The organism is Allobosea sp. 05T438, assembly GCF_056396025.1.
In genome coordinates this window covers 55,319-139,691 of sequence record NZ_JBFTKQ010000014.1, presented here as the reverse complement: position 1 = coordinate 139,691, position 84,373 = coordinate 55,319, and the positions used below count along the sequence as shown (strand labels likewise).

Annotated in this window: 84 protein-coding genes and 2 pseudogenes (1 of these 86 only partly in view); 44 read left to right on the top strand and 42 right to left on the bottom strand. The window is 66.4% G+C overall.

Going from position 1 to position 84,373, the window contains the following annotated elements; all coding sequences use genetic code 11:
• Positions 1-263, bottom strand: a pseudogene (locus AC1DIN_RS23110) (hypothetical protein); the annotation flags it as partial.
• Positions 264-568: 305 nt separating this feature from the next.
• Positions 569-1,990: an argininosuccinate lyase gene (argH, locus tag AC1DIN_RS23105; protein WP_476811452.1), complete on the bottom strand. Its 1,422-nt coding sequence runs from the start codon at positions 1,988-1,990 to the stop codon at positions 569-571.
• 150 nt (positions 1,991-2,140) lie between these two features.
• Between argH and AC1DIN_RS23100 the strand changes: the two genes are divergently transcribed.
• The 3 genes from AC1DIN_RS23100 to AC1DIN_RS23090 are packed head-to-tail and all read left to right on the top strand — an operon-like array spanning position 2,141 to position 4,841.
• Positions 2,141-3,256, top strand: a complete 1,116-nt coding sequence (locus AC1DIN_RS23100) for an aminotransferase class I/II-fold pyridoxal phosphate-dependent enzyme (protein ID WP_476811451.1) — start codon at positions 2,141-2,143, stop codon at positions 3,254-3,256.
• Positions 3,257-3,274: 18 nt separating this feature from the next.
• On the top strand, positions 3,275-3,892 hold the full coding sequence (locus AC1DIN_RS23095; RefSeq protein WP_476811450.1) for a helix-turn-helix transcriptional regulator: 618 nt from the start codon (positions 3,275-3,277) through the stop codon (positions 3,890-3,892).
• Positions 3,885-4,841: a Rossmann-fold NAD(P)-binding domain-containing protein gene (locus tag AC1DIN_RS23090; RefSeq protein ID WP_476811449.1), complete on the top strand. Its 957-nt coding sequence runs from the start codon at positions 3,885-3,887 to the stop codon at positions 4,839-4,841. Before AC1DIN_RS23095 ends, AC1DIN_RS23090 begins: the two co-directional genes overlap by 8 nt.
• Positions 4,842-4,974: 133 nt before the next feature.
• Here the strand turns inward: AC1DIN_RS23090 and AC1DIN_RS23085 are convergent, their stop codons facing one another.
• On the bottom strand, positions 4,975-6,084 hold the full coding sequence (locus AC1DIN_RS23085) for an aminotransferase class I/II-fold pyridoxal phosphate-dependent enzyme (RefSeq protein ID WP_476811448.1): 1,110 nt from the start codon (positions 6,082-6,084) through the stop codon (positions 4,975-4,977).
• 302 nt (positions 6,085-6,386) lie between these two features.
• Here AC1DIN_RS23085 and AC1DIN_RS23080 point away from each other — a divergent pair, with 302 nt between their 5' ends.
• A complete protein-coding gene (locus tag AC1DIN_RS23080) occupies positions 6,387-6,680 on the top strand; it encodes a hypothetical protein (protein WP_476811447.1) in 294 nt (97 codons plus the stop codon).
• 60 nt (positions 6,681-6,740) lie between these two features.
• Here AC1DIN_RS23080 and AC1DIN_RS23075 read toward each other — a convergent pair whose 3' ends face one another.
• From AC1DIN_RS23075 to AC1DIN_RS23055, 5 genes are all read right to left on the bottom strand, one after another.
• Positions 6,741-7,589 (bottom strand): transporter substrate-binding domain-containing protein, encoded by an 849-nt coding sequence (locus AC1DIN_RS23075; RefSeq protein WP_441472425.1) that lies wholly within the window; start codon positions 7,587-7,589, stop codon positions 6,741-6,743.
• Between the two features lie 45 nt (positions 7,590-7,634).
• A complete protein-coding gene (locus AC1DIN_RS23070) occupies positions 7,635-8,408 on the bottom strand; it encodes an ABC transporter ATP-binding protein (RefSeq protein WP_476811446.1) in 774 nt (257 codons plus the stop codon).
• Positions 8,405-9,130, bottom strand: coding sequence for an ABC transporter permease (locus AC1DIN_RS23065; protein ID WP_441472427.1), 726 nt, complete (start codon positions 9,128-9,130; stop codon positions 8,405-8,407). The genes AC1DIN_RS23070 and AC1DIN_RS23065 overlap by 4 nt, the downstream gene beginning before the upstream one ends.
• Positions 9,130-9,849 (bottom strand): ABC transporter permease, encoded by a 720-nt coding sequence (locus AC1DIN_RS23060; protein ID WP_476811445.1) that lies wholly within the window; start codon positions 9,847-9,849, stop codon positions 9,130-9,132. Before AC1DIN_RS23060 ends, AC1DIN_RS23065 begins: the two co-directional genes overlap by 1 nt.
• 163 nt (positions 9,850-10,012) lie before the next feature.
• Positions 10,013-11,434 (bottom strand): amidohydrolase, encoded by a 1,422-nt coding sequence (locus AC1DIN_RS23055; protein WP_476811444.1) that lies wholly within the window; start codon positions 11,432-11,434, stop codon positions 10,013-10,015.
• A gap of 237 nt (positions 11,435-11,671) precedes the next feature.
• Here AC1DIN_RS23055 and AC1DIN_RS23050 point away from each other — a divergent pair, with 237 nt between their 5' ends.
• The 10 genes from AC1DIN_RS23050 (at position 11,672) to AC1DIN_RS23005 (ending at position 24,007) form a co-directional block, all read left to right on the top strand.
• Entirely contained in the window at positions 11,672-11,842 is a 171-nt protein-coding gene (locus AC1DIN_RS23050) for a hypothetical protein (RefSeq protein ID WP_476804080.1), read from the top strand.
• A gap of 11 nt (positions 11,843-11,853) precedes the next feature.
• On the top strand, positions 11,854-11,943 hold the full coding sequence (locus AC1DIN_RS23045) for a K(+)-transporting ATPase subunit F (RefSeq protein WP_441472431.1): 90 nt from the start codon (positions 11,854-11,856) through the stop codon (positions 11,941-11,943).
• Positions 11,944-11,976: 33 nt separating this feature from the next.
• Positions 11,977-13,680: a potassium-transporting ATPase subunit KdpA gene (kdpA, locus tag AC1DIN_RS23040; protein WP_476811443.1), complete on the top strand. Its 1,704-nt coding sequence runs from the start codon at positions 11,977-11,979 to the stop codon at positions 13,678-13,680.
• A gap of 167 nt (positions 13,681-13,847) precedes the next feature.
• On the top strand, positions 13,848-15,899 hold the full coding sequence (kdpB, locus tag AC1DIN_RS23035) for a potassium-transporting ATPase subunit KdpB (RefSeq protein ID WP_441472433.1): 2,052 nt from the start codon (positions 13,848-13,850) through the stop codon (positions 15,897-15,899).
• Positions 15,900-15,911: 12 nt separating this feature from the next.
• The gene (locus AC1DIN_RS23030; RefSeq protein ID WP_476811442.1) at positions 15,912-16,517 is read left to right on the top strand and encodes a K(+)-transporting ATPase subunit C; all 606 of its coding nucleotides are present in this window, start codon (positions 15,912-15,914) and stop codon (positions 16,515-16,517) included.
• Between the two features lie 229 nt (positions 16,518-16,746).
• On the top strand, positions 16,747-19,449 hold the full coding sequence (locus AC1DIN_RS23025) for a DUF4118 domain-containing protein (RefSeq protein ID WP_476811441.1): 2,703 nt from the start codon (positions 16,747-16,749) through the stop codon (positions 19,447-19,449).
• On the top strand, positions 19,446-20,138 hold the full coding sequence (locus AC1DIN_RS23020; RefSeq protein ID WP_476811440.1) for a response regulator transcription factor: 693 nt from the start codon (positions 19,446-19,448) through the stop codon (positions 20,136-20,138). The genes AC1DIN_RS23025 and AC1DIN_RS23020 overlap by 4 nt, the downstream gene beginning before the upstream one ends.
• Before the next feature lie 5 nt (positions 20,139-20,143).
• Positions 20,144-20,590 (top strand): PTS sugar transporter subunit IIA, encoded by a 447-nt coding sequence (locus AC1DIN_RS23015; protein WP_476811439.1) that lies wholly within the window; start codon positions 20,144-20,146, stop codon positions 20,588-20,590.
• A gap of 190 nt (positions 20,591-20,780) precedes the next feature.
• A complete protein-coding gene (locus tag AC1DIN_RS23010) occupies positions 20,781-21,443 on the top strand; it encodes an invasion associated locus B family protein (protein ID WP_476811438.1) in 663 nt (220 codons plus the stop codon).
• A 167-nt stretch (positions 21,444-21,610) separates the two neighbouring features.
• A complete protein-coding gene (locus tag AC1DIN_RS23005; protein ID WP_441472439.1) occupies positions 21,611-24,007 on the top strand; it encodes a transketolase-like TK C-terminal-containing protein in 2,397 nt (798 codons plus the stop codon).
• A gap of 45 nt (positions 24,008-24,052) precedes the next feature.
• Here the strand turns inward: AC1DIN_RS23005 and AC1DIN_RS23000 are convergent, their stop codons facing one another.
• The gene (locus AC1DIN_RS23000; protein WP_441472440.1) at positions 24,053-24,358 is read right to left on the bottom strand and encodes a hypothetical protein; all 306 of its coding nucleotides are present in this window, start codon (positions 24,356-24,358) and stop codon (positions 24,053-24,055) included.
• A gap of 116 nt (positions 24,359-24,474) precedes the next feature.
• Positions 24,475-25,584, bottom strand: a complete 1,110-nt coding sequence (locus AC1DIN_RS22995; protein WP_476811437.1) for a hypothetical protein — start codon at positions 25,582-25,584, stop codon at positions 24,475-24,477.
• Between the two features lie 453 nt (positions 25,585-26,037).
• Between AC1DIN_RS22995 and AC1DIN_RS22990 the strand changes: the two genes are divergently transcribed.
• The 3 genes from AC1DIN_RS22990 to AC1DIN_RS22980 all read left to right on the top strand — a co-directional run bounded on the left by AC1DIN_RS22990 (position 26,038) and on the right by AC1DIN_RS22980 (position 28,770).
• Entirely contained in the window at positions 26,038-27,072 is a 1,035-nt protein-coding gene (locus tag AC1DIN_RS22990; RefSeq protein WP_441472442.1) for an aspartate-semialdehyde dehydrogenase, read from the top strand.
• 145 nt (positions 27,073-27,217) lie between these two features.
• Positions 27,218-28,150 carry a DMT family transporter gene (locus AC1DIN_RS22985; RefSeq protein WP_476811436.1) on the top strand — a complete coding sequence of 311 codons (933 nt, stop codon included), beginning with the start codon at positions 27,218-27,220 and terminating at the stop codon, positions 28,148-28,150.
• Between the two features lie 119 nt (positions 28,151-28,269).
• A complete protein-coding gene (locus AC1DIN_RS22980; protein WP_441472444.1) occupies positions 28,270-28,770 on the top strand; it encodes a histidine kinase in 501 nt (166 codons plus the stop codon).
• A gap of 10 nt (positions 28,771-28,780) precedes the next feature.
• Here AC1DIN_RS22980 and AC1DIN_RS22975 read toward each other — a convergent pair whose 3' ends face one another.
• Positions 28,781-29,404, bottom strand: a complete 624-nt coding sequence (locus AC1DIN_RS22975) for a TetR/AcrR family transcriptional regulator (protein WP_476811435.1) — start codon at positions 29,402-29,404, stop codon at positions 28,781-28,783.
• A gap of 209 nt (positions 29,405-29,613) precedes the next feature.
• On the opposite strand from AC1DIN_RS22975, the gene AC1DIN_RS22970 reads away from it, so the two are divergent.
• From AC1DIN_RS22970 to bfr, 5 genes are all read left to right on the top strand, one after another.
• A complete protein-coding gene (locus AC1DIN_RS22970) occupies positions 29,614-30,822 on the top strand; it encodes an HlyD family secretion protein (RefSeq protein ID WP_476811434.1) in 1,209 nt (402 codons plus the stop codon).
• Between the two features lie 21 nt (positions 30,823-30,843).
• Positions 30,844-32,430: a DHA2 family efflux MFS transporter permease subunit gene (locus AC1DIN_RS22965; RefSeq protein WP_441472447.1), complete on the top strand. Its 1,587-nt coding sequence runs from the start codon at positions 30,844-30,846 to the stop codon at positions 32,428-32,430.
• A gap of 233 nt (positions 32,431-32,663) precedes the next feature.
• A complete protein-coding gene (gene irrA, locus AC1DIN_RS22960; RefSeq protein WP_476811433.1) occupies positions 32,664-33,197 on the top strand; it encodes an iron response transcriptional regulator IrrA in 534 nt (177 codons plus the stop codon).
• The gene (locus AC1DIN_RS22955) at positions 33,194-33,481 is read left to right on the top strand and encodes a (2Fe-2S)-binding protein (protein WP_476811432.1); all 288 of its coding nucleotides are present in this window, start codon (positions 33,194-33,196) and stop codon (positions 33,479-33,481) included. The genes irrA and AC1DIN_RS22955 overlap by 4 nt, the downstream gene beginning before the upstream one ends.
• Positions 33,482-33,609: 128 nt before the next feature.
• A complete protein-coding gene (bfr, locus tag AC1DIN_RS22950) occupies positions 33,610-34,104 on the top strand; it encodes a bacterioferritin (RefSeq protein WP_441472450.1) in 495 nt (164 codons plus the stop codon).
• Between the two features lie 226 nt (positions 34,105-34,330).
• On the opposite strand, the gene AC1DIN_RS22945 is transcribed toward bfr, so the two are convergent.
• Positions 34,331-35,029: a cold-shock protein gene (locus AC1DIN_RS22945; protein ID WP_476811431.1), complete on the bottom strand. Its 699-nt coding sequence runs from the start codon at positions 35,027-35,029 to the stop codon at positions 34,331-34,333.
• A gap of 325 nt (positions 35,030-35,354) precedes the next feature.
• Between AC1DIN_RS22945 and AC1DIN_RS22940 the strand changes: the two genes are divergently transcribed.
• A complete protein-coding gene (locus AC1DIN_RS22940; protein WP_441472452.1) occupies positions 35,355-35,969 on the top strand; it encodes a GNAT family N-acetyltransferase in 615 nt (204 codons plus the stop codon).
• A gap of 74 nt (positions 35,970-36,043) precedes the next feature.
• Here AC1DIN_RS22940 and AC1DIN_RS22935 read toward each other — a convergent pair whose 3' ends face one another.
• Complete coding sequence (locus AC1DIN_RS22935; RefSeq protein WP_476811430.1) at positions 36,044-36,745, bottom strand: AprI/Inh family metalloprotease inhibitor; 702 nt, start codon at positions 36,743-36,745, stop codon at positions 36,044-36,046.
• A gap of 175 nt (positions 36,746-36,920) precedes the next feature.
• Between AC1DIN_RS22935 and AC1DIN_RS22930 the strand changes: the two genes are divergently transcribed.
• A complete protein-coding gene (locus tag AC1DIN_RS22930; protein ID WP_441472454.1) occupies positions 36,921-37,304 on the top strand; it encodes a RidA family protein in 384 nt (127 codons plus the stop codon).
• Between the two features lie 19 nt (positions 37,305-37,323).
• Here the strand turns inward: AC1DIN_RS22930 and acs are convergent, their stop codons facing one another.
• Positions 37,324-39,276, bottom strand: coding sequence for an acetate--CoA ligase (gene acs, locus AC1DIN_RS22925; protein ID WP_476811429.1), 1,953 nt, complete (start codon positions 39,274-39,276; stop codon positions 37,324-37,326).
• Positions 39,277-39,509: 233 nt separating this feature from the next.
• Between acs and AC1DIN_RS22920 the strand changes: the two genes are divergently transcribed.
• The gene (locus tag AC1DIN_RS22920; protein ID WP_476811428.1) at positions 39,510-40,655 is read left to right on the top strand and encodes a DUF2235 domain-containing protein; all 1,146 of its coding nucleotides are present in this window, start codon (positions 39,510-39,512) and stop codon (positions 40,653-40,655) included.
• A 51-nt stretch (positions 40,656-40,706) separates the two neighbouring features.
• Here AC1DIN_RS22920 and AC1DIN_RS22915 read toward each other — a convergent pair whose 3' ends face one another.
• From AC1DIN_RS22915 to tsaD, 4 genes are read right to left on the bottom strand one after another with little or no spacing between them, the layout of a single operon-like run.
• Positions 40,707-41,138, bottom strand: a complete 432-nt coding sequence (locus AC1DIN_RS22915; protein ID WP_476811427.1) for an EVE domain-containing protein — start codon at positions 41,136-41,138, stop codon at positions 40,707-40,709.
• On the bottom strand, positions 41,138-41,464 hold the full coding sequence (locus tag AC1DIN_RS22910; protein ID WP_441472458.1) for a hypothetical protein: 327 nt from the start codon (positions 41,462-41,464) through the stop codon (positions 41,138-41,140). The genes AC1DIN_RS22915 and AC1DIN_RS22910 overlap by 1 nt, the downstream gene beginning before the upstream one ends.
• Positions 41,465-41,474: 10 nt before the next feature.
• Entirely contained in the window at positions 41,475-42,473 is a 999-nt protein-coding gene (locus AC1DIN_RS22905) for an NAD(P)H-dependent glycerol-3-phosphate dehydrogenase (protein ID WP_476811426.1), read from the bottom strand.
• Entirely contained in the window at positions 42,470-43,525 is a 1,056-nt protein-coding gene (tsaD, locus tag AC1DIN_RS22900; protein WP_441472460.1) for a tRNA (adenosine(37)-N6)-threonylcarbamoyltransferase complex transferase subunit TsaD, read from the bottom strand. The genes AC1DIN_RS22905 and tsaD overlap by 4 nt, the downstream gene beginning before the upstream one ends.
• A 255-nt stretch (positions 43,526-43,780) precedes the next feature.
• On the opposite strand from tsaD, the gene AC1DIN_RS22895 reads away from it, so the two are divergent.
• The 4 genes from AC1DIN_RS22895 (at position 43,781) to rpoH (ending at position 49,648) form a co-directional block, all read left to right on the top strand.
• On the top strand, positions 43,781-45,640 hold the full coding sequence (locus tag AC1DIN_RS22895) for a uroporphyrinogen-III synthase (protein ID WP_476811425.1): 1,860 nt from the start codon (positions 43,781-43,783) through the stop codon (positions 45,638-45,640).
• A gap of 17 nt (positions 45,641-45,657) precedes the next feature.
• Positions 45,658-47,337, top strand: coding sequence for a heme biosynthesis HemY N-terminal domain-containing protein (locus AC1DIN_RS22890; protein WP_476811424.1), 1,680 nt, complete (start codon positions 45,658-45,660; stop codon positions 47,335-47,337).
• A 167-nt stretch (positions 47,338-47,504) separates the two neighbouring features.
• Positions 47,505-48,533 (top strand): RluA family pseudouridine synthase, encoded by a 1,029-nt coding sequence (locus AC1DIN_RS22885; RefSeq protein ID WP_441472463.1) that lies wholly within the window; start codon positions 47,505-47,507, stop codon positions 48,531-48,533.
• Positions 48,534-48,751: 218 nt separating this feature from the next.
• Positions 48,752-49,648: an RNA polymerase sigma factor RpoH gene (rpoH, locus tag AC1DIN_RS22880; RefSeq protein ID WP_476811423.1), complete on the top strand. Its 897-nt coding sequence runs from the start codon at positions 48,752-48,754 to the stop codon at positions 49,646-49,648.
• A gap of 58 nt (positions 49,649-49,706) precedes the next feature.
• On the opposite strand, the gene AC1DIN_RS22875 is transcribed toward rpoH, so the two are convergent.
• The gene (locus AC1DIN_RS22875) at positions 49,707-50,747 is read right to left on the bottom strand and encodes a DUF2125 domain-containing protein (RefSeq protein ID WP_476811422.1); all 1,041 of its coding nucleotides are present in this window, start codon (positions 50,745-50,747) and stop codon (positions 49,707-49,709) included.
• Positions 50,748-50,875: 128 nt separating this feature from the next.
• Here AC1DIN_RS22875 and AC1DIN_RS22870 point away from each other — a divergent pair, with 128 nt between their 5' ends.
• Positions 50,876-51,454: a gamma-glutamylcyclotransferase gene (locus tag AC1DIN_RS22870; RefSeq protein ID WP_476811421.1), complete on the top strand. Its 579-nt coding sequence runs from the start codon at positions 50,876-50,878 to the stop codon at positions 51,452-51,454.
• On the opposite strand, the gene AC1DIN_RS22865 is transcribed toward AC1DIN_RS22870, so the two are convergent.
• The 5 genes from AC1DIN_RS22865 to ftsE form a co-directional block, all read right to left on the bottom strand.
• Positions 51,455-51,853 carry a hypothetical protein gene (locus AC1DIN_RS22865; protein ID WP_476811420.1) on the bottom strand — a complete coding sequence of 133 codons (399 nt, stop codon included), beginning with the start codon at positions 51,851-51,853 and terminating at the stop codon, positions 51,455-51,457.
• Between the two features lie 95 nt (positions 51,854-51,948).
• The gene (locus AC1DIN_RS22860; RefSeq protein WP_476811419.1) at positions 51,949-52,764 is read right to left on the bottom strand and encodes a lysophospholipid acyltransferase family protein; all 816 of its coding nucleotides are present in this window, start codon (positions 52,762-52,764) and stop codon (positions 51,949-51,951) included.
• Positions 52,765-52,781: 17 nt separating this feature from the next.
• Positions 52,782-53,582 carry a YdcF family protein gene (locus tag AC1DIN_RS22855; protein WP_441472469.1) on the bottom strand — a complete coding sequence of 267 codons (801 nt, stop codon included), beginning with the start codon at positions 53,580-53,582 and terminating at the stop codon, positions 52,782-52,784.
• 115 nt (positions 53,583-53,697) lie between these two features.
• Entirely contained in the window at positions 53,698-54,660 is a 963-nt protein-coding gene (locus tag AC1DIN_RS22850; protein WP_476811418.1) for a cell division protein FtsX, read from the bottom strand.
• Entirely contained in the window at positions 54,647-55,306 is a 660-nt protein-coding gene (ftsE, locus tag AC1DIN_RS22845; RefSeq protein ID WP_441472471.1) for a cell division ATP-binding protein FtsE, read from the bottom strand. Before ftsE ends, AC1DIN_RS22850 begins: the two co-directional genes overlap by 14 nt.
• Before the next feature lie 266 nt (positions 55,307-55,572).
• Here ftsE and AC1DIN_RS22840 point away from each other — a divergent pair, with 266 nt between their 5' ends.
• The 3 genes from AC1DIN_RS22840 (at position 55,573) to AC1DIN_RS22830 (ending at position 57,448) form a co-directional block, all read left to right on the top strand.
• A complete protein-coding gene (locus AC1DIN_RS22840; RefSeq protein ID WP_476811417.1) occupies positions 55,573-56,373 on the top strand; it encodes a zinc-ribbon domain-containing protein in 801 nt (266 codons plus the stop codon).
• 130 nt (positions 56,374-56,503) lie between these two features.
• Entirely contained in the window at positions 56,504-57,061 is a 558-nt protein-coding gene (hpt, locus tag AC1DIN_RS22835; RefSeq protein ID WP_476811416.1) for a hypoxanthine phosphoribosyltransferase, read from the top strand.
• Positions 57,062-57,070: 9 nt separating this feature from the next.
• A complete protein-coding gene (locus AC1DIN_RS22830) occupies positions 57,071-57,448 on the top strand; it encodes a response regulator (RefSeq protein WP_441472474.1) in 378 nt (125 codons plus the stop codon).
• A gap of 3 nt (positions 57,449-57,451) precedes the next feature.
• On the opposite strand, the gene AC1DIN_RS22825 is transcribed toward AC1DIN_RS22830, so the two are convergent.
• A complete protein-coding gene (locus AC1DIN_RS22825) occupies positions 57,452-57,961 on the bottom strand; it encodes a TspO/MBR family protein (protein ID WP_476811415.1) in 510 nt (169 codons plus the stop codon).
• Between the two features lie 136 nt (positions 57,962-58,097).
• The gene (locus AC1DIN_RS22820) at positions 58,098-58,607 is read right to left on the bottom strand and encodes an Lrp/AsnC family transcriptional regulator (RefSeq protein ID WP_476811414.1); all 510 of its coding nucleotides are present in this window, start codon (positions 58,605-58,607) and stop codon (positions 58,098-58,100) included.
• A gap of 135 nt (positions 58,608-58,742) precedes the next feature.
• On the opposite strand from AC1DIN_RS22820, the gene AC1DIN_RS22815 reads away from it, so the two are divergent.
• Positions 58,743-59,897 carry a trans-sulfuration enzyme family protein gene (locus AC1DIN_RS22815; protein WP_476811413.1) on the top strand — a complete coding sequence of 385 codons (1,155 nt, stop codon included), beginning with the start codon at positions 58,743-58,745 and terminating at the stop codon, positions 59,895-59,897.
• Positions 59,898-59,904: 7 nt separating this feature from the next.
• On the opposite strand, the gene AC1DIN_RS22810 is transcribed toward AC1DIN_RS22815, so the two are convergent.
• The gene (locus AC1DIN_RS22810; RefSeq protein ID WP_476811412.1) at positions 59,905-60,489 is read right to left on the bottom strand and encodes a glycoside hydrolase family 19 protein; all 585 of its coding nucleotides are present in this window, start codon (positions 60,487-60,489) and stop codon (positions 59,905-59,907) included.
• Between the two features lie 145 nt (positions 60,490-60,634).
• Between AC1DIN_RS22810 and AC1DIN_RS22805 the strand changes: the two genes are divergently transcribed.
• Positions 60,635-61,933, top strand: coding sequence for an aminotransferase class V-fold PLP-dependent enzyme (locus tag AC1DIN_RS22805; RefSeq protein ID WP_476811411.1), 1,299 nt, complete (start codon positions 60,635-60,637; stop codon positions 61,931-61,933).
• 77 nt (positions 61,934-62,010) lie between these two features.
• On the opposite strand, the gene AC1DIN_RS22800 is transcribed toward AC1DIN_RS22805, so the two are convergent.
• Complete coding sequence (locus tag AC1DIN_RS22800; RefSeq protein WP_476766229.1) at positions 62,011-62,532, bottom strand: cysteine dioxygenase; 522 nt, start codon at positions 62,530-62,532, stop codon at positions 62,011-62,013.
• Between the two features lie 180 nt (positions 62,533-62,712).
• On the opposite strand from AC1DIN_RS22800, the gene AC1DIN_RS22795 reads away from it, so the two are divergent.
• A complete protein-coding gene (locus tag AC1DIN_RS22795; RefSeq protein WP_441472481.1) occupies positions 62,713-63,186 on the top strand; it encodes an Lrp/AsnC family transcriptional regulator in 474 nt (157 codons plus the stop codon).
• Between the two features lie 70 nt (positions 63,187-63,256).
• Here AC1DIN_RS22795 and AC1DIN_RS22790 read toward each other — a convergent pair whose 3' ends face one another.
• The 6 genes from AC1DIN_RS22790 to AC1DIN_RS22765 all read right to left on the bottom strand — a co-directional run bounded on the left by AC1DIN_RS22790 (position 63,257) and on the right by AC1DIN_RS22765 (position 69,025).
• Entirely contained in the window at positions 63,257-63,943 is a 687-nt protein-coding gene (locus tag AC1DIN_RS22790; RefSeq protein ID WP_476811455.1) for an OmpW/AlkL family protein, read from the bottom strand.
• Positions 63,944-64,098: 155 nt separating this feature from the next.
• Positions 64,099-65,721, bottom strand: coding sequence for a peptide chain release factor 3 (locus tag AC1DIN_RS22785; RefSeq protein ID WP_476811410.1), 1,623 nt, complete (start codon positions 65,719-65,721; stop codon positions 64,099-64,101).
• 160 nt (positions 65,722-65,881) lie between these two features.
• Positions 65,882-66,658 (bottom strand): ABC transporter permease, encoded by a 777-nt coding sequence (locus tag AC1DIN_RS22780; RefSeq protein WP_441472483.1) that lies wholly within the window; start codon positions 66,656-66,658, stop codon positions 65,882-65,884.
• Positions 66,655-67,593: an ABC transporter ATP-binding protein gene (locus AC1DIN_RS22775; RefSeq protein ID WP_441472484.1), complete on the bottom strand. Its 939-nt coding sequence runs from the start codon at positions 67,591-67,593 to the stop codon at positions 66,655-66,657. The genes AC1DIN_RS22780 and AC1DIN_RS22775 overlap by 4 nt, the downstream gene beginning before the upstream one ends.
• 235 nt (positions 67,594-67,828) lie before the next feature.
• Entirely contained in the window at positions 67,829-68,527 is a 699-nt protein-coding gene (locus tag AC1DIN_RS22770) for a hypothetical protein (protein WP_476811409.1), read from the bottom strand.
• Positions 68,528-68,800: 273 nt separating this feature from the next.
• Positions 68,801-69,025, bottom strand: a complete 225-nt coding sequence (locus AC1DIN_RS22765) for a YjiS-like domain-containing protein (protein WP_441472486.1) — start codon at positions 69,023-69,025, stop codon at positions 68,801-68,803.
• A 103-nt stretch (positions 69,026-69,128) separates the two neighbouring features.
• Here AC1DIN_RS22765 and gcvA point away from each other — a divergent pair, with 103 nt between their 5' ends.
• Positions 69,129-70,061 (top strand): transcriptional regulator GcvA, encoded by a 933-nt coding sequence (gene gcvA, locus AC1DIN_RS22760; protein ID WP_441472487.1) that lies wholly within the window; start codon positions 69,129-69,131, stop codon positions 70,059-70,061.
• A gap of 116 nt (positions 70,062-70,177) precedes the next feature.
• On the opposite strand, the gene AC1DIN_RS22755 is transcribed toward gcvA, so the two are convergent.
• From AC1DIN_RS22755 to AC1DIN_RS22740, 4 genes are all read right to left on the bottom strand, one after another.
• Positions 70,178-70,471, bottom strand: coding sequence for a hypothetical protein (locus tag AC1DIN_RS22755; RefSeq protein WP_441472488.1), 294 nt, complete (start codon positions 70,469-70,471; stop codon positions 70,178-70,180).
• Positions 70,472-70,619: 148 nt separating this feature from the next.
• Positions 70,620-71,240, bottom strand: a complete 621-nt coding sequence (locus AC1DIN_RS22750; RefSeq protein WP_441472489.1) for a TlpA family protein disulfide reductase — start codon at positions 71,238-71,240, stop codon at positions 70,620-70,622.
• Positions 71,241-71,377: 137 nt separating this feature from the next.
• Positions 71,378-72,262: a tellurite resistance TerB family protein gene (locus tag AC1DIN_RS22745; protein ID WP_476811408.1), complete on the bottom strand. Its 885-nt coding sequence runs from the start codon at positions 72,260-72,262 to the stop codon at positions 71,378-71,380.
• 101 nt (positions 72,263-72,363) lie between these two features.
• Positions 72,364-72,834, bottom strand: a complete 471-nt coding sequence (locus AC1DIN_RS22740; protein WP_441472491.1) for an Lrp/AsnC family transcriptional regulator — start codon at positions 72,832-72,834, stop codon at positions 72,364-72,366.
• A gap of 125 nt (positions 72,835-72,959) precedes the next feature.
• Between AC1DIN_RS22740 and hppD the strand changes: the two genes are divergently transcribed.
• Complete coding sequence (hppD, locus tag AC1DIN_RS22735; RefSeq protein WP_476811407.1) at positions 72,960-74,096, top strand: 4-hydroxyphenylpyruvate dioxygenase; 1,137 nt, start codon at positions 72,960-72,962, stop codon at positions 74,094-74,096.
• A 42-nt stretch (positions 74,097-74,138) separates the two neighbouring features.
• Here hppD and AC1DIN_RS22730 read toward each other — a convergent pair whose 3' ends face one another.
• The 3 genes from AC1DIN_RS22730 to AC1DIN_RS22720 all read right to left on the bottom strand — a co-directional run bounded on the left by AC1DIN_RS22730 (position 74,139) and on the right by AC1DIN_RS22720 (position 76,810).
• Positions 74,139-74,930, bottom strand: coding sequence for an AprI/Inh family metalloprotease inhibitor (locus tag AC1DIN_RS22730; protein ID WP_476811406.1), 792 nt, complete (start codon positions 74,928-74,930; stop codon positions 74,139-74,141).
• Complete coding sequence (locus tag AC1DIN_RS22725; RefSeq protein WP_476811405.1) at positions 74,915-75,889, bottom strand: 2-hydroxyacid dehydrogenase; 975 nt, start codon at positions 75,887-75,889, stop codon at positions 74,915-74,917. The genes AC1DIN_RS22730 and AC1DIN_RS22725 overlap by 16 nt, the downstream gene beginning before the upstream one ends.
• A 144-nt stretch (positions 75,890-76,033) precedes the next feature.
• Positions 76,034-76,810: a FadR/GntR family transcriptional regulator gene (locus AC1DIN_RS22720; protein WP_441472495.1), complete on the bottom strand. Its 777-nt coding sequence runs from the start codon at positions 76,808-76,810 to the stop codon at positions 76,034-76,036.
• Positions 76,811-77,046: 236 nt separating this feature from the next.
• Here AC1DIN_RS22720 and AC1DIN_RS22715 point away from each other — a divergent pair, with 236 nt between their 5' ends.
• The 5 genes from AC1DIN_RS22715 to AC1DIN_RS22695 all read left to right on the top strand — a co-directional run bounded on the left by AC1DIN_RS22715 (position 77,047) and on the right by AC1DIN_RS22695 (position 82,545).
• Positions 77,047-78,099 carry an ABC transporter ATP-binding protein gene (locus AC1DIN_RS22715; RefSeq protein ID WP_441472496.1) on the top strand — a complete coding sequence of 351 codons (1,053 nt, stop codon included), beginning with the start codon at positions 77,047-77,049 and terminating at the stop codon, positions 78,097-78,099.
• Between the two features lie 225 nt (positions 78,100-78,324).
• Positions 78,325-79,629 (top strand): ABC transporter substrate-binding protein, encoded by a 1,305-nt coding sequence (locus AC1DIN_RS22710; RefSeq protein WP_441472497.1) that lies wholly within the window; start codon positions 78,325-78,327, stop codon positions 79,627-79,629.
• A gap of 65 nt (positions 79,630-79,694) precedes the next feature.
• Complete coding sequence (locus tag AC1DIN_RS22705; RefSeq protein ID WP_441472498.1) at positions 79,695-80,651, top strand: carbohydrate ABC transporter permease; 957 nt, start codon at positions 79,695-79,697, stop codon at positions 80,649-80,651.
• A complete protein-coding gene (locus tag AC1DIN_RS22700) occupies positions 80,644-81,546 on the top strand; it encodes a carbohydrate ABC transporter permease (protein WP_476811404.1) in 903 nt (300 codons plus the stop codon). Before AC1DIN_RS22705 ends, AC1DIN_RS22700 begins: the two co-directional genes overlap by 8 nt.
• A gap of 93 nt (positions 81,547-81,639) precedes the next feature.
• Positions 81,640-82,545 carry an NAD(P)-dependent oxidoreductase gene (locus AC1DIN_RS22695; RefSeq protein ID WP_476811403.1) on the top strand — a complete coding sequence of 302 codons (906 nt, stop codon included), beginning with the start codon at positions 81,640-81,642 and terminating at the stop codon, positions 82,543-82,545.
• A 161-nt stretch (positions 82,546-82,706) separates the two neighbouring features.
• Here the strand turns inward: AC1DIN_RS22695 and AC1DIN_RS22690 are convergent, their stop codons facing one another.
• Entirely contained in the window at positions 82,707-83,783 is a 1,077-nt protein-coding gene (locus AC1DIN_RS22690) for a LacI family DNA-binding transcriptional regulator (protein ID WP_476811402.1), read from the bottom strand.
• 92 nt (positions 83,784-83,875) lie between these two features.
• On the opposite strand from AC1DIN_RS22690, the pseudogene AC1DIN_RS22685 reads away from it, so the two are divergent.
• A pseudogene (locus tag AC1DIN_RS22685) lies at positions 83,876-84,373 on the top strand (NAD(P)-dependent oxidoreductase); its annotated part runs 423 nt beyond the window's last position; the annotation flags it as partial.

Genomic DNA, 84,373 nt, shown 5'->3' with positions numbered 1-84,373 from the left:
GCAACGTTCTGCCAGAAGCGGTTGCCTTCGGTGGAAAGCAGGCGGGGCAGCGGCAGGGTCGGATCGGCGGCGAGCGCATGATTGATCGCAGCGCATTGCTGGTCGACGAGGGCGGGCTCACCCTGCGGGCGCATCGCCTTGACGATGACATCACCCTCGCTGGTCCGGCCGCGGAAGTTGAGATCGTACTCGCCGCCAAGCTGCCGCAGCCCGCCATCGATGCCGAACTGCTCGGCGACCCCACGCAACCAGACGTGTTCCATCTTGTCTCCCCCGCCGCGGAGCCTGCGCCGTGCTCCGCGCTCATTCTTTCAGGCACGGTCGAATCGGCCGGCACCATCATCCATAGCCACAAAGCCGGCCGCTTTGGTCCTGCAAAGTTTGCGCGGCTGAGCCCGCCGGGATGCGTGGCGCGCCGATCTCATGGGGAAACACGCCGTCATCCCGGGCTGGACCCGGGATCCATGCCGGAGCGCATCTGATCAAGGCTCAGGCATGGATCCCGGATCTTCGCTTCGTCCGGAATGACGCGCGTTTTCGCAAAGCATTCCGATTGGCGCGAAGAGCGTCAGACCTCCGCCGCCATGGTGCCGGCCAGCCAGCGCTGCTTCGCCCGCTCGATCGCCGCGCGCACCGTATCGGGCGCGGTACCGCCATAACTGCGGCGGCTGCGGACGGAATGCTCCGGCGCGAGCACTTCGAAGACTGCGGCGTTGATGCGGGGATCGACCGAGCGCATGGCGTCGAGATCGAGCGCCTGCAAGGTGCAGCCCTTGGCCTCGGCCAGCGCAACGATACGAGCGGTGACGTGATGGGCGTCGCGGAAGGGGATCCCGGCCTCGCGCACCAGCCAGTCGGCGAGGTCGGTCGCGGTCGGGAAGCCGCGATCGAGGAAGGCGCGCATGCCCTCGGGGCGCACGGTGAGGTCGCGGACCATGCCGGTGGTGGCGGCGACGCAGAGCTCGACGGTCTCCAGCGCGTCGAACATCGGCTCCTTATCCTCCTGCATGTCCTTCATGAAGGTCATCGGCAGGCCCTTCACCATCACCAGCATGGCGGTCAGCGAGCCGACGACGCGGCCGGCCTTGCCGCGCACCAGCTCGGCAGCGTCGGGATTGCGCTTCTGCGGCATGATCGAGGAGCCGGTGGTGAAGGCATCCGACAGCGCGATGAAGCGGAAGCCGTCGCTGCACCAGAGCGTGATCTCCTCGTTGAGGCGCGAGAGATGCACGGCCAGCATCGAGCAGCAGAACAGCAATTCGCAGATATGATCGCGCGCACCGACCGAATCCATCGAATTCTCGGTCGGCCGGGCGAAGCCGAGCTCCGCCGCGGTGAACTGCCGGTCGATCGGGAAGGCGGTGCCGGCGAGCGCGGCGGCGCCGAGTGGCGAGACATTGGTGCGCTGGCGCGCGCCGGCCAGGCGCTCGCGGTCGCGACCGAACATCTCGACATAGGCCATCAGATGGTGGCCGAAGGTCACGGGCTGGGCGACCTGCATATGGGTGAAGCCCGGCATGATCGTGTCGGCATGCTCGCTCGCCCGCTCGATCAAGGCCTGCTGCAGGTCGCGGATGGTGCCGTCGAGCGCATCTATCGCGTCGCGCATCCAGAGGCGGACGTCGGTGACGGCCTGGTCGTTGCGGCTGCGGGCGGTGTGCAGGCGACCCGCCGGCTCGCCGATGATCTCCTTGAGGCGCGCTTCCACATTCATGTGGATGTCCTCGAGGTCGATGCTGAACGTGAGTTCGCCGCGGTCGATCTCGCCGCGGATCTGGTCGAGCCCGGCCTGAATGCGCTCATTGTCGGCGGCGGCGATGATGCCCTGGCGGGCGAGCATGGCGGCATGGGTCTTGGAGGCCGCGATGTCCTGACGGTAGAGCCGGTAGTCGAAGCCGATCGAGGAATTGATCTTGCGCATCACATCGGCCGGAGCCGTCGTGAAGCGCCCGCCCCACATCTTGTTGGCACCGGGGTTCTGGTCGGACATGATGGGCTCTCCGGGAGCGGCTGCGACGTCGTCGCCAACGGATAGCAATCGCGATTTGGACTGTAAATTCCAAAATCGACCTTGACGTCTAAATCATGCTCATCATACTCGCAGCAGGTGCGGCGGAACGGCCGCTGCGGGATGGGCAGCATGAAGATCGAAGAATTCACCCTGGAACGGATCCAGTCGCTCTATGAGAACACCGTCGAGTTCAATCTCTCCGACAGCGGCGTCCATCCCTATTCGCTGAACGAGCTGCTCAGCGCCGAGCAGCGCGCCAAGCTGATGGAGGTCGAGCTTGGCTATGGCTGGACCAATGGCGCGGTCGAGCTGCGCGAGGACATCGCCAAACTCTATCGCAACCGAACCTTGGACGAGGTGATCGTCACCAACGGCTCGGCCGAGGCCAATTTCCTGATGGTGATGTCGCTGATCGAGCCGGGCGACGAGATTGTCGTCTTCGTGCCGAACTACCTGCAGATCTGGGGCTGGGCGCGGGCAATCGGCGCCACCGTCAAGGAAGTGAAGCTGCGCGAGGAGCTGGGCTGGACGCCCGATCTCGACGAGGTCCGCAGGGCGATCACGCCGCGTACCAAGCTGATGACCATCTGCAATCCGAACAATCCGACGGGCAGCCTGCTCTCGCGGGAGACGATGGACGAGCTTGTCGCGATCGCACGCGAGCAAGGCTGCTATCTCCACGCCGATGAGGTCTACAAGGGCGCGGAACTCGAAGTCGACGAGCCGCCGAGCTTCGCCGATCTCTACGAGAAGGCGATCATCACCAGCGGCCTTTCCAAGGCGATGGCGCTGCCGGGCCTGCGGATCGGCTGGCTCGTCGGCCCTGCCGCCGACATCTACACGGCCTGGCAGAACAAGGACTACACCTCGATCACGACGAGCGCGCTGAGCGAGCAGGTCGCCCGTATCGTCGTCCAGCCGGCGAAGCGCGCGGAGATCCTGCAGCGAAGCAAGACCATCCTGCGGGAGAACCTCGCGCTGCTCAGCAACTGGGTGAAGGCGAATGAGGAATTCTTCTCCTTCGTGCCGCCCAAGGCCGGCGGCATGGCCTTCATCAAGTACAGCCACTCGATGAACTCGACGGAGCTCGTGCACCGGCTCCGCGAGGAGCGCGGCATCATGCTGCTGCCGGGCGATGTCTACGGGCTCGACGGCTATATCCGCATCGGCATCGGCGCGCCGGGCGAGCATCTCTCCGCAGGGCTGGAGCGACTGAGCGACTATCTGAAGTCGCAGCCACGCTGACGCCTGCCTGGGGGAAGCATGACGCCGGAACTCGCTCCTTACCTGCCGATCTGCGACGCGGTCGCGCTGCTGTTCCGGCCGCATGCCGAGGTCGTGCTGCACGATTTGGGGTCGCAGAGCGTCGTGCATATCGCCGGCAACTTCTCGCAGCGCGTGCTCGGCGAGCCCTCACTGCTCGACGAGATCGGCTTCGACCCCGACGAGACGATCATCGGTCCCTATGAGAAGGTGAACTGGGACGGGCGGCGGCTGAAATCGATCAGCATCGTGCTTTCGGCGGGGGGGAAGCCGGTCGGCGTGCTCTGCATCAATGTCGACGTGTCGCATTTCCACGCGCTGATGCAGACGCTCCAGGCCTTCGCGACGGTTCCAGCCGGCACGGAGAAGCCGCAGGCGCTGTTCAAGGAAGACTGGCACGAGCGCATCAACGAGTTCGTGCAGCAATGGACTCAAAGTCGTGGTCTCGCCGTGACCAGTCTCAGCCGGGCCGAGAAGCGCGAGCTGGTCGCCGACCTTGCCGCGAATGGGGCGTTCGGGGGGCGCAATGCCGCCGCCTATATCTCGCGCATCCTCGGACTCGCCCGCGCGACCGTCTACAACTACCTCAACCAGGCCAACGAGACCCCGGATGCTTGACCTGTCGCGTGCGGAGATCGAGGCCGCCGTCGATCTCGACCGGGCCTTCATCGCGCTGGAGGAGGGGTTCAAGGCGGCTGCGGCCGGCCAGGTGCAGATGCCGCCGGTCGGCTATCTCGGCTTCCCCGCGCATAACGGCGACTGCCATATCAAGTTCGGCCATATCGCCGGTGATGCCATCTTCGTCGTGAAGATCGCGACGGGGTTCTACGACAATCCGGCCAAGGGCCTGCCGACGACGAGCGGCATGATGATCGCGCTTTCGGCCGAGACCGGCGCGGTCGTCGCGATCCTGCGCGACGAGGGCTGGCTCACCGATTTGAGGACGGCGCTGGCCGGCGCCATCGCGACGCGGGCCGGGATGCGGGCGGATGCACGCAGGATCGGGATCGTGGGAGCCGGCACGCAGGCACGCTTCCAGATCCGCGCCGCCGCGCATCTGCTGCGCGAGCGCGAGCCGCGGTTCGCATGCTGGGCGCGCTCGCCGGAGAAGCTGGAGGCGCTACAGCGCGATCTGGAACGGGAGGGCATCGCCATCGAGCCGGTGGCCGAGCTGGAGGCGCTGTGTGCGCGCTCGGATGCGCTGATCACGGTGACGCCGGCTGCCGCGCCGATCATCCGTGACGACTGGATCAAGCCGGGAACGCATATCACTGCGCTCGGAGCCGATGCACCGGGCAAGCAGGAGTTGGACTCCGCGCTGGTGGCGCTCGCTGACACAAGGATCGCGGATTCGCTGGAGCAGAGCCTCGACCATGGCGAGTTCGCTACGGCGGCGGCGGTCGGGCTGATCGATGCGGGCGATTGCGTCGAGCTGGGGGCCGTTCTGGCCGGGGACGTGCCGGCGCGCCGCTCGGACGACGACATCACCATCGCCGACCTGACCGGTATCGCGGTGCAGGATATCGCGATCGCGCGGGTGGTGCTGGACGGGATCGGGCGTCGATAGCGCCAGCCTTCGACGGGAAGGGCGTCCTTCTCGGGCTTACCCCGAGAATCTTTGGAAAGCGAGGTGTCGGAGCCTCCTTCGGCACGAGGTGCTCGGGTCAAGCCCGAGCATGACGGCGAGTTAGAAAGGCTCGTCAGCCCTTGTGCCGCGCCAGAAACCGATCCAGCCTCGCCAGCCCTTCCCGCAGCACGTCGGTCGGTACACCGATGCCGATGCGGATGTGGCTTTCGATGCCGAACCAGCTTCCCGCGACGACGAATACGCTCTCCTCCTCGCGCAGCTTCTGCGAGAAGGCCTCGGAGGGCATGTCGAGCGGGTAGCGCAGAAAGGCCATGCCGCCGGCCTGCGGGCGCCGCCAGGACCAATCGTTGTGCCGGGTCATCCACTCGCCGACGAGGTCGGCATTGTTGCGCAGCAGATCGCGGCCACGTGTGAGCAGGCGGCCGCGCGTCTCCGGGCGCATGACCTCTTCCGCAAGGATCTGGCTGAGGATGCCGCTGCCGATCGTGGTGTAGTCCTGCCGCTCGGCCGCAGCCGCTACGACCTCCGCGGGAGCGACGATCCAGCCCAGACGCAGGCCCGGGCAGGCGAAGGACTTAGACAGGCTCGAGGTGACGAGCACCTTGGGGTAGCTACCCCAGAGCGTCTGCGTCTCCGCGCCGTCGATCTCGCCGCCGCGGTAGATCTCGTCGACGATGAGCCAGGCGTCGTTACGCTCGGCGGCCTCGATGAGAACGGCGCGGCTCGCAGTAGAAAGCACGCTGCCGGTCGGGTTGGCCGGGTTGGTCACGGCGATGGCCTTGGCGCCGGCAGCGACGGCGGCGAGCTGCTCTGCGTCGATCTGCCAGTCGCTCTCGCCGGAAAGCTCCAGCCGGCGGATGTCGAAGCCGAGCGCGCGGCCGAGGCCGTCGATCTGCATGAAGTTAGGCAGGGCGAAGACGAGCGCGTCGGCGGGTTCGAACAGCGCCATCAACGCGATCATCGTCGCCTCGGAGGAGCCGTTGGTCACCAGCACATTGGCGGCGGTGGCGCCCGGATACCAGGAGGCGATGTTGCTGCGCAGGTCCGGCCGGCCGTCGGTCCAGCCATAGCCGAGGGGCTGCTTGAGCAGGTCGCGCGCTGCCTGTTCGCCCAGGATATCCTCGATCGCCCAGGGATGGACGCCGCTTTCGGTCAGATTGATCTCGACGTCGTTCTCGAAGAGCGTCTGGTTCCGCTCCATCTGGAAAATGTCGAACTTCACGGGAGCCTCCGGCAATGCGGCATCGAACCCTGCCATCGCAGGGCAGTGCGTTTGCTCGATCTGTGAGGCCGGGCGGCCGAGGGGTCAAGTCAAATTTAGACAATCAGTCCAATTTGGACTTGTTGTTTATTCACTCCGTGTTGCGGCGTCGGTTGCGTCGAAGCCGGGTTCGATATCCTCGCCTGTGCACAGTTCGTTGTTTTTGTGGGTGATGCCGTTCTTGCGGCGGGTGTTCCAGGGCATGGCCGCAATTCCGCCTGCCTTGCGGGGAACCTCGCCGCCCCCATATCCGTTGCGCCGCCATGCTTGAATCGATGATGCCCGTCCAGAACTTCCGCTTTCCAGGTGTCCTGAACTCTCAGGAGCTTCTCGTCGCAGAAGCCGTGCTCGCCAGAGCCTGGGCTGCGCTGGACTATGACGCGCGCACGGACGCGGAGCTTGAAGCGGAAGCGCGGGATCGCCTCGGGCGCATCATCCTGCGAGCGATGTCGCGCGGGTCGGATTCGATTTCCGATCTCTCGGCTGCGGCGGTCGCCGAGTTCAAGGCGACCAAGCCGGCGATGCGCGTCGAGATCGCCGGCCGGCAGGACGACTGAAGCTCGCGCAAAAAGAACTGCGCGATCGCCGCATCGGACGATCGCGCAGGACGAGGCGCTTCAGCGCACCGTGACGTCGAAGCCGAAATACTTTTCGCCCAGCGCCTTGATCGTGCCGTCGGCATTGGCCTCGGCGATCGCCTTGTCGAACTTCGCCTTCAGCTCGGTGTCGCTCTTGCGCAGGCCGATGGCGCTGCCCTTGCCGACGATGCCGCCCTGGAAGCGCGGGCCGACCACGACCATGTCCTCGTTGCCGGCCTTCTTGGCGGCGGTGGAGAGATAGGCCATCGAAGCCATGATCAGGTCGACGCGGCCGGCGGCCAGGTCGAGGTCGTGCTGCTCGGTGGTCTTGTACTCGCGGATCTCGACGAGGCCCTTCAGGTACTTTTCGAGGAAGGCGCCGTTGATGGTCGATGTCTGCACGCCGATGATCTTGCCCTTGAGCAGGGGCTTCAGCTTCTCGATCTCGGCAAGGGCACCGGGCTCGTCGGTGGTCAGGTGGAAGATCTTGCCGGTGTCCGGCAGATCGGCGAGCGGGCTGCCCTTGATGACGGCGAAGGTCTGGCCGGTCGAGCCGTAGGGGTTCGAGAAGAGGATCGCCTCCTCGCGCTTCGGGGTGACCGACATGCCGGCCATGATCGCGTCGAACTTGCCGGCGTTGAGGGCGGGGATCATGCCGTCGAAGGCCTGGGCCTCGATCGAGCAGTCGAGATTGGCCCGCTTGCACAGGTCCTTGTACAGGTCGATCTCGAAGCCGGCGAGGGTGCCGTTGGCCTCGGTCCAGTTCCACGGGCGGAAGGCGCCTTCGGTGGCAATGCGCACCTTCTGCGGCGCCTGGGCGAGGACGGGGGCGGCGAATGCGGCAGCGCCGAGCGCGGCGAGCGCAAAGAGCTTGGTGATGGTCTTCATGGTCTCTTCCCTGATGATGCGGCCGCGAGCGGCGCGCGGTTAATATCAGCCCGCCAGGAACTGGCGGAAGCGTTCGGAACGGCTGGCGGTGAAGACCTGCTGCGGCGGGCCCTCCTCCTCGATGACGCCCTTGTGCAGGAACACGACCTTGCTGGAAACGTCGCGGGCGAAGCCCATCTCATGCGTCACGACCAGCATGGTGCGGCCCTCTTCGGCAAGAGAGCGCATCACGCGCAGCACTTCGCCGACGAGCTCGGGGTCGAGCGCCGAAGTCGGCTCGTCGAAGAGCATGACCTTGGGGCGCTGGGCGAGCGCGCGGGCGATGGCGGCGCGCTGCTGCTGGCCGCCGGAGAGATGCGCCGGATAATGGTTGCGCTTGTCGGCGATGCCGACGCGGGCGAGCAGCGCCTCGGCCTCGGCGATGCATTCGGCGCGCGGGCGCCCCTGCACATGGATGGGCGCCTCGATGACGTTCTCCAGAATGGTCATGTGCGACCAGAGATTGAAGTTCTGGAAGACCATGCCGAGCTCGCTGCGGATCCGGTCGACCTGGCGCGGATCGGCAGGCTTGGTGCCGTTCGGCGTCTGCTGCAAGCGGATCGTCTCGCCGGCGACCGTGATGTCGCCTGAGTCCGGTATCTCCAGCATGTTGATGCAGCGGAGCATGGTCGATTTGCCCGAGCCCGAGGAGCCCAGGATCGAGACGACGTCGCCCTCGCGGGCTTCGAGTGAGATGCCCTTGAGCACTTCGAGCGAGCCGAAGGTCTTGCGCAGATTGGTCAGCGAGACCGCGACGGGGCGTTCTGGGGCGGCGCTCATGCGGAAGCTCCGGATTTCAGGGTCGCGGGTGCGCCGGGGGCGGGGCGCAGATGCGGTGTCAGCCGGTATTCGGCGTATTGGACGAGCCGCGTCACGACGAAGTTGATGACGAGGTAGATCGCGCCGGCGACGATGAAGACCTCGATGGCGCGGTAGGTTTCCGAGATCAGCTTGGCGGCGAGCCCGGTGATCTCCATCAGCGTGATGATCGAGGCGAGCGAGGTCGCCTTGATCATCAGGATGAGTTCGTTGCCGTAGCCCGGCAGGGCCTGGCGGATGGCGAGCGGCAGCACGATGCGGCGGAACATCAGAAGGCGCGTCATGCCGGCGGCGCGGGCGGCTTCGATCTGCCCGGCCGGCACGGCCTGGAGCCCGCCGCGGAAGATCTCGCTGGCATAGGCGGCGGTGTTGAGCGAGAGCGCCAGCAGCGCGCACCAGTAGGGATCGCGCAGCAAGGGCCAGGCGAAGCTCATGCGGACTTCGCGGAACTGGCTGAGCCCGTAATAGATGATGAAGATCTGCACGAGCAGCGGCGTCGAGCGGAAGATGAAGACGTAGAAGCGCGCGAACCACTCCAGCGGCGCGATGCCGGACATGCGCAGCAGGGCGAGCAGCAGCGCCAGCACCGAGCCGCAGGCGACCGAGGAGAGCGCGAGCTTCAGCGTCAGCGGGATGCCCGCGACCAGCGTCAGCAGCGTCTCATACATGAAGGCGAAATCCATTACGCCCTCCTGAGGCCGCGCGTGAAGCGCGTTTCCGCCGCGCGCAGGCCCCAGCCCGACACCGAGGAGATGACGAGGTAGAGGATCGCGGCGATGAAGAAAAAGGTGAAGGGCTGGCGGGTCGAGCCGGCGCCGATCTGGGCCTGGCGCAGGATCTCGACCAGGCCGGTGACCGAGATCAGCGCGGTTTCCTTCAGCACGAGCTGCCAGACATTGCCGAGGCCGGGCAGGGCATAGCGCAGCACGAGCGGGGCGATGACGCGCCTGAGTCTCAGAAACGGGCTCATGCCGCAGGCGATGGCTGCCTCGATCTCGCCGCGCGAGACAGCGCGATAGGCGCCGCGGAAGACCTCTGTGTGATAGGCGCCGGAGACGAAGCCGATGGCGAGCGCGCCGGCAAGGAACCCTGGCAGGCTGATGAAGCCGGTCGCTCCGAAGAGCCGGCCGAGCGGGGTGAGCACCGCGCTCGAGCCGAAATAGAAGAGGTAGATGATCAGAAGGTCGGGGATGCCGCGCAGCACGGTGGTGTAGCCATCGGCAAGCCGGCGCGTGATCGGGCCGCCGGAGAGCTTGGCCCAGGCGCCCAGCGCCCCGATGACGGCGCCGAGCGCAAAGCCGCAGATCGCGACGGCGATCGTCATGCCTGTTGCCGCCAGCAGGGCGGGGCCCCAGCCATTGGCGCCGAAGCCGATGATCTCGAAGAAGCCAGGCTGGTTCATCGGCCCCTGCTTTCGACAAAAAGAAATCCGCCGGATGGGAGGGGCCGGAAGCCCCGCCCATCCGAGCGGTGTGACGATGCGCTTGATTCCCGCAGCGGAGCGAATGCGCAAGTCATCGAGCGGCTTTGCTCACATGCATCGCGCGCTTCCGCCGGGAAGAGCGTCAATGTGCCGCCATGTCGAGCGGGGGGTCGACATCGTCGGTGATCGGGTTGGCGAAGGGGTTCTTGGCGCGGAACGCCGCGAAATCGTCCTTCGCCGCCTTGAGCAGGGCGGGGTCGTTCAGGACGTCGGCGGCGACGCCGGCCATCGCCTTGGCGGCGAGCGCCAGACCTTTATGCGCGGCGGGTGCGAGGCCCTGCGCCACCAGCTGCCAGGAATGGCCGGGCGTGCCGATGGCGTAGCAGGCGGTGCGGCATTGCACGGTCGGGACGACCCAACTCACCGTGCCGACATCGGTCGAGCCGACCGAGGTGTCGTTGCCGGCGCCGAGCGGATAGATGTCGTCGCTCAGCGCCTCGCCTTCCTTCGGCTTGAGGTCGAAGCGGCCATAGGCGGCGGCGATGTCCTCGGCGCTCAGGGTCTTCTGGAACTTGGCGGCGAAAGCCTGGTCGGCGGCGTCGAAGCCCGGGCCGCCGAGCGCCTCGAGATTGGCCTGCATCGCCTCTTCGAGCGGGCGGTTGCCGATCAGGTTGGCGTCGCCGGAGAGCTGTTTGACGGCGACGGTGGTCTCGCTCATCAGCGCGGCGCCCTCGGCGATCTTCTTCACGCGGGCGACGAGATCCCACATCTCACTGAGGGTGGCGGCGCGGATCAGCTGGCGCGTCGTCGCGGTGGCCTGGACGACGTTGGGGGCGATGCCGCCAGCGTTGATGATGGCGTAGTGGACGCGTGCCGTCGAAGGCATGTGCTCGCGCATGTAGTTGACGCCGATATGCATCAGCTCGACGGCATCGAGCGCCGAGCGGCCGAGATGCGGCGCGGCGGCGGCGTGCGAGGCGCGGCCGCTGAAGGTGAACTCGATCTCGACACAGGCGAGCGAGAAGGGCCGGTTGACGCCGTTGAACGAGGCCGGGTGCCAGCACAGTGCGATGTCGACGTCGTCGAAGGCGCCGTCGCGGACCATGAATCCCTTGGCCGAGCCGCCTTCCTCTGCCGGGCAGCCATAATAGCGCACCCGGCCCTTGATGCCGTTGGCGGCGAGGTAGTCCTTCACCGCGGTGGCGGCGAGGAGAGAGGCCGAGCCCAGCATGTTGTGGCCGCAGCCATGGCCGTTGCCGCCCTTCTCGACCGGCGTCTCGCTCGCGACGCCGGCTTCCTGGCTCAGGCCCGGCAGCGCGTCGAATTCACCCATGATCGCGATCACCGGGCCGTCTTCGCCGGCCTCGCCGACCACGGCGGTGGGCAGGCCGGCGACGCCGGTGGTGACGCGGAAGCCCTCGCGCTCCAGCATGGCCTGATGCTCGGCCGCAGAGCGGACTTCCTGATAGTTCAGCTCGGGCATGTGCCAGATGCGGTCGGAGAGCTCGAAATAGGCCGGGGCCTTGTCGTCGATCAGACGCCAGACGTCCTTGCTGTTGCTCATGGAAGGCTTCCTCCTGCGCGGGCTCTATTGCCCAAATTCGCGCCAGCTTCTGGCATGGCGCATGGGCGGCTCACAAGCGGCCCGGTGACGGGGTTTCCCTGCGTTTTCGGTAGGGCAGGCGGCTTTTAGCGCCGCCTCCGTTCGATGCTCGCCCGGCGCGCTGGCCGAAAATTCCTATAAAATCTTTATATCCGCGCCTCCGTCCTTCTCTCGAACGGCTATGGCCTCGGCGCGATATTGGCCCCGAACGGCCGGTCCCCCCAATGGAACCGGTGCTCGCTGCCGGACGGATGGTCCGGCAGCCACGACCATCGGGGTTATTCGATGATGGACACCATCGTACTCGCCATCGGGCTCGTCTTCTTCGGGCTCTCCTTCGCCTATGTCGCTGCCTGCGACGCGCTCTAGGGGAGGCCGGAATGCTTCTGGATTACGTCCTGGGCGGAGCGGTGACGCTGTTCCTGCTCGCCTACCTCACCTACGCGCTGATCCGCCCCGAGCGGTTCTGACGGCGGCGGCCCCTCAGATTCGGAACCTCGTCCATGACCCTCAACGGATGGATCCAGATCCTGCTCTTCTGCGGGATCATTATTGCTCTGGCCAGGCCGCTTGGCGGCTACATGACGCGCGTCTTCGCCGGCGAGCGCACATTGCTTTCGCCGGTCCTGCACCCGGTCGAGCGGCTGCTCTACGGCGCCGCCGGCACGCATGAGAAGGAGGAGCAGCACTGGACGAGCTATGTCACGGCGATGCTGCTGTTCAACCTCGCCGGCTTCCTCGTGCTCTACGCGATGCAGCGGCTGCAGGGCGCGCTGCCCTTCAACCCGGCGGAGATGGGCGCGGTGCCGGCCGATCTCGCCTTCAACACGGCCGCGAGCTTCGTCTCCAATACCAACTGGCAGAACTATGCCGGCGAAAGCACGATGTCCTACTTCACCCAGATGGCGGGGCTGGCCGTGCAGAACTTCGTCTCGGCGGCGACGGGCATCGCCATCGCCGTCGCGGTGATCCGCGCCTTCGCGCGCCGTTCGGCTCGCACGCTCGGCAATTTCTGGGCCGATCTCGTTCGCGCGACGCTTTATGTCCTGCTGCCGATCTGCGTGATCGGGACGCTCGTCCTCGTCTGGCAGGGCGTGCCACAGAACCTCAACCCCTACACCGTCGCGACGACGCTCGAAGGCGCACAGCAGACGATCGCGCAGGGGCCGGTCGCCTCGCAGATGATGATCAAGCATCTCGGCACCAATGGCGGCGGCTTCTTCAATGCCAATGCGGCGCACCCCTTCGAGAACCCGACCGCCTTCACCAACCTGATCCACTTGGTCGCGATCTTCGCGATCGGCGCGGCTCTGACCAATGTCTTCGGCCGCATGGTCGGCAACGAGAAGCAGGGCTGGGCGATCTTTACCGTGATGGGCCTCCTGTTCGTGGCCGGCGTCATCGTCTGCTACTGGGCCGAGGCCGCCGGCAACCCGCTCGTCCAGGCGCTCGGCCTCGATGGCGGCAACATGGAAGGCAAGGAGACGCGCTTCGGCATCGTGCTCTCGGCGCTGTTCGCGGTCGTCACCACGGCTGCATCCTGCGGCGCCGTCAACGCGATGCATGACAGCCTGATGCCGCTGGGCGGGCTGATCCCGCTGATCAACATGATGCTCGGCGAGATCATCATCGGCGGCGTCGGGGCCGGTTTCTACGGCATCATCCTCTTCGTCGTCATCGCCGTCTTCGTCGCCGGGCTGATGGTCGGGCGCACGCCGGAATATCTCGGCAAGAAGATCGAGGCGAAGGAGGTCAAGATGGCGATGCTCGCCGTGCTCTGCCTGCCGCTCGCCATGCTCGGCTTCACCGCCGTCGCCGTCGTGCTGCCGGATGCCGTCGGCTCGATCGCCAATGCCGGCCCGCACGGCTTCTCCGAGGTGCTCTACGCCTATACCTCGGCGGCGGCGAACAACGGCTCGGCCTTCGGCGGGCTCTCCGGCAACACGGTCTGGTACAATCTGACCATCGGCGTCGCCATGCTGATGGGGCGCTTCCTCGTCATCATCCCGGCGCTGGCGCTGGCAGGCTCCGTCGCGGCCAAGAAGACCGTGCCGGAATCGGCGGGCACCTTCCCGACGCATGGGCCGCTCTTTATCGGCCTGCTCATCGGCGTGATCGTCATCGTCGGCGGCCTGACCTTCTTTCCGGCGCTCGCGCTCGGCCCGATCGTCGAGCACCTGGCGATGCTCGCCGGCCAGAGCTTCTGAGGAACTGGTCATGCGCACCGAAACGGGACCTCGCCCTTCGACCCTCATCTGCGGAGCGACGATCGCGGTTCTGTTGATCGCCATCGTCTTCCACGCCCTTTCTTTCCTGCTTGCGGCGGTCTGACCCGAGAGGGGTCCCGCTCGCAGGCCACGACGGAGCTTTCGTCATGAGTCATCCAAGGTCCGGCAGCATCCTCGATGCCCGCATTCTCGTCCCGGCGCTCGGTGGCGCCCTCCGCAAACTCGATCCGCGCAGCCTTGCCAAGAACCCGGTGATGTTCGTCGTCGCCGTCGTCTCGGCGCTGACCACGATCCTGCTGCTGCGCGACTGGATCACGGGGGCGACCCATCTGGGCTTCTCCTTCCAGATCGTGCTCTGGCTCTGGTTCACCGTGCTGTTCGCCAATTTCGCCGAGGCCGTCGCCGAAGGGCGTGGCAAGGCGCAGGCGGATTCGCTGCGCCGGACGCGCGCGGAGACGCAGGCCAAGCTGCTCAGCGGTACCGATCGCAGCAAATATACGCTGGTGCCCGGGCCAAGCCTGAAGCTCAATGACGTCGTGCTGGTCGAGGCCGGCGACATCATCCCCTCAGACGGCGAGGTGATCGAGGGCATCGCCTCGGTCAACGAGGCCGCGATCACCGGTGAATCGGCGCCGGTCATCCGCGAATCCGGCGGCGACCGCTCGGCCGTCACCGGTGGCACGCAGGTGCTGTCGGATTGGATCCGCGTGCGCATCACCGCGACGGCGGGCTCGACCTTCATCGATCGCATGATCGCGCTGGTCGAAGGCGCCGAGCGGCAGAAGACGCCGAACGAGATCGCGCTCAACATCCTGCTCGCCGGCATGACGCTGATCTTCGTGCTGGCGACCGCGACGATCCCCAGCTTCGCCAGCTATGCCGGCGGCGCGATCCCTGTGATCGTCCTCGTCGCGCTGTTCGTGACGCTGATCCCGACCACCATCGGCGCTCTGCTCTCGGCCATCGGCATCGCCGGCATGGACCGGCTGGTGCGCTTCAACGTGCTCGCCATGTCCGGCCGCGCCGTCGAGGCGGCGGGTGACGTCGACACGCTGCTGCTCGACAAGACCGGCACGATCACGCTCGGCAACCGCCAGGCGACGGCGTTCAAGCCGGTCCGTGGCGTCAGCGAGCATGATCTTGCGGACTCCGCGCAACTCGCCTCGCTTGCCGACGAGACGCCGGAAGGCCGCTCCATCGTCGTGCTCGCCAAGGAGCAGCACGGCATCCGGGCGCGCGATCTCGTTGGTCTCAACGCCCATTTCGTGCCCTTCACCGCGCAGAGCCGGATGAGCGGCGTCGACCATGACGGCTCCAGCATCCGCAAAGGCGCCGTCGATGCGGTGCTCGCCCATGTCCGCGCGACCGGTGGCGAGGCCGAGGCGGCGCGCGAGGTGCAGTCCATCGCCGAGGAGATCGCCAAGACGGGCGGCACGCCGCTCGCCGTGGCGCGCGACGGCAAGCTGCTCGGCGTCATCCAGCTCAAGGACATCGTCAAGGGCGGCATCCGCGAGCGCTTCGCGGAGCTGCGGCGCATGGGCATCCGCACCGTGATGATCACCGGCGACAACCCGATGACCGCCGCCGCCATCGCGGCCGAGGCCGGCGTCGACGACTTCCTCGCCCAGGCGACCCCTGAAAACAAGCTCGCGCTGATCCGCGAGGAGCAGGGCAAGGGCAAACTCGTCGCGATGTGCGGCGACGGCACCAACGACGCGCCGGCTCTGGCGCAGGCCGATGTCGGCGTCGCCATGAACACCGGCACGGTGGCGGCGCGCGAGGCCGGCAACATGGTCGATCTCGACAGCGACCCGACCAAGCTCATCGAGATCGTCGAGATCGGCAAGCAGCTCTTGATGACGCGCGGCGCGCTGACGACCTTCTCGATCGCCAACGACATCGCGAAATACTTCGCCATCATCCCGGCGATGTTCATCGCCTTCTATCCGCAGCTCGGCGCGCTGAACTTCATGCAGCTGGCCACGCCGCAGAGCGCGATCCTCTCCGCGATCATCTTCAACGCGCTGATCATCGTCGCGCTGATCCCGCTCGCGCTGCGCGGCGTGAAGTACCGCGCGGTCGGCGCGGGGGCGCTGCTCTCGCGCAACCTGCTGGTCTACGGCCTGGGCGGCATCATCGTCCCGTTCATCGGCATCAAGGCAATCGACATGGCCGTCACGGCCGTCGGCCTGATCTGAAGGAATTCAGCCATGCTTCGTCATATCCGCCCCGCGATCGTGATGATCGTCGCGCTTACCGCCATTACCGGTCTCGCCTATCCGCTGGCGATGACCGGGCTCGCCCAGGCGCTGTTCCCGCGCCAGGCAAATGGCAGCCTGATCGAGAAGGGCGGCAAGGTGATCGGCTCCGAGCTGATCGGCCAGTCCTTCACCGGTGAGCGCTATTTCCATGGCCGGCCGTCGGCGACGGTCGGCGCCGACCCGACAGACAGCAGCAAGACCGTTGATGCGCCCTACAATGCAGCCGGCTCCGGCGGCTCCAATCTCGGCCCGACCAATCCCAAGCTGATCGAGCGCATCAAGGGCGATGTCGCCACGCTGAAGCAGGAGAACCCGCAGGCCGCGGTTCCGATGGACCTCGTGACGACCTCGGCCAGCGGGCTCGATCCGCATGTCTCGCCGGAGGCGGCCTATTTCCAGGTGCCGCGCATCGCCAAGGCGCGGGGGCTGGGCGAGGCCGATCTGCGCAGCCTGGTCGCGGACCATGTCGAGGGACGCCAGCTCGGCATCCTCGGCGCGCCCGTGGTCAACGTGCTGAAACTCAATCTGGCGCTCGATGCGGCGACCGTGAAATGACGCAGGAGCACGCTGTGTTCCCGATGGAAGAGCGCTGTCGTTCCGGACAAGCGGCGTAAGCCGCGCCGATCCGGAAACCATCGAAGGGCGCTGCGCTCTCCGATGGCTTCCGGGTCTCCCTTCGGTCGCCCCGAACGACGGCGCGTTTCCCTCGAAAAACAACGTGCTCTAAGAATGCGGCGAGCGGAACGGGTCTGCCGCCACAACGTTCAAGGACCAAATTCCAGCCATGCCGGACGAGCTTCGTACCGAGCCGCCAAGACCGTCGCCGGACGCGCTGCTGGAGCAGGTCCGCGGCGAAGCGCGCGGGAGGCTGAAGATCTTCCTCGGCGCCGCCCCCGGTGTGGGCAAGACCTACGAAATGCTGCTCGCGGGTCGGGCGCGCCGCGCGGAGGGCGTCGATGTCGTCATCGGCGTTGTCGAGACGCACGGCCGGCGCGAGACCGAGGCTCTGATCGAAGGCTACGAGACGATACCGCGGGCGCAGGTCGCCTATCGCGGCCAGAGCGTCGACGAGATGGACCTCGACGCGGTGCTGGCGCGGCGGCCGGAACTCGTCCTCGTTGACGAACTCGCCCACACCAATGCGCCGGGGAGCCGCCATCCGAAGCGCTATCTCGACGTACTCGAGCTGATCGAGCGTGGCATCGACGTCTACACCACGCTCAACATCCAGCATGTCGAGAGCCTCAACGACGTCGTCGCGCAGATCACCCGCATTCGCGTGCGCGAAACGGTGCCCGATTCCATCATCGACCGGGCCGATGCGATCGAGATCATCGACCTCACGCCCGAGGACCTGATCAAGCGGCTGAACGAAGGCAAGGTCTATCTGCCGGAGACCGCCAGGCGAGCTGTCTCCAACTACTTCTCGCCCGGCAACCTGACGGCGCTGCGGGAGCTTGCGCTGCGGCGCACGGCGCAGCGGGTCGACGAGCAACTGCTGAGCCATATGCAGGCCCATGCGATCCCGGGGCCCTGGGCGGCCAGCGACCGGCTGATCGTCTGCATCGACGGCAGCCCGCGCGCCGCTTCGCTGGTGCGCCATGCCCGGCGTCTCGCCGAGAAGCTGAAGGCGTCATGGACGGCGTTGCATATCGAGGCGCCCGGGCGCGCGAGGCCCTCTGAGGCAGAGAAGGACCGGCTTTCCGCCGCCATGCGGCTCGCAGAGCAGCTCGGCGGCGAGGCGGTGATCCTGCCGGGCGAGACCGTGCCTGACGAGGTGCTGCGCTATGCCGCCTCGAAGAATGTCAGCCATATCGTCATCGGCTCGTCGAGCGCTCCGCGCTGGCGCGAGCTCCTCTTCGGATCGGTGGCGCAGGCGCTGATCCGCGAGGCCGGAGACATCAATATCCATGTGATTCCCGGGCAGGAAGCCGGGGCTGGTGAGGTTCGTGCTGCCGGCTCCACCGGCGAGCACCGCTTCGAGCCCGGTGCCTATCTGGCGGGCATGGCCTTCGTGGCCGTGGCCGTAGGGCTCGGCATGTTGCTGCATCTCGTGCTCGACGTGCGCAACATCGCGCTCGTCTTCCTGATGGCCGTGCTCACCTCGGCGGTGACGGCCGGACTCTGGCCGGCGCTGTTCACCTCCGTGATCGGCGCGCTGGCGTTCAACTTCTTTTTCCTGCCGCCGCTCTACACGCTCGTGATCGGCGATCCCGAAAGCGTGCTCGCCTTCTTTTTCTTCCTTCTGGTCGCGCTGATCGCCAGCAATCTCACGGCCCGCGTCCAGCGCCAGGCCGCGGCGGCGCGTCAGCGGGCGCGTGCCACCGAGGACCTCTATCTGTTTTCGCGCAAGCTCGCCGGTACGGGCACGCTCGATGACGTACTCTGGGCGAGCGCCTACCAGATCGCGGCGATGCTGCGCGTGCGCGTCGTGATCCTGTTACCGGAAGAAGCCAGCATCGCCGTTCGGGCCGGTTACCCACCCGACGATACGCTCGACGATGCCGATATCGCGGCGGCGCACTGGGCCTGGGAGCACGACCGCCCGGCGGGACGCGGCGCCGACACGTTGCCGGGTGCGAAGCGGCTCTATTTGCCGCTGCGGACCGGGCGCGGCGCCATCGGCGTGATCGGGCTCGATTCCGACCGGCCGGGCGCGCTGCTGACGCCGGAGCAGCAGCGTCTCTTCGATGCGCTGGCCGATCAGGCCGCGATCGCGATCGAGCGCGTCCAGCTTGCGGCGGATGTCGACAAGGCGAAGCTCGCGGCGGAGGCGGACCGGCTGCGCTCGGCGCTGCTGACCTCGATCTCGCATGATCTCAAGACGCCGCTCGCCGGCATCCTGGGCGCGGCCGGCACTCTGCGCGACTACGGCAAGGCGATCCCCGAGGCGGATCGCTCCGAGCTTCTGGCGACTGTCGTCGAGGAGTCGGAACGGCTCAACCGCTTCATTGCCAATCTGCTGGACATGACGCGGATCGAGGCCGGCGCGATGGAGCCGAACTATGCTCTGCTGGACGTCGGCGACGTCGTCGGCGCAGCGCTGCGGCGCGCGGAAAGCATCACGCACGGCCATGCGATCGACCTGTCGCTCGCCCCCCATCTGCCGATGCTGCGGCTCGACCCCGTGCTGTTCGACCAGGTGCTGTTCAACCTCATCGACAACGCCGCGAAATACGCGCCGACGGGCACCACGATCGGCGTCCATGCCCGTGGGGATGGCGATGCAGTGGTTCTGGACATTCTTGACGAAGGGCCGGGCCTGCCGCCTGCCGATCTCGAACGGATCTTCGACAGCTTCTACCGGGTCGGGAAGGGCGATCAGGTCCGCGCCGGCACCGGGCTTGGCCTTGCGATCTGCCGCGGCTTCGTCGAGGCGATGGGCGGCACGATCACCGCCGCCAACCGCAGTGATCGGCAGGGCGCGGTGTTCGCGATCCGCATGCCGATCCCACCCGAGGCTCACCAGATGAAGGTATTGCCATGACAACGATGGCCGTCCGGGTGCTCGTCGTCGACGACGAGCCGCCGATCCGCAAGCTGCTGCGCGTCGGGCTTGGCACCGAGGGATACACGACCAGCGAGGCCGGCAACGCCAAGGACGCCATTGCCCGGATCGACGCCGAGGAGCCCGACCTGGTGCTGCTCGATCTCGGCCTGCCGGACATGACCGGGCAGGAGCTGCTGCGGCTCTGGCGCAGCGAGGGGCGCACGCTGCCCATCGTCATCCTGTCGAGCCGCACCGACGAGGCCGGCATCGTCCAGGCGCTTGAGGCGGGGGCGGATGACTATGTCACCAAGCCGTTCGGGATGCGCGAGCTCGCGGCGCGGCTGCGCGTTGCGCTGCGTCACAAGCTGCACCAGCAGGGCGAGAGGCCGGTCTTCCGTACCGGGGAGCTCTCGGTCGATCTCGTCCGCCGCATCGTCCAGGTCGGCGGCACCGAGGTGAAGCTGTCGCCGAAGGAATACGACATCCTGCGCGCGCTGGTCCAGCATGCCGGCAAGGTGCTGACGCATCGCCATCTGTTGAAGGAGGTCTGGGGCGGCAACGAGGATGTGCAGTATCTGCGCGTCTATATCCGGCAGCTGCGCCAGAAGATCGAGCCGGTGCCCGAGCAGCCGCACTACATCACGACCGAGCCCGGCGTCGGCTATCGGCTGCGCGAGAGCGACTGACGGCCATGGATATTTCCGAACTGATCGCCCCCGGCTCCGTGCTGACCGGGCTCAAGGCCGCGTCGAAGGAGCAATGCCTCGATCTGCTCGCCCGGCATGCGGCCGGGGCGGCGGGCGTGGCGGATGACGTCATTGCCGCCGCGCTGAAGCGCCGGGAAGCGTTGGGCTCGACCGGCATCGGCGGCGGTATCGCCATGCCGCATGCGCCGATCGCCGGCCTTTCCGTGCCCTTCGGTCTGCTGGCCTGCCTGGCCAAGCCGATCGATTTCGAGTCGGTCGATGGCGAGCCGGTCGATATCGTCTGCCTGATCCTGACACCGGAGGCAGGGCAGGGCCAGCATCTCAACGCGCTCGCTTGCGTCGCCCGGCGCCTGCAGCGGCAGGACATTCGCGAAGCGATCCGCCGGGGGCGCCGTCCGGAGGATGTTCATGCCGCGCTGGGGAATGGCTGAGGTGCTGGGCAGTCGAGGTGACCGAGCGTGACTGCGAACGCTGTTCAGATTGAACCGATTCTATTCTATAAATTTGTTTGAATGAGTGAATTCTGCGTCGCTTTATCGATGATTGTGAGCGATTTCACGCTTTCTCTCGTGATGAATTTCTGCAATAGCTCTGGCGATATATTCACCAGATCATAGCGCCATGCCCTGTCATATCTCCCGAAACGTCTCTCTCGCCGCCCTGGCCTTCGTGGTCGGTTCCTTTATCGCTGCGCCTTCGCTCATGGCGCAGGGAGAGTCGCCGCCTGCCGCGCCTCAGCGCCCCGCCGCCCGGCCTGCGGCGAAACCCGCCCAGCCGGTCGCGCAGAACCAGGCTGCTGCGAGCGTCAGCCAACCCGCAGCGCAGACCGCGACGCTGCCGAACGGCGCGAGCGCGATCAACGAGACCTATGGTGACTGGTCGGTCGACTGTCGCATCGCCAACGGCCAGCGGCTCTGCGTGCTGCTGCAGTCGCAGGGCAACAGCCAGACCGGACAGCGCGTCTTCGCCATCGAACTGCGCACGCCTAAGGACGGGCGCGCCGAGGGCACGATCCTGTTTCCGTTCGGCATGAAGCTGGAGAATGGAGCCGTCCTGCGCCTCGACGACAGGGATCTGGGCCAAGGACTGCGCTTCTCGACCTGCATGGCGCAAGGCTGCCTGCTGCCGATCTCCTTCCCGACAGTTGCGACCGACGCGATGAGGGCGGGCAAGACGCTGACGGTGGCGGCACTGAACCTGTCGAACAGCGAGCCGGTTTCCTTCAACGTATCCCTGACCGGCTTCGCCGCCGCCTTCGACCGCATCGCGCAGGTCGACAGGTAGCCGGCAAGAAAGGCCGCGGCTCTGCCACGCCATTTGGCGATTTCAAGCGTCTCTGTGCTCTGCAGTAGTCGAAGCCGCCAAAGTGGGTCGACAGAACACAGAAATTTGGCTCGTTCTGCCAGTGCTTCCGTGCATGATCGGTAGCACAGGGAGTTCGGGCCAAAACCATGACAACAGATGCGCGCCTGCCGTTTCTCGCCGAGCTTGAAAAGAAGATCCTCTGGTTGGCGTCGTGGACGATCCACAACGCCAACCATATCCGGCCGAATGAGGACGGCATGAAGGTCGGCGGGCATCAGGCTTCCTCCGCCTCGCTCGCCACGATCATGACGGCGCTCTACATGGCGGCGCTGAAGCCGCAGGACCGGGTGGCGGTGAAGCCGCATGCCTCGCCGATCTTCCACGCCATCAACTATCTGATGGGGCTGCAGACCCGCGAGAAGCTCGAGAATTTCCGCGGCTACAAGGGCGCGCAGAGCTATCCCTCCCGCACCAAGGACATCGACGATGTCGATTTCTCGACCGGCTCGGTCGGCCTGGGCGTCGCGCAGACGCTCTTTTCCTCGCTGACGCAGGATTACGTGAAGGCGCATGGCTGGGCGAAGGATCGCTCGGAAGGCCGCATGGTCTCGCTGATCGGCGATGCCGAGCTCGACGAGGGCAACATCTTCGAAGCCCTGATGGAGGGGTGGAAGCACGGCGTCCGCAATACCTGGTGGATCATCGACTACAACCGCCAGTCGCTCGACGCGGTGATCCGTGAAGGGCTCTACGACCGCTTCGAAACCATGTTCCGCAATTTCGGCTGGGACGTGGTCACGTTGAAATACGGCTCGCTGCAGCAGGCCGCCTTCAGGGAGAAGGGCGGCGAGCGACTGAAGGCCTGGATCGATTCCTGCCCGAACCAGCTCTATTCGGCACTGACCTTCCAGGGCGGCGCAGCCTGGCGCAAGCGCCTGATGGATGATCTCGGCGATCAGGGGCCGGTGACCAAGCTGATCGAGAAGCGATCCGATGCGGAACTCTCGAAGCTGATGTGCAATCTCGGCGGCCACGACCTGCCGTCGATCCTCGAAGCCTTCGAGTCGATCGATCATGACCGGCCGGTCTGTTTCCTCGCCTATACGGTGAAGGGGTTCGGGCTGCCGATCGCCGGGCACAAGGACAATCATGCCGGCTTGATGACCAAGGAGCAGCTCGACGGCTTCCGCAAGGCCAACAACATCCGTCCCGGCCATGAATGGGATCTGTTCGAGGGGCTCGGCCTGGCCGAGAACGAGATCAAGGGCTTCCTCGACAAGGTGCCGTTCTTCTCGGAGGGACGCCGGCGCTTCTCCGCCGCCAAGCTGCCGGTTCCGGAAAGACTGGAGGCCGGCATCCAGCCGTCCATGTCGACCCAGATGGGCTTCGGCAAGGTGCTGGACGAACTGGCGAAAGCAGGCGGCCCGCTCGCCGACCGCATCGTCACGACCGCGCCGGACGTCACCGTCTCGACCAATCTCGGCCCCTGGGTTAACCGGCGCGGGCTGTTCGCCAGGGCGTCGATGGCCGACACCTTCAAGGACGAGCGCATCCCTTCGATGCAGAAATGGGAGTTCTCGCCCAAGGGCCAGCATATCGAGCTGGGCATCGCCGAGATGAACCTGTTCATCAACCTCTCGGCGCTCGGCCTCTCGCATTCGATCTTCGGCGAGCGGCTGATCCCGATCGGCACGCTCTACGACCCCTTCATCTCGCGCGGCCTCGATGCGCTGAACTACGCCTGCTACCAGGACGCCCGCTTCATGGTCGTGGCGACGCCGTCGGGCGTGACGCTGGCGCCGGAGGGCGGCGCGCACCAGTCGATCGCGACACCGCTGATCGGCATGAGCCAGGACGGGCTCTGCGCCTTCGAGCCGGCCTTCGTCGACGAGCTGGCGGTGATGATGCGCTGGTCCTTCGACTACATGCAGCGCGACGGGGAAGGCGATCCCGACGAGCGGACCTGGCTGCGCGACGAGACCGGCGGTTCGGTCTATCTGCGCCTGTCGACCCGGCAGGTCGAGCAGCCGAGCCGGGCCATGACGCCGGAACTTGAGCGCGACATCATCGACGGCGCTTACTGGCTCAGGAAACCGGGGCCGAACGCCTCGGTCGTCATCGCCTATACGGGCGCTGTCGCGCCGGAGGCGATCGAGGCCGTCGGGCTGCTGGGCGAGGACAGGCGCGATGTCGGGCTGCTCGCCATCACCTCGGCCGACCGGCTCAATGCCGGCTGGCAAGCGGCCGAACGGGCACGCCAGCGCGGCAACCACGCTGCGACAAGCCATATCGAGCGACTGCTCGGCGATCTGTCACGCGATTGCGGTATCGTGTCGGTGCTGGATGGTCATCCGGCGACGCTGGCCTGGCTCGGCAGCGTCCATGGCCACCGGCAGAAGGCGCTCGGCGTCGAGCATTTCGGCCAGACCGGTACGGTTGCCGATCTCTACCGGCATTTCGGTATCGATGCGAATGCGATCGTCCATGCCGCGAATGCCGCGTCGCCCGGGCGTCCGGTGCGCTATCTCAAGGCTTTGCCTTAAGCCGGTCCGTCATGGCCGGGCCTGACCCGACCATGACGCGTTTCGTCAGTAGCCCGGCGTTGAGAAGGTATTGGCGAAGGGGTTGACGCCCGCGCCGATGCGGGGCGGCAGTGTGGCTTCGCCATAGAGCTCGCCGACGTTGGCATAGACCGGCGAGGTATAGGGGGCCTGGTTGGCGTAGCGGTTCAGCGAGCCGACCGGAACGACGTTTCCGGCATCGAAGTAGCTGCGCTTCTGGACCGTGACGCGCAGCGGCCCGCGGCGATTCTGCGCCTCGGCGATCGTCGCGAGGACGGTCGATGCCGCCAAGGTGATGGCGAGAACGGTGGCAACACGCTTGAACGGCATCATGGCGGCAATCTCCGGGAGTGGATGCACCCACTCCATGTAGGCATCAGAAATCCGACGCAAAGAGTAGCACGCCGTCGTTAACAATTTTGTTAGAACGGCGGCGTTTTGCGAAAGCTTCAGGGCTGGTGGCGATTCGGCTTGGCGCGACGCTTGCCGGGCTCGGCAACGGCACGCGGGGGCTCTGCGCTGGCCGTTTTCATCCGCAGAGACGGCAAGCTGCCGTCGACATCGAGCCAGGATGCCTTGCGGCCGCTCGCGGAGAGGCGCGGAGGAGCGCAGGCCGGTTCGCGGTTGAGTTCGCTGCGGGCGAAGACCCTGCGCAATTCCGGGTCGACCGGGCCGGCGAGATCGAGCCGGTCGATGAGGCAAGCCAGCTGCCGGCGGTCGCTCGGCTTCGAACCGGCGCACCACCACCCGCTCATGGCGAAGCCAGCTTCGCCGGGAGGCGAGCGAAATGCGATGCAGGCGCGGCTTTGCGTGCCCTCGCCGAGCACGACGTCTGCCGTTTCCAGCGGACCGAAACGGGTCTCGGTCGGAGCCGGCGTGCTGCTGCGTTCGACGGCGAACCCTCGCTGGGCGGCATCGTGCACCAAGGCAACCATGAAGGAGCGGGTTCCGGCGGCGGCGTCATCGCCCGTCGCCAGGCGCAGGACGAGATGCGGTTTCGGCTCGGCGAAGCTCCCGAAGCTCAAAAGATCCTCGCGACGGCCGCCGTCCTGGCTGCGCCGCGCTTCCAGGGCGGGCGTTTCCCGGCCGAGTTCGGATGCCTCCAGGCTGAACATCGTGTTGGGACGGGGGATCGCGACCCAGTCTTCAGCAGCAGCCGGGGCGCGCTGCCGGCGCGGAGATGCCCCGGTCTGGGCCGATGGGCCTGTCGCCGGCAGGGCCAGACTGGCCATTTGGGTCGGGGCCTCGTCCTTCGCGGAAAGGCCGGTGATCAGGGCTGCCGTCAGCCCGATGCCGCTCAGAGCCGCTGCGCTGCGCCAGGCGAGCGCTCCGGTCAGCCCGAGGCCGCGGCGCGGCAGAAGCTGGCGGGCGACACGCGTGCTCCAGCGGAAGCCGCCCTCGATGCGGTCGGCGCAGCCGATGAGGAAAGGGACGATGTCGATGCCGGCAAGACGCGCGGCGATGCTGCGAGAAAAAGCGACGCCTTGCAGGAGCATCGGCCTGAGCTGGTGGAGCCCTGCCTGCAACCTCGAAACCGCATCGCCCGAACGCAACCGCAACCCATCGCTCCCGCGCCGCGCAGGGGCGGCATCCTCCTTCAACTGCAGGTAAGCTCGCCTGCGAAGCGTCGCCGGCAGGTTACCGGCCGGCGCCGATCGCTCGGCAGCGTGAATCGCCGGTCAACGAGCAGGGTTAATGGCGCAAATTCAGGTTGGTCCTCGGGGGGAATTGACTTTTTCGCGCCGTGGGTGTTCTGACAGAGCTGCGGTGCAGCAATGCGCCGCTTGCGAAGTTTGCAGCCCTTCGGGATTGGCTCTGTGACTGTCCGTCTGACGACGACGAAACTCACGACCAAAACGACGACCGGGAAAGCCGGTACGTCGCGCTGACGCTTCGCCTCGGTTCCGGGTCCCATCTCCCCCCGGCGGGGGCAGATCGCCGAACCCGCCCGAAAGGGCGGGGCGGCCCCCAAAGGGAGATCCGAACCGCCCCCATCCGCAAAGGATCACATCATGAGCTTCAAGGTCGCAGTGGTCGGTGCAACCGGCAATGTAGGCCGCGAGATGCTGGACATTCTCGCCGAGCGCGCTTTCCCCGTCGGCGAGGTCGTGGCGCTGGCCTCGTCCCGCTCGATCGGCACCGAGGTTTCCTTCGGCGACCGGACGCTGAAGGTGAAGGCGCTCGAGCATTACGACTTCTCCGACACCGATATCTGCCTGATGTCGGCGGGCGGCGAGATTTCGAAGGTCTGGTCGCCGAAGATCGGCGCACAGGGCGCCGTCGTCATCGACAATTCTTCGGCCTGGCGCATGCATCCCGACGTGCCACTGATCGTGCCGGAGGTGAATGCCGCCGCCGCTGCCGGCTTCTCCAAGATGAACATCATCGCCAACCCGAACTGCTCGACCGCGCAGCTCGTCGTGGCTTTGAAGCCGCTGCATGACCGCTTCGGCATCAAGCGCGTCGTCGTGTCGACCTATCAGTCGGTGTCCGGCGCCGGCAAGGAGGGCATGGACGAGCTCTTCAACCAGACCCGCGCCGTATTCTCGGCCGGCGAGGTCACTACCAAGAAGTTCCCGAAGCGCATCTCGTTCAATCTCATCCCGCAGATCGACGTCTTCATGGAGGACGGCTTCACCAAGGAAGAGTGGAAGATGATGGTCGAGACCAAGAAGATCCTCGACAAGAACATCAAGCTGACCGCGACCTGCGTGCGCGTGCCGGTCTTCATCGGCCACTCCGAGGCGGTCAACATCGAGTGCGAAAAGCCGATCACCGCCGACGAGGCGCGCGAGGTGCTGCGCACGGCGCCGGGCATCCTCGTGATCGATAAGCACGAGCCCGGCGGCTACATCACCCCGCATGAAGCGGCCGGCGAGGACGCGACCTACATCTCGCGCATCCGCGAGGACGCGACGGTCGAGAACGGCCTCGCCTTCTGGTGCGTCTCCGACAATCTGCGCAAGGGCGCGGCGCTCAACGCGATCCAGATCGCCGAGGTTCTGGTCAACCGCAAGCTGATCCAGCCGCGCAAGCAGGCCGCCTAAAGCAAACTGCGCAGCCGACCCTGTCCGAAAACCGGGCAGGGTCACACGCAATGCCCACGCGCATGGGCGGGCGACCGTCTTTGCGTGTGGATATGCAGGGCAAAAGGGCTAAGGCTTGAGCACTCCTTGCGCGCGAACCGAGCCCTTGCCCAACGCTCCCCTCCAGAAAACGCCGGCCGTCCCTCCACAGGAAGGCAGGCCGCTACGCATCGACAATTCCGCGCGTGGCATCGCGCTCGTGCTGCTCTCATCCATTTTCATGTGCAGCGGCGACATCGCCTCCAAATATCTCGCGACCACCTTGCCAGCGCTCCAAATCACCTGGATGCGCTATGGCACCTTTGCCGCGATCATGCTTGTGACCGTCTGCTTCACCGGTGGCTTCCGCAGGATGAGAACCCGCCGGCCTGGCCTGCAGGTGCTGCGGGCTTTGGGCGTGACGATCTCCTCGATCCTGTTCGTGGCCGGGCTGCACGATCTGCCGATGGCGGACGCGACCGCCACCTCCTTCGTTTCGCCGCTCTTCGTGACGGCGCTTTCGATTCCAATCCTGGCCGAAACCGTCGGCTGGCGGCGTTGGCTCGCCACGATCGTGGGACTGTTGGGTGTGATGGTCGTGGTGCGTCCCGGTGGCGCCGGCTTTCATGGCGCGTCGTTCTTCGTTCTAGGCTCGTCGTTCTTCTGGGCGTTTTCGCTGATCATGACCCGGATGATGAGCCGCACCGAGATCCCTGTGGTGACGCTGGCCTATTCCGCCACGATCGGCTTCATCCTGCTTTCGCTGGCCGTGCCGTTCAGTTGGCAGGCGCTCGATCTCAAGACGATCCTGATCGGCGCCTTCATCGGCGGCATCTCGACGATCGGGCATATCTTCCTGATTCAGGCATTCCGCTATGCGGACGCTTCGCTGCTGGCGCCCTTCGCCTATTCGCAACTGCTCTGGGCCTCGATCTTCGGCTATCTGGTTTTCGCAGCGATCCCGGATATCTGGACCTATGTCGGCGCCAGTATCATCGCGGCTTCTGGGCTCTACACGGCCCATCGCGAGCGCATCCGCGCCAGGCAGGTCGCCGGCTGACGGCCGGTAACCAAGGATCGCGATAGCGCCGCCGCTTCGTCCTGGGATACGTGGCATCGCGGCAATGTTGCTATAGGGTGACGTTGCGCCACCCGGCGTTTTCTTCCCAGGAACGACCTATGCCGATCCATCTCGCACGCGCGGTTTTCGCCGCCAGCCTTTTCCTGCTGCCGGGGCTCGCAAGCGCCAAGACCTACTCGATTCCCGATCCCAAGCCCGTCGCGGTGATCACGATGCCGGACGACTGGGAATCCACCGAGATCGACAAAGGCGTCGAATCCACCTCCGATGACGAGGCCGTCTACATCTCCGTCGAAGTGACGGAGCTGAAGGATGCCGCACAGGCCATCGCTGAAGCGGTCACCTGGCTGAAGAGCAAGGGCGTCGTCGTCGATCCCGCGACGCAGGAGAAGAAGCCGTTCTCCAACAACGGCATGGAAGGCGTCCAGGTGCAGTGGACCGGCAAGGACGAGGATGGCCCCACACATGTCAGCCTGACCTTGCTGCAGGTGACCGAGACCAAAGGCCTTGTCGTGACCTACTGGGCCTCGCCCGAGGGCGAAAAGGAAAACCTCAAGGACCTGGCCTCGATCATCGATAGCCTGAAGGCGCTGAAATAGGGCGCCACGGTCAGCGCGCGGCCGGCTCGGCGCCGGCCGCGCGTCCATAGCGCGCCATGAACATCGCGATTGCCTCGCCGACGACGTGGCGGATCTCGTCCTCGCTCGGCGGGGTGCGGACGGCGTTGAACAGCCGCGGCCGCGTCAGGGTCGACTGGCAGAGATCGAGGAACTGGAAGGCCGCGAGATAGGTGTCGTCGATCGCGAGCTTGCCTTCGGCCACCATGCGGTCGAGATAGCCCGCGATCAGCCGTGAGCCGAGCATCGGGCCGTTCTCGTAGAATTCGCGGCCGAGATCCGGCATGCGCTCGGCGACGCCGATGACGACGCGATGCGCGCTCACCGCCAGCTCGTCATTGATCACCCGCACGATACAGTAGCCGAAATTGCTCAAGGCCCGCACGGGATCGGAATCCTCGTTCAGGGCCTCGATCGCGCCGCGCTTCTGGGCTTCGCGCTCGCGCTGAATCAGGGCGACGAAGAGATGCTCCTTGTCCTCGAAATAGACGTAGAGCGTGCCCTTCGACACATTTGCTGCCGCGGCGATGTCGCTCATGCTGGCGGCGTCGAAGCCGCGCGAGGTGAACACTTGCAGCGCGCCGTCAAGGATCTGGCGGCGCTTGTCCGGATCCATACCGGCGATCCGGCGGTTGCGCGGGCCCGTCTTTACCGGGACTTCAGAGGTTTCCGTCATCATACTCTGGCCCGGCCTGCGGGCTCTGCATGGCAGCTGCGAAAAAAGAATCGAACCAATCGGTTCGATTTGACTTGATATGCATCATCTCTCGCGCTATTTCAAGCGCAATCGAACCGAGCGGTTCGAATTGACACGCAGGACGCATCATGTCTGCAGAAACCGCATCCGAACCGCGGCGTGACCGGCTGAAGCTCGTAGACGCACAGGCCGAGACCGCGCAGCCGGCCGAGCCGGCCACCGCCCGCGAGGCGCGCGAAGCGCCGGCCAGGGAGGCTCCGCCGACACCCGCAGCCGACAAAGCCAAGGGTGGCAAGAGCCCGCTGAAGCGCGGCATCATGATGGTCGCGGCGACTGCCGTCGTTGGCGCCGGCCTGTGGTACGGCATCGACTGGTGGCGCAATGGCCGCTTCATCGTTTCGACCGATGACGCCTATGTCAGTGCGGAGATGGCGACGATCTCTGCCAAGCTCGCGGCGAACATCGCGACCGTTTCCGTGACGCAGAACCAGGAGGTCAAGGCCGGCCAGCCGCTCGTGGCGCTGGACGATGGCGACTGGCGGATCGCGCTCGACAGCGCACGGGCCAAGAGCGCCACGGCGCGCGCTACGCTGGCGCGCATCGACAGCCAGATCGAGGCCGGTCGCGCCGCGCTCTTGCAGGCGCAGGCGCAGCAGGTGTCGGCCGAGGCGGCGGTGACGCGCACCACGGCCGATTTCGAGCGCGCCAACAGCCTCGCCGCCAAGTCCTATGGCTCGCAGGCAACGCTCGATGCGGCGACGGCTGCGCGCGACCAGGCGGTCGCTTCGGTGGCGAGCGCCAAGGCCGGCGTGGTGCAGGCGCAGGCCAATATCAAGGTGCTGGAGGCGCAGCGGGTCGAGGCCGCCCGCCAGATCGATGAGCTCAAGGTTGCCGAGCAGAAGGCCGAGCGCGACCTCACTTTCACCAAGATCGCCGCGCCGATCGACGGCGTCGTCGCCAACACCAATCTGCAGCTCGGCGACCTCGTCAGCGCCGGCAAGCGCCTGATGTCGATCGTTCCGCTCGATCAGGTCTATGTCGATGCCAACTTCAAGGAGACCCAGGTCGGGCCGCTGAAGGTCGGCGACAAGGCAAGCATCACGGTCGATGCCCTGCCGGGCAAGGTCTTCCACGGCACGGTCAGCGGCATCGCCGGCGGCACGGGCTCGGTCTTCACGCTGTTGCCGCCGGACAACGCGACCGGCAATTTCACCAAGATCGTGCAGCGCGTGCCGGTACGCATCGTGCTCGACAAGGAATCGACCGGTCAGCATGTGCTGCGGCCGGGCATGTCGGTCATCGTCTCGATCGATCCGCGTCCCGCCAGCCAGCGCTGACCCTCAATCGAGGAGGCCACCATGGCCACCGCGACCGTAAATGTGCCGGCGGGAGCACCGCCGGCATCGGACGCCATCCCCTTACGCCGGATCTTCGCCTTCCTGGCGATGGTCTTCGGCATGTTCATGGCGATCCTCGACATCCAGATCGTCTCGGCCTCGCTGGCGGAGATCCAGGCGGGCCTGTCGGCATCGGCCGATGAGATCGCCTGGGTGCAGACGGCCTATCTGATCGCGGAAGTGATCATGATCCCGCTTTCCGGCTATCTCAGCCGGGCGCTGTCCACGCGCGTCTTCTTCTCGATCGCGGCGGCGGGCTTCACCATATCCAGCGTGCTCTGCGCCCAGGCGTCCTCGATCAACGAGATGATCCTGTGGCGGGCCGTCCAGGGCTTCATCGGCGGCGGCATGATCCCGGGCGTCTTCGCTGCGGCCTTCACCATCTTTCCGCCGTCGAAGCGCCCGGTGGTCTCGCCGCTGATCGGCCTCGTGGCCACGCTGGCGCCGACGATCGGCCCGACGGTCGGCGGCTATCTCAGCCACGCCTTCTCCTGGCACTGGCTCTTCCTCGTCAACGTCGTGCCGGGCATCGGCGTGACGATCGCGGCCTGGACGCTGATCGACTTCGACAAGCCGCAATACGACCTGATCAAGCGCTTCGACTGGCTCGGGCTCGCCGGCATGGCAGCCTTCCTCGGCAGTCTCGAATATGTGCTGGAGGAGGGGACGCGGCTCGACTGGTTCCAGAGCCATGAGATCGTGTTCTTCTCGGTCGTGATGGTGTTCGGCGCCGTGCTGTTCTTCTGGCGGGCGCTGACGCGCGACGACCCGCTCGTCGATCTCTACGCCTTCAGGAATCGCAACTTCGCCTTCGGTTCGCTGTTCTCCTTCTGCATGGGCATCGGCCTCTACGGGCTGACTTATCTCTACCCGGTCTATCTCGGGCGCATCCGCGGCTATGACGCGCTGATGATCGGCGAGACGATGTTCGTCACCGGCCTCGCCATGTTCCTGACAGCGCCGATCGCCGGGCGGCTCTCGGCCAAGCTCGATCCGCGCGTCCTGATGATGATTGGCTTTGCGGGGTTCGCGCTTGGAACCTGGTGGGCTTCGTTCATCACAGCGGACTGGGACTTCCGTGAGCTTCTGGTTCCGCAGATCCTGCGCGGCTGCTCGCTGATGCTGTGCATGGTGCCGATCAACAACATCGCGCTGGGGTCGCTGCCGCCGCAGCAGCTCAAGAACGCTTCCGGCCTCTACAACCTGACCCGCAATCTCGGCGGCGCCGTCGGGCTCGCGGTGATCAACACGCTGCTGAACACGCGCACGGACCTGCACATCACGCGGTTGCATGAGATGGTCGTGGCCGGGCGCGGCGTTGCGGAGGAGGCGCTCGCCAATACGGCGCTGCGCTTCGGCGACTATGGTGACGCAGCGCAGAAGATGGCGCTGGCGCTCATCAACCAGCGCGTCCACAAGCAGGCGCTGATCATGGCCTTCAGCGACGTCTTCCTCGGCCTGACCTTGATCTTCGCCAGTCTCGTCGTGCTGTCGCTCTTCCTGCGCAAGCCGCCCAAGGCCGCTGCCGGGGGCGGCGGCGGCCACTGAAAACAAGGCTGCGCGGCCGGGATGGCCTGCCGCGTGTCGTCCCCTCCTCACGCCTCCTCAAAGGCGGTCATGCCCGCGATTTCGTGATCGCCAAGCTGTGGGCGCTGCCGGATGCCGCAGCCACGAAGATTGACAACCGGTGCCGATATTGGCAAATATGTGAGTAATATCAGTAGTTTAGAGGATTTCTAAACTGCGCGGCCGGGCAACCGGCGTGGTGGAAGGCGTTATCGATGAGCGTTCTGACGAACAAGGATCAGGATCACAAGCCGGTGGCGAGCGAGAATATTCCGTGGCCGCAGAAAAACCCCGCCTCGTGCCCGATCAGCTCGGTGAAGGCTCGTCTGCGCACGGCCGGGCTGCGGCCGACGCGCCAGCGCATGGCTCTGGGCTGGCTGCTCTTCGCCAAGGGCGACCGCCATGTCAGCGCCGAGATGCTCTATGAGGAGGCGCTGCGCGCCCGCGAGCCCTTGTCACTGGCGACCGTCTACAACACGCTGCGCCAGTTCTCGGAAGCCGGCCTGCTGCGCCAGGTCTCGGTCTCCGGGCCGAAGACCTTCTTCGACACCAATGTGTCGGAGCATCATCATTTCTACAACGAGGACGACGAGACGGTTACGGATATCCCCGGCTCGACCATCCATGTCTCCGGCCTGCCGGAGGCGCCGGAAGGCATGGTGGTCTCCTCGGTCGAGGTGATCGTGCGGCTGCGCCGCGCCGATGGCGAAGAGATCGAAACCAAGCGCGTGGTGGGCCATCACGCGTGATCGTCTGTTCCTGCAACGTTATTTCCTGCCGTCAGATCAAGGGCACTGTCGCTCCCGACGGCAGCGGTCCGCGGACGGCGGGCGAGGCCTATGACTGCCTCGGCTGCAGCCCGGATTGCGGGCGTTGCGCCCGCGAAGTGCGAACCCTTCTGGCAGAGGCGCGTGCCGCCTGCGCGACGCAATGCAGCAGCTGCGCCAGCCGCGAGATCGAATGTGCGGTGCAGGTCACCGTCGAGCGCATGCTTGAAGGCATCGCCATCGTCGAGGATGCCGCCGCGGCCTGAGCCGGGACGGCTTTTCGCTTTGCCCGCTCGCATTCGGCGCGCCGCAAAAGCGGATTTCCCTCTTCCCTTCCGAGCTTGCTCTGTCTACATTAGTATTATTCTAATGTAATTTATTGGGGTGCTCCGCCATGAAGGGCGACAAGAAGGTCATCGAATATCTCAACAAGGGGCTGCGCTCGGAGCTCACCGCCATCAACCAGTACTGGCTGCATTACCGGATGCTCGACAATTGGGGGCTGAAGGAAATGGCCAAGACCTGGAAGAAGGAATCGATCGAGGAGATGGTCCATGCCGACCGTTTCGTCGACCGCATCCTCTTCCTCGAAGGTTTCCCGAACCTGCAGACGCTCGACCAGCTGCGCATCGGCGAGAACGTCAAGGAAGTCATCGAGTGCGATCTCAAGGCCGAGGTGGAGGCGCGCGCCCTCTATCAGGAAGCGGCGAGATACTGCCGTGACGTCGGCGACTACCCGTCCGAGGATCTGTTCAAGGCGCTGATGAAGGATGAAGAAGGCCATATCGACTTCCTCGAAACGCAGCTCGACTTGATCGGGCGCGTCGGCCTCGAACTCTACACCCAGAAGCATATCGGCGGCCTCGAAGGCGACGATCACGATCACTGAGAATGGCTCGGGGAGTGCGCCCTCTGCGGCGCTCCCCGATTTGACGCCGTCAGGCTGCTAGAGCATTTTCGCGCTTCTCCGAACCGCGGAAACGCGCGAAGTCGTTATTCTTCGCATTTTCTTCACGCGGACCGATATCCACTTCGTTCGAAAATGCTCTGGTGAATGCCAAAAGAAAAGGCCCGCCATTGGCGGGCCTTTGACGTTTGGAGCGATCTGATTCGGATCAGATGAAGCTGACGTTCGCAGCTTCCGGGCCCTTGCGGCCGGCGCGGATCGAGAAGCGCACGCGCTGTCCGTCGACCGGCGGCTGCAGGCCGCTGCGGCTCAGCGACGAGACGTGCAGGAAGACGTCCGGGCCGCCCTTGTCGGGGGCGATGAAGCCGAAGCCGCGATCCGAATTGAAGAACTTCACGGCGCCGTCGAAGGGGCCTTCGACCGGGCCGCTGTCGCGGTCCTGGAAGCCGCCGCCGCCGCGCGGGCCGCGGTCACCGCCGCCGAAGCTGCCGCGGTCGCCGCCGAAGCCGCCGCGGTCGCCGCCGAAGCCGCGATCACGATCGCCGCCATATCCGCCCCGATCCCGATCGCCGTAGCCGCCACCGAAATCGTCACGCGGCGGGCGCGGCGAGAAGGCGCGCGGAGCCGGTGCGGTCTGGGTCGCGGTAGAGGCATCGATCTCGTGGATCGCGACGACCTGGAGGCCGCGGCGTCCCTCGCCGAGATCGGCGACGATGGTGGCGCCGGGCAGCAGGTCCTGCTGATCGAGCGGGCCGATCGCCGAGACGTGCAGAAAGACATCGCCCGAACCATCGGCGGGCGATGCGAAACCGAACCCCTTCTCGGGGTCGAACCACTTAACCTTGGCTTCGATATTTTCGTGCGTGACGAAAGGCTGGGCAGCAGGAGGCTTGCGACGATCGAACATGGAGCTTCAAGTATGAGTGACCGGGAGCACGCAACTTAGCTCATGCCGGGCGCGCCGTCATCGGGGTACGTGCGAAATTATCGCACGACGATATCCGTGGTTGTAGTGCTTTTTTTCGTGGCGTCCCCAGGCTGTTGAGAGCCGAGCGTCATGTCTTTTCTGCATGGGATTTTGCGGTAGAGGCTCAAATCTTAGTCAGACCCGGCAAAAATGCCGCAGCTCGATGCCTTGCATTCGCCCGAATCCCGCACGATCTGGGGAACGCGTTAGGGAAGATACGCTCCTGGTCGGCAGTGCGCGCTTCGCGCTGTTCAGGAGATGACAATTGGCTCGTTCGAAACTCGCCGGCGTGAAGGCCGGCACGGGCGTGATCCGGCGGCTGTGGCCGACGGAGCGCTATTTGCTGCGGGAACATCTGCTCCGGCTCGATCCGGTGACACGCCATCAGCGGTTCGGCACGGCGGTCAATGATGCCTTTCTCGAGAATTATGCGACGACGACCTTCGGCGTGGGCGGGCTCGTCTATGCCTATGTCGAAGACGGGATTGTTCGCGGTGCCGCCGAGCTGCGCGGCCTCGACGATATCGTCGCGCAGACAGGCGAGGCGGCTTTCAGCGTCGAGGGCGACTGGCGCCGGCGCGGTATCGGCACGGATCTTTTTCACCGGCTGATTACCGCGGCGCGCAACCGCAGCATCCGCACGCTCTACATGACCTGCCTGCCCGGGAACGCTGCGATGCGCCGGCTCGCCGCCAAGTTCGAGGCGGATCTCGTCGGCGGCTACGCGGATGTGGAAGGCGTGATCATGACCGGGGGGCCGACGCCCTTCACGATTCTCGACGAAGCGCTGGACAATGCGACCGGCTTCGCGACGCTCGCCCTGTCGATCCAGAAGAATTTCTGGCCGACGACCCTGCTTGCCCGCGCGCTCAGGCCGTAATTCGTCGCCGGCTTAAACCGCGGCGCAGGGCGGATCGGCGCGCTTCCGCCTGCGCTTCGTGTGCTGGCCGCAGACTACCTGCTGAGCGATAGCCCCGCACCGGACTTGGTCACCGCGCCGTCGAGCGAGCTGCCGCCGCCGCGCAGGCGCGCCGCAACGGTGCCACCCTGCTGGTAGAGATAGACCTCGCCATCGCGATAGTCCCAGGCCGTGATCTTCTGCAGATCCCGATTCGCGCAACCAGACGAGCTGGCGCGATAGAGATCGAGCGTCGGCGTGCTCGACAGCTGAATCCGGCAGGAGCCGCCGGTCGCCTCCCGTGCCGTCCAGCCGCCGACCATGCCGTCGCGGCTTGCGGCCGGGCGCGGCGCGGTGGCACTTGAGCCGAGCCCGGCGACCTGGTTGCTGCTGCCGCGCAGGCCGGGCGCCTGCTCCGGCTGGCCCGTCGGCGGCAAAGGTTGGCCGCCGGGTGGCAGTGCCTGGCCCTGCGGCGCGCCGGCGCCGGGATTGAAGAACGGATCCTGCGGAGCGGGCAGGCCCCCTCCCGCCGGCGGCGCGGACGCGGCCGGATAGCCACCGGGCGGCGGCAGCGGCTCCGAGGTGATCGGCGCCGAGCTGACCGGAGGCGCCGAAGGCAGAACCGGCTGATCGTAGGATGGCGCGTTCATTACCGGGCCGGAGAAGCGCTGAGAGCCTGCGCAGGCCGTCAGAACCAGCAGAGGCAGAAGGGCAGCCGCGCGGGTGAGGGCGGCAGGCGTGGCAGTCATCGTCATCATGCGGCGCGGGTTCCGATCTCGGTCAGCCGAACTTTGCGTCATTAGCACAGGAACTCAATGAACGCGGCATGAGCATGATCTAGCGCAGGCCGGGCGCGATGCGAACCCGCGATACATGCTCTGGTTCCAACAGATGTGGGCAGGCATAGTCCGGACGATTCCCGGAGACCCCCGCATGAAGCCGCTGAACCCCGCCGCGATCGCGCCGCCCTTCGCTCGCTACAGCCACGGCATGGAGGTGCCGGCGGGCAGGCGGCTCGTCTTCTGCTCGGGCCAGCTGGGGATCGCCGCCGATGGGAGCGTGCCCGAGGATGTCCGGGCTCAAGCCGACCTGTGCTTTGCCAATATCGCAGCGATTCTGGCCGAGGCTGGGATGACGCTCGCCGATACCGTGCGGGTCAATGCCTATGTCACCGACCGCGCCTACATGAAGGGCTATATGGAATCGCGCGACGCTCATGTCGGCACGCCGCCGCCCGCCTCGACCCTGATGATCGTCTCGGGCTTCACCCGGCCGGAGTTCAAGGTCGAGATCGAAGTGGTGGCGGCGGCTCACTGAGCGCCGCCACCAAAGGGCGTCAACCGGCCTTGCGCTTGTTCTGCCGGTTCTCGATCAGGTCGTCGACGACGGCGGGATCGGCCAGTGTCGAGGTATCGCCGAGCGCACCGAACTCGTCCTCGGCGATCTTGCGCAGGATGCGGCGCATGATCTTGCCGGAGCGGGTCTTGGGCAGGCCGGGCGCGAACTGGATCAGGTCCGGCGAGGCGATCGGGCCGATCTCGTTGCGGACATAGGCGACGAGTTCCTTGCGCAGCGTGTCGCTGGGCTGCTCGCCGGCCATCAGCGTGACATAGGCGTAGATGCCCTGGCCCTTGATGTCGTGCGGATAGCCGACGACTGCGGCCTCGGAGACCGAGGGGTGCGCGACGAGGGCCGATTCGACCTCCGCCGTGCCCATGCGGTGACCGGAGACGTTGATGACGTCGTCGACGCGGCCGGTGATCCAGTAATAGCCGTCTGCGTCGCGCCTGCAGCCGTCGCCGGTGAAATACTTGTTCGCATAGGTGGCGAAATAGGTGTCCATGAAGCGCTGGTGGTCGCCATAGACCGTGCGCATCTGGCCCGGCCAGCTGTCGGCGATGACGAGGTTGCCCTCGCAGGCGCCCTCCTGCACCTGGCCCGCGGCATCGACGATCTCGGGCTTGATGCCGAAGAAGGGCCGGGTGGCCGAGCCGGGCTTGAGCTTGGTGGCGCCCGGCAGCGGAGTGATCAGGATGCCGCCGGTCTCGGTCTGCCACCAGGTGTCGACGATCGGGCAGCGGCGATCGCCGACGACACGGTGATACCACTCCCAGGCTTCCGGATTGATCGGCTCGCCGACCGAGCCGAGCAGGCGCAGCGAGGCGCGGCTGGTCTTCTTCACCGGCTCCTCGCCGGCGCCCATCAGCGAGCGGATCGCGGTCGGCGCGGTGTAGAAGGTGTTGACCTTGTGCTTGTCGATCACCTCCCAGAAGCGGGAGATCGACGGATAGGTCGGGATGCCCTCGAACATCAGCGTCGTCGCGCCGTTCGCGAGCGGGCCGTAGAGGATATAGCTGTGGCCGGTCACCCAGCCGACATCGGCGGTGCACCAGTAGATGTCGCCATCATGGTAGTCGAAGACATATTGGTGCGTGATCGCGGCGTAGACCAGATAGCCGGCCGTGGTGTGCAGCACGCCCTTGGGCTTGCCGGTCGAGCCCGAGGTGTAGAGCAGGAAGAGCGGGTCCTCCGCATTCATCTCGGCAGCCGGGCAGTCGCCGGAAACCTTGGCTGCCTCGTCGTGATACCAGACGTCGCGGCCCGCCTTCATAGAGACATTGCCGCCGGTGCGCTTGACGACGATGACGGTGCCGATGCCGCCCTTCACCTTGTCGTCGGCGAGGTCCACGTTCTTCTTGAGCGGGACCGAGCGGCCGCCGCGCAGGCCCTCATCGGCGGTGATGACGATCTTGGAATCGGAATCCTCGATGCGGCTCGCCAGCGAGTCGGGCGAAAAGCCGCCGAAGACCACCGAGTGGATGGCGCCGATGCGCGCGCAGGCGAGCATGGCATAGGCTGCCTCGGGGATCATCGGCAGGTAGATGGTGACGCGGTCACCCTTCTTGACGCCATGCTCCTTGAGGACGTTCGCGAACTTGCAGACCTCGGCGTGGAGCTGGCCGTAGGTGATCGTCTTGGACTCGGCGGGGTTGTCGCCCTCCCAGATGATCGCGGTCTGGTCAGCGCGCGTGGCGAGATGCCGGTCGACGCAGTTATGGGTGACATTGGTGGTGCCGTCCTCGAACCATCTGATCGAGACCTTGCCCGGCTCGTAGCTGGTGTTCTTGACCTTGGTGTAGGGCTTGAACCAGTCGATCCGCTTGCCGTGCTCGCCCCAGAATTTCTCCGGATCCGCGACCGAGGCTGCATACATCTCCTGATAGCGAGCGTTGTTGACCCAGGCCTTCTCGGACCAGCCGGCGGGCACGTCGTAGATCGTCTCGGACATTCGGGTGTCTCCCCAGACTTGGAACGTCTGTGTTGCGTTGGTCCCTCCGCTCTGGCGAGCGGTTGGGACATCGCTTCCTTTGAATTCCCCGCATCATAGGATGCGCGCACGGCGCGGCAACCCATTGTGCGTCGCACTTTCGTGGCAGGGGCAGGCGCTGGAAGCATGGTTGGGGGCCAAATTGTCCCCGGAGCGCCTCATCACATGGTAGGGTGCGGGCGCGGGAGGGCTCCATGGCGCGCAATGTCTGCATCTTCTCGGATGGGACGGGGCAGGCCGGCGGCGCGAACCCGATCAACTGGACGAGCATCTACCGTCTTTTCATGGCGACGCGGGAGGTCGATCCCGCCCGTCAGATCTGCTTCTACGATCCCGGGTTGGGCTCGAACCCGGACGAGGGCGAGATTCGCGGGCCGCTTCGGCGCTTCAAGGACCTGCTGGCCCAGGCGACCGGCTACGGCATCACCGACAACATCATCGATTGCTACGCCGCTCTGCTCTGCGCCTACAGGCCGGGCGACCGAGTCTTCCTGTTCGGCTTCAGCCGCGGCGCCTACACCGTGCGTAGCCTTGGCGGGGTGCTTGCGCTCTGCGGTGTGCCGGGCGGCTTCATCAATGTGCTGCGCTGGGACGGCTTCACCGACGCGGTTCAGGCGCGCGAGGTGCGGGAGCTCGCGGCCAGCGCGGTGAAGGATGTCTACATGATCCGCGACCGCGCGGCGCGGATCGAGGCCGCTGCGGCGTTCCGGCAACGCCACGCTACCCAGCCGGCGCCTCCTTTCTTCGTCGGCGTCTGGGATACCGTGCGCGCGCTTGGCCTGCCGGCGATCGGCAGCCTGCCGGGGCGCCACAAATTCCACGACGCGATCCTCAACCGGCAGGTCGCCCATGGTCGCCAGGCGCTCGCCATCGACGAGAACCGGCAGGTCTTCGCGCCCGAGCTCTGGGACGAGACGCAGGCGCCGCCGGGACAGATCAGGCAGGTCTGGTTTGCAGGCGTGCATACCGACATCGGCGGCGGCTATGGTCTGCAGATGGGGCTGACCGACCTGGCGCTCGGCTGGATGGTCGCGGAAGCGCGGGCCGCCACGCCTCCGCTCATCGTCGAGCCGGGGCTGGTCGCAGAACTCAGGCCCGATGCGCTCGGCCTCCAGCATGACGAGCGCAAGACCTCATGGCTGCCCTGGAGCGAGGGCACGCGGGGGAGCTTCGTGCTGCACCGGTTCCAGCCGCAGCCGGCGCGGATGGCTGATGCCGTCGAGCCACGCCTGAAAGCTCCGGCGGTGCCGATCCTCGACGAGAAGCTGCCCTATCGGCCGCGCGCGCTGGCTAAATATCTGCCCTTCGCCGCCTACTACCGTGGCGCAGAAGCTATCTGATGAGCCCTCATCCTTCGAGACGCTGCGTTCCGCGGCTCCTCGGGATGAGGGCTATGAATTTTCTGATGGGGATCGGAGGCCGCCCATCTTGCAGACGAGGTCCCATTCCTCGTCCGTCACCGGCTGGACCGAGAGGCGGAAGGAGGTGACCAGCGACATCTTGGCGAGCTTCGGCTCAGCCTTGACGGCAGCGAGCGAGACCGGCTTCGGCAGCGGCTTCACCGCCTTGAAGTCGACCAGGACCCAAGGCGGGCCGGCCGCTTCCCAGGGGTAGGCTTCCTTGATGACCTCGACGATGCCGACGACCTCGAGACCTTCGTTGGAGTGATAGAAGAACACCTGATCGCCCTTCTTCATCGCCATCAGGTTGAGCTTGGCGGTGTGGTTCTTCACCCCGTCCCAATGCGTGCCCTTGGCGCCGGCCTTGACCTGGTCGTCCCAGGACCAGACCGAGGGTTCGGATTTGATCAGCCAGTGAGCCATCAGGCTTCGTCCTCCTTGAGCGGCACCGGCGGCTGCGAGGCCGCCTCGCCCTGTTCGTTCCAGAACCGCACCATCTCGCGCGTCAGGGCGGCGTAATCCTTGGGGTCGAGCTCGACGCGGACCTCGCCCTCGCCGAAGGGCAGGATCAGCACGAACCGATGGGTGCCCTCGGCCTTGCGCCGGCGATGCTGAAGCACGGGGCCTGCAATCCGCCCGGCCAGCGGGACGGGTTGGCCTTCGGCAATGAGCTCGGACCCCGTCGTCTTCTTGACCTCGGCGATGCCGCGCGCGACGCGCTTGGTGAGATCGGACCAGTCGTTTGCCATGCCGTTCCCCCTATCGTTCGGCCCGGATCGGCCGGGCGAGCAGGGCGGCCACGGCCTCCCGCACGCCGATGCGCCCGGCGATGATCTCGCAGACCGCTTCCGCGATCGGCGTCTCGACGTTCCGCGACCGGGCCATCTCGACCAGGATAGGAGCGGTGAAGGCGCCTTCGGTGAGCTTGCCGCCGGCGGCCTCGGCGGGCTTGCGGCCCTGTCCGAGCGCCAGACCATAGGCAAAGTTGCGCGATTGCGGCGAGGCGCAGCTCAACACGACGTCGCCGAGGCCCGACAGCCCCATCAGGGTTTCCGCTTCGCCGCCATAGGCCTCGCCGAAGCGACGCAGCTCCGCGAAGCCGCGCGCGACCAGCGCCGCGCGCGCGCTTTCGCCATAGCCGAGGCCGATGGCGATGCCGGCGGCGATGGCGAGCACGTTCTTGGCCGCCCCGCCGATCTCGACGCCGAGCGGATCGCTGGAGTGATAGATGCGGAAGGCCGGCGAGCTCAGCGCCTCGGCCAGGGCCCGCGCCAGCTCCGGTTCTGCCGCGGCGAGCGTCACCGCTGTCGGCAGGCCACGGCCGATATCGGCGGCAAAGCTAGGACCGGACAGGATCGCGGTGCGGGCGCCGGGCAGCACGCTTTCGATGATCTCGGTCGGAAACAGGCCGCTCGCCTGCTCGATGCCTTTTGCGGCGGAGATGATCGGCACGCCCGCCGGCAGGTGCCCAGCCAGATTCTGGCAGGCCGAACGCAAACTCTGGGTCGGTACGGCGATGATCAGCGCGTCGCAATCCGCGAGGTCGTGGAGAGCGGCCGTGGCGCGGATCGATTCTGGCAGCGCGATATCGGGCAGCCGGGGCGCCTGTCGGCTGCGCTTGATGGCTGCGACGGTGTCCGAGTCGCGGGCCCAGAGCCGGACCTCGCGGCCGGCGCGGGTCGCGGCGAGCGCCAGCGCCGCGCCATAAGAGCCGGCGCCGACAACGCCGATGGTCGCGTAGGGCACCGCGGGTTTCATGCGGCGGTCTTAGGCTTGGCCGAGAGCTCGTCGAGCGGCCAGCGGGGACGCGCGGCGACCGTCATGTCATCGACGAGGCCGAGCCTGAGCCGCTCGAGCCCGGCCCAGGCGATCATCGCGCCATTGTCGCCGCAGAGCGCCTGCGGCGGGGCGACCATCGGCAGGCCGGCTTCGGTGGCGAGGCGTGTCAGGCCGCTGCGGATCGCCTGATTGGCCGCGACGCCGCCGGCGACGACGAGCGTCGAGGGCGTGATGCCGGCCTCGCGGCAGGCGCGCAGGCCGGCGCGGGTGCGGTCCACCATGACGTCGACGATGGCAGCCTGGAAGGAGGCGCAGAGATCGGCGACGTCGCGATCGGAGAGCGGGGCGATGCGCTCGGCGACGAGGCGCACGGCGGTCTTGAGGCCGGAGAGCGAGAAGTCCGGATTGGCGCGCCCCTGCATCGGCCGCGGGAAATCGAAGCGCTCGGGATCGCCCTTCAGCGCCTCGCGCTCGACCGAGGGGCCGCCGGGGTAGGGCAAAGCGAGCATCTTGGCGATCTTGTCGAAGGCCTCGCCCACGGCATCGTCGATGGTGCCGCCGAGCTTGAGATAGTCGCCGACGCCGCGCACGGCCAGCAACTGGGTGTGGCCACCCGAGACGAGCAGCAGCAGGTAGGGGAAGGCAAGGTTGTCGGTGAGGCGGGCGGTCAGCGCATGCGCCTCGAGATGGTTGATCGCGATGAAGGGCTTGCCGGTCGCGAGCGCGATCGCCTTGCCGGCGGTGAGCCCGACCATGACGCCGCCGACGAGGCCGGGCCCAGCCGCCGCCGCGATAGCGTCGATGTCCCCGGGCTTCATGCCGGCCGTAGCGAAGGCGCGCGCGATGATGCGGTCGATCGCCTCGACATGGGCGCGCGCCGCGATCTCCGGGACGACGCCGCCATAGGCCGCATGGGCGGCGATCTGGCTCAGCACCTCGTTCGACAGGATCTTGCTCTCGCCCGAGCGCTCGACGGAGACGATCGCGGCCGCTGTTTCGTCGCAGGTCGTCTCGATCCCAAGGACACGCATGATCGTTCGATTAACCTCACGGAACGGAAGAACGGGATGAGGGACCATGTCCGGCAGTTCCTCGCCGGCCATTCCTTCGTATAGTGCGGGGTAGGGTGCAAGGCCAAGGGGCGCGGTTGCGACCTTTGCGGCAGAGACAAGAACGGAGACGGCATGCAAGGCATCATTGTTCCGCCTCAATGCGGACCGAACGCGGGAAGCTGCATGGTTTGCGCACCGTCCTGTGGTCGTTGCCCTTCTTGTCAGGAGCTGTGAATGCGCGTTTTCGTCTTCCGTCCCCGTCCTGATGCCGAACGGACCGCGCGCGCCATTGCCGATCATGGTTTCGAGCCTGTGCTCGCGCCGCTCTTCGACGTGGTCCGGCTGCCCGGAGCAGCGCCGGAGGCTGCTTTCGATGCGATCGTGCTGACGAGCGGCAATGCCGTCCCGGCGCTCACCGAAGGACCGGCCGGCTGGCGTGACCTGCCGGTCTTCGCGGTCGGTGCGCGAACGGCGGCCAAGGTCCGTGAAGCCGGGCTAGAGGATGCGCGCAGCGCAGACGGCGACCGCAACGACCTGATCGAACTGATCAAGCGGACGCTGCCGGCCCCGGCGAAGCTCCTGATGATCGTGGGGCGCGATCGCAAGGAGGACATGCCGGACCGGCTCAAGGCGGCCGGCTACGCGGTGACGCTCTGGACCGCCTATGCGGCCGAGCCGGTGACCGTCCTGCCCGAGGATACGCAGGCCGCGTTGCGGCATGGTCAGCCGGGCGATGCGGCCCTGCATTATTCGGCACGCGGCGCACGCACCTTCATCACGCTCGCGCAAGCGGCTGGTGTTTCGGACGCGGCGCTCGAACTCACCCATGTCGTGCTCTCGGCCGATGTCGCGGCGCCGCTGATCGCGGCGGGCGCCAGCACGGTGCTCGTCGCCGAGCATCCGGAGGAGGCAGGGATGCTCGCCGCGCTGGAGCAGGTCTCCGCGCGGGCAGGCGCATCCGATCCCGCCCGGCCGGAGCCGCGCGGCAGCCTCAAGCGCACGCCGCCGACCATCGAGCTCAAGGCCGAGGCGGAAGCGCCCGCAGCGGCGCCTGATAACGCGCATGCAGACGCCCATCCCCCGGAGGCGATTGCGCCGACGGAGGCGCTGCCGCAGGAATTCAGGCCGCCGCCCGTCGAGCCGCAGCGAGATGCCGGCGAGCGCCAGCCGCCGGCGGGAACGCCCTGGCTGCACTTGATCGCAGCCGGGCTTGTCGGCGGAATCATCGGAGCCGGGGGCGTGTTCCTGGCGCTGAACCGGGTCAACCCGGCAGCGACCGGCGAGCAGATCGCCGAGCTGCGCAGCCGGATCGATAGCGTGCAGACCGGCGTGGCCGCGGCCGATCGGAAGGCGACGGCTGCGTCCGAAGCGGTCACGAAGACCGGATCGGAAGTGCAGGCGCTGGCCGGGAAGCTGGGCTCTCTCGGCAATCAACAGGCGCCCGATACGAGCGCTTTCGCTGCCCAGGTCCAGCGCACCGAGGCTGCGACAGCGGCTCTCGGGCAGCGGCTCGACCAGATCACCGGCCGCGTGGGCGCGGTCGAAGCACAGGCGAAGAGCGCGGCCGCCCTCGGCCCGGAGGCTACGGCCGCGGCGCGGATCGTGCTCGCCGAGCGGGTACAGCGGGCGCTTGCGGGCGGGCGCTCCTTCGCGAGCGATGTCGCGGCGCTGACCAAGAGCGGTGTTGCTCAGGCCGATATCGCTGCGTTGGCGGCGGTCGCAGCGTCGGGAGCCCCGACGCGCGACGCGCTGCTGGCGGGCTTCCGCAAGCATGGTGCGATGTTCCAGCGCGAGGTCACGCCGCAATCCGACAGCTGGTCGGACAAGCTCATCGGGCTCGCCAGCCGGATCGTCACGGTCCGCCCGGTCGGCGACAACGGCTCGAACGACCCCGCGACATTGCCCATCCGGCTGGAGGCTGCCATCACGGCCGGGGACATGCCGAAGGCGGCTGCGCTGTGGGGGCAGTTGCCCGAGCCGGCGCGCCGTGCCAGTGCGGATTTCGGCGCCGATCTGCAGAAGCGGGCCGCGGCGGATGCGGCGATCGCCAAGATCGCGCAGGATGCAGTCGCGGCGCTCGGCGCCGCCGGCTGACGGAGGATAGAGGGTCCATGGTTCGCGTTCTCATCTATCTCGCGGTCTTCGCCTGCCTTGCCTTCGGTGCGGTCTGGCTCGCGGATCGCCCCGGCGAGGTCTCGGTGCTCTGGCAGGGCTACCGGATTGAGACCAGCGTTGCGATCGCCGCCGTCGGCGTCGTGGCGCTCGCCTTCCTCGTGCTGCTGGCCTGGGCGGTGCTGCGCTTCGTCTTCGGCCTGCCCTCGGCCTTCAGCCTGTCCTCGCGCGCCCGGCGCCGGGCTCGCGGCTTCGAGGCCGTCTCGCGCGGCATGGTCGCGATCGGCGCGGGCGATCCCGTCGCGGCCGGGCGCTATACCGGCGAAGCGCGCCGCTTCGTGCCGAACGAGCCGCTGACATTGTTGCTCGAAGCGCAGACGGCGCAGCTTTCAGGCGACCGCGCCCAGGCGGAGGCTGCCTTCAAGGCCATGCTCGACAAGCCGGAGACGCGGGTGCTCGGCCTGCGCGGTCTCTTCGTCGAGGCCAAGCGTCGCGGCGACATGGCGGCGGCCCGCGCGTTTGCCGACGATGCGGTGCGGCGCTCGCCCTCGCTCGCATGGGCCAATGATGCGCTGCTCGATTTCCACACCAACGCCGGCGACTGGCAGGCGGCGCGAACGGCCGTCGAGCGCCGCGCCGCGCTGCGGCTCGCCGACAAGGCGGAAGCGCGGCGCCAGCGCGCCGTTCTGCTCGCCGCCGAAGCGCTGCAGGAGAGGGACCGTGAGCCGGAGAAGGCGCTTGCCGCCGCTCTCGAGGCGGTGAAGCTCGCGCCGTCACTGACGCCCGCGGCCGCGCTTGCCGGGCGGATGCTGTCGGAGCGCGGCGATGTCCGCAAGGCGTCCAAGCTGCTGGAAGCGGCTTGGCGGGAAGCGCCGCATCCCGATATCGCCGCCGCCTATCTCGATGCGCGGCCGGGCGACAGCGCGCTCGATCGGCTCAACCGCGCGACCACCTTGTCGAAGCTGCGGCCGGCCGACCCCGAAAGCGTGCTGGCGCTGGCTGGGGCTGCGATCCAGGCGCGCGAATTCCAGAAGGCGCGCGAGATCTTGAAGCCGCTGCTCGCCGGCGGAGCCTCGGTGCGGGCCTGTCTGCTGATGGCCGAGCTGGAGGAAGCCGAGCACGGTGCCGCTGGCCGAGTGCGCGAATGGCTGTCGCGGGCGACGCGGGCACCGCATGATGCGGCCTGGGTCGCGGACGGGCTGGTCTCCGACCACTGGATGCCGGTCTCGCCGATCACCGGCCGGCTCGACGCGTTCGTCTGGACGGTGCCGCCGGCGACGCTGGGGAGCCCGCCTCAGGCGCTCGACGATGTATTGGTCGATCTCGACGACTCGACCAAGCTGATCGAGATCAAGCCGTTGTCGGCGACGACGATCGAGCCGGCGGTGGTAGCTCCCCCGGCCGCGCCCGCGCCGAAGGAAGAACCGAAGCCGGAGCCGGCCGCGGCGGTCGCGCAGCCCGCTCCCAAGGAGGAGCCGAAACCGGTGGAGACGGTGACCGAGGTCGCGAGGCCGGCCGAAGCCAAGACAGCAGAGGCAGCCAAGCCGGCTGTGTCTGCGCGGGAGGCCGCGCCGCCCAAGCCGGTGATCTTCCCGGTCTCGCATGCGCCGGACGATCCGGGCCCGGACGACGAGCCGCCGCCAGAGCCGAAAAAGAGCGGCTTTCGCCTGTTCGGCTGAGGGCGGCCGCCGGAATCATTCTCGGGCGAAGCGCAGACCCGGGAATCTCTTTCAGCGCGAGGAACAGGAAGCCCGTGTCATGAGATGCTCGGGTCACGCCCGCGCATGATGGGGGAGCATTGCGGAAAAGGCGTGCGGTCCCGCTGCATGCAACGTATAGCGGCGCAATGACCTCCGTTTCCGATCCGAATGCCAGCGTGACCCTGCAGGTCGGTCCCGAACAGGCCGGCCAACGCCTCGACAAGGCGCTTGCCCTGCTGGCCGGCGAGATTTCGCGTGCGCGGCTGCAGCAGGTCATCAAGGAGGGCGGCGTCCGCCTCAACGGCGCCGTCGCTAGCGACGGGAGCCGCAAGGTCGTCGAAGGCGACGAACTCGCCCTCGTGATGCCCGAGGCCAAGCCGGCGGAGCCGATCGGGCAGGATATCCCGCTCAACGTCGTCTATGAGGACGAGCATCTCATCGTCATCGACAAGCCGGCGGGGCTGGTCGTCCATCCGGCGGGCGGCCATGAGGATGGTACGCTCGTCAATGCGCTGATCGCCCATTGCGGCGAGAGCCTCTCCGGCATCGGCGGGGTCCGGCGCCCCGGCATCGTTCACCGGCTCGACAAGGATACCAGCGGACTGCTCGTCGTCGCCAAGAACGACCAGGCGCATCAGAAGCTCGCCAAGCAGTTCGCCGACCATGGCCGCACGGGCCCGCTGCAGCGCGCCTATCTCGCCATCGTCTGGGGCGTGCCGCGGCTGCACCAGGGCACGATCGATGCGCCGATCGAGCGATCGAACCGCAATCGCGAGAAGATGATGGTGGTCAAGGAAGGGCGGGGCCGCGAGGCGATCACGCATATCGAATTGATCGAGCGTTACCCGCCTCTGCTCAAGGGGCTCGACGAAACCGAGCCCCTGGCGAGCCTGATCGAGTGCCGGTTGGAGACCGGGCGCACGCATCAAATCCGCGTGCATATGAGCCATATCGGCCACCCGTTGCTCGGCGACCAGCTCTATGGCTCGGGATTTGTCACCAAGGCAGTGCGGTTGCCCGCGGAGGCACAGGCGGCGCTCGCCGCGCTGGGGCGCCAGGCACTGCATGCCGCCATTCTCGGATTCGCGCATCCCGCCACGGGCGAGGAAATGCTGTTCGAGTCCGAGCCGCCTGCGGCTTTTGCGAATCTGCAAACCGCCCTCGCGACGCTGTGAGTCAATCTGGCTTCTCTGCCACCTTTCCGCCAGACTGAGTTCGCATATACTAGGGTTGTCGGATGCGGATGGCCAAGGGGGCGCCGCACGCGATCAGTCCAGCCGAACTCCACAGCAGTTGCTGCGTTGGATCTACTCGCATCATCCGAAACCTGCGCGAAGGTTGATCGCGCGGTGGGCCTGCCGCACAGCGGGAGCCTTGATGAGGAGACACGCGCATGGCGAGTGCTTCGCTGCCTGTCCTGTCCGCCGAAGGCGGGCTGTCACGTTATCTCGACGAAATCCGCAAGTTCCCGATGCTGGAACCGAGCGAGGAATACATGCTGGCCAAGCGCTGGCGTGAGCATGGCGACCGCGATGCGGCGCACAAGCTCGTTACCTCGCATCTTCGCCTCGTCGCCAAGATCGCCATGGGCTATCGCGGCTACGGCCTGCCGATCGGCGAAGTCGTGTCCGAAGGCAATGTCGGCCTGATGCAGGCGGTCAAGCGCTTCGAGCCTGACAAGGGGTTCCGCCTTGCCACCTATGCGATGTGGTGGATCAAGGCCTCAATTCAAGAGTACATCCTGCGCTCGTGGTCGCTCGTTAAGATGGGCACCACGGCCAACCAGAAGAAGCTGTTCTTCAACCTGCGCAAGGCCAAGAGCAAGATCTCGGCGCTGGGCGAGGGCGATCTGCGCCCCGATCAGGTCAAGCAGATCGCGACCAAGCTTGGCGTCAACGAGCAGGACGTGGTCGAGATGAACCGCCGGCTCGGCGGCGACGCCTCGCTCAACACGCCGCTGCGCGAGGATGGCGAGGGCGAGTGGCAGGACTGGCTGGTCGATGATTCCGAGAGCCAGGAGCGCCGCCTCGCCGATTCGGAGGAGAGCAGCAACCGTCATACCGCTCTGCGCGAGGCGCTGGAGGTGCTGAATCCGCGCGAGCGCCGGATCTTCGAGGCGCGTCGTCTCGCGGAGGATCCGATCACGCTGGAGCAGCTCTCCGAGGAGTTCGGCGTTTCGCGCGAGCGCGTCCGCCAGATCGAGGTGCGCGCCTTCGAGAAGGTGCAGGAGGCGGTCAAGAAGGCCATCACCCGCATTGAGGCGCCGAGCGCGGCCCTGCCGGCGGCCTGAGCCGGCGCTGCAGCGCAGATAAGTTCAAGGGGCGCCGCGGCGCCCCTTTTTCATGTGTTTAGTAGAGAGAGGGCAGCGGCTGGAGCGGCAGCCGGAAGGGCCCGATGAAGACCCGGCCTTCGCGCAGCGACACGGGCGGTAGCGGGGTGAGGCCGGGTGTCGCCGCGGGATCGGCACCGCGCCCGCCGAGAAGACCGCCGAGGCCGCCGAGGAGGCTGCCGATGCGAATGCCGCCGATCTGTTCGATGCCGGCTGCTGCCAGCCGGAGATCGCCGGAGACACGGCGCATCGGATCGAGCTGCAACTGGCCGCTGCCATCGACGCGGGCCTTGCCCTTGGTCGAGACGAGGCGGGTCAGCTCGAAGGCGCCGTTGGCGCCGCGCCAGCTTTCCAGAGCGTCGGGATTGAAGCCTTTGCGGAAGGCTTCCGCCTGCGTCAGCGTGGCTTCCAGCGCGATCTCGCCGGTATCGGTGTTGCGGAGCAGCATGTCGATCGGCGGCAGGACCGTACCCTTGGCCGTGAGGGCGATGTCGACGGCCTGGTCGGTGGCCGGCCGCGCCGGGTTGCGGCGAAGGTGGGCCTCGAGGGACTTGCTGCTCCAGGTTTCCGGATTCAGGCCGGGCGCCGTCTGAACGGCCGTAAGATCGCTGGCGACGAGGGCGAAGCGCTCGGGATTGCGCCAGGCGAGGCTGGCATCGAGGTTGGTCCAGGTCAGAGCGACCGAGCGGCCTTCAGGCAGGGTGACCTTGGCGGGGCCGGTGAGCTCGACAATCACGAGACTGGGCGAATAGATCTGGCCGACGGCGACGGCAGGGCCGGTCTCGACGCGAACGGCGTCTCCCCAGCGCGTCGAGGTCAGTGTGAGCGCATTGCAGCGCAGCTCGATTCTGAAGGGATAGCCGCCGATCGTGCGATCGTTACAGGTCCAGGTGCGGCCACGCTCGGCCTCGCGCGCCAGGGCGGCATCGATCTCGGCCGCGGCGCGCCCGCGTGCATAGAACCAGAAGACGGACCAGGCCGCCGCCAGGATAACGAGCAGAAGCGTGGGACCGTAGAGCCAGAAGCGGCTCTGGCGGCGCGTCGGAAGGGTATCGGTCATGCGGCAGGCGTTCCTTGCGCGGAGGCGGGCGGATTGTTAGCTCGCCGAAGGAGCCGGCGCCAGAGCGGGAAGGCCCTAGCGCTGGACGGCGCGGGACAGCAAGCAGCTTGGCGCGGCCAAATTATGGGATGGCGATGACGAGCGAATTCGGTGCGACCGATCTCTGGGTCTTCGGCTACGGCTCGCTGATCTGGCGGCCTGGCTTTCCCTTCGCGGAGAGCGTGCAGGCGCGGCTGCACGGCTATCACCGCTCGCTCTGCGTCTTCTCGCATGTCCATCGCGGCACGCCGGAGCGGCCGGGGCTGGTCCTCGGGCTCGATCGCGGCGGCGTCTGCCGGGGCCTCGCCTTCCGGGTCGCTGCGGCACAGGCGAAGGAGACGGTGGACTATCTGCGGGCGCGCGAGCAGGCGACGGCTGTTTATCTCGAGCGCCATGTTCCGCTCAGGCTGGAGGATGGCCGGCAGGCACGCGGGCTGGTCTATGTCGCCGACCGCAAGCATCTGCAATATGCCGGTAAGCTGCCGCCCGCGCAGCTGCTCAAGCTCGTTCGGGAGGGAAAGGGCCAGTCCGGCGAGAACCCGGACTATGTGCTGCAGACGCATGAGCATCTGCGCAAGATGGGCATCTACGACCCGGTCCTGGCCTGCCTCGCGCAGGAGCTGGCGCCCGGTCTCGGCGCGCCCCATCCGCCGTTGGGGGCCGGCTGATCAGGCTTCCGGGCTGGCCTCCGGCATCAGGTCGAGCAGCGCGGCCCGGCGGCTCAAGCCATCCTCGGCGAGAAGATGCACGTGAATCTCGGCAGCGCCTGCGGCGACGATCGCGCGCTGCCAGCGGCTCAGGGCCGCCTCGACACCGAAGGGGCCGGAATCTCGCGCCGCGATGATGCGCCGATCGGGAGAGACCGCGAGCAGCACGGCATCGGTGAAGCCGAGCGCATGCATGTCATCGACGGCGAAGACCGAGGCGACATAACGCCGGCCGGACCGGCCGCGCCAGGCGGTGAAGCGGCGTTCGCTGAGGCTCGCGGCACTGCGCAGCGGCATCTCGCGCGCGACGAGGGGCTCGTCGAAAAGATCGGGGGTATAGCGATAGGCGAGAGCGGCCATGTCCGTTCCTCCGTGATAGGAACAAAATGGGAACGACAGGGAGATAAGTCAAGCGTTGGAACCGGCAGCTCCCGAGGCGGCGTAAAGTTCTGCTGTCAGGGTTTGTCAGGAGCCTGCGCCGCGAGCGGGTCGAGGCCGAGCGCGGCGAGTTCCGCCCGCCCCTGCGCCAGCAGCCTGTCGCAGGCTGTTTCGATCCGTTCCTGCAGCTCATGCTGAAAGGCGAGCTTGCCGAGACCCGGCATGATCGGTGGCAGGATCTCGATGCGGATCGTGCCGGGTCGGCGCAGGAACTTTCGCCGCGGCCAGTAGAGACCGGTATTGAGTGCGACGGGAACGCAGGGGACGCCGAGCTCGGCGTAGAGATGGGCGGCGCCGAACTTGTAGGCCGGTGGGGCGCCGGGGGGGCGGCGCGTGCCTTCCGGGAAGATCAGCAGCTGACGGCCGTTCTGACCGAGCTCGACCTTGGCGCGCCGCGTGACGTCGGACAGGGCGCGGGCTCGGGCACCGCGGTTGACGGGAATCATGCGCAGCTGGTTCAGCGCCCAGCCGAAGAGCGGGATCCAGGTCAGCTCGCGCTTCAGGATGAAAACCGGGTTCTGGAAGATCGTGACGAGTGTGAAGGTCTCGACGAAGGACTGATGCTTCGCCGCCACCATCAGGCCGCCCTGCGGAATGTTCTCGATGCCGGTGACCTCGTAGCGCGTGCCGGCGACCACGCGCAGCAGCCAGAGCGAGGACCGCGACCAGGCGATGGCAGCGGCCAGCAGGATCCGCCTCGGCAAAAACAGCGCCGGTAGAATGATGAAGATCAGCCAGAGGACAAGATTGGCATAGAAGAGTGTGTTGAAGGCGAGGGAGCGCAGGACGAGCATGCTGCGCAATGAGCCCGAGACGCGGCGCCGGTCAAGCACTTGCGCGATTTCGGGACTCAGCCCTCGTGGCGGGAATGGCCCGGCAGCCGCGACCGCTTCTCGGCCGCGGGGCCCAGAAGCTCGGCCGGCTTCGACGAGACAGGCTTGCGGCCGCCGGTGATCACCGAGAGCCGCGAATTCTCGGGATCGCTTTCGACGAGACTGCGCAGGCGTGCGACGAGATATTTCACGTATTCCGGCGCGAGGACCTTGATCGTCGCCCAGCGATACCACCAGCCTGTCGTGTCGAGATGCTCGGTGACGACCGGGTGGGGGATCAGCGTGACGCCCGGCATGGCATGGGCGAATTCTGCGACCGTGCGCGGCATGTGGTAGTTCGAGGTCACGACCATCAGCGAGCGAAAGCCGTGCTCGCGGACCCAGCGCCGCGCCTCGATGGCGTTGCCGATGGTGTTGCGGGCGCGGTAGTCGAGATCGACGCAGCAATTGAGCAGGTCGCGCGAGGCGGGGTTGAGCTTGGCCAGTTCCTCGCGGCTGGTCTTCTCGTTGACGCCGCTGATCAGGAGCCGTGAGCCGCGATCGGCCCCAAGCAGTCCGATGGCGTCGCCGATACGCTGGGCGCCGCCGGTGACCACGACGATCGCGTCCGTACGCGGGGAAGTCGCCGGTTCCTGCGCGTCGATGGCCGAGGCGAAACGCACATAGCCGAGGCCGAGCAGCGCGACGCAGGTCCCCGCCAGCGCAGCGACGGTCAGAGCCAGGATGCGGCGCAGCGAGGGCCGCACAGCCTGCCCGGAGCCCCGGATCGCTGAATCCGGCGGCTCGATCCCGAGATCGTCCTTCGTGCTGCCGATCATGGCCATGATATCGTTGGCATAACCCGGCATTCGGGCATAACGGCGGCGGCGGCATGCCGGCTTTCGCCGCAGGAGTGAAGGATCCGTTGACGTCTGGCTGTCGCCCCGCGCGCGCTCATGACAGCATCCGCAGATAGTGACGGACGGTGAAGCGCGAGACGAGACCGGCGATGGCGGCGACCACCATTGCGACGAGAAGCACCGCGGCATAGCCGGCCCAGCCGATTTCGAAGGCGCCGAACAGAGCCTGCAGCTGCTCGGCCTCCGGCGCGGTGCGCCAGCGCGAGACGATGAAGCCGATGAGGGCGATGGCTAGGATCGCGGCGAAGCCGCCGAAAGCCCCACCCTTAAGGCCCAGCCTGATGAAGCGGCTCTGGAACTCACGGGCGATGAAGCCGTCATCGGCGCCGACGAAATGCAGCACCTCGACACTGTCGCGGCTGCCCGCCATCGCGCCGCGTGTGGCGAAAGCGACGGCGAGCGCGGCCGCTGTCAGGACGAGCAGAACGATCGCGAAGCCGGAGGCGACGATGGTGCCGGCCATGGCTGAGAGCCGCCGGACCCAGAGCCGGTGATCATCGAGGATGGCCGTCGGCACCTCGCGGCGCAGCGCCGGGCCGAAGCTCGCCAGATCCGGGCTGGCGCCGCTCTTGAGCTTGAGCACGATCAGGCGCGGAATCGGCAGCTCGACGAGGTCGAGGCCGGTGCCGAGCCAGGGCTCGAGCAGCTTGTCCGATTCGGCCTTCGGCACGGCGCGCACGCTGTCGATGCCGTCGAGCGCCTGCGCCATCGCCACGGCGCGCGCGACATCGCCGTCGATGCTGCGATGCGAATCGGGACGGATCTGGATGGTCATCTCGTTGGAGATGGCCCCCCGCCACTGATCGGAAGCGCGCGCGGCGAGCACGGCGACGCCGGCGCTGAGCGCGGCGAGGAAGGTCAGGATCGCGATCACCGCCATAAGCGCGCGGCCGGCAACGGTGTCGACAGGCACGAGCGGCAGGTCGCGCCGCAGATTGGGCGGCAGCGTCCTTTCTTCGCGCTCCGGTTCGTGATGGCTGAGCTCAGGCGTCGACATGCAGATGCCCGTCGGCCAGCACGAGGCGCGGCGCGTCGTAGATCTCCATGAGATTGAGATCATGCGTGGCGATGATCACGGCGGTGCCGAGCGTCTGCAGCTCCATGAACAGCCGCAACAGCCGCCGACCGAGGCCGGGATCGACATTGCCGGTCGGCTCGTCGGCGAGCAGCAGTTCCGGCCGGCCTATCAGGGCGCGGGCGATGGCGGCGCGCTGCTTTTCGCCACCGGAGAGGACCGGTGGCACGGCATGCATGCGCTCGCCGAGCCCGACCCAGCGCAGCAATTCGACCACCTCGGCGCGATAACTCGCCTCCTCCTTGCCGAGCACCCGCAGCGGCAGCGCGACATTCTCGTAGACGGTGAGATGGTCGAGCAGGCGGAAATCCTGAAAGACCACGCCCATGCGGCGGCGAAAGGCGGTGAGCGTGTCGGCATCGAGGCGCGAGACATCCTGACCGAACAGGTTCACCAGCCCGCGCGTCGGTTTCAACGCCATCAGGATGAGACGCATCAACGTCGTCTTGCCCGCACCGGACGGGCCGGTGAGATACTGGAACGAGCGCGGCGCGATGCTGAAGTTGATGTCCTTCAGCACCTCCGGCCCCATGCCATAACGCAGGCCGACATTTTCGAACCGAACCAAGCGGTCTTCCTCATTCAGCGAAACGCGTATCCGCGCCGATCCTACACCGCAAGCGAGCCTGCCCGGAACGGCGCGATGGGTGCAGTCTGCGTCACAGATTCTTCACGGGGCGTTAACCATAAATCGTGCCAATAGCAGCGGGCATTTCCGTTCGCCGCCATTCGTGCTTCAGCGCCTGTCGTCGTGCCAGATCCTGAAGGACGAATCCCGGGCCGAAGCGTACCGGAGACACCCGGCCATCGTTGCGAAGAGATTGCCTCAAGCCCATGCTGATCGTCTGCCCATCCTGTGCCAGCCAGTATGAACTCGACGCGGCCAAACTGGGGCCGGAAGGTCGAAAGGTGCGCTGCGCGAGCTGCAAGACCGCATGGCATGTCGAGCCGGTCGCCGTCTTTCCCGATGCACCCAGCGAGGAGGAGACGAAAGCCCTGCTGGCGGAGGAGATGGAGCGCGCTGCCGCCATCGACGCCGAGATCACCGCGCTTGCCGCCGAAACCAGTGAGAAGGCGGTTGCTGAGGCGGAATCCGACATCGTCTCCACTAGCAGGCCTGTCGCCCGGCGCGGCAGGCCTGGTGCGGCAAGGGCAACCGCTTCCAGGGTGAAGGGTTTGCGGCGCGCGGCGGCGTTACCGGCGGCGGCCGCAGTCGCGGGTCTTGCCCTGCTCGGCCTCTTCGCATGGCAGCGCAACGCAGTCGTCCGCGCTGCACCGCAGCTCGCGAGCGTGTTCGAGACGGCCGGGCTACCGGTGAATGTGAGGGGCCTGAGCCTGGGCGCGATCGAGAGCGGGCTCGTCGAGGATGGTGCGAACCGTTTCCTCGTCGTCGAGGGCGATGTCACCAATATCACCAAGAGCAAGGCGAAAGTGCCGCTGATCGAGGTCGCGGTGAAGGATGCTGCCGGCGCGACGCTCTACACCTGGACGACGGAGTCGCCGCGGGCGAGCCTGGAGCCTGCCGAACTCATCCGTTTCCGGGCCCGGCTGGCCTCTCCCCCGGAAAGCGGGCGGTCCGTGCGGGTGCGCTTCACTTCGGCCGCGACAACCGCCAATATCGCCAGCACGCCCTGACGCTGCTAGGACGGGTGCTTGTCGATCGGGCCTGTCGGGCTGGACGGCGTTCATCAACAATCGCTGCACGGGCCCCGGCGCATCGATCTTGCGCGGGCCGGTTGCGGCCGGAAACGAAGACGGAGACATCATGCCGGAACGGCGGATCAGGGTTCTTTACGACGAGGCTGCGATCGCGCGGCGCAACCAGGAGATGGCGGAGGCCATTGCCGCCAGCAATCCCAAGGATCTGCTCGTCGTTGCCGTTCTGAAGGGCAGCTTCATGTTCGCGGCCGACCTGATCAGGGCGATGCACCGCATCGGCCTCGCGCCGCAGGTCGAGTTCATCCACCTCTCGAGCTACCGGTCGGGAACCGTCTCGTCGGGGCAGGTCGAAATCCTGCGCGACGTGCAGAGCGAGGTGCGCGGGCGCGACGTGCTTCTGGTCGACGACATCCTGGAATCCGGCCGCACGCTGGCTTTCGCCAAGGATCTGCTGGCCGCACGCGGTGCCGCGAAGGTGTCCACCGCGGTTCTGTTGGAAAAGCCGCATAAGCGCGCGGTCAACATCCAGGCTGATTATGTAGGCTTCGAATGCCCGGACTATTTCGTCGTCGGCTACGGCATGGATGTCGCGCATTCCTATCGCCAACTGCCTTTCGTCGGCGTGATCGAGACGGAAGATCAGGCCGGACTGCCGGGCATCTGAGGAACTGCGATGTCACGTATTCTGGTCGTCGACGACGAGGAGCCGCTGCGCGTGCTGGTGGCGCGCGGCCTCAGCCTGGACGGCCATAGCTGCCTCACTGCTGCCGATGGCGCCGAGGCGCTCGACATCCTTCTGGCGGAGGAGGGGCGCTTCGACCTGCTGCTGACGGATATCCGCATGCCGCTGATGGACGGGATCGCGCTGGCGCTCGCCGCCAAGCAGCGCTTCCCCGAGCTGACCATCATGCTGATGACCGGCTATGCCGAGCAGCGCGAGCGCGCGAAGAGCCTGGAGACGATCGTCGCCGAAGTGATGGCGAAACCCTTCACCATCGCCGAACTCCGCGCCACCGTGATGAAGGTAATCGAGCGCTCGATCGGCGGATAATCCTCAGCGGTTGAGCCACCAGATCGAGGCATTGAGCAGGGTCGCGAAGGAGACCCATGCGAGATAGGGCCAGAGCAGATTGGCGGCGAGCCGGTCGAGCAGTCTGAAGGCGGCGATGGTCGCGAGGATCAGGACGAGCAGCGGCAGGATGACGATCAGCCCCGCCAGCGGGCTGTTGGCACCGAAGAAGGCGAAGGACCAGCCGATATTGAGCAGAAGCTGCAGGTGATAGACCAGCAGCGCGCGGCGCCGGCCGGGCACCCCGACAGGGATGCGCAGGATGCGGAAGGCCGCCAGCGCCATCAGCGCATAGAGCGCGGTCCAGACCGGCGCGAAGATCCAGTTCGGCGGGTTGAAGGCCGGCTTGGCGAGCCCGGCATACCACCCCGCAATCTGAGGAACCGTGACTGCACCGCCGAGCACCGACGCTGCGACGACCGGCAGGATCGCGATGATCAGCGCCGCCCAGAGGGGGGAGCGGCGTTCGGAGTGAATTCCCGGAAGCGTGTTCATACCCGGAAGATGATGCCGGTGCGTTGGGGCGGCAAGGCTGCCGGGCGCCACCTGACATGCGTCCTGCTCTGGATGGCATGTCTTCCGGTCATGGAACTCTTCCTGAGAAGGCGGAGGCCGCTTGCGAGACCGGGCGCTAGGCCCGCCGTTCGGGGCGAGCCGCTGCGGTAGCGCGCTCCGGCTGACCAGCTTGCGCCGGACCGACCACTTCGCGCATGGCGACATAGGTATAGAACGACGACACGTTGGGGTCGTCGTGGAAAACCTCGCGCGCGAAGGCCGCGTAGGCTTCCATGCTCTCGACCTGAAGGTGGAGGACGAAATCCGCGCCTCCCGTCACATAGGACGCGTACCGAACCTCCGGCCGCAAACGCAGCTTGCGCGCGAAGGCCTCGGCGAGCTGAGAGCCCCTGTCGATCGAGACCAGCACGTGAATTGTGACGGGAACGCCGAGCACGGCGGGGTTCACGATGGAGATGTCGGCCGTGATGATCTTTTCCGCTCGCAATCGCCGGAGGCGGCGGAGCACGGCGCTCTGAGACAATCCGACTCGCTCCGCCAGGACGCGGGCCGGCGTCTGGTTGTCGCGCTGCATCTCTTCGAGCAGGGCATGGTCGAACTGATCGAGGTCGGCGATTTTCGGCATCATGAGTTTCCTGGCGACGAAAATAGTCGCCCTATGGTGAAAAGCACCAACTTTAATTTTGGCTGAGCCCTAGAGTGCGTCTGACCGATCATGCGAGATCGTGTCGACATAGGCAGCGTGACGGTTGGAGAGACGATGAGCACGAAAAGCTGGAGCCCGCGGAGCCTCGCAGCGCAGGCGATGGGCAAGGTCGATTCGGTGACCAAGGCCGTGGTGCCGCCGATCCATGTCTCGACGACCTATATCCGCGACGAGGACAACGGCTACTCGACTGGTTTCATCTATGGCCGGCCTGACAACGAGACGGTCCATGAGGCGCAGGCCGTGCTCGCCATGCTGGAAGAGGCCAAGGCCGGCGCGCTGCTGTTCGGCTCGGGCATGGCTGCGGCGACCGCCGTGTTCCAGGCGCTCTCACCCGGCGACCACGTCGTCGCCTCCAAGGTGATGTACTGGGCGCTGCGCGCCTGGCTGCTCAACGAGGCGACACGCTGGGGCCTGAATGTCGATTTCGTCGAGACCGACGATCTCGCTGCGCTCAAGGCAGCCGTGAAGCCCGGCGCGACCAAGCTCGTCTGGATCGAGACGCCGTCGAACCCGCTCTGGACCATCACCGACATCGCGGCCGCGGCCGAGATCGCGCACAACGCCGGCGCGCGGCTCGCGGTGGATTCGACCTGCGCCTCGCCGGTGCATACGCGGCCGCTGACGCTCGGCGCCGACATCGTGATGCATGCGGCGACCAAGGTTCTCAACGGCCATTCCGACGTCGTCGCCGGGGCGCTCTGCGCCAATGCCGACGATGAGTTCTGGAACCGCATCAAGACCGTGCGCAAAGGGCAGGGCGGCATCCTCGGCCCGTTCGAGGCTTACCTCCTGATGCGCGGCATGCGCACGCTGCATCTGCGGCAGGAGCGCCAGTCGGCTTCGGCGATGGAATTGGCGCAGCGCCTCTCGGCTCATCCGCTGGTGGCGCGCGTGCTCTATCCCGGCCTGCCGCAGCACCCCGGCCACGACATCGCTGCGCGGCAGATGGAAGGCGGCTTCGGCTTCATGCTGTCGATCCAGGTCACCGGGGGCGAGGCGGCGGCGGTCAAGGCTGCGGCCCATGTCGAACTCTACAAGCGTGCGACCTCGCTTGGCGGCGTCGAGAGCCTGATCGAGCATCGCGCCTCTATCGAGGGCGCCGGCTCGCCCTGTCCGACCGATTTGCTGCGCCTCTCGACCGGCATCGAGGATGTCGGGGACCTCTACGCCGATCTCGACCAGGCGCTGAAGGCCGGGCACGTTTGAGGGGCAGCTAGATCCAGATCGCTTTGGCGAGCTTCAGATAGCGCGCCCGCGCGGCCAGGCCGTTGTGCCCGCCATTGACCAGCTTCGTCACCCGCTCGACATCGTCGGCATCGGCGGCTGCGCCGATGCCGCGCTCGCGCCAATAGGAAAAGGCGACGGAGAGCGCGATCGCAGGTTCCTTTGCCTGCTCGGGCTCGGCTTCAAGATCGATGCCGAGAAGCTGCCCGAAGCGGCGATAGTTCGCCCGGCCGGTGAGCTGGAAGATGCCGCGGCCATGATAGCGAATGCCGTCGCCGGCCTGGGTGTTGCCGAGATCGCGCCGGCCTTCGTAGCGGGTGAAGTAGACGGGGCCGCCATATTCCTCGAGCGTGCGGAAGCCGGCGGTCTCGTGTGCGGCTTGCGCGAGGAAATGGCATATGCGCAGCCGCGTCGTCACGCCGTGGCCGGGCGCCAGCCGATCGAAGCCGCCTGCAATGCCGGCGAGGATCGCCGCGCCTCCATCGGGCGCGAGCCGGCGAAGCTTCGGCTCGGTGACGGCTGAGGGCGCTGGTGCCACAATCGTCGGCGCTCCCGTCCGGCCAAAAATCGACATGCGCAGGCTCCCCTGAGATTTGAGCCGGCCAGCATGCGGCCGCCGTCCGGACCGGGGATAGAAGTGCCCCTTTATCCCCGCATTCCGTCACAGGGCTGAAACACCGCTTCGTTACGCGGCACCGATCCCGCAGGAGGCGACGACCATGCAAGCCCTCGAGACCAATCGCCGTGCGTTGCTGCTCGGCCTCGGCGCCGCCGCGCTGACGACGCAGGCCATGACCGCTTCGGCCCGCACCTTGCCGGCTCTGCCGACCGCGAATATCGGCTCCGACACCGCCTATTGGACTGCCGTGCGCAATCTCTATGCGGTGACGCCGGACATGGTGAACCTGGAGAACGGCTATTGGGGCATCATGGCCGAGCCGGTGAAGGCAGAATACAAGCGCCTGACCGACTTCGTGAATTTCGAGAACACGGTCTATGCCCGCACCAAGATCGGCAAGGACCTCGACGATGTCCGCACGCCGCTCGCCGCCTTTCTCGGCGTCGCGCGCGAGGAGATCGCGCTGTCACGCGGCGCGACCGAGGCTCTGCAGGCGCTGATCTCCGGCTACAACAAGCTGAAGCCCGGCCACACGGTGCTCTATGCCGATCTCGACTACGACTCGATGCAGTATGCGATGAACTGGCTGAAGGGCCGCCGCGGCGTCGATGTCGTCAAGTTCGCCATCCCGGAGCCGGCGACCCGTCAGGCGGTGCTCGACGCCTATGACGCTGCGCTCAAGGCCAATCCGAAGACCCGGCTCCTGCTGCTGACCCATGTCAGCCACCGCACCGGCCTGATGATGCCGGTCAAGGAGATCGTCGCCATGGCGAAGGCGCGCGGCGCCGACGTCATCCTCGACGCCGCCCATAGCTGGGGCCAGGTCGAGTTCCAGGCCAAGGACCTCGGCGTCGATTTCATCGGCTTCAATCTGCACAAATGGATCGGCGCGCCGCTCGGCGTCGGCATGCTCTACATCAACAAGGAGCGCCTGGCCGACATCGACACCTATCTGGCCGACGAGGACTTCAAGGCCGACGATGTGCGCTCGCGGCTGCATACCGGCACGGTGAACTTCGCCGCCCAGCTCACGGTGCCGACGGCGCTGGCGTTGCATCAGGAGATCGGCCCGCAGGCCAAGGAGGCGCGCTATCGCCATCTGCGCAACTACTGGGTCGCCAAGGCGCGAGAGCTGAAGGGCGTGGAAATCCAGACGCCGGACGATCCGAGCATGGTCGCCGGCATCACCTCCTTCGCGCTGACCGGCAAGCGCACGGTGGCGGAGACCAACGCGATCGTCGCGGAGCTGCGGGACAAGCACAGGGTAATGACGGTGCGTCGTGGCGGCGTCGCCCAGGGCGACACGATCCGCATCTCACCGGCGCCCTACATCATGGAAGCTGATCTCGATCGCTTCATCGCCGCGCTGGCGGTGGTTTCGGGCAACCGGGCGGGCTGAGGCCGATCGGGAAGCCGCGGGGCGGGGGTCCATGCACCCGTCCCGCCGCAAGCAGTGCGCCGCGGTTACGGCACGTGTCAGCCGCTGATGGCGGTATATTCGGTCTCGATCGAGGAGGCGTGAACCTCGTGGTCGAAGCCGTAGATATGGATTGAAATCGCCTCGCCGGGCCCGAAATTACGCATGCGGTGGATGTTCGGGCCTGAGGGCAGCATGCAGGCAACGTAGCCCGGCTGGCGCTCCTGCTCCTCGGTAGGCACGGCGCGGGCGCCGTCGATGGCCCGATACCACGTCTCGGTGACGGTGCCGGAGACGACGCCAAAGCAGCAAGAGCAATGGTGATCATGGATCGAGGTGGCCGAGCCTTCGCCCCAGACGATGGCCCAGACGCTGACATCCTCATTGCCGGCGAGCAGGTTGCGGCTGTAGCCGCCCGCCTTGCGCTCCAGCGGCAGGCGCTGGATCAGATCGGGCATGGCGACAAGCTCGTGCAGGACTTCTCGCGCTGCTGAGAGATAGTCGCGCGACAGCGTGCCTGCATCGGTCCGCAGGCTCTGGAGTACGGCCCCACGCCGCTCCTCGTTCAGAAACCCCTGCATGTCGTCCCCCTCTCGAACCCTTGCGAAAAAGGATACGGGAGGGGGGCGGGCATTGGTTTGCGCAGTTGGAGAATTTTCTTCCCTGATTGGAACCTGTTGCCCTAAATGGGATAATATATGGAAAATATTCTCTGCTTCGTTCTTCCGGAAAGAAGCTGATGCCGAATTCGCCGAGGTTTCATGGCCAAGCTCGATGCTTTCGACCTGCGCATTCTGGCGCGGCTGCAGGAGGATGCGAGTCTGCCGCTCGCTGAACTCGCGGAGGCGGTGGGGCTATCGTCATCGCCCTGCTGGCGGCGGGTGCAGAAGCTCGAGGAGGGCGGCTACATCAAGCGCCGCGTAGCGCTGCTCGACCGCGAGATGCTCAAGGCCGGCGTCACGGTCTTCATCGCGATCAAGACGGCCCGCCATTCGATGGAGTGGCTGGAGCGCTTTCATCAGGCCGTGCACGACTTGCCGGAGATCGTCGATTTCTACCGGATGAGCGGCGAGATCGATTATCTGCTCAAGGCCTATGTCGCCGACATCGCCGCCTATGACGCGCTCTACAAGAAGCTGATCTCGCGCATCGATCTCAGCGACGTGACCTCGATGTTTGCGATGGAGGAGCTGAAATCCACCTCGGCGATCCCGCTGGGTTTCGCCGAGGTGTGAACGCTGAAGGCGGAGGGAGGAACGAACCGTTCCCTTTCCGCCAGCCGAACCGCCGAAGCCGGGCCGGATCTCAGAAGCGGTAGGTGACGCCGGCGCCGATGAGCCAGGGGTCGATCTTGACCTTGCCGGCAATGAGCCCGTTGTTCACCTTCACCTTGGGCTCCAGGAAGATTTTCTTGACGTCGAAGTTGAGGCCCCAGTGCTGGTCGATCATGTAGTCGAAGCCGGCCTGGAGCGCGAAGCCGAAGGAATCCTTCAGGTCGAAATCGGTGAAGCCGCCCTTGGCCTTCTCGTTGAAGAAGACGGTGTAGTTCACGCCGACGCCGAGATACGGCTTGAAGGCGCCGAGGTCGGTGAAGTGGTACTGCAGCATCAGGGTCGGCGGCAGCAGCCAGGCCGAGCCGATGCGCGCGCCGGCGAGGCTGCCCGCACCCTTCACATTATGCGGGGTGACGCCGAGGATGAGCTCGGCGGCGATGTTCTTGGTGAAGAAATAGGTGATGTCGAGCTCGGGCACGACCGAATTGGAGATATCGACCTTGCCGCCGACGACCGGCGCACCGCCCAGCCTCAGGCTCGCTTCTTCCTGCGGCATGACGAAGAGCGCGCGTCCGCGGATCATCCACGGGCTCCAGTTGGTGAGCACCGGGGCCAGGGGAGCGGCCTTGGTCGAGGGCAAATCGGCCGCCTGGGCGCTGGTCAGCGCCGTGGCGCCCAGCAGCACGGCGGCAAGAGAAAGACGGATCGAGCGAGACATCATGGTAGCAGCTTCCGGAGTCGCGAGCCTGCGACGCGGGTTGCGCCTCAAAGCTCATGCCTCCATCAGCGCCGGTTTCGCGCGATGCGAATTGACGCGGATCAACCCGAAAGGAGCGCGCCGCGGCCTGTCGCTTTCAGGCCACAGCGGCCGGCTCAGCCCTTCACGCCCTTCTGATAGTCCTTGATGGCCGAGAAGGTCACATCGGGGGCGCGCTCGGCGTCGTATTTCAGCGTGAACTGGGATGAGGCCATGAAGACGGGGTCGCCGTCGAGGTCGTCGGCCATGGCCGAGGGCTTCAACCCGACGAATTTCGCCAGCGCCGCCTTGTCGTCCGACGAGACCCAGCGGGCGATCGCGAACTGGCAAGGCTCGAAGTCGATCGGCAGCGAATACTCCGCTTCCATGCGCTCCTTGAGCACGTCGAGCTGGAGGGCGCCGACGACGCCGACGATGGCGGGCGCGCCGTCATGCGGCAGGAAGAGCTGGACGACGCCTTCCTCCGCCATCTGCTGCAGGGCTTCGCGCAGCTTCTTGGCCTTCATCGCGTCCTTCAGCTTGACGCGGCGCAGGATTTCCGGCGCGAAGCTTGGCACCCCCTTGAAGACGATGTCCTCACCCTCGGTCAGCGTGTCGCCGATGCGCAGCGTGCCGTGGTTGGGCAGGCCGACGATGTCGCCGGCGAAGGCTTCCTCCGCGATCGAGCGGTCGCGTGCGAAGAAGAACTGCGGCGCGTTGAGCGGCATCGGCTTGCCGGTGCGGACGAGCTTGGCCTTCATGCCGCGCGTCAGCTTGCCCGAGCAGACGCGCATGAAGGCGATGCGGTCGCGATGGTTGGGGTCCATGTTCGCCTGGATCTTGAAGACGAAGCCAGTCATCTTCGGCTCAGACGCTTCGATCGGGCGCTTGTCGGCGAGCTGGGCGCGCGGGCTCGGGGCGTAGGCGCCGAGCGCATCGATGAGGTCGCGCACGCCGTAGTCGCGCAGTGCCGCGCCGAAATAGAGCGGCGTCAGATGGCCCTCGCGGAAGGCCTGCAGATCGAAGGGCTTCAGGCCCTCGGCGGCGAGGAAGACCTCTTCGCGCCAGGACTCGGCGGCGCCATGCGGCAGAAGCTCGTCGAAGAGCGGATCGTCCCAGCCGGAGACGCGCTGATCCTCGGCGCTCTCGTCGCCCTTCTGGTTGCGGCGGAAGGTGTTGGCCTTCAGGTCGTAGGTGCCGGCGAATTCGCGCCCGCGGCCGACCGGCCAGGTCATCGGCGCGACGTCGAGCGCCAGCGTCGTCTCGATCTCGTTGATCAGGTCGAAGGGGTCGCGGGTCTCGCGGTCGACCTTGTTGATGAAGGTTACGATCGGGATATCTCTGAGACGGCAGACCTCGAAGAGCTTCTTGGTGCGGTCCTCGATGCCCTTCGCCGCGTCGATCACCATGACGGCGGAGTCGACCGCGGTCAGCGTCCGGTAGGTGTCTTCCGAGAAGTCTTCGTGGCCGGGCGTGTCGAGCAGGTTGAAGACATGGCCGCCATATTCGAAGGTCATCACGGAGGTGACGACCGAGATGCCGCGCTGGCGCTCGATCTTCATCCAGTCCGACGAGGTCTGGCGGCGGCCCTGCTTGGCGCGGACTTCGCCGGCGAGCTGAATGGCGCCGCCGAAATAGAGCAGCTTCTCGGTCAGCGTCGTCTTGCCCGCGTCAGGGTGCGAGATGATGGCGAAGGTGCGCCGGCGCGCATGCGGCGCGGGGCGGGCCGCGGACGCCTCGATGGTCGAAAGATCGGTCATGGCGCGCATCAAGACGGAAGGGGGGCGGAAGTCAATTGGTTGTACGGAACGTCATTCTCGGGCGTAGCGAAGCGCAGACCCGAGAATCTCCTCCCGGAGGAGGCTGGGCGCGTCATTGTCATGAGATGCTCGGGTCAAGCCCGAGCATGACGGCTCTTGCTCAATTCTTCAGCCGATATCCCGTCTTGAAGATCCAGCCGACCACTGCGATGCAGGCGGCGAGGAAGACGAGCGTCATGCCGAGGCTCACGCCGAGGCTGACATCGGCGAGCCCGAAGAAGCTCCAGCGGAAGCCGCTGATCAGATAGACGACCGGGTTGAACAGCGTCACCGTCTGCCAGAAGGGCGGGAGCATGCTGATCGAGTAGAAGGAGCCGCCGAGGAAGGCGAGCGGCGTCACGATCAGCAACGGGATGACCTGCAGCTTCTCGAAGCCGTCGGCCCAGATGCCGATGATGAACCCGAACAGGCTGAAGGTCGTCGCCGTCAGCACCAGGAAGAGCAGCATCATGAAGGGGTGCTCGATCCGGAGCGGGACGAAGAAGGCCGCCGTTGCGAGGATGATGAGGCCGAGCAGGATCGATTTCGACGCGGCCGCGCCGACATAGGCTATCACCGCCTCCCACCAGGCGACGGGAGCGGAGAGCAGCTCGTAGATCGTGCCGGTGAATTTCGGGAAATAGATCGCGAAGGAGGCGTTGGCGATGCTCTGCGTCAGCAGCGAGAGCATGATCAGGCCGGGCACGATGAAGGCGCCATAGGGCACGCCGTCGATCGACTGCATGCGTGAGCCGATCGCCCCGCCGAAGACGATGAAATAGAGCGAGGTCGACAGCACCGGCGAGACGATGCTCTGCAGCGGCGTGCGCCAGGTGCGCGCCATCTCGAAGCGGTAGATCGCCGCGATGGCATGCGGGTTGAAGCTTGCGGCGCTCATGCCCGCTCCCTCACCAGATTGACGAAGATCTCTTCCAGCGAACTCTGGCTGGTGCTGAGGTCGCGGAAGCGGATGCCCGCTTCCGACAGGCCCTGGAGCAGTGTGGTGATGCCGGTGCGCTCGGCCTGGGTGTCGTAGGTATAGACGATCTCATCGCCACCCTCAGACAGCTTCAGGTCGAAGCCCGCGAGCGTCGCCGGGACGGCGCCGATCGGCTGCTGGAGCTGCAGGGTGAGCTGCTTCTTGCCGAGCTTGCGCATCAGCTCGGCCTTTTCCTCGACCAGGATGATTTCGCCCTTGGAGATCACGCCGACGCGGTCGGCCATTTCCTCGGCCTCTTCGATGTAGTGCGTGGTCAGGATGATGGTGACGCCATCATCCCTGAGCCGGCGCACCATCTGCCACATGTCCTGCCTGAGCTCGACATCGACGCCGGCCGTCGGCTCGTCAAGGAAGAGGATGCGCGGCTCGTGCGAGAGCGCCTTGGCGATCATCACGCGCCGCTTCATGCCGCCGGAGAGGCGGCGGATCTGCGTGTCCTTCTTGTCCCAGAGCGAGAGGTCCTTGAGGATTCGCTCGATCAGGGCCGGATCCTTCGGCTTGCCGAAAAGCCCGCGGCTGAAGCTGACCGTGCTCCAGACGGTCTCGAATGCATCGGTCGTCAGCTCCTGCGGTACGAGGCCGATGGCGGAACGGGCCGCGCGATAGTCGCGCTGGATGTCGTGCCCATCCGCCAGAACCGTGCCTGTGCTCGGCCGCACGAGCCCGCAGATAATGCTGATCAGCGTCGTCTTGCCGGCGCCGTTGGGGCCGAGCAGAGCGAAGATCTCGCCGCGCCGGATGGCGAGGTCCACCGATTTCAGCGCGCTGAAGCCGGTGGCATAGGTTTTGGAGAGGCCGGAGACCGAGATGATCGGCGGGGTCGTGTCTGACATGGGCGGCATATAGGGGAGCCGGAGCTTGGTTGCGATGGCAGGGCCATGCCGGGAAAGCATGATCGCCTGTCAGTTCGTGGCGGGAAGCGCCGCCGCAAACGAGAAGGCCGGGCGCAGGGCCCGGCCTTCTTCACGCGACGCAACCGCACGCTACTTCATGAAAAACCACAGCAGGATGATGATCGGGATCGGAATACCCACAAGCCACAGGATGATGGAACGCATTGGCAGCCCCTCATTGAAAGGATGATGCTGCGGCAACGCTTCCGGGCGGGTAAAAGTTCCTACCGGTCCGTGCCTGGGACGGGGCCAGGGCTTCCGCGCTCGGGTGCCAGATAGGCTGGTAGCCATGCTTCAGCGCGGCAAGCGTGGCTGGCGGGGTGAGAACGGTCGCCAGCCCTTTCGGACGGGGATGAAGCGCAACATAGCCGGCTGGTGACCAGAGCAGGGCGGTGTCTGCGCGCAGTGCCAGAAATGCTCCTTCGCTCTCGGACAGGAGCATCGCGCCGTCCGGCAGTTCTTCTGCCGGCAGCCGGTGCATGCGCTTGGCCCGTCCTATCCGGCGATCGGCATCGAGGATGCGGTCGATTTCGGGAAAGAGCGGCGTTTCCAGGAGGCGCAGGCCCTGCACCAGCGCGTCGCGATAGGCGAGCGCGTCGCGGCGGCGGCATTCCATGCAGGGGCGATGGCCGGCTGCGAGCGCCGTCACCTCGTCGCAAAAGAAGAGCTCGGTATAACCGTGGCCCCAGACCTTCCGGCGCCGCCCCTTGAATGAGAGGACGCAACAAAGCCAGTGCTGCGTCGCCTGAATGCGGGTCGGCACCTCGCGCCGGTCGGGATCGTGGAAGCGGCCGCCGCGATTGCCGAAGAACAGCCCGCGCGCCGGGTCGGCGGTGAGCGTGCCGTCAGGCCTGACTCGGTTGGGCAGGGGCATCGACGATCTCCGTTACGAGCGCGGGATCATGATTTAGCCCCAGCGCGTCAGATCACGTCAGCGATGGCGATCGTGGCAGCTTCCCGCTGAAGCGCTGCATCGCCTGGATCGCCACCGGCAATCTATGCAAGGCAACGGCCGGCAAGGGGCGCGTCGGCGAGCGTGCGACGACAGGAAAAGGGGCTGGCGGTCGTTGCCGACCTCCAGCCCCTCTTTTCGTTCGGTCCGGTTCCGGCTGGCCTCGGTCCGGTCGGTTTCTCCGCAGCGGGGTTCTCAGGCGGCTCCGGCAGGGCGGCCGGCGTCCGCGTTGACGCGCTCGACATCACTGCGCGACAGGGCGAGATCGGAGAGGGCCCGTTCGTCCATCGCGTAGAGCGCGCGTGCGCTGCTCCTGGCATCGAGCCAGGCCTCGAGCTGCAACAGCAGCCCCAGGGCACGGCCGCTCGACCGGCGGGGAGCGGAGAAGGAAAGTCCGGCTATGGCAGGGCTGGCGTACATGACGCGCCTCCTGAGTGATCTAATCCACCCGGAATCTGCGCCTTGCCCGAGGGGGAAGCAAATGCGAAGTTCTTCGCATTGCCCAAGCTGAACTTGGCCTGACATGAGCCGTCGCCATCTCCCGCCCCTGGCTTCCCTGCGCGCCTTCGAAGCCGCTGCCCGGCATCGTAATTTTGAGAAGGCGGGGGATGAGCTCGCCGTTACCGCAAGCGCCGTCGGCCAGCATGTGAGGTCGCTCGAAGCCTGGCTGCGGCGCCCGCTCTTCATCCGGCTGCCGAGCAAGGGCGTTGCCTTGACCGAGATCGGCGAACGTTATGCCGCGACGATCTCGCAGGTGCTCGACCAGCTCAACGAAGCCACGGCCCGGGCTTTGAGACCGGAGGCGCCGAACGCCCTGACGGTCAGCACCTTGCCGAGCTTCGCCCTGAACTGGCTGATCCCAAGGCTCGGCTCGCTGAAGGAGCGCGAGCCCAACCTGGAGGTGCGGGTCGAGATCTCGGTGAGCCTGACCGATTTCGCCCGCGAGAATGTCGACGTAGCGATCCGCTTGGGCCGCGGCGGCTATCCGGGGTTGCAGACGGATCTCCTGATGGAGGAGAATTTCTTTCCCGTTTGCAGCGCCGCGCTGCTCGGCGACCCGGAGCGGCCGCTACGCGAGCCGGCGGACCTCAGCCATCACACCTTGCTGCATGAGATTCCGGAGGGAATCCCCGATTTCATTACCTGGCCGCGCTGGCTCGGCGCGGTCGGCCTGCCCCAGATCGACGCGACGCGGGGCCCACGCTTCTCGCACACCTTCCTGGCCTTGCAGGCCGCCGCGTCAGGGCAGGGGGTGGCGCTCGCCACCAATGTCCTGATCGGGGATTATCTCGATGCCGGTCGTCTGGTCCGGCCGTTCCCGCATCAGGTCAAAGGGCCGCACCAGTACTATCTGGTCTGCCCGGTGGCTTCCGCGCAGCGGCCGGCGATCGCGGCTTTCCGGAAGTGGATCTGCGACGAGGCGGCAGCCCATGTGGCGCTGAGCGTCGGTCCGTGAGCATGGCTGCCGCGCCGTCGTCACGGACGGCGCCTGATGCCGGTCACGCCGGAAGCAAAAAAGCCCCTCGGAGAGGGGCTTCAGTCTGGTCTCGAGAACTCAGGGGTGCCGAAGCCTCAGTAGTAGCCGCAGACCCGGCGGTAGCCGATGACGTTGCCCCAGCGGTCGAAACGCTCGACCAGATCACAGGAGCGGACGGGAGCGGCATAATAGCCGTGGCCATAAGCCGGGCGAGTGGCCGAGGCGATGATAGCGCCCGCGGCGAGCGCGCCAACCACACCGGCTCCGACGCCCCAGCCACCGTAGCCATAGCCCCAGCGCGGGCGCGCCTCGGCGCCGGAGGCGATGAAAGTGGTGGCCAGGGTCGCGGCCGCGAGGGTGGCGGTCAGCGTCTTGCGGAACGTCGTCATGCTCGTCTCTCCCGACTGGTGCGAGAGCGAACTGCTCGCCCTCTATGCCGATTGGTCGCGGGACGGAGCGGGGAGGTTCAATGCAGGAGGCGATTATTTTTTCGGGGTCGATCCGCGGGAGCGCGCGAACCCTGCTTTCATTGGCAAATCAGCCCGCCGCTCTCGCGTAGAAGCGCAGCAATTTCAGCCCCTCAGGGTTGTCCCAGTCCGCTTCGCCGACGAGATAGCCGACGCTACGCGCTTCATGATCGAGCACATAGGTCATTGGCATGCCGTAGAGGGCGAATGGCGTTGGCTGGGTCGATTTCGGCCCGGAAGCAACTGCGCCGGCAGCATCGATGAAGGTCGAGAGGTCGGCAAGCCCAAGGCGCTTGAGATAGGCGATCACGGTCGCCGCCGATTTGTCCAACGACACCGGAAGGACGACGAAGGGCTCATGCGCCGCTCTTGCCTGCAGGCGCCGCAGGATCGGCAGCTCGCGCCGGCAGGGCGGGCACCAGCTCGCCCAGAAATTCAGAAGAATGGCTTTGCCGCGATAAGCCGAGAGGGGCCTGCTCTTGCCGTCGAGGTCGGTGAGCGCGAGGGAGCCGGCATCCTCCGGCGGATCGAGCTGCACGAATTGCGAGGCGGAGCCGGCAAAGAGCGGCGGCCGCGCAAGAGCGGGCACGGCGGCAAGCGGCGAGAGCAGCGTCAGCGCGAGGGCTTGGCGGCGCGTCGGCGAGGGGGCGTTCAGCTCCGGTGCCGGTCCGCCGTTCTTCGAGTCAGGCATGGCCCCGCACCTAGCAGCAGGGAACACGGAAGTGGAGGCGGCGCGGCTTCCAACTCGCGAGCCTGTGATGTTCTCAGCCGGCTTCCGCGATGGGCGAAAGCCGGCGCTGGCGGTGCCTGTGGTCTGCCTTGCCCGGTTCAGACCTTTGCGGCGCTGGCAGCAGCGTCGATATTGGCGACGAGTTCCGCGTCCAATCCCAGCGAACCGGCGAGGCCGGCCAGGAAGTCCTTCTCCGGCGCAGTGTCCGGATTGATGGCGATGCGCGCCGCCGTATAGATCTGCGCGGCGAGTTCCGGGCTTTCTGAGGCTTCGACGAGTTCGTCGATCGAGGCTGGCTTGGCGAGTTCCTGTGCCAGCCAGGCATGGGCGTCCTGATCGAGATTGGCCTCCTTGAGGCCGCCGAGAATCGCATCGCGTTCTTCGGTGTCGATATGGCCATCAGCCGCCGCTGCCGCGATCATGGCGCGGACGAAGACGAGGGCGGTCGCTTCGCTCGCCGCCTGCGGCTCGAAGCCGGTTCCGGCGGGGGCGGGCAGCAACTCCTGCTGGCGGCTGTCGAGCACGGGCTTGCCGGCCTGATAGTTCTGGTAGGCCTTGTAGGCGAGGCCGCCGATCAGGGCGAGGCCGCCGAGCTTGGCTGCCGAGCCGGCGACGGAGCGGCCGGTCGAGGTGCCCAAGACGAGCGCGCCGAGACCGCCGAGCACGGCCGTTGCGAGGGCAGGGTTGCTGTTGAACAGGCCCTTCGCCTGCTCGATGAGCTGGTCGGGTGTCTTGCCGCCGGTGATCCGGCCGAGCGCATCGTTCGCGCCCTGCTGCACGCCGGTCTGGCGCGCGGCGTCGCCGACGCCCTGACTTGCCTGGGTCAGGATTTGCCCGGCGAGCCCGCCGAGGCCACCCGAACGCTGCACCTGTTCCGCCAGGCCGCCGAGCATGCCGCCGAGGCCACCCTGCTGACCCGCCTGCGTACCTGCCTGGCTGCCGGCGCTGATCAGGGCATCAAGCAGCGATTTGGCGTTGAACATCGACGTTCTCCTGTGGTGGCCGCAGTGGGAGGGCATACGACCGGGATCGATCAGCCGCATCAAAGCGGCGTGACGAAGGCGCAGTTTGCACAAGCGCCGCGCTATGTCATCGGCAGCGGCAGGAGCCCCGGTTCCTTAAGCGTTTCGAGCGCGATCTCGGAGCGGACGCGCGCCACGCTCTCATGCGGCATCAGGATTTCGTTGACGAGCCGGGCGAGCGCCTTGAGATCGCCGACCGCCACCTTCAGCAGGTAGTCCGCCTCGCCCGTGAGCGCATGAGCCTCGAGAATCGCCGGCGTCAGCCGGACGAGGTCGCGGAAGCGCCGGGCGTTGTCGCGCGAATGGGTGTCGAGCGCGACATGGATGAAGACGATGACGCCGAGCCCGACGGCTGCCGGCTCCAGCGCCGCGCGGTAGCCGCGGATGACGCCGTCCTGCTCGAGGCGCTGGCGGCGGCGCGAAACCTGGCTGGCAGACAGGCCGATCTGCTCCGCGAGAGTTGCGTTGGTCAAGGAAGCGTCGCGCTGCAGGGCATCGAGAAGCCGCCAATCGAGGGTGTCGAGCGTGGTCATGTCGTGCGCCATTCTGCTTGTGGGCGCATGGATGATGCATCTCTTGCGCGGCTGCGTACAGATTCGCACGCTCCTTGCCTCCATTCTGCGTGACCATGTGCCCTCAACAGAACAGGAGGAATGCCATGGGCCCCTTTCCGCACGATGCGGCACCGCCGGAAATCTCGGCCGCGAATCCGATGGCCACGGACGGCTTCGAGTTCGTCGAGTACGCCCATCCCGAGCCGGAGAAGCTCGGCGCGCTGTTCGAGACCATGGGCTTCATGCCCGTTGCCCGTCACCGTTCGAAGCAGGTGACGCTCTACCGCCAGGGCGATGTCAATTTCGTCGTCAATGCCGAGCCGGATTCCTTCGCTCAGGCCTTCGCCGCCGAGCATGGCCCCTGCGCATGCGCGATGGCCTTCCGCGTGGTCGATGCGAAGCATGCCTTCGAGCGGGCCGTCTCGCTCGGCGCAGAGCCCTATCAGAGCGCGATCGGGCCGGGCGAGCTTGCGATCCCTGCCGTACGCGGCATCGGCGGATCGCTGCTCTATTTCGTCGATCGCTATGGCGAGAAGGGCTCGATCTGGGATGTCGATTTCGAGTGGATCGGTGAGCGCGATCCGCATCCCGAGCAGGCCGGCCTCTATTATCTCGATCACCTCACCCACAACGTCCACCGCGGGCGCATGGACCATTGGGCCGGCTGGTACGGCAAGCTGTTCAATTTCCGCGAGATCCGCTTCTTCAACATCGAAGGCAAGCTGACCGGCCTGATCTCGCGGGCACTGACCTCGCCCTGCGGCAAGATCCGCATTCCGATCAACGAGTCGCTCGACGACAAGAGCCAGATCGAGGAGTACCTGCGCCAGTACAAGGGCGAGGGCATCCAGCATGTCGCGATGGGCGCGCGCGACATCTATGCCAGCGTCGAGCAGTTGCGCCGCAACGGCCTGCCCTTCATGCCGTCGCCGCCGGACACCTATTACGAGAAGGTCAATGCGCGCGTGCCGAACCATGGCGAGCCGGTCGAGCGGCTGAAGGCGGACGGCATCCTGATCGACGGCGAGGGAGCCGTGGCGCTCGGGGACAAGCAGGGGCGGATGAGCAAGGTGCTGCTGCAGATCTTCTCGGGCACCGTGCTCGGCCCGATCTTCTTCGAATTCATTCAGCGCAAGGGTGATGACGGCTTCGGCGAGGGCAATTTCCGCGCTCTGTTCGAGTCGATCGAGGAGGACCAGATCCGGCGCGGCGTGCTCAAGCCCGCGGACGCGGCGGAGTGAGGTTTCGGCCCTGTCGCGCGGGTGCCTTTCGCGCGGCAGGGTCTACGGATTGAGCTTGCGCATCAGCAACGGCGCGCCGACCGCGGGGTCCTTGCGCCATTGGCCATTCTCGAAAATCAGGTCGATGCCGTGGCCACGGCGGGCGACGAGGGTGAGGCGTCCACCGTCATAGCGCCAGCCCGCCGGGTCGAAGATGGTGAGCCCGGTATCCTGGCAGGAGCCTTCGAAGGCGGCTGTCGCTTGCCCGGCTGCCGTTGGCGGAGACAGGATGAGACGGCAGGCTTCGCGGTTCTGCTGACGCATCACCACATAGCGCCCGGGCAACGTCGTGGCCGCAGGCGCTGTGGCCGGGTCGACCGGAGTCTGTCGTTGTGCGGCGGTCGCCGGATTCGCGGATGAAGCCGGCGCGACGCGGGGGTGGTCCTTCGAGAGCAGCCGATAAGCCTTGCCGTCGCTGCCTTTGCCGTCCAGCCCGGTTGCAGGCGTGCCCTTCTGGAAACCGGCCACTTCCTTGCCGCTGGCGTCCAGCAGCTGCGGCTGGCCGTTGGCTGCCAGTGTCCAGCCCGTCACATCGTCGAGGATCGGCAGGGCGCGGCGGCATGTGGCGGGGAAGCGCAGCTGGCGGGCCGTGCCGGATGTCTCCGCACCGAGGGTGACGGTGCAGCTGCGCGTGGCGCCTGCCAGTTCGAGCTCCCAGGCTCCAAGCCAGCGACGGATCGTCTCCGGGGCCTTGTCGGCGCCGCGCGGAAGCGGCGCCGACTGGGCGGCGGCCGGCAGGCTGCCGGCGCCGAGCAGGAGAAGCGGCAGCAGCCGGCGAATCAGGCCTTTTTCCATGGGGTCTCCGGCACGGGCGTCAGCGGACCCTTGCCATCGAACCATGAAACGAGATTGTCGACCAGAAGCTGGCCCATCGCCTCGCGGGTATGGACCGAGGCCGAGCCGACATGAGGCAGGAGCACCGCATGGTCGATGGCGATCAGCTCGGCCGGCACGCGCGGCTCGTCCTCGAAGACGTCGAGGCCGGCGGAGAGGATGGTCTTGTCCTGCAGCGCCTTGATCAGGGCCTGCTCGTCGATGACGGTGCCGCGGCCGACATTGACGACGATGCCGTTCGGCCCGAGCGCCTTCAGCACCTCGGCGTTGATGATGTGATGCGTCGAGGCCCCGCCCGGCGCGACCGAGATCAGGGTGTCGACGTCAGCCGCCATGTCGACGAGCGAAGGATAGTAGCGATAGGGCACGTCGTCCTGGCGCGAGCGGCCGTGATAGGCGATCGATACGCCGAAAGCCTCAAGCCGGTGTGCCACGGCCTTGCCGATGCGGCCGAGACCGACGATGCCGACCGAACGCTTGCGCAGCGAAGTCGTGAGCGGATAGGCGCCCTTCAGCCACTTGCCCTCGCGCAGGTAGCGGTCGACCTGAGGAAGCTGGCGTACGGTCGAGAGCAAGAGGCCGATCGCGAGATCGGCGACCTCGTCGGTGAGGACGTCGGGCGTGTTCGTGACGACAAGGCCGCGCCGGCCGGCCTCGGCCGCATCGACATGATCGTAGCCGACGCCGAAGCTCGATACGATTTCGAGCTTGGGAAGCGCATCGAACAGCGCACCGTCGACGCGATTATGGCCGCCGCCGGCTGCGACGCCGCGGACGCGTCCGGAGACCTCGCGCAGCAAGGCGGCGCGATCGGGCGCATTCCAGAGCTCGTGGACCGTGAAGCGCGCCTTAAGCTGATCGGCGGCATAGGCCATCAGCGGTCCGGTCATGATGATTTCGGGCTTGGTCGAGGCTGTCATCGTCGCGCTGTCCGTGGGGCTGGAAGGAGTGTTGATTCGCGGCTTCTGAATCGATTAAAATGAAACTAGCCTGCTTGGCGCGGCATTGTAGCCATGCCTTTGCATGAGCGGTACCCGATGACGCCCCGCACCGCGGTGGGGCGCTTATTTAGTATGCTTTATTCGCATGATTTTTCCCGTCTCGGTAGCGTAGTGCGTGCCGAGCGAGGCGAGAGTCGTGTTCAGGCTGTCGATCACGAGCCCGGCCATCCGGGCGGAGGCGAGGTCGCCGTCGCGGTCGATAATGGCGAGCAGGACGTGCTCGTGGTCGGGGAGCGATTCGATATAGGCGGCCTCGTCCCCCGTCTTGAGCAGCAGCGACCATTGCAGCGTGGCGATGACGGCGCTGGCGAGGCACTGCAGCGCGGCATTCTGTGCGGCAGCAAAGATTGCTTCGTGGAAGGCGAGATCGGCGCGGATGGTTGCCTCGGCATAGGGAGGGCCGTCGGCCATGCCGCGATAGGCCGCCTCGATCCGGGCGATGTCGGCGGAGGTCCGGCGCTGGGCGGCGAGGCGGGCGGCGCTGGGCTCGACGAAGCGGCGTAACTCGAAGAGATCGCGAATGAAACGCTCGTTCGGGTCCGCTTCGAAATGCCAGGAGAGGACATCGGGGTCGAGCAGGTTCCAGCGCTCGCGCGGCGCGGCGCGGGTGCCGCTCTTCGGGCGCGCCTCCACCAGCCCCTTGGCGGTCAGGATCTTGACCGCTTCGCGATAGGCGGTGCGTGAAACCGAGATGTCCGAGCGCAGATCGTCCTCGTTGGGCAGAACCTCGCCGGCCTTGATGCGACCGGTGATGACCGCGACCGCGAGCTTCTGCGCGACCTGGCCGAAGAGCCTGTCCGGATTAAGCGTCGTCGGACGCGAGAAGTCGCGCACGCGCATGATAGGCTCTCCCTCTGCGGCCTTGCCGGAGCCCCTCATTCGAGGCGCGGCACAGACCATGGCGGCGCTTGACACGCTCGCTTCTATCGTATGACTTTATCGCAGACTGGAGCGGACACAATCGCCCGAAGCAGGCGAGGTCCGCTTTCATCATTCGGTCATCAGAAGCCGATTGTGGTCGCGACGCCTGATCGATGGGCGCTGCGACAAGGGAACGGAAAGCAGGGAAGGACGGCATGGCTTCAGTCCAGATCGCCGACGTACGCAAGGCCTACGGGTCGACGCAGGTCATCCATGGCGTCGACATCGACATCAACGACGGCGAATTCGTCATCCTTGTCGGCCCCTCGGGCTGCGGAAAGTCGACGCTGCTGCGCATGATCGCGGGGCTCGAGAACATCTCGGGCGGCGAGATCCGGATCGGACCGCGCGTGGTGAACGACGTGCCTCCGAAGGAGCGCGACATCGCCATGGTGTTCCAGAACTATGCGCTCTATCCGCATATGACGGTCGCCGACAACATGGCCTTCTCGATGAAGCTCCGGAAGGCGCCGAAGAGCGAGATCGACGAGCGCGTCAACAAGGCCGCCCAGATTCTCGGCCTGAACAAGCTGCTCGACCGCTATCCGCGCCAGCTTTCGGGCGGTCAGCGCCAGCGCGTCGCCATGGGCCGCGCCATCGTCCGCGATCCGCAGGTCTTCCTGTTCGACGAGCCGCTCTCGAACCTCGACGCCAAGCTGCGCGTCCAGATGCGCACCGAGATCAAGGAACTGCACCAGCGCCTCAAGACTACGACGGTCTATGTCACGCACGACCAGATCGAGGCCATGACCATGGCCGACAAGATCGTGGTGATGCATGACGGCATCGTCGAGCAGATGGGCGCGCCGCTCGATCTCTACGACAATCCGGCGAACCTGTTCGTCGCGGCTTTCATCGGCTCGCCGTCGATGAACCTGCTGAAGGGCAAGATCACGGGCAATGGCTTCGAGACCGAAGGCGGAGTCGTCTGGCCGATCGGCCAGCATCCGGCGAATTCCGACGGGCGCGCGGCTGTGCTGGGCATCCGCCCGGAGCACTTCCAGCTCGACCCGAACGGCCTGAAGGCCGAGGTCGCGGTCGTCGAGCCGATGGGGTCGGAGACACAGGTCGTCGTCCGCTGCGGCGGGCAGGATCTGACCTGCATCTTCCGAGAGCGCATCACAGCCAAACCGGGCGAGACCATCGGGATCACGCCCGATACCAGCGTGACGCACCTCTTCGACGCTGGGACCGGCAAGCGCCTCTAGAGTGCGCGCCATCCGGGCCGCGCAACGGCCCGGACGACGACGCGTCCTCTGGCGCGAGTTCAGAGCCGGCGCCGGGCAGGCTGACGCGATCAGGCTGGTGCCGCCTCTCAGAAATTCGCCGCCCATTGGATCGGGCGGCGGATAATGGCTGTTCAGTGCCCATAATCCATGCAGGACGGAGGTCCCATGTAGGCCTCCGCCGCACCCCACGGAGGAGACGGTTTCATGAGCATTTCCAGAAGAGACGTATTGATCGGCGGCGCCGGGCTTGCCGCCGGGGCAACGCTGCCGCTCGCGCCGGCCATCGCGCAGGCCAATATCGAGAAGGGCGCGACGCTGCGCGTGCTGCGCCCGACCAAGTTCGTCGATCCCGACCAGGCCATCTTCAACGAGAACACCGAGGCCTTTACCAAGGCGACGGGCGTGCCGGTCCGCGTCGACTATGCCGGCTGGGAGGACCTGCGCCCGCAGACGGCGGTGACCGCCAATACCGGCGCCGGCCCCGACATCGTCGTCGGCTGGGCCGACGACCCGCACATCTTCTCGGACAAATTGATCGATCTCACGCAGATCGCCGAGGATCTCGGCAAGAAATATGGCGGCTGGTATCCGATCGCCGAGAAGTACGGCAAAAAAGACAAAACCAATCAGTGGGTCTCGATCCCGATGGGCGCCTCCGGCGCGCCGGCTGTCTATCGCGAATCCTGGGTCAAGGAAGCGGGCTTCGATACCTTCCCGAAGGATCTCGACGGTTTCCTCAACCTCTGCCGCAAGCTCAAGGCGAACGGCCACCCCGCCGGCTTCGCGCTCGGCAACGCGGTCGGCGATGGCAACGCCTTCTGCAACTGGCTTGTCTGGACCCATGGCGGCTACATGGTCGACGAGAACAACAAGGTCGCGATCAACTCGAAGGAGACGATCGCGGCGCTGAAATACGCCAAGGCGCTCTACGAGACCTTCATCCCCGGCACGCTCTCCTGGCTCGACATCAGCAACAACAAGGCGCTGACGGCCGGCGAAATCGGCGTCACCCAGAACGGCGTCTCGCTCTACTTCTCGATCAAGAACTCGAAGGACGAGAAGACCGCGGCGATCGGCAAGGATCTGAACCACGCGACCATGCCGGTTGGCCCGCTCGGGCGGCCGTCGGAGCCGGCGCTGATCATCAACGCCATGGCGTTCAAGCACACCAAATTCCCGAATGCCGCCAAGGAATATCTCCGCTTCATGATGGAGAAGGAGCAGTACGACAAGTGGCTGACTGGCTGCTACGGCTACTGGACCCAGCCGCTGAAGGCCTATGCCGAGAGCAAGGTGTGGTCCAGCGATCCTAAGATCCTGGTCTACCGCGATACCTGGGAGCGGGCTCTCTGGAGCGGCTACAAGGGCTCGATCAACGAGGCCGCCGGCACGGTCAACGCCGAATATGTCGTCGTCCAGATGGTCGCCTCCGTCTGCGCCGGCCAGGCCACGCCTGAGGAAGCCGCGGCGGAAGCCGAGCGCCGCGCCAAGCGCTACTATCGGACCTGACCCGCTTCTCCCGGCCGCCGTCCATGGTCGGCGGCCGGGAATGCCGGTCCAACTGCGAGCGCGCCATGGCGATTGCTGCTGCCGAATCGCGAACCGTCTACAAGCTGGAACAGAACTGGCTGGTACGGCTGTTCGACAACAAGACCTTCCTGATCTGCATCTGCCTGTTTCCGGCGGCGGCGCTGCTGCTCGTCTTCCTCAGCTATCCGCTGGGCCTGGGCATCTGGCTCGCCTTCACCGACACCCGCATCGGGCGGACCGGCCATTTCATCGGCTTCGAGAACTTCCAGTCACTGCTTCAGGACCGGGTCTTCATCACGGCGGTCTGGAACACGCTGCTCTATACCAGCGTGGCGACGGTGGGTAAGTTCGCGTTGGGCCTGTGGCTCGCGCTGCTGCTCAACAATCATCTGCCGTTCAAGTCGTTGCTGCGCGCGCTGATCCTGGTGCCCTGGATCGTTCCGACGGTGCTGTCCGCGATCGCCTTCTGGTGGATCTACGATCCGCAGTTCTCGATCATCTCCTATGTGCTCGTCGACGTGCTCGGCTGGCGCGACACCTATATCGATTTCCTCGGCCAGCCCTGGCCCGCGCGCTGGTCGCTGATCGCCGCCAATATCTGGCGCGGCATCCCCTTCGTCGCGATCAGCCTGCTGGCCGGCCTGCAGACGATCTCGCCCTCGCTCTACGAGGCGGCGATGCTCGACGGAGCCAATGGCTGGCAGCGCTTCCGGCATGTCACGCTGCCGATGCTGATGCCGATCCTGGCGGTGGTGCTGACCTTCTCGGTGCTGTTCACCTTCACCGATTTCCAGCTCGTCTACGCCATCACCCGCGGCGGGCCGGTCAATGCGACGCATCTGATGGCGACCCTCGCCTTCCAGCGCGGCATCCCGGGCGGCCAGCTCGGTGAGGGCGCGGCGATCGCGGTGGCGATGATCCCGTTCCTCGTGATGGCGACGCTGTTCAGCTATTTCGGGCTCGCCCGGCGCAAATGGCAGCAGGGGGAAGACAATGACTGATCAGACCCTGAGCACGCGCCCGCCGCTGACGGACAAGGAGAGCACCGGCGTCATCGACTGGTCCTCCGGACCGCGGCGCTTCATCACGCTCTACCTGCCGCTGTCGATCTTCGTGCTGGTGTTGCTGTTCCCGTTCTACTGGATGGCGATCACGGCGATCAAACCTAACGCGGAACTGCTCGACTACAAGAACAACAACCCGTTCTGGGTGAAGTCGCCGACACTGGAGAACATCAACAAGCTCCTGTTCCACACCGACTATCCGCAGTGGCTGTGGACCACGATGATGGTGGCGGTGGTGGCGACCGCGCTCTCGCTGTTCGCCAGCGTGCTGGCGGCCTATGCGATCCAGCGGCTGAAGTTCAAGGGCTCGCAATATGTGGGTCTGGCGATCTATCTCGCCTATCTGGTGCCGCCATCGATCCTGTTCATTCCGCTGGCGACGCTGATCTTCCAGTTCGGACTGTTCGACTCGCCGCTGGCGCTGATCCTGACCTACCCGACCTTCCTGATCCCGTTCTGCACCTGGCTCCTGATCGGCTATTTCAAGTCGATCCCCTATGAACTCGAGGAATGCGCGATGATCGATGGGGCGACCCGGCTGCAGACGCTGCGGCAGATCACCCTGCCGCTCGCCATGCCCGGGCTGATCTCGGCCGGCATCTTCGCCTTCACCCTGTCCTGGAACGAGTTCATCTATGCGCTCGCCTTCATCCAGTCGGCGGAGAAGAAGACGGTGCCTGTCGCGGTGCTGACCCAGCTCGTCGAGGGTGACGTCTATCATTGGGGCTCGCTGATGGCCGGTGCGCTGCTGGGCTCGATTCCCGTCGCGGTCCTCTATTCCTTCTTCGTCGACTACTACGTCGCCTCGCTGACCGGCGCGGTGAAGGAGTAGCCCGTTTTTGGCGCCGGCTTCCGCGAGGCCGGCGACTTCCTTGCGGGCATGGCGCGAGCCGTGCCCGCTTTCGTTCAAAGAGTGACTACGCCCATGTCCGCTCAACCGATCTCCAGCATCGCCTTCGTCGGTCTCGGCGCCATGGGTGCGCCAATGGCCGAGAACCTCGTCAAGAAGCAGTTCCGCGTCACCGGGTTCGATATGCGCGAGGCGGCGCGCGACGCGCTCGTGGCCGCCGGCGGTCATGGCGCGGCCAGCGCCAAGGAAGCCGCCAGCGGGGTCGACGCACTCGTGCTGATGGTCGTCAATGCTGCCCAGGCCCGGGCTGTGCTGTTCGAGGCCGGGGCGCTCCCAGCGCTGGCGCCCGGCGCGACTGTCATCCTGATGGCGACCTGCCCTCCGGGAGAGGCAGAGGCGATCGCGACCGAAGTCACCAAGACGGGGCGGCATTTCATCGACGCGCCGGTTTCCGGTGGCGTGAACGGCGCGCGGAACGCGACGCTGACGATCATGGTGGGCGCGCCGGCCGACAGCTTCGCACGGGCGAAGCCCGTGCTCGACGCGCTCGGCGACAAGGTTTTCCATGTCGGCGAGAGGGCGGGGCAGGGCGCGACGGTCAAGACCGTCAATCAACTGCTCTGCGGCGTGCATATCGCGGTTGCGGCCGAGGCCCTGTCGCTGGCCGAGAAGGCCGGCATCGACGGGCGATTGCTGTTCGAGATCATGGGCGGCTCGGCCGCCTCGTCCTGGATGCTCAGGGATCGCGGACCGCGCATGCACGAGCCGGATCCGGTGGTGGCGAGCGCGGTCGACATCTTCGTCAAGGATCTCGGCATCGTGCTCGATGCCGGGCGCGCGGCAAAGACGGCGCTGCCGCTCGCTGCGGCGGCGCACCAGATGTTCCTCGCCGCTTCCGGCCTCGGCCATGGCGGGCGCGACGATTCGCAGGTGGTGCGGGCCTATCGCGCGCTCAATGCGAAACCCGCCAACGATGCCTGAACGGTGTTGATCCGGTGGCCCGCGATCTCAGTCCTCATCCCGAGGAGCCGCGCAGCGGTGTCTCGAAGGACGTTTCGGGAAGCTCGGGAGGCATCTGGACCACCCTTCGAGATGCGCGTCTGCGAAGCGCTCCCCAGGATGAGGGCTCGAGGGATGAAGAGCTAACGCGGCGGGCAGGTCGTTCCCCGGACGATCAGCGCAGGCGTCAGCAGCAGACGCTGCGTCGGCGCAGTGGGATCTGCGATGCGGTTCAGCAGGAACTCCGCCGATTTGGCGCCCATGTCGTTCTGGAAGTTGTAGATGGTGGTGAGCGCGGGGAACCATTGCGCTGCTTCCTTCACGTCGTCGCAGCCGACGATCGAGAAGTCGTGGCCCGCTTCCAGTCCGCGATGACGCAGGCCGAGCATGGCGCCGAAGGCGGCGAGGTCGTTCATGCAGACCGCCGCGGTCGGCGGGTCGGTCGCGTCGAGCACCTTGAGGATGCCCTTGTGTCCGGTTTCACGCGTGCCGTAGTCGAAATGCACCAATGCTGGATCGAGCGGCAGGCCGGCGCGGGCCAGTGCCTCGCGATAGCCGGCATAGCGGTTGCGCCCGGTCGAGATGCTTTCGTTCGCGCAGAGGAAGGCGATGCGACGATGGCCGAGGTCGATCAGGTGCTCCATCGCCAGGGTGGTGCCATGGCGGTCGTCGGAGCCGACAAAATCGAGGTCGACCCCGGCGATCTCGCGCGAGAGCTGTACGATCGGGACGCCGGAATCGGTCAGCGGAGTCAGGCTCTCCGCCGTGCTGCCGCCGGCCGAGCAGAGGATCATGCCATCGGGACGGTATTCGGCGAGGCTGCCGAGCACCCGCGCCTGTTTCTCGATATCTTCCGCATAGGTGCCGAGCAGGATCGAGCGGCCATGGCGGCCCGCCGTTTCCTCGATCGCGGCCAGAAGCTCGGCGAAATAGGGATTGGTGATGTCGTGAAAGACGACGCCGATGATATTGGTCCGGTCGGTGCGCAGCGAGGCGGCGCTGCGGTTGTAGCTGTAGCCCATAGCGCGGGCGATCTCGCGGACGCGTTCGCGCGTCGCTTCGGCGACGAGCGGCGAGCCCCGGAGCGCCAGCGACACCGTCGCGGTCGAGACCGAGAGGTGATCGGCGATGCTCTGCAGGGTGACGCGGCTGCGGCCGGCCGTGCCTGCCGTGGTGGGGCTTCTGGTCCGGCTGGTCTCGGGCGGGCCGTCGGCAGTCATGAATCGTCCACTGTGAGCGCTGACCTCGCGATGACCGGCGAGTCGGGTCGTTTTCTCCACGTTCCGTTTCATCTCAACCATATCAGCGGGAGAATTTGAAGATGACTGCAACCAAAGAGTCGGTGGGCTTCATCGGCGTCGGCCTGATGGGGCAGGGCATGGCCCGCAATCTGGTCGACAAGGGCTTTCCGCTCACCGTGATGGGGCACCGCAACCGCAAGCCGGTCGAGGAGCTGGTCGCGGCCGGCGCAGTGGAGGCGAAGACGCCGAAGGAACTCGCTGCCCGTTCGACCATCATCTTTCTCTGCGTTACCGGCTCGGCCCAGGTCGAGGCGGTGGTGAGGGGCGAGAACGGGATCATCGCGGGGGCCAAGCCCGGCACCGTGATCGTCGATTGCTCGACGTCCGACCCGACGGTGACGGTGCGGCTCGCTGCGGAGCTGGAGGCGAAGGGCCTGCATCTCGCCGATGCGCCGCTCGGTGGCACCCCGGCTCAGGCGGCGCTCGGGCAGCTCTCGGCGATGATCGGCGCTTCGCCCGAGGTCTTCGCCCGGATAAAGCCGGCCTGTGAGGCCTGGGCACAGAAGATC

Excerpts from the sequence above, each read along its gene's own strand:
- argH (WP_476811452.1), bottom strand. The coding sequence starts at position 1,990 with ATGTCCGACCAGAACCCCGGTGCCAACAAGATGTGGGGCGGGCGCTTC.
- AC1DIN_RS23100 (WP_476811451.1), top strand. The coding sequence starts at position 2,141 with ATGAAGATCGAAGAATTCACCCTGGAACGGATCCAGTCGCTCTATGAG.
- AC1DIN_RS23095 (WP_476811450.1), top strand. The coding sequence starts at position 3,275 with ATGACGCCGGAACTCGCTCCTTACCTGCCGATCTGCGACGCGGTCGCG.
- AC1DIN_RS23090 (WP_476811449.1), top strand. The coding sequence starts at position 3,885 with ATGCTTGACCTGTCGCGTGCGGAGATCGAGGCCGCCGTCGATCTCGAC.
- AC1DIN_RS23080 (WP_476811447.1), top strand. The coding sequence starts at position 6,387 with ATGCTTGAATCGATGATGCCCGTCCAGAACTTCCGCTTTCCAGGTGTC.
- AC1DIN_RS23075 (WP_441472425.1), bottom strand. The coding sequence starts at position 7,589 with ATGAAGACCATCACCAAGCTCTTTGCGCTCGCCGCGCTCGGCGCTGCC.
- AC1DIN_RS23070 (WP_476811446.1), bottom strand. The coding sequence starts at position 8,408 with ATGAGCGCCGCCCCAGAACGCCCCGTCGCGGTCTCGCTGACCAATCTG.
- AC1DIN_RS23065 (WP_441472427.1), bottom strand. The coding sequence starts at position 9,130 with ATGGATTTCGCCTTCATGTATGAGACGCTGCTGACGCTGGTCGCGGGC.
- AC1DIN_RS23060 (WP_476811445.1), bottom strand. The coding sequence starts at position 9,849 with ATGAACCAGCCTGGCTTCTTCGAGATCATCGGCTTCGGCGCCAATGGC.
- AC1DIN_RS23055 (WP_476811444.1), bottom strand. The coding sequence starts at position 11,434 with ATGAGCAACAGCAAGGACGTCTGGCGTCTGATCGACGACAAGGCCCCG.
- AC1DIN_RS23045 (WP_441472431.1), top strand. The coding sequence starts at position 11,854 with ATGCTTCTGGATTACGTCCTGGGCGGAGCGGTGACGCTGTTCCTGCTC.
- kdpA (WP_476811443.1), top strand. The coding sequence starts at position 11,977 with ATGACCCTCAACGGATGGATCCAGATCCTGCTCTTCTGCGGGATCATT.
- kdpB (WP_441472433.1), top strand. The coding sequence starts at position 13,848 with ATGAGTCATCCAAGGTCCGGCAGCATCCTCGATGCCCGCATTCTCGTC.
- AC1DIN_RS23030 (WP_476811442.1), top strand. The coding sequence starts at position 15,912 with ATGCTTCGTCATATCCGCCCCGCGATCGTGATGATCGTCGCGCTTACC.
- AC1DIN_RS23025 (WP_476811441.1), top strand. The coding sequence starts at position 16,747 with ATGCCGGACGAGCTTCGTACCGAGCCGCCAAGACCGTCGCCGGACGCG.
- AC1DIN_RS23020 (WP_476811440.1), top strand. The coding sequence starts at position 19,446 with ATGACAACGATGGCCGTCCGGGTGCTCGTCGTCGACGACGAGCCGCCG.
- AC1DIN_RS23015 (WP_476811439.1), top strand. The coding sequence starts at position 20,144 with ATGGATATTTCCGAACTGATCGCCCCCGGCTCCGTGCTGACCGGGCTC.
- AC1DIN_RS23010 (WP_476811438.1), top strand. The coding sequence starts at position 20,781 with ATGCCCTGTCATATCTCCCGAAACGTCTCTCTCGCCGCCCTGGCCTTC.
- AC1DIN_RS23005 (WP_441472439.1), top strand. The coding sequence starts at position 21,611 with ATGACAACAGATGCGCGCCTGCCGTTTCTCGCCGAGCTTGAAAAGAAG.
- AC1DIN_RS23000 (WP_441472440.1), bottom strand. The coding sequence starts at position 24,358 with ATGATGCCGTTCAAGCGTGTTGCCACCGTTCTCGCCATCACCTTGGCG.
- AC1DIN_RS22990 (WP_441472442.1), top strand. The coding sequence starts at position 26,038 with ATGAGCTTCAAGGTCGCAGTGGTCGGTGCAACCGGCAATGTAGGCCGC.
- AC1DIN_RS22980 (WP_441472444.1), top strand. The coding sequence starts at position 28,270 with ATGCCGATCCATCTCGCACGCGCGGTTTTCGCCGCCAGCCTTTTCCTG.
- AC1DIN_RS22975 (WP_476811435.1), bottom strand. The coding sequence starts at position 29,404 with ATGGATCCGGACAAGCGCCGCCAGATCCTTGACGGCGCGCTGCAAGTG.
- AC1DIN_RS22970 (WP_476811434.1), top strand. The coding sequence starts at position 29,614 with ATGTCTGCAGAAACCGCATCCGAACCGCGGCGTGACCGGCTGAAGCTC.
- AC1DIN_RS22965 (WP_441472447.1), top strand. The coding sequence starts at position 30,844 with ATGGCCACCGCGACCGTAAATGTGCCGGCGGGAGCACCGCCGGCATCG.
- irrA (WP_476811433.1), top strand. The coding sequence starts at position 32,664 with ATGAGCGTTCTGACGAACAAGGATCAGGATCACAAGCCGGTGGCGAGC.
- bfr (WP_441472450.1), top strand. The coding sequence starts at position 33,610 with ATGAAGGGCGACAAGAAGGTCATCGAATATCTCAACAAGGGGCTGCGC.
- AC1DIN_RS22945 (WP_476811431.1), bottom strand. The coding sequence starts at position 35,029 with ATGTTCGATCGTCGCAAGCCTCCTGCTGCCCAGCCTTTCGTCACGCAC.
- AC1DIN_RS22935 (WP_476811430.1), bottom strand. The coding sequence starts at position 36,745 with ATGATGACGATGACTGCCACGCCTGCCGCCCTCACCCGCGCGGCTGCC.
- AC1DIN_RS22930 (WP_441472454.1), top strand. The coding sequence starts at position 36,921 with ATGAAGCCGCTGAACCCCGCCGCGATCGCGCCGCCCTTCGCTCGCTAC.
- acs (WP_476811429.1), bottom strand. The coding sequence starts at position 39,276 with ATGTCCGAGACGATCTACGACGTGCCCGCCGGCTGGTCCGAGAAGGCC.
- AC1DIN_RS22920 (WP_476811428.1), top strand. The coding sequence starts at position 39,510 with ATGGCGCGCAATGTCTGCATCTTCTCGGATGGGACGGGGCAGGCCGGC.
- AC1DIN_RS22915 (WP_476811427.1), bottom strand. The coding sequence starts at position 41,138 with ATGGCTCACTGGCTGATCAAATCCGAACCCTCGGTCTGGTCCTGGGAC.
- AC1DIN_RS22910 (WP_441472458.1), bottom strand. The coding sequence starts at position 41,464 with ATGGCAAACGACTGGTCCGATCTCACCAAGCGCGTCGCGCGCGGCATC.
- AC1DIN_RS22905 (WP_476811426.1), bottom strand. The coding sequence starts at position 42,473 with ATGAAACCCGCGGTGCCCTACGCGACCATCGGCGTTGTCGGCGCCGGC.
- tsaD (WP_441472460.1), bottom strand. The coding sequence starts at position 43,525 with ATGCGTGTCCTTGGGATCGAGACGACCTGCGACGAAACAGCGGCCGCG.
- AC1DIN_RS22895 (WP_476811425.1), top strand. The coding sequence starts at position 43,781 with ATGCGCGTTTTCGTCTTCCGTCCCCGTCCTGATGCCGAACGGACCGCG.
- AC1DIN_RS22890 (WP_476811424.1), top strand. The coding sequence starts at position 45,658 with ATGGTTCGCGTTCTCATCTATCTCGCGGTCTTCGCCTGCCTTGCCTTC.
- AC1DIN_RS22885 (WP_441472463.1), top strand. The coding sequence starts at position 47,505 with ATGACCTCCGTTTCCGATCCGAATGCCAGCGTGACCCTGCAGGTCGGT.
- rpoH (WP_476811423.1), top strand. The coding sequence starts at position 48,752 with ATGGCGAGTGCTTCGCTGCCTGTCCTGTCCGCCGAAGGCGGGCTGTCA.
- AC1DIN_RS22875 (WP_476811422.1), bottom strand. The coding sequence starts at position 50,747 with ATGACCGATACCCTTCCGACGCGCCGCCAGAGCCGCTTCTGGCTCTAC.
- AC1DIN_RS22870 (WP_476811421.1), top strand. The coding sequence starts at position 50,876 with ATGGCGATGACGAGCGAATTCGGTGCGACCGATCTCTGGGTCTTCGGC.
- AC1DIN_RS22865 (WP_476811420.1), bottom strand. The coding sequence starts at position 51,853 with ATGGCCGCTCTCGCCTATCGCTATACCCCCGATCTTTTCGACGAGCCC.
- AC1DIN_RS22855 (WP_441472469.1), bottom strand. The coding sequence starts at position 53,582 with ATGATCGGCAGCACGAAGGACGATCTCGGGATCGAGCCGCCGGATTCA.
- AC1DIN_RS22850 (WP_476811418.1), bottom strand. The coding sequence starts at position 54,660 with ATGTCGACGCCTGAGCTCAGCCATCACGAACCGGAGCGCGAAGAAAGG.
- AC1DIN_RS22840 (WP_476811417.1), top strand. The coding sequence starts at position 55,573 with ATGCTGATCGTCTGCCCATCCTGTGCCAGCCAGTATGAACTCGACGCG.
- hpt (WP_476811416.1), top strand. The coding sequence starts at position 56,504 with ATGCCGGAACGGCGGATCAGGGTTCTTTACGACGAGGCTGCGATCGCG.
- AC1DIN_RS22830 (WP_441472474.1), top strand. The coding sequence starts at position 57,071 with ATGTCACGTATTCTGGTCGTCGACGACGAGGAGCCGCTGCGCGTGCTG.
- AC1DIN_RS22825 (WP_476811415.1), bottom strand. The coding sequence starts at position 57,961 with ATGAACACGCTTCCGGGAATTCACTCCGAACGCCGCTCCCCCCTCTGG.
- AC1DIN_RS22820 (WP_476811414.1), bottom strand. The coding sequence starts at position 58,607 with ATGCCGAAAATCGCCGACCTCGATCAGTTCGACCATGCCCTGCTCGAA.
- AC1DIN_RS22815 (WP_476811413.1), top strand. The coding sequence starts at position 58,743 with ATGAGCACGAAAAGCTGGAGCCCGCGGAGCCTCGCAGCGCAGGCGATG.
- AC1DIN_RS22810 (WP_476811412.1), bottom strand. The coding sequence starts at position 60,489 with ATGTCGATTTTTGGCCGGACGGGAGCGCCGACGATTGTGGCACCAGCG.
- AC1DIN_RS22805 (WP_476811411.1), top strand. The coding sequence starts at position 60,635 with ATGCAAGCCCTCGAGACCAATCGCCGTGCGTTGCTGCTCGGCCTCGGC.
- AC1DIN_RS22800 (WP_476766229.1), bottom strand. The coding sequence starts at position 62,532 with ATGCAGGGGTTTCTGAACGAGGAGCGGCGTGGGGCCGTACTCCAGAGC.
- AC1DIN_RS22795 (WP_441472481.1), top strand. The coding sequence starts at position 62,713 with ATGGCCAAGCTCGATGCTTTCGACCTGCGCATTCTGGCGCGGCTGCAG.
- AC1DIN_RS22790 (WP_476811455.1), bottom strand. The coding sequence starts at position 63,943 with ATGTCTCGCTCGATCCGTCTTTCTCTTGCCGCCGTGCTGCTGGGCGCC.
- AC1DIN_RS22785 (WP_476811410.1), bottom strand. The coding sequence starts at position 65,721 with ATGACCGATCTTTCGACCATCGAGGCGTCCGCGGCCCGCCCCGCGCCG.
- AC1DIN_RS22780 (WP_441472483.1), bottom strand. The coding sequence starts at position 66,658 with ATGAGCGCCGCAAGCTTCAACCCGCATGCCATCGCGGCGATCTACCGC.
- AC1DIN_RS22775 (WP_441472484.1), bottom strand. The coding sequence starts at position 67,593 with ATGTCAGACACGACCCCGCCGATCATCTCGGTCTCCGGCCTCTCCAAA.
- AC1DIN_RS22770 (WP_476811409.1), bottom strand. The coding sequence starts at position 68,527 with ATGCCCCTGCCCAACCGAGTCAGGCCTGACGGCACGCTCACCGCCGAC.
- AC1DIN_RS22765 (WP_441472486.1), bottom strand. The coding sequence starts at position 69,025 with ATGTACGCCAGCCCTGCCATAGCCGGACTTTCCTTCTCCGCTCCCCGC.
- gcvA (WP_441472487.1), top strand. The coding sequence starts at position 69,129 with ATGAGCCGTCGCCATCTCCCGCCCCTGGCTTCCCTGCGCGCCTTCGAA.
- AC1DIN_RS22755 (WP_441472488.1), bottom strand. The coding sequence starts at position 70,471 with ATGACGACGTTCCGCAAGACGCTGACCGCCACCCTCGCGGCCGCGACC.
- AC1DIN_RS22750 (WP_441472489.1), bottom strand. The coding sequence starts at position 71,240 with ATGCCTGACTCGAAGAACGGCGGACCGGCACCGGAGCTGAACGCCCCC.
- AC1DIN_RS22745 (WP_476811408.1), bottom strand. The coding sequence starts at position 72,262 with ATGTTCAACGCCAAATCGCTGCTTGATGCCCTGATCAGCGCCGGCAGC.
- AC1DIN_RS22740 (WP_441472491.1), bottom strand. The coding sequence starts at position 72,834 with ATGACCACGCTCGACACCCTCGATTGGCGGCTTCTCGATGCCCTGCAG.
- hppD (WP_476811407.1), top strand. The coding sequence starts at position 72,960 with ATGGGCCCCTTTCCGCACGATGCGGCACCGCCGGAAATCTCGGCCGCG.
- AC1DIN_RS22730 (WP_476811406.1), bottom strand. The coding sequence starts at position 74,930 with ATGGAAAAAGGCCTGATTCGCCGGCTGCTGCCGCTTCTCCTGCTCGGC.
- AC1DIN_RS22725 (WP_476811405.1), bottom strand. The coding sequence starts at position 75,889 with ATGACAGCCTCGACCAAGCCCGAAATCATCATGACCGGACCGCTGATG.
- AC1DIN_RS22720 (WP_441472495.1), bottom strand. The coding sequence starts at position 76,810 with ATGCGCGTGCGCGACTTCTCGCGTCCGACGACGCTTAATCCGGACAGG.
- AC1DIN_RS22715 (WP_441472496.1), top strand. The coding sequence starts at position 77,047 with ATGGCTTCAGTCCAGATCGCCGACGTACGCAAGGCCTACGGGTCGACG.
- AC1DIN_RS22710 (WP_441472497.1), top strand. The coding sequence starts at position 78,325 with ATGAGCATTTCCAGAAGAGACGTATTGATCGGCGGCGCCGGGCTTGCC.
- AC1DIN_RS22705 (WP_441472498.1), top strand. The coding sequence starts at position 79,695 with ATGGCGATTGCTGCTGCCGAATCGCGAACCGTCTACAAGCTGGAACAG.
- AC1DIN_RS22700 (WP_476811404.1), top strand. The coding sequence starts at position 80,644 with ATGACTGATCAGACCCTGAGCACGCGCCCGCCGCTGACGGACAAGGAG.
- AC1DIN_RS22695 (WP_476811403.1), top strand. The coding sequence starts at position 81,640 with ATGTCCGCTCAACCGATCTCCAGCATCGCCTTCGTCGGTCTCGGCGCC.
- AC1DIN_RS22690 (WP_476811402.1), bottom strand. The coding sequence starts at position 83,783 with ATGACTGCCGACGGCCCGCCCGAGACCAGCCGGACCAGAAGCCCCACC.